Consider the following 115,343-nt stretch of genomic DNA (forward strand, 5'->3'; position numbering starts at 1 on the left):
ATTGAAATTGCCGCTGTAAGAGTTGTCTTACCGTGGTCAACGTGCCCGATCGTACCAATGTTTACGTGGGGCTTACTTCTGTCAAAAGATTCTTTTGCCATGACTTAAGTCTCCTTAAAAAAGTTAAACAAAACCCTATTAGTTTGTCTTTATAAGCTATTTTTGAGTTGTAAGTATCGGATAAATTCAGAATAGATTCAACATAAAAAAAATGCCATCACTATAAAAACCGTACTTACAAATTTTATTTTCTCAAATTGATAACATAAAATTCTTGGATTGCCAGTAAAATCTATACTTAACAGCACAAAAAACGACAATTTAACTTAATTTAATGGAGCTCACGACGGGATTTGAACCCGTGACCTCTTCCTTACCAAGGAAGTACTCTACCCCTGAGCCACGCGAGCATCACAAGATGTGTACAGAGATTTTAATTGAAAACTTAGAAAAAAGGCAAAAAAAAAGCTCCCAAAAGGGAGCTTTTTAATGGAGCGGGCGACAAGGTTCGAACTTGCGACATTCAGCTTGGAAGGCTGACACTCTACCAACTGAGTTACGCCCGCATAAGATTTTATTTTTATAGCCTCTTTGAAATTATCTGTAAAGATATTTTTTCAAAGTGGTGGCGAGAGATGGATTCGAACCATCGAAGGGATACCCCGACAGATTTACAGTCTGTTGCCTTTGGCCACTCGGCAACCTCGCCACAATCGTAGTAAAAATGGAGCTGGCAATAGGACTCGAACCTACGACCTGCGGTTTACAAAACCGCTGCTCTAGCCAACTGAGCTATGCCAGCCCAAATTTCCTGCGATGGAAATAAGTTATAAAAGAGAACAAAAAATTTGGCAAGTTTTTTTTAAATAATTTTAAGAAAAAACTTTCTCCATCGCTATCGCCGCAGCAACAGAAACATTTAAGGACTCAATCTTTCCTATTGGTTCTAAACGAATTTTTTTCTCTAATAATCGTACAGAAGCGTGTGATAGACCTCTATCTTCCGCTCCTAGCACTAAACATTTGATTCCTGCTATTTCACCAATTTCATTATCATCTGTATGTTCTGTAAGTCCTACAGGTGTCACTCCTCGTTTTATTAGAGCAGATAAGAATTTTGGTAGTGAATTACATTTTACAATTTCAATATACTCAAGTGCACCAGAAGCAATTCTGGCCATTGAAGGTCCAATATTAAAATTATTTTTAACAGCAAAAACAATATGTGAAACATTATAAAATGCAGCTGTACGCATAATTGCTCCAGCATTATGTACATCAGTTACACCATCAAGGCATAATATTTTAACTTCTTCACCAGCATCTATTGCATCAAAAAGAGGTTTCGTTTCTGAAATACTCTTAGCGGAACTTACAAGAAGTACACCAGAAGGAACTCTTGAGTATTGAAAGTCTTCTTTAGCGTAGAGCTCTTTAGCAAGCTCTTGAACCTTATGTGAAGAAACAAGTTTTATATTTAAACCATCTAATTCATGCTTTTTGAGCCCTCCCATTTTATTGAGTTTTTCTAGCCCTTCTTCGCATGCGATAAGTTCTACTGTTGTTCTTTTAGGATTGCGAATTGCATGTACAATTGAATGAACACCAACAATTAAATCTTGTTCCATTACAGTTCCTTTAGTAACTCATTCACTTTAGATATTAAGTCTTCTTGAGACACTTTTATTTTTTCGCCAGAGCGACGTATACGAATCTCAAGCATACCATCTTCTTTATGATCTCTTTCACCAAGTACAACCTGGAGAGGTAAACCAAGTAGATCTGCATCCTTAAACTTAAATCCTGGTCCTGCCTTGCGGTCGTCATAGACAACTTCAAGACCACTATTGATTAGTGTTTTATATAGTTCGTTTGCTTTTTCTTTGTATTCTTCGGATTTTACAATCGCTACAAATGAAACATTATAAGGTGCTATAGCGGCCGGCCAAATGATTCCATTCTCATCATGGTTTTGCTCAATTGCAGCAGCAACTAAACGAGTTACACCTATTCCATAGCATCCCATAAGTGGTGCCATGGCCTTACCATTTTGATCTAAGATGGTAGCATCCATTCCCTTTGTATACTTATCTCCAAGTTGGAAGATATGACCAACTTCAATCCCGCGCTTTAATTCAACTTGATGCTTTCCATCAACAGTATAATCACCAGAGCATGCCAACCTTAGATCTGCTGTTTTAATTTGTTTAATAACTTCTTTTGGAACAAAGTTTTCTAAGTGCATATCAAGTTTATTAGCACCAACAACATATGCAGCATCTAGATCAACCTGAGTATCAAATACAATATCAAGGTTTGAGATTTCAACAGGACCAATAAATCCCTTAATAAGGCCAAGTGCCTTAAGTTCAGTGTCTGTAGCAGTTGTCACTTCATAGCCAGGATATACTTTTTCAAGTTTCAGCTCATTGAGCTCATCATCACCTAATAAAAGAACAAGAATAAACTTTTCTTCTTCATCATTTCTAGCTTTATAGACAAGTGATTTTAAAGAATGAAACTCATTCTTTTTTAAGAATTCACAAACTTCTTTAATTGTTGCTTTTCCAGGTGTCGACACTTCGGCCATACTTCCTGTTTTAGCAGCACTTTCAACTTTTCGTATTGTTTTAGCAGTTTCAATATTTGCGGCGTAATTTGCTTCATTTGAATAGATAATTGCATCTTCACCTGAATCAGCAATAACTTGAAATTCATGTGTTTTTGCATCACCATCGGCCATTGCACCACCATCTGCTACAACGGCAGAGAATTCTAGTCCAAGACGATTAAAAACATTTTCATAAGCTTCATACATTCTGTCATATACTTCATCTAAACATTCTTTTGTTGCATGAAAAGTATATGCATCCTTCATTATAAATTCACGGCCACGCATTAGCCCAAAACGAGGTCTGATTTCATCACGAAATTTTGTATTAATTTGATAAAGAGATAGAGGTAAATCTTTATATGACTTGATTGTTTTTCTAAAGACATCTGTGATGGCCTCTTCATTTGTTGGAGAAATACAAAGATCGCGATCAGCCTTATCTTTGAACTTAAGCATTTCACCGCCCATCTTTTCCCAACGTCCAGTTTCCTGCCAAAGTTCACCTGGAGTAACTACAGACATGAGCATTTCATAGCATCCGGCCTTATCCATTTCCTCACGAACAATTTGTTCAACCTTGCGAATCGAACGATATCCCATTGGTAGATAATTATATAATCCAGCAGCTGACTTATGAATCAAACCTGCTCTCATCATTAATTGGTGTGAAGCGATCGTTGCATCAGCTGGTACTTCTTTGTAAGTTTGCCAAAATCCCTTTGATAGAATCATGTAAATCTCTCTTTTAATTAATACGAAAAAACGTAAGATAATGAAAATTCAATATCATTGTACACGTGGTTGATCACGCTTTAAATGCTAAAATATTTTTATATAGACTGATTAGAATGACGGCGCAAGGGCCATGGGTAGATCAAATGCCTGTACTGCTTCTTTCTCTAAAGTAGTAGCTGAAACGATTTCGTAGGCATCTGGTGTTTCTAAAAGCTTACGACAAAGCACGTTGTGAACGTGGTGACCTGACATATAAGTAGTTATTTTTCCGGCAATTTCATAACCTAAAAGACTAATATCACCGATTGTATCAAGAATTTTATGTCTCACAAATTCATCGTTAAAACGAAGCCCATCAGGATTCATTACTTTGAAGTCATCAAGAACAACTGCATTATCGAGAGAGCCACCCTTAATTAAACCTTTTCTCTTAAGCATATCGACATCTCTTAAGAATCCAAAAGTACGTGCTCTTCCAATTTCATTTATATAATTTTCACAAGTAAACTCAAATTCTTTACGCTGTGTCTTAATAATAGGATGTTTAAAGACAATAGTTGAGTCAATTATTAGCTTTTCACAAGGCTCTATTCTGGCCCATTTTTCGCCAACTTTAACTTCCACTGGCTTTGTAACTACTAGAAATTTCTTCGTTTTATGTAATTGTTGGATACCTGTCTCTTTAATGACATATAAGAAAGAGGCACCTGATCCATCCATTGTAGGAACTTCTGGCCCGTCAATTTCGATAAAACAATTATTAATACCAAAACCGTAGAGAACAGAAAGTAAGTGCTCAACTGTGTGAACTGCGCCCGCACCAGAACCAATAGCAGTATTATTCTCAGTGGCCCCAACTGTCGTAGCAGTCGCCTTTAGGATCTCTGAGTCCTTAATATCTGTTCTTTTAAATGAAATACCAGAGTCTGCTTGAGCTGGATGCAGAGTCATAGAAACCTTCTCACCAGAATGGATTCCAATTCCCGTAATCGTAACTGTCTTAGCAATAGTTCGTTGGTTTAACATTTAAATTCACCTAATATTAAGTACTTCATTCCATTTTAAACTTTGCAGCAATATATAGCAAGTATCGTCAAATACCAGCAAAATATTACCAAATCTACCATGTTAAAGCTTTTTGTAACAAAAATTAACCAAGCCTTCCACTCTTTTAATAATAACCCTAAAATAAATGCATATGATAAAACAATATTAGCTTATCTAAATATAACACGTTCAAAAGGTTTTATTTATGAATATATGGAATGAAGAATTCGAATTAACTGACGTAAACAAGTTCAACAAAGGCTGTTGTGTCGAGCATCTCGATATTAGAGTGACAGACTTTGGTGATGATTATCTCGTGGCAACAATGCCAGTCGATGAGAGAACAAGGCAACCATATGGCGTCCTTCACGGAGGGGCAAGCTGTGTTTTAGCAGAATCTGTTGGCTCTATTGCTTCTAATTTAGTACTGGATTCTTCTAAGTACTATGCTGCAGGACTTGAGATAAACGCCAATCACGTTAGGCCAGTTCAAAGTGGGCTCGTTACGGCCAAGGCCAAAGTTGTCCATCTTGGAAAATCAACTCATATCTGGGATATCCGCATTACAGACGAGAAAGACAAATTAGTATGTATCTCTCGTCTGACAATGGCAGTTATTAAAAAATAGCTTATTTTTTTAAAAGACGTGTAGGCATTTCAAACGCTTCATCTGTGAGTTTTTCTCCAGTTTTGGGATGCCTTACTGTTCTTAATGCCACAAAGTGGAATAAGAGAGGATTGATTGAATAGATCTCGTTAAGAATATCTCTTTCCTCTTCTGTTATAAATCCTTTTTCAACCAGATCAGTAGTTCGATAGATCCAATTGATTGCAGGTAGTGGATAATCAGAACCATACATTACACGTGAATGAAATTGCTTATTCTCAATCATTTCAATTAAAGGCTGGCTTAGTCTTTCGTAGATAATTAATGCCGATAAGTCAGTGAATAAGTTCTTTTCATATTTCTTTTCTTTGAAAAGACGCCAAAATAGATCTGAACATTCTGCTTGTACTCCACCGTTATCCAGATCGGCACACTTACCTCTTGAGGCTGCATGAGAGATAATTACATCGATTCCCATATCAAGTGCAGGACGAAGACGAAGAGGATTACCAAGCTCTTGAAACTTATCTCCTTCAACGGCCTTTTCTTCACCTGCATGAGAGATCAGTGTCATGTCATATTTTTTCATCATCTTATAAAAAGGAAGAACTTTTTTATTTGAAGGATCAATCCCCATGGCATTTGGAAGCCATTTTACAAATCGAACACCTTGAGCGGCCCATTTTTCAAGCTCCTCAAGTGCATCCTTACGATATGGATGAATCGAAGCAACCATTTTAAAGTTGACAGGATTTTCTTTTACAACTTTAGCGATATATTCATTTGGAACATGAAACTCTGAGTGGTCTAAATCTATCGTGCCATCTAATTTATAGTGATAATCAAAAGCTAAAGCGTATGCTGGAATGAAATGAGGCTGATATCTCATCAATTCAGTTAAGCGTGCAATATATTGCTCATCGGCTTGTGATTCATCATCAACACCAGACGCCGTCATATAAACATTAAATCGATTATACTTAGACAGGTGATTAAACCAATCTTTCATATGTGGGTTAACCCAAATACCACTGCCACTATTTCCAAGGCCAACAATGTGTAAGTGAGTATCTCTTAATTTTTTTAAGTCTATTCCATCATATGACTTTTCGATGAATTCTCTTACGTGTTTAGGAAGCTTTTCGTATTCACTTGGTTCATAATCAAAGTCTCCACCAAGCTTCCCATAGAGCAATGAACATGATGTCATTAATAGTGCGAGTGCAAGTAATAAAATTTTCTTCATTTAAAATAACCTTAAACCTTTCTTATAATCATATTTCAATTGTAGTAGCATACTGAAGTGATTGCGATTAAATCGATCACGATTCCCACCCAGAACCACATCATAAGTCCACTTATCTTTTTTAAATTGATTTAAAAAACCAACAAATGTTTTATCCTGTTTTGTTTTTTCAGACCAAGTACGAAAATGAATAATTCCAAATGTGTACTTATCACTATATTGATATGCGATGATATTTCTCATGATGTTTACAATATCATCTGATTGGATCTCAAGTGTATGAAGGGCATTTGCTACCTCACCCTTAAAGTCGTAATCAAAGTAATCTCGTTGATAATCATTAATCATGACGAATTTCTTATATCCGAGAACACTATCAACTCTTAAATAAGAACGAGTTCCATCAGAGTCACAAACCTGAACATCACAATCAAAAGTATCTAACTCTTTTGAAGAGCGATAAACTTGTTCTGATCCTGCTACGAAACCAAGAATTGAAATTGGAAAGAGTTCAATCTTTCCACCAATCGTATTAATGGTTCCACTTGTCGTAAAATAAGCGGCTTCGCGAAGAAAGCCATAGATTTGATCATTATGGCGCCAAAGCTCCTGGTTAGCTCCACCTTCAATACGAGCGGCAGCACCTAGAGCATAGGAGCGAAACCCAGCTCCAGCGTGGAGATCATATGTTGCTTGTGAATTTAGGGATAAAAAAACTAAAACTAAGATAAAAAACTTATTTTTCATTAATCAACTCTTTTGCAATTTGTGAGATCTCGCGACCTCTTGGCGTACGTATTAAAAATCCTTCCTTAAGTAAGAAAGGCTCATAGACATCTTCAATTGTTGAACGATCCTCTGCTAAAGTTGCACAAAGTGCTTCAATCCCCACAGGGCCGCCACCATAGTATTCTTGGATAACTTTAAGAATTCGTCGATCCATTCGATCAAGTCCGCGCTCATCAATTTCCATCATTTCAAGAGATTTCATTACGTCATTGATATTTACATGTGATGAATCACGCACAATAGCAAAGTCTCTTACTCTTCTAAGAATTCGATTGGCAATTCGCGGAGTTCCCCTTGAGCACCTTGCCATTAAAAGCTCGGCGTCTTCATCAATTCCCAAGCTTAATTTCTTTGCATTATTAGAGATAATTTTAGCTAACTCTTCAGGTTGATAAAAATCAAAATGAAAGTGGGCCATAAAACGATCTCGAAGAGGATTTGATAATAAACCTGAACGAGTTGTTGCCCCAATTAAAGTAAAGGGAGCAATATCAATTTGCATTGTTCGTGCCGCAGCTCCATCTCCAATTACAATATCAAGTCGATAGTCTTCCATCGCTGAGTAAAGTATTTCTTCGACTGAGATATGCATGCGATGTATTTCATCAATAAAGAGAACGTCTCTTGCTTCTAAGTTAGTTAAGATAGCGGCAAGATCACCTTTCTTCTCAATGGCCGGTCCAGAGATAACGTGCAGATGACTTCCAAGTGCATTTGCAATAATCATGGCCAATGATGTTTTCCCAAGACCAGGAGGTCCCGATAAAAGAGCATGGTCCATAGACTGATTTCTCTTTACAGCAGAATTCACCATGACATCGATATTTTGAACAATCTTTTTTTGACCAATATATTCAGTAAAGTCTTTAGGCCTTAGAAGAACTTCTTTCTTTGTTTCCTCTTCACCTAGTTCAGGATCGAAAATTCGTTCATCAGACATTTAGACCTCTTTTAAAACGAGGTGAACTAATTGTTCAGCTCTAGTAATTTGATTCTCATCTAAGATTCTCTTAGCAAGAGGCATAACCTTATCTTCAGTAAAACCAAGTTCCTTACATGCCATTATGGCATCATTCATTAAAGCTGAATCATATGATGGTGTTGCATGAATTGTTTCTTCAATTATTTCGAGATTAAGAGTTGGCTGTATTACTGTATCTGGTACAGATGTAGCTGTTGCTGAAGCCTTAGAATACATTTTTATTTTTTGGGCTTTTCCACTTAAATCAAGAATGATTTGTGAAGCTGCCTTGGCACCAATCCCAGGAGCCTTTTGAAGTGTCTTCTTATTTTCAAAAAGAATTGCATCAATTATATTATCAACGCCAATACTCGTTACAAGAGCAAAGGCCCCTTTTGGACCAACACCTTTAACACTTAAGAGCATTTCAAATGCTTTCTTTTCACGAAGTGAACGAAACCCAAAAAGTTCCTCACTCGCCTCTTTAACAATATGTGAAATAAAAATTGCAGCAATTGAACCTTCCGGTAGAACGTGCTGAAAATAAATTTGGTGTCCGACACCTGAAGGTGAAAATAATATCAACTCGTTTCCGTCACTGAAAACGACTTCTCCTTGCAATAGTCCAATCATAAAACCTACTTAGAAAATACTTCTTTTAATGTACGCGCTTTTGTACGTGTTGATTTTCCCTTTATTTTTGCTCTTTGTCCACGATTCAACGCGTGACATAAGGCTATAGCAAGGGCATCTGACTCATCATGTGACTTAAAAGTAATCTTGCCAAAAATCATCGATAAGGCCTTATCAACACCTTCTTTAGTTGCATGGCCATGACCAGTGACAGTAGATTTTATTAAGTTTGGTGAATATTCTGTGATTTTTCCCTGATACTTCTCAGAAAGACCTGCGATAAGTGCTCCACGAGCTTGGGCCAATTTTGACAAAGCAGGGACGCTCTTTACATAGATGAGAGATTCAATTGAGATCTCATCAGGCTTGTGTAGTGAAACAATATCTTTAATTGACATCGAAATAGTAGCGAGACGATCAAGAAATTCCGGTATCTTATCAAATTTTAAGACACCCGAGTCAATGTATTTAAATTTTCGCCCCTCAACTTCAATCACAGCCCAACCAGTGGTACGAGATCCTGGGTCAATTCCAAGAATATACATAACTCTTAGTATAAACGAAAAATTCGAATTTACGAGCGATCTACGCCTTTTATCATATGACCGATATAAAATACTGCTGAGCCACCAATGAATTGATAAAGTTCGAGCATTTCATAATCACCTTTTTGCAATCCAGCAAAAAGACAGAGACCAACTGAGGCAAAGCCTATTAATTGTAGTGCTAATCCTAACCAAAAAAACATAAATCAATGAATACGATGTAATTCTGAAATTGCCAATACTTAGTGTTAAAGATAATATAGATCGATGCAAAAAGAAGCTAAATTACTATATGCTCAGCCCGTTATTGAAAAACAGGTTGAAGTCCTCAAAGATGAGTGTAAATCCTTAAAGTCTAAGGGTATAACTCCTTGCTTAAAGGTAATCCTTGTTGGCAATAATCCAGGAAGCATTATTTACACAAATAGTAAGAAAAAATTTGCAGAAAAAATTGGAGCTAATTGTGAGATCATCAATCTTGATGAATCCACAGGAGAAGAAGAGTTTCTAAAAGTCGTAAACGAATTCAATAATGATGATTTAGTTCACGGTATTCTTATTCAACTCCCACTACCAAAAAGCTTATCGCAAATTGATACCACAGATCTTGTTGTTCCTCATAAAGATGTCGATGGTTTTCATTATGAAAATGTCGCTAAACTTTATCGTGGTCAACTTGGTGAGACATCCATGATTCCATGTACTCCAAAAGGAATTGTGACCATGGCCAAGTATTATGGAATTGATTTTGCAGGTAAGAGTGTTGTTATTGTTGGAAGAAGTCTTATCGTAGGAAAGCCTCTTTCTCTTCTACTATCCAATTTAAATGCAACAGTAACTTTAGCTCACTCAAAAACACAAAACCTAAAAGATTTAACTAAAACCGCAGATATAATCGTCACAGCAATCGGTTCTCCAAAACTATTCACAAAAGAATATTTTAGAGATGATAATTCTCAGATAATTTTTGATGTTGGAATCAATCGCAGTGAAGATGGAAAATTATGTGGAGATTGTGACTTTGCTAATATCAAAGATCAAGTTGCAGCAATAACACCTGTTCCAAAAGGTGTAGGGCCAATGACAATCTTTAGTGTTTCACAAAACCTCATTAGCGCGGCCAAAAAATAAAATACAAGGACATTTATGAAACAAACATCCCTAACACAGGCCCATCGCGACCTAAAAGCAAAAATGGCAGACTTCGCTGGTTATGAAATGCCTATTCAATATGCAGGAGTAAAGGCAGAAGTTGAAGCTGTCAGAAATAATATTGGTGTCTTTGATGTCTCACATATGGGTGAATTCTTTGTTGAAGGTAAAGATGCTATCGCATTTGTTGACTATATCTTAACTAATGATTTTGCTGGTGCGCAAACAGGTAAAGCTGTGTACTCACCTCTTTGCCGCGAAGACGGAACTGTAGTCGATGATCTTATTGCTTATAAATTGGCCGATGAAAAGATTATGATTTGTGTTAATGCTGCAAATATCGAAAAGGACTGGAGTTGGATTTCCTCAAAAACCGATGGCTTTGATATTTCATTAACAAATAAATCGGATGATTATTCCCTATTAGCGATACAAGGACCAAAGACTGAAGAGGTACTTGCTTCACTAGGTTTTGAGTCCGTTACGAATGCACAATACTACTCAGCTTACGAAAGTGAATGGAGTGGTTGCGACATTATTATGGCACGAACTGGATATACAGGAGAAGATGGTTTTGAAATTTTTGGAGGCCATGAAACAATTAAGAAATTATGGGCACAGCTTTTAAATGCTGATGTAACTCCATGTGGACTTGCATCTCGTGATGTGCTTAGACTAGAGGTATGTTATCCACTTTACGGCCATGAACTGAATGATGAGTTGACACCACTTGATGCAGCACTCAAATGGACTGTTAAACTTAAAAAAGAAAAGTTTATTGGAAAAGAAGCATTAGATGGATTAACTTCAAAGTATCGTCTAGTGAAGTTATCAATTGATAAAGGTATACCTAGAGAAGGTTATCCTATTTTAAATGAGCAAGATGAAGTTATTGGAAAAGTTACAAGTGGAACAATGTCAGTAACAAACTCCCAAGGTATCTGTCTTGGACTCGTACAAAGAGAACATTTTCCAGAAAATAAAAAATTTAAAATACAAATTAGAAAGAATATTATAGATACTAATTACCATACAAAACCATTTGTTAGCGGAGGACATAAATAATGAACAACATTCCAACAGAACTAAAATATACTAAAGAACATGAGTGGGTAAAAGCAGAAGGTGATATCGTAACTGTTGGTATTACAGACTTCGCACAAAACTCTCTTGGTGATATTGTTTTCGTTGAACTTCCAGAAGTAGGACAAGAGTTTTCAAAAGATGATACTTTTGGTGTAGTTGAATCAATCAAGTCAGCAAGTGATCTTTATCTTCCAGTATCAGGTGTTGTAACAGAAGTTAATGAAGAGCTTCCTGATACACCAGATAGTCTTAACTCTGATCCATATGATTCATGGATGGTTAAAGTAAAAATGACAAATCAAGATGAGTTAAGTGACCTTTTAAGCAACGAAGATTACGAATCTCTGTGTCAAGAATAATTATTAGAAAATAACTTTTTCTATCATATCAAGGCCCTCTTATAGAGGGCTTTTTTGTATTTCAAACACTTACAAATTCAACATAAAAAATATTTCCATTACCACAATTTTTTCCTTTACGAATGAATGCTAAGGCCTCATACTCCCAATTCTCACTGATATCGAATAAATTGAGACGGGTATTAAATGCACAATAATCAAGAATCTATTCAGCTAATCAACACAGCAATCATTAAGGGTAAAGAAAGAAAGATCGATACTACTTATGAGGATAGATTAAGTCAGGCTTGCAACTCTTCAGCAATCGCAGCGATTTCAAATGCAATTGAACAATTAGCAGAAACTGATCGTATCTCTTACGATCAAGCAGCTATTAAAATTGTGGAAACTATCAAAGAGCTTGATCAAGTTTGGACTGACTATGTTCTTATGGAAGGTATCAACAATATCAAGAAAATGCTTAAAGGAAATACAAAGCACTAGTTCTTTGTAACGGCAAATCCCCAGTCAATATTTGCGAAACCATTTTTCACCATTCCAGCTGGTGGATTTGGAAACGGTCCTGCTTTATTAAAGGATTCAACCGCTGCATCATCTAGGTCTTTTACTCCAGACGAGCCTTGAACTATAACATTAACAATGTGACCTTTTTCATTTAAAACAACGCGCACATTTGTTAGAAATTTACTTCCTGCTGGGCCTCTGCGGTTTTGACGATAGATCGCCTCCATCTTCTCTCTTAAAGTGCTGCCCCAGTGCTGCTCTAATTGTTGCTTTATTCGAAAGTAGAAACCGTAATACTTATACTCTGTTGTATTTAGCTTAGTAATATCCCCTAATTTAATATCTTCTAAATGGTCATTTGAGCTAGCAATCCCGCGACTATTCTCTGCGCCTGTTTTGGTACCTTTAACTAGGTTTTGATCTTTTTCTAAAGAGGTATTTTGCGATACTGCAAAGTCTTGAAAACTAATACGTCCTGTTTTTGACTTCGTTAACTTTCTCTTATTTTGCTTCTTTGCTTTCTTCCCTTGAGCCTTTTGGTCAACTTTAGCATTACCAAGGCCCCCAAGATTAAAAGAATCCACAACTTTTGCCTTCGTCTCTCGGTCAACTTTATTATTAGTTTCACTAAGAAACTTGGCCTTATCAACGAGTTCCTGATTGGCCTTTGCTGTAGTGACAATCTGTCGGGCCTTATTATTTAACTTAAGACGAATGCGTTGAGGCTCTTTCTTATCGAGCTTAGGCAGAGAGAGCATACTCAGAGAAGTCATTTTGGAAGGCATCATCACAAGATGCACAAGTAGCGATGCAGCGATCGCTAGATAGATATAAGTTCTGTGTTTTTTATGAACTAATTCCAAAAAAGGCTCCGAGAAGATGCGCTTTATGCGCTCTTACTATGTCTTCTCGGATAAAATAGCGGAATATTTACGACAAATTTTAATTAATTGTTAAAGAAATCGTCATCTTCTAGGATCGCTCCAGATTCCTGACTATTTTCCTCTTTTTTAAAGTAGTTATTCTTTGAATTTGAACCTGGCTCTGTTCCCTCAACAAAACTTTCCAAAAACTTAGGCCCTGATCCAGTTGCAAGCTCACCAGTTTTCTTATCAATAGAAACATTTACGATTCCAGGAGGCATTTGGAAATCACGCTCACCATAGATTTGAATTGAGCGCTTCATGTATTCATTCCAGATAGGAAGAGAAGCTTTTGTTCCCGTCTCTGGCCAACCCATAGATCGATTGTCATCCATCCCTGTCCAAACACCAGTTACAATATTTTGAGAGAAACCAAGAAACCATGCATCCACATAACTACTTGTGGTTCCAGTCTTACCACCTATGAATTGACTTGTACTAAGTGCTCGTCGTCCAGTTCCGTAATGCACGACACCTTTTAAGAGATTCGTCATAATGTAAGCCAGACGTGGGTCATAGACTTGTTCTTCATTTAAATTTAATAGATATGGATTAACAGCTTCTTTTTCAAATTCATTATGCTCTTTTCCATTTTCATTTTTTTCACGAACATTTTCTGGACGATTTTCATCCTTTGACTCTCTTGCTAACTTTTCAAGTTCAAGTTTTGATTGAGTCGCAAAATCATCTTGAAAGAAGTACTCCTTACCATTTCGATCTGTAATTGAAATAATCGACTTTGGTAGAACCTTCTTTCCACCATTTGGAAAGATTGAATATGCTCGAATCATTTCAAGTAGTGTTACTCCAAATGATCCTAAAGATATTGAAAGATCATTTGGCATATCAGCATGAAAATCAATACGATCTAAGAAGTTAAAGATTTTATCCATCCCTAAATCAAGGGCCAGCTTAATTGTTGGTATATTACGACTATGTTCAAGAGCTTCCCTTAAGGTCATAGGCCCTTTAAACTTACCATCATAATTTCTCGGCTTCCAATTTAACTCTTGATTAGCACCACCAAGGGCCTCCGGTGTGTCGAGAATGATTGTATTAGGAAGGTAACCATTTTCTAAAGCGGCTGCAAAGAGAAGAGGCTTAAATGCAGAACCTGGCTGACGCTTTGATTGTAAGGCACGATTAAACTCACTCTTGTCAAAGTCTACACCTCCAACCATTGAAACAACTTCACCAGTGAATGGATTTAAACTCATCAGTGCTGCTTGAACCTCAGGCTCCTGTTCTAGAGCACACATCAAATAATTTTGATCCTTTAGGTGCTTATAATCCTTCATGCGCCTAAAATCATCACGATAAGTTTTATAAATTGTATTCTCTAGCTTAGTACTAAAGTCAGTGATGCGAACTTGAATAACGTCACCCTTTTTAAGGATCGTATTTGGATTTTTAACATAACCCCAATATTTAACATTATCAGTAATCGCTCTTTCGTGTGCCCAACGATAATGATGATAAGGTATTACGCCAGTTATCCCACCGACAGAAATAATTATATTTCTCATACGGCTATCAAGACGAAGAACGACAGCTTTATAAAGCTTGTCTTTTTCTAAGTATTTAAGAAGTTGGTCTTCACTATTATAACCAGTGTAAAAACGCGAAGAATATAGTTTAGACATCTGTTCCTGAGTAAACTCTTTAAGAACCTCTAACTCATCTTCTTGCATTTGAATTTCATATTCTCTTTCATTATCTTCAGTCAGAGTAAAGTAATTAGACTTATCTTTATAAAGGTCCTTTCTAAACTTTTCGATATATTCATCTAGCTTTTCAAGATCGATATGACCAACAGGACCTTTATATCCTTGTCTCTTATCAATTTCTTTCGCCCCTTCTAAAATACTCTCTTCGGCAGTTTTTTGAAGTTCGTAATTAAGAGTCGTTTGAACAGTAAACCCATTAGTTAAGAAGTTTTCCTCGCCAACGATATCAATTGCTTGACGACGTACCCAATCAGTAAAATAGCCAGCTAAAAAAGGACTATTCTTACGTAGTTGATATTTAATCTTTTCTTGTAATGCTTCTTGATATTCTTCTTTTGTAATTTTCTTATTAGCAAACATTCTACCTAGAACATAGGCTTGTCTTGTTTTTGCATGTTGAGGATTTCGATAAGGAGAATACTTTCCAGGAGCAACTAAAAGTCCAGCAATAAGAGCGGACTCTGCGACTGTGGCCTCACTTAATTCCTTATTAAAGTAACCTTCAAAAGCAGATTTAATTCCGTAATATCCTCCACCTAGATACACTTGATTAAGATATAAATAGAGAATCTCTTTCTTATTAAAACGTTTCTCAATTTTTTGTGCCAAAAGAAAGTCTTTTATCTTACGAGTTATTGACCTTTCTGAAGTTAATAGAAGTGATTTTGCGACCTGCTGAGTAATCGTTGAACCACCTTGAACAACACGTCCGGCCTTGATATTGGCAACAAATGCACGAAGAACACCGACGTAATCAACACCTTCGTGTTCGTAGAAGTTTGAGTCCTCTGCTGATAAAAAAGCATCAACAACCCTTGGAGGGATATCATCAAACTCAACTAACTCTCGGTTTTGTTTCCCTATATTATAAAGTATCACGCCATCCTTAGATAATATCTTTGATTTAATTGGTGGATTATAATCTGCAAGGCTACTGATTTTTGGCAGTGTAAATGAAAAGTACACTAAGACAGAAAAGCAAGCGAGTCCTCCAATCAAAACTAGAAAGGACATTAAGACGACTAATCGTTTAAAATATTTCATAAATTCTCTTTTATTATTTCACACTTCTTAACTAAGCTGTAATTTTGCTTTGGCATATTGATTTGAACCATTTTACCATTTATATGATTTTTAGAAACCGATAACTTTTTATCATATGAGAAGAAAAAAACTTTATTTGCAATTAAAGGTGAACCCTTTTTTAGATCGACTTTATAAACACCGTTCATAATTAATTTATTCAATTTAATATTATTTCTTATATTGCTATCGATATCACCTTTAGTATCAAAGGAAATTGTTTTATCTTTCGGCTTTGCAAGATAGAGGGCCACCGTTGAGCGCTTAATCGCTCTCTTAGAAAGAGAAAGCTCTTCGAGCATATCATCGATATCCTCTTTATCTTTAAGTCTGAAGAATTTCCATTTAACAAGTTCAGGCTTCTTAGTCTGGGAAAAGAGGGCGGCCACAACAGCAGACTTCCCTAGGCCAGCTACAAAATTAATTTTCACGTCACTCTTTAGTAAACAAGAAACGTAGTCCATCACATCGGTATTATAAGATGAATTTGGACCGATAATAATTCCAGCAGTCTGAATTCTTTCAACCTCTTCAACAACGCTTTCACTTGCAACTTGTCCTGGGCCATATTCCGTATAAGAGGACTTCTCATCTACATCTGGAACAACCTGCTGATCATCGGTATCAACGGAGATGGTAACAACTCTATCCTCACTAGTTGCGCGCTCCTTTGTTTGGCATGTATTACTTAATAAAAGTAAGACGAGAAATGTTAAGATGAAATTTATCTTATTCAATCTCTTTTTCTTCCAGCTTATCTGTAAGTTCTAGAACTTTTTTCTCAACTTTTTCAAGGTAGCCTTTACTATCAGTATATAGTTTCACTCCCTCTTCAAAGTTCTTTAAGCTATCGTCTAAAGTTAACTCACCAGACTCAAGCCCATGAACTAGTTCCTCTAATCTTTGTAGGTTTTTTTCAATATCAATCTTCTTGGCCATATTTCACCGTGTCATTTTTTCAACATTAATAGATCTTCAATGACATAATATTCCCATACTTTACGTATTCTTTAAATAAAAATGCGTAATAATGGACACTTACATCATGGGTCAATTTTACCTATGTAGGTAATTTGGCACCTCGGTTGATATAGTAGAAGAAGAATTTGCCAGGAGGGCAGATGAAAGAATTATGGGTACCGCTATCCGGTGCAATCGCACAACAACAGAAAGTTGATACAATTGCCAATAATGTTGCAAATGCCAACACGCCAGGCTTTAAAAAAGATCAACTCGCATTCAAAGAGTATCTAACGGCCCTCGATAAAGGGACGCAGGATATCGACTTGCCTAATAAAGAATGGGCGCCAGAAGACTTCTACCGTAGTTATGGAGCAGAACATGCAATGGTAAAAGTAGATGGCTCATATACAAACTTTAAGCAAGGGACGCTCTCTCCTACAAGTAATCCACTCGATATTGGACTACGAGGGAAGGGATTTCTAACCATCGATACTCCAAAAGGTATTCGCTATACACGAAGAGGTACTCTTTCATTACGACAAGATGGAATTCTAACGACACAAGAAGGATATCCAGTCATTGGCCGTGATGATAATGAGCCAATTGCAATCCCACCAGGGACAAAGAATATTACCATCGCATTAGATGGAGCAGTTTATGCCAATAATAATCAAGTTGGCGCACTTAATATTGCTGAATTCAATGATATTCATGCCCTAAGGAAAGAAGGGAACTCATTATTTGTGAATAATAATGAGGGCAATCTAAAAGAACAAACAAACACATCAATCCATCAAGGCTTTGTGGAACAATCAAATGTTAATGCTGTATCTGAAATGTCAGACCTTATTAAGGCGCACAGACATTTCGATTCAATTCAAAAAGCAATTAAAACTTATGATTCAATTAGCTCTAAAGCAGTTAATGAGATGATTAAATTCTGAGGTAATATGAAGAACTTTATACTATTTATTACATTTCTATTCATGGCCCGTTACTCATTTGGAATGATGAAGGCACTCGATATTTCAGCAACAGGTATGGCCACACAAGAGATGCACGTTAATACGATATCTAACAACGTGGCAAACCTAAATACAATTGGCTATAAAAAACAAAGAGCTGAATCTCAAGAGCTTATGTATGAAACAATCAAGGAAGCTGGATCGAGATCAGATGCTAATTCTAACTACACTATTGGTGTACAAGTTGGTTCTGGCTCTAAGATCAGTGGAGTAAGAAAAGTATTTTCTGCTGGTGCTCCTAAAGTAACAAATAACCCTTTTGATCTTATGATCAATGGTGATGGCTTTTTCGGCATTATTAAACCAAATGGAGAACTTCGTTTTACTAGAGATGGTGCTTTTAATGTAAATGCTCAAGGACAACTAGTCACAAAAGAGGGCTATCAAGTATTTCCTGGAATAACATTTCCTCCAGGTGTTGCAAGCGTCAGCATTGGAAATGACGGAACATGTGAAGCCTACTTTACAGGACAAGTTGAACCACAAAACGTAGGACAAATTCCAGTTTTTACATTCGTAAATAATCCGGGACTACACTCTGACGGAAATAACCTTTATCGCCAAACAACGGCCAGTGGACAACCGATCCAAGGAATTGCAGGCGTAAACAATACAGGATCACTACAACAAGGTGCCCTAGAGATGGCAAATGTTAGTCTTATGAATGAGATGACTGATCTAATCAAGGCACAAAGAGCATATGAAATGAACTCTAAAGTAATGGGTGTTGCTGATCAAATGCTACAAACAGTTAATAACATCACAAGGTAATAAGGTTAATACGAAAAGATGATTAAAAAATTAATTATTCCATTCTTATTCACTTCATTAACAAGCTCGATGACAAGTGCTTGTAAAGTATCATTTGCTGATAAAGTATATCGTGTGAACAATGCTAGAGTGACATTCACTCAACAAGGTTGTAACCGCAGTCAGATTGAAATCTTAAATGAAATCCTTCAAGAAGTGACTGGAAACTTAAACCTTCATCATAGCCGTGAGCTAGCGCAAAATCAGATTCAATTAATGACTAAAGAAACTGTTTTTGTAAGTCTTGAAGACAGTATAAAAAATCAATTTTCGATACCTCATAACTGGAAAGTAGAATTCCACTCAAGAAAACCTCTCGAGTCTATTTCTGTAGATCGACTAACTTCATTAGAGTTTGCATGTAATCAATGTAAAAAGCTCGGAAGAAATAAAGTAAAAATCACATATGACAACAAAATAAAATGGTTAGATATAGAAGTAAAAAAACCTGTAAAAGCTGTTGTTGCAACTAATGAGATAAACTTAAGTTACAAGTCTATTGATAAAAAAAATGTGAAGAAGAAAACAATTTATACAACAGATGAAAAAGCTGTTTTTAAGAATATCGAAGAGATTCCATTTTATAAATCAAACAAAGTGATCTCTCCAGGTGAAGTAATTAAAAAGAGAGACCTCACTCCAATAAACTTAGTATCTTTTGGTGTGCCAGTTAAAGTCACACTTATAAATAACGGAATTAAATTATCAGGGACAGGTACGCCATTATCTGTTGGTAAGCTAGAAGACTTTATTAAAGTTAAAAATGTGAAAACCAACAAAGTATATACAGCAAAGGTCGTCGGTCTCAACGAAGTAAAGGTTGAATTATGAGATTGTATTTATTATTAGTTTTTTCATTGATGACTACTTCATGTGCTAACTACATCAGTAAAATGTATACAGAACTTGATGGGCCACAAAGAAGACAAGTTGAGCAACAACGTCGTGCAAATGCAGATAGTAAATTTGACCAATATCGCCGATCGAGAAGAAGTGCAGATGCACCACAAGACAGAAGAAGTCTTACTTCAACGACTCGACCAAATGTACAGCCTCAGGTTAAAAGACAATATTCTAAAACAGTAAGTCCTCGAGTTACTGCAAGTAATTTTTATGACAATAGAAATGATGGAAGCCTTTGGGCCGGTGACGGTAACGAGAATTACCTTTTCACAAAAAATAAATGGAAAAGAAATGGAGACATTATTTTAGTTAATGTTCAAACACGTTTAAAAAATGAAATTACAATGGAATTAAAACGTGCTTTTCCACCAATTCCTAAACTTGGCGCAACATCGAATAAAGAAGGTGAACAACAGCCTGGACAACAAGCTGCCGCTGAAGGTGCTGGCGATGATGAAGACAAAAGCGCAGACAGCAAGATTCACGATAAGATCTCTGGGGTTATTGTAGAAGAAATCAGTCGTGATCACCTATTAGTACGTGGTCAGAAAAATGTATTATTTAAAAATCGTAAACACTTAATTGAGCTACAGGCACTCATCTCTCGTAAAGATATTAATGAAGATGACACTGTAAATTCGACAAAGTTCTTAGAAAGCTCTGTTACAGTATTGAGGTAATAAATGTTTAAAAAGCTAATTTTTGGATTGATTCTTCTTTCATTTGGAACGCATGTCGATGCAAAGATGAGTCGATTAAAGGACCTTGTCGATGTTAAGGGTGTTCGTAAAAACCCTATCGTAGGGTACGGACTTGTCGTCGGCCTTAATGGAACTGGAGATGGTGGTGGAGAAATTACGAATACATCACTAAAGCGTATGTTTCAAAAGCTTGGACTGAATCCACAAAATGAAATCAGCTCAAAAAATGTCGCAGCAGTTATTGTAACAGCGCAATTGCCATCATTTAGCCGTGTCGGTCAAAAAATAGATGTAACGATCTCTTCAATTGGAGATGCTTCATCACTAGCTGGAGGGACTCTTTTAATCACTCCACTAAAAGGTGGTGATGGAAATGTTTACGCTGTAGCAAATGGCCCGATCTCTATCGGTGGCCTTGACAAGGGAAAGAAGTTTGCAACAACTGGCCTAATTCCACACGGTGCCACAGTAGAGCGTGAACTGAAGTTAAATTTCGACAAAAAGAAGTCATTACGTCTTGCTCTGAAAAACCCAGACTTTACGACAGCTGCTCGCATTGAAAAAACAATCAACCAAGAACTTGGTGGAAAATATGCAATAGCAAAAGACTCAAATACTGTGGATATCATCATCCCTATTCAGTATCAGAGAAAAATAGTTCAGCTTCTAGCAATCATTGAGAATTTTCGAGTTCACACTGATCGCATTGCAAAAATTATCATCAATGAACGCACAGGTACAATTGTTGCCGGCGGAGATATTGCTGTAAAACCTGTAGCGATCTCACACGGTGGGCTAAATATCCAAGTAAATAACCAGGATAAAGAAGGCACGCCTGAAAATGTAAAATTTGTGGATAAGTCCACAACGCTTAATGAATTAGTGAAGAGCTTAAATGCTCTTGGTGCAACACCGGAAGACCTTATTTCGATATTTCAAGCACTTAAGCGAAATGGTGCTCTAATTGGAGAAATTGAGTTAATTTAAGTTTGCATGTCAAATAGCATTTTTTACCATTTTTTAAGGCCCGGTATAAAAAACCTTAAAAAAATGTTAAAATAATTAATGTTAATGGGCTTTTCGAGGATTGAATGGCCAGAAACTCAGGATGAGTTATATGAATGAAGTAAAAATTCATCGACCTCAAATTCAAAATAGAAATGCAATGAATAATGCATCTAATTCTATTCGTCCTGAAGAATCTGAAAAGTACATTCCCGAAGAGATCAAAAGTGCAGCACAAGGGCTAGAAGCACAATTTAACGAGTTAATGGTTAAAGAAATGACAAAGAACCTAAACGCAGGCGTTCAAGGTACAGCAGGAAATTTCTACAAAGGACTATTAACAAGCGAAAGGGCCAAGGCACTTGTGAATGAGGATAGCCAAATACAGAAATTAATTTTGAATGAGATTTATCCTAAACACATGAGGAACTCTCAAAATTATCAAAACTATTTGGACAATAAGAATAAGTACGCACAACACAATATTAAAATGGATGAAGGGCCAACTCAACCCTCACAGGAAGTCGCAATAAAGCGCAAAAACCAAATTGGAGTAAAGTATGAGTAGTGTACAGAATACGAGATCTAGTTTCTTCCCAAACTCAAGAACTCAAAATGAGCGAGCTCAGGATGTTCAGAAACAATCTCCAATTAAAAGGAATTCAACAGCTCAAAAGGCATATATCGACAACCAAACAAGTCGTGATGCTAAGGTAACGATTCCAGAAGCTGTAAAGGACTTTGCACAAATTAAAAAAGCCGTCGATGCGGCACCAGAAATGGATAATAGCGCCAAGATCGCTGCCCTTAAGGCACAGATCCAAGGTGGAACTTATAAAATGGACTATGAAAAAATGGCCGACAAAATACTCGGTGAGGAATTTGGAGTCTAATGAAAACACAACTTGCAAAATATTATTTTCAAATTACAGATATTTGGAAGTCGCAATGTGAGCTTCACTATAAGCTTTTCGACCTTACATGTGATGAGTATGCATTGTTACTTGAAAGCGACCTAGAAAAGTTGGAAGAGAAAGTTGCTCAAAAAGCATTAATCGTTTCTGAAATAGAAAAGAACGAGTACTTACGCAATGATATTCTTGCAACGATAAAAAAAGATTACAAAGAGCTTGAAGTAAACTCTATCAATGACCTACTCGACTTCTTTGCAAAGTTTGAAGCGGAAAAAGAAGGAAAGCATCTCTATCGTTTTAATGCTCTACTCGTTGATATTATTGAAAAGATTCAGGCGCAAAATAAGAAGAATCAATTATTTATTAATAAAGCACTCAGCTCTCTTCGCGAGATCAGGGAAAGTGCCATGGGTACAAAAACTGTATCTACATATAATGCAAAAGGAATGACTCAGGAGAGATCTCTTGGGCGCAATCCATAGCACGGAGAAAATTTGTCATCACGCCTTTTAAACATTGGGAATACGGGACTATCAGCTTCAAAGAAAGCTCTTGAAGTTACGTCTCACAATATTTCAAATGCGAATACTGAAGGGTATTCACGTCAACGCGTGCATCAACAAGCAAATACTCCACTAATTAAGGATGGACTTGTAACAGGTAGTGGTACTCGCATTAGAGATATTAATCGTGTCCATGATAAATTTGTTGAAAAGAAATTAAGAGACGCAAATACTGACAAGTCTTATTACGATAATAGATCCCAACAAATGGGTCGTATCGAAGACATCTTCAATGAAATCGATAATCAAGGTCTGAATCAGATCTTAAACAACTTCTTCAACTCCTTTAGAGATCTTGCAAATCAACCAGAAAATGAAACGGTACGATCTGTTGTTCGCGATAAGGCACAACTTATTGTTAAAGACTTTCGTCGAATTGCTGAAACTCTCGACGAAATCTCGAGAAGTATCGATGACAAAATTTCTTTAAATATCAAAGATGCTAATCAGCATATTGAAACAATTGGTCAGCTAAATCGTAAGATTCGTGAACTAGAAGCAAATGGTGACGAAACCGGAGATATGCGAGATCAACGAGATCTTGCAATTAAAGAATTATCTAAAATTGTTAAGATCCATACTTATGAAGATGAACGTGGAAATTATAACGTTCAAGCACCAGGAGTTGGGACACTCGTAACAGCTGCCCAAACTCAAACACTTGGAACATACGTCTTTGGAAAAGAAGACTCAACAAGTGGTCAAGATGGTTCTGTTGAAGTTTTTTGGGCCTCAAGATCTGGTCAACAAATTACTGAAAAATTTAAAGGTGGATCACTTGGTGCAGTCATCAAGGTAAGAAACCACGATATTAAAGCACTAAGAGAAAAACTCGATCAAACAGCTTTTGAATTTATGAATTATGTTAATGCAATTCACAGAAGAGGTTTTGTTAATCGAGAGATTCAAACTGATGCCCAAGGAAATCCGGTTACAGTTGATTCTAAAGGACCGACAACTGGATTAAATTTCTTTAAGGAGCCAACTCAGATTGAAGGTGCGGCGCTTAGACTTGATTTAAGTGATGCCATTAAGTCTGACGTTTCAAATATTGCAACGGCCCTTTCTCCAAATAGTCCCGGAGATAACCGTGTCGCAATTGCTATCTCTAAGCTTCAACACGAAAGACTTATGGGAGATGGTACAGCAACGATTGAAGAGGACTACCTAAAAACTGTCGGAAATGTTGGTTTAGAAACAGGAAAAGCAAAGCTAGACGCTGAACAATCGGAAGGTTTACTTGCACAGGCAAACTCTATTCGAGAAAGAATCAGTGGTGTTTCAATTGATGAAGAAGCGGCAAATATGATCAAGTATCAGCACGCTTACGAAGCAGCAGCTAAAGTAATGCAAACTGCAAATGAAATGTTTGATACTGTTTTATCAATAAAGCAGTAATTAGGAATATAAGTAATGACAAGAGTGTCTGAAAATTCAACGACTTTATCAATTAGGCATACGCTTAATAAGCATAAGTCTAAGATGGAAGACCTTCAAATGAAGGGGACAACTCTTAAAAGCATGCGTAAGCCATCAGACAATCCAGCTGCAAATATTGAAGCATTACAAATATCAAGTGTTACAAATGATAATGCTCAATTTAAAAGAAATGCAGACTTTGCAATACTCCAATTAAATATTACAGAAAAAGCATTAGAGAACTTAACTGATGTTGTTAATAAGGCAAAAGAAATTGCAATCGCTCAATCATCAGATATTTATAATGCCGATGTAAGACGAAATGTTGCAAACGAAGTACACCAATTACGTAATCTTGCATTATCCATCGCCAATAAGCGAGTTGGTCAACGTTATATCTTTTCAGGATATAAGACACTGCAAGCTCCATTTGATGAAAATGGTAAATATCTTGGTGATACAGGTCACACAACGTTAGAAGTTGGAAAAGACTTCTTTGTTCAGGTTAATCTTCATGGGAAAGAAGTTTTTATGGCCGAGTCTGAGTCAGACTCTAAAGTAAAACATCCTCTTGAGAAGTTTCCTGAAATGGCCGCAGGAAAAGATAGAAATAAGAATAGAGAAATTGAATCAGTTGAAGCAAATAATCGTGACATCGCATCAGTTGGTGAAGATGCTGGTAAATATACTGAGACGGCCAATATATTTGGACTACTCGACTCCCTTGCCATTTCATTAGAAAATAATGATCCAAAGCAAATTCAAAACTTACTTGAAAAATTTGATACGGCCATTACACGTCTTGTAACTTTAAGAACAAGAGTTGGCTCTGTTTCAAGTTCAGTTATGAGTAATGTGAACACAATTGAAGCAAACGATATTAGCAATATGGAAAGAAAGAGTAAGCTCGTCGATGCAGATGTAACTGAATTATTCTCAGACATCACGCGTCAACAAGAGATCTTAAAAACAGCATATAAAACATCCGAGGGGCTCTTAAATAGAAACCTCTTAGACTTTCTGCGATAACACGCTGCTGCTACTTTTTTTTTATTTAGTTGATTTTTTACTTGATTTTTAAAGTTTTGAATAATATATGAACTCTACCTGATGAATCAGGAAGGTTCAAAATTGAGGATGTGAAATGCTGGTTTTAACAAGGAAGCTAGGGGAAAGTATTGCTATAGACGATCATATTAAGATCGTTGTCGTACAAATTAAAGGTAAACAAGTTCGTCTTGGAATCAAGGCCCCGAAGGAAACAAAAATTCACCGAGAAGAGGTCTACAAGGCCATTCAAGAGCAAAATTATGAAGCTTCTCAGGCTGGACCAGATAGTCTTAACGATCTCGCAGACGCCCTGCGCAACAAGAAATAAATTCCGCTTGCTCTTTTGCCCCTACGACTGTTAAAATCTGTTATCAAGTTCTGAAACTTGAATTCGGAGGAACGACACAGTGAAAGTAAGCACAACACGATTTGGGGAATTAGAAGTTAATAAAAAAGATATCATCAAATTTGATGAAGGTATTCTTGGGTTTGAAAACCTTAAAGAATTCTTTGTTGTTGATCCAGGTGATCAAACACTTATTCTTTGGCTACAATCAGTAGATGATGGAGCAACAGCTTTCCCAATCATTGAACCAAAAATCTTTAAAGAAGACTATTCTATCAGCCTATTACCAGCTGAATTAAATAGCCTTAAGCTAGAGAACCTAACAAACGCAAGCGTTTATACAATCCTAACAATTCCTTCGGATGTAACGCTTATGTCGGCTAACTTAAAGGCACCAATCATTATTAATAACGACACTCACAAAGCACGTCAGATTGTACTTCAAGATAATAAACTAGAAGTAAAATTTGAAATGTATGCGGCCCTGAAGAAGTCGATTGTTAATTTTCATTCTGATGATTCTGTTCGTACAAATGTTAATGTTTCAAATGAGCCAACTGTTGTTGAGCAAAGTGAAACAACAAATACAGAACGTACAGCAGAAGCTTAATTTAAATTTTCCAAATTTATATATATAAAAAAAGCACCATGAACATGGTGCTTTTTTATTTTAAAATTTCTTTTTTATTTCTTATAAAGTAGTTTCTGTCGCATTCTTAGCAAAGTTTAAATACATTTGTGCTTCATTATTAAGAGGATCAACAGAGACAACTTTTTCCCATTCAGAAGTAGCATTTAAAACATCACCCTTACCATAGTGTAGAACACCAAGAGCAATACGACCTGGAAGATAATCAGGTCTTTCATTCTTAAGTTTTGAAAGTTCTTCAAATGACTTATTAACAAAGCCTTTCTTAGCATAGACTTTTGCAATCTTTACTCTGGCCTCTAAATTATCTGGATCAAGCTTTAATACTTTTCCATATTCAAATAGAGCTTCATCAAAACGATTATATGTTAGATATAAATCAGCTAACTCATAGTGCTTAATCGCAAACTTACGATCAATATGATTATCATTAAGCTCAGAGCTCTTAGAGTTAACCTTAACCTTTTGTGAAGCAACCTGAAAGATCTTACTTGCTTCTTCATATTGTCCAATATCATTATAGAGAACCGATAAGCTAACAGCTGCATCTGTGTGATCTGGCCTTACTTCTAAAACTTTTTTGAAAGCTTTAATGGCCTTAGAGATCTCACCCGTTAAATGAAAAATATTAGCAATTGAAAAAAGAGCATCAGCATCTTTTGGATCAATATCTAAGAGTTCATTATAAATTGATATCGCTTTATTAAATTCACGATTATCAAAAGCAACCTTGGCCTTCTTAGATAATTTCTCTTGTTCAAATGACTTCATCATAATTGGCGTCCCCTATCTTAAACACTCTTTTACGTCACTTTTTAAGTTAGAAAGATCACCATCTTTATATAAATAGCGATAATTTTTAAAAACTAACTCACAAAGCTCTGGCCTTGCACTTTTTAAACCAATTGTTACCAAACGATCACTGGCAAGTTTTTTAACTTTATCATCATTGAATCGATTCAATAAATTCTTATAGCGAAAAGCCGCTGATTGAAAGTCTTCCGTTTTATAATAGAAGTTGGCAATGTAGAGCTCTTTATTTTTTAGCATCTTATAACATTCATCAATTTTATCCTTAGCATCTTTCAGATACTTTGAATTTGGATATAAACTTCTTAGCTCATTAAAATATTTAATGGCCTGTTTAGCGGCAGTAAGATCGCGATCAAATGTTGATGGCTTCTGTTTATAGTAGGCTTCTGCAATCTTAAAAGTTACATAATCCATTCTTGGATGTTTTGGATGAAAGTCCTTAAACAAAAGATATGCAGCAGCAGATTCCTCATAGTTTTCCTGTAAATATAGGATGTCTGCCTGCATTAACTCAGCAGAGGTTGCATAGTAACTATATGGATATTGAGATTTAATTGTATTTAATTTTTCAAGCGCCATAATATAACGCTCTGATTCTTTAAGCCTTGAAGCCTCTTTAAATAAAACCTCTGCCTCAGTACTACCTTTTGGTCGATTTACTGCGCAGGAAGTCAAAACAAGAATAGAAAATAATAATGTAAGATACTTAAGCACTTGGCCCCCTATATATAGGGAAATTCTAGCACTTAACAATAATACCCGTCAAAGCTAATAGCCTTCTTCGTAAACATCTTTAAGAACTTGATCAATTAATAGCTTAATTGCGGCCGCTAATGGAATTGAAATAATCATTCCCGTAATTCCAATCATTTGAGAGCCAAGAATAACACTACCTACAACAACAACTGGGTGGAGGTTAACGATTTTTGAAACAAGTAATGGAAAGACAATTGCGATATCAATGGCATTGGCAACAAGATAGAGAATTAAAACTCCACCAAAGTCTGTCCCCATTCCGTATTCAGCTGCAATAAAGATTAATGCAGGAACAGAGCCAAATAATGGGCCTAGATAAGGAATAATATTAGTAACCGCTGCAAGGATTCCAAAGATCAGAGAAAAACGGATATCCATAAAGAATAGGCCCGCAAAAATTATGATCCCTAAAATACTGGCCTCAATAACCTTAGCCAGAATATAGTCACCAATACGACGATTAAATTGAAATGAGAGATGATAAAGCTTTTCAAAGTACTTATTAGGTAAAAGTCTTGTGACCTTCTCTCTGAATGTTCTCATATCTCTTAATGTGAAAAAGAGAAATAAAGGCACAATAAAAAACAATTCCAGTGCCGTACCAAGAAACTTTGGCAGTACCAATACAAAAGCACTGATCTCATCTTTTACAAAGTTCAAGGTTTGTAAAAGGTACTCATTACTTAAACGATAGCCAGACCTTGCTTCAACAAATGCCTGCAGAGATGAGTAACTTGTTTTTAGGAAATATTCTACTTTTGGAATATAAACTTCTAAATTATTTAATTCACTCACCATTATTGGAGTAACCTTTACCACTGGATAAATTGTAGCAAATAGAAAGATCACAACAAGGATGGCCGAGGAAAGGTTTCGATTTATATGATAACGTTCAATAAATAATAATATTGGATTTAGAATCAGAGTTAGAATGTAGCAAATTAAAAGAGGCGTTGCGACTCTAGGAAATAGAAAAAACAGGCCCATGCAACAGAGGATAAATAATCCAAAAATTATGGCCCTTAGACGATCATTACTGGTCATTTTTTTCTTTCTCTTCATTTAGTGCATTTACTTCATCATTTAAATCAGAGTTCTCAACCTTAAGTTTTCTAATTTCTCTTGCAAGAATATGTAACTTCTTTACAACTAGCTCACTCATTGCTTGGAGGAATTTAGAAGAGAGTCCCGGCTTTTCTGTAATCATTAGCTCGAGATCAGGTTTAAAAATTCCCAGCATCTCAAGTGGCTCTGAAGCAACTGCAGACACAGAACGCTTATGACCTTCTTCAAGTAGACCAATCTCTCCCAGGTAGTCCCTTCTTTCAAGATTAGTTACATGAAACTTCTTTCCACTTCGCTCTGTATAAAGTTCAACACGACCAGAGACAATGATGTAGAAACCAATTCCAAAGTCACCTTCTTTGAAGATAACCTCACCTTTTTCATATGTTCTTTTGTGAAAGTATTTTGAAAGTTGAAATAATTCAAATTCACCGAGATTTCTTAATATAACAGTTTCTCTTAGCAGATATGGGATGGTTACCTTATTGCTTTTAATAAGAGGATTAATCGACCACAAAAACTTTATTAAGTTAATATCGATTTGATCTTCTTTAGAATACTTCTCAGTCATAAATTACCTTTAATAAGTTTCAATGGAATCGGACTTAACCCAACCCTTAACGCTACTTGGCCAATAAATAAAAGACCATCCCTCATTCACCTTAGAGATAATCACTCTAAGTCCTTCACGTGCCTGCTGGTTATGTTCAAAAATTGCAGAAGGTCCTTCATGGACTTGCGTATCTTTCATCACAACAGCATTATTATATGTTGCTTTCAAATAGATGCTATTGAAAATAGCAGGACTGAGTGAAACGATAAATAAAATAAAAATAATACCTTTATGAATTTTAGTTCTCCAATTTAAAACTAAAACAATCAAAAGTAGTACCAAGGTAATACTAGTATAATAAACACTTGGTATATTAAGGCCTTTGGCAACAAGATTATACTCCTGACTACCTAAGTCATATTGAGTCTTAATATAGTCGATATTATTGGTTACGAGCTTATCTTGCTGACCTAGCTGATATGACTTTTCAAGATAAAGTCTGGCCGCTCCAAGGTCTTCTAATTTCAAGTACGCGGTGCCCAAATTGTAAAAATACTGAGCATCGATAAATAGACTTTTATTTTTAATTAGAAGATCTTTATAAGCTTCATAATCTTTATTTTTATAAAGTTCTTCCAATTCTTTTAGTGGATTTCCTGTGTTAGTATCTGGCATAAATTTATTATCTATTTGGCTTGTAGCCTTTGCAAGTGAGTGATAATTCTACCACATAAAAAAAGTAAAAAAGAGGTGAGTTATGAAATACGGCGTTAGAAACAATGAAATAAATGATCAATTTGATAAGCTATTCTCTTCAATTCTTAAAGAGCAGAAGAATTTTATGGAAGTTCGTGGGCCACAAGAAGGAAAAGAGCATCTAGTTGAAGAAACTTTAAAAACTTATAATCAAGAAAGAGGTAAAGGTATCTACTTTAACTATGTTTCATCTGGACGCGGACACGGGCCATTCACTGAGTTAATTGACGGTTCAGTAAAGTATGATTTAATCGGCGGTATTGGTCCTAACCTACTTGGTCACTCACATCCTATCTATATTAAGTCACACCTTGAGGCTGCTCTTGGTGACTCAGTTATGTGTGGAAATCTTCAACCATATCCACAAGCAATAGAATTAACAAATAATCTACTTAGTGCAGTTAAAGAAAGTAACCTGAAGCACTTTTGGTTTACAGGTTCAGGTAGTTTTGCAAATGATCTAGCTCTTAAGCTTGTTTGGCAAAAGAAAGATCCTGCTTATCGTGTGATTGCTTTCAAGAAAGCTTTTGCAGGAAGAAGTGTTGCTACTCAGGATATCACACATAATGCTAATTACCGTCAAGGGATGCCTAAGTCTTTAGATGTTGATCACGTTCCACATTTTGATCAAAACAACCCTGAGGACTCATTAAAGAATACACTAGCGGCACTTGAGGAAGTTACAGCGAAACACCCAAATCAGCACTGTGCAATTATGCTTGAAATTATTCAGGGTGAAGGTGGGTTTATCTTTGGACCAAAAGAATATTACGAAGAAATCTTTAAGTGGGCCAAGAAGAAAGGTTTATATATTTGGATTGATGAAGTTCAAACATTTGGTAGAACAAGAGAATTATTTGCATTCCAAACAATGGGCCTAGATAAGTATGTCGACATTGTTTCTGTAGGAAAGGCTCTACAAGTTTGTGGTGTCCTTTATAGTGAAGAATTAAACCCTAAGCCTGGTTTAATTGCAGGTACTTTCAATGGATCTGTTTCAGCACTTTCAACAGGAAGTAAACTTGTTAAGTATCTAACAGAAGGTAATTTCTACGGAGATAATGGACGTATCAAAGAATTAGAAGATAAGTTCATCACAAAGCTAACTCACCTAATGAAGAACTCTTGTAAAGACAAGATAACTTATGTTGGTGGTATTGGAACAATGATAGCTTTTGAAGTCGGTGACTCAACAACTGAAACCGTTTCAAAATTTGTTAAGGCTTTATTTAATAACGGAATCGTTGCCTTTATGGCCGGTAAAGAACCAACACGAGTTAGACTACTTCTGCCACTTGCTATGACTGATGAGCATATTGATGACATCATTTCTATAATTGAAAAAACAATCTTAGAAGAAATAAATTAGGGAAAGAAAAAAATGTTTCGAATAAGACCTGTTAAAAAAGAAGACTTAGAAGATTTATATGATCTTTCGGGATTATATACTTTTATTAACTTACCTCATGATAAGGAGTTAATCGAAAGTAAGATCAATAGTTCTCTTCGCTCTTTTAAACAAATGAGTTCTGATCTTTCACGCGATCATTATATTTTTGTGCTAGAAGATCTTGAGGCAAATAGAGTTATCGGCTGCTCTATGATTCACGCACGTCATGGTGATGAACATGAGCCTCATTTTTATTTGAAAGTTGGACAAGAAAATAAATTTTCCCAAACAATAAATACAGGCTTCATACACGGAACCCTGAAGCTTGGCTACGATACCGATGGGCCAACAGAAATTGGTGGGCTTATCCTTGATCCAAGTTATCGAGGCAATCCTAATAAACTAGGAAAGGTTCTATCATTTTGTCGTTTCATGTATATGGGATTAAATCCTCATCGTTTTAAGGACACTGTTCACTCTGAACTAATGCCACCATTTGATGCCGATGGAAAGTCTCCACTATGGGAAGCAATTGGTAGACGATTTCTTAATATGGAATATCATGATGCCGACATCTTAAGTCGTAAGAATAAAGAATTCATTCTAAGCCTCTTCCCTTCAGGAACAATTTACGAAACCCTACTTCCAATTGAAGCGAGAAATGCCGTTGGAAAAGTTGGACTTGATACAGAACCAGTAAAGAGAATGCTTGAATCAATTGGTTTTAAGTATACAAATGAAGTGGATCCATTTGATGGTGGTCCACACTACCGCTGTAAGCTAAAAGACATTAAGCCTGTTCAAACAATTCAAAAAGCAAAGATAGAGCAAGGAAGTTGTAAACATCCAAAACTTTACCTTGTTATGACAAATGAAGAAAACTTTGAGGTAATCTGTCTCAAAGGTGAACTCAATAATGATATACTTACTGTCGACAACATTTCACAATATAAACTTGATCAAGATCAAGACGTCACAGTGATGGCAATATAAGGAGATATTTATGTATCAACTAAAAGGCTCATTTTTTAATAATAACTTTGTGCAATTTGATAATACTGTAGATAAGCGAACAGATCGTACAATTTCAAGAGAGTGTCCAAGTGATACTTCTAAGATCCTTTGGAACCTACAAGTAAATTATTCTCATATCGATGAGTTAATTGATTCTGCTCACAAAGGATTTCAAACTTGGCGCAATACTTCCATTGAAGAAAGAATTGAAGCATTAAAAAGGTACCAAGAAGCACTTAAAGGTAAGCAAGAACAAATTGCTACGGCCATCGCCCTTGAAGTAGGAAAGCCTCTATGGGAGGCCCGTACAGAAGCTGCTGCTCTTATTGCAAAAGTTAACGTAACAATTGAATCTTCCCTGCCTCGTATTCAGACAAAAGATATGCAAAACATTGCGCCAAATACAAACGCGCATATTTACTATAAGCCAGTTGGCCCAAGCTTTATTATTGGCCCATTCAATTTCCCATGCCACCTTGCAAACGGACAAATCACAGCGAATCTTATCTCTGGGAACTCAATTATTTTCAAGCCTAGTGAAAAGACATGTTATTCAGCACAGCTAATGTTTGAATGTCTTGCAGAAGCAAAGTTTCCAATGGGTGTTGTTAACCTTATTCAAGGTGATGGTGAAGTCGCTAGAAGAATCATCAAAGATAAGAGAGTTAAGGGTATCTTCTTTACTGGTTCAAAAGAAGTTGGTCAAAAAATTCTAGAGTCAACTCACACAGACTTATCAAAACTTGTCTCACTTGAACTTGGTGGAAAAAATACTTCAATCATCACAGAAAGTGCAGATATTGATTATACGTTAGAAGAAATTCTAACAGGCTCGTATTTAACGACTGGTCAACGTTGTACCTCAACTGGTCTCGTTGCAATTCATAGTTCAATTAAAGATGAATTCATTAGTCGCTTTCATGATATGGCAAAGAAGATTATTGTTGATCATGCAACAGAACATAAAGTTGATCCTTTTATGGGCCCTTTAATCGATCAAGCCTCTCTTGATCAATACCTACTCTTTATGGGAATGGCAAAAAGAGAAGGACTTGAAGAAGTTATGCGTGGGAAGCAATTAGAGCGTGCGACAAATGGTTACTATGTTTCACCTTCAATTCATTTCGCAGATAAACTAATTCCAAATAGCCATTTCCTTGCAAATGAAATTTTTGGTCCAAACTGTACTTTTGTAAGTTATGACGATTTTGATGAGGCCATTAATATTGCCAACTCTACAGAGTATGGACTAGCAGCTTCAGTCTTCACTAAAGATGCTGCAAAATTTCAACATGCAGTTAATAATATTGATGCGGGACTTGTTAACCTAAACCGCGCAACTGTTGGAGCAAATTCAAAGCTTCCTTTTGGTGGCGTTAAAAACTCTGGTAATTATCGACCTGCCGCTGTTTCGACAGTTGATCATTGTGTTTATCAACTAGCAACATTAGAAATTGAAGAAACTAGTGCAAAAGGAAATATTAAAGGATTAAAAGAAGATTAATAATGTTTCTTATTTACAAGAACGCCGGTCGAAGAGTTCTGTGAAAGGTCTCTTCGATTTTTGCGTTCTTGTTCTAAATCAACAACAGAGTTTTTTGCATATAAATCGAGAACTTCCTTCCCTTTTATTTTTGTATAAACATTCTTAAAGCGCTCTTTTTCATTAATGATAAAAGTTGTAGTCTCAACAGGCTTGGCACCTGGATGAACTTTATGTGATTCAAATTTTACCTTAGTTATAAAGTTATTAATGAATTGATGAACTCTATGTCCAGTGAAGATCTCACCTTGATCAAGGCCATCAATCGTTAGATCTGCAACAGCTTCCTCTTGTCCCGGGAAAGGAATAATCTTGGCCATTCCAGAAGGCGTATAAGTAATTTCCTGCCCTTGATTATGACTAATTAAGAGATTAGTTAACGTATCCTTTGCATCCATATCACCGAAGGTTGTTAAATCAGTAACTTCTTCTGGAGTTATGATACGTAGTAAATTTCTAATAAGGTTTGATTGTTCCATCATTTCCTATATTTTACACCAAAGTCTGACTCAACTTATCGGCTTTTCAAAAAAAAAAATTAGCAAATTTAATTGAGATACAATAATTTCAAACACTTAACTCATTGATAAATAATTTTCCCATAAAAGAAAATATTTACAATTTAAAAAAATAGGATTATAAAATTAACTACTTAAGATTGCTGGGATGTGGCGCAGCGGTAGCGCAGTAGACTGTTAATCTATTGGTCGCGAGTTCGAATCTCGCCATCCCAGCCATTTTTCATACCGAAACTCCATGAAACAATTCAATCAATTCATTCAAAATAATAACTCTTTCAAAGAGTCTTATTTAGAAACACTTGCACTTTATCGTGAAGATGCATCTAGTGATGTAGAAGAGAGCAATGAGTATTTGTCTCAAAGATTTCAAGACTTCTATAAAGAGGCCATCTTTTCAACTAAACTCGACTCATACTCAAACTTAAATTTTTACTGGTTTAATCTGATAGAAGCATTAATTGAGATCATTTCTTACCATTCAGAATTTGAAGTAGGCCAAGACTACGAAATGAGCGAATCAGAAGATGCTATATTTAATTTCTGGCACGATAGTAATCTTGCAAAGTCTTTTTTAAATTCACTTAGTGAGACAAAAGACCTCTTAGCTGAATCACAAAAACTTGTTCATATTTTAGAAGATAATATTATTTCATTTTTCAAGATACATATCCTAGAAGAAGTCGACCAAGAACTGCGCTATTTGAATGTACCTGAGCTTGGTGATGACAATATATCAGTATATCAAAACGGTAACCGTATACTATTTGATAAACTAGAAGATAAAGTCCTTGCTCATATCAATGAAAATTCTAAAAACAAGCACGCTCTAAGTACAAAGATCGATGACTTAACTATAATCTTCTACTCTGACCTTGAAGATTCATCTTCTTTCATGACAGAGAAAATAGCAAAAGCCTACGAAAGATTAAGAAAGTATACTCCTGATTTATTCGAGGTATTTAAAACTTTTACGAATAATATTATACCGATTAAAGAAAAGGGAATTGTCAGCTACTCAATGCAAACACTTCCAGGATACTCATCAATCAATACATTCGACCGTGATGATATAGATCTAATGGATGACCTTCTGCATGAAAATGGACACCACGTCCTAAATAGCTATTTAAATCAGAATGAGCTCTTAGAGGAGCTCGAAGAAAAAATCTATTATAGCCCTTGGCGTAGGGCCTTAAGGCCAATTAGAGGTATATACCACGCTTATATGACCTTTTATTGGGCCCTTGAACTATTCTCATCGCTTTCAAAACAAACAGAACACGACTTCACAGAGAATGAATTCAAAAAAATACAAGAGAGAGCAATTGAAGAATATTATATGCTTGTATTTTGTGAACTTGATTTAGAGAAGGCCTATAAAGAAGAGATTATTTCAAGTGAAGGCCATGAAATCTATCTTGTTTTTAAAGAAATGGTTGCCTCACACCGAAATCATATTTTGAATCTAGAAAAAAAGATAAACTCTGACTCAATTGAGAAAATTAAAAACGAGTTACTAGCTGCAAGAAGTGAGTATTACTAAACCTTCCTTAAAACCTTAGACTTAATTGTTTGCATCTCATTTGCAGGCATAAGCTCTCCTTGAGAAGTTGCAATCGGTATTCCCTTTTCAATTACTTCTAAGCATTGCTCATATTTCTCTTCACTAAAGAGTATTTTTGACTTTAGTAAGTAGGCTACAGAATATTTAGGATTTTCATTTAATACTACTTCTAAATGCTTTAGTGCCTTTTCAAATTTTTCATTATTAAAATGAATATCAGCTAATCCAAAGTTTGCAACAACATCATTTTCATCAATGGCCAAAACCTTATTAAACATCTCAAAACGACGGGCTCGTTCTTCTTTTTCCGCTCTTTCTTGTTCCTCTTTCGCTTTCTTCGCTTTAGCTTCATCACCGAAACGCTTGAAAGAAGCAACTGTTGCAAGGGCCTTTTCTTCTTCGGCCTCTTCTATTTTTCCAAGCTTCATTAAATATAAGGACTTATTGGTATGTGCCATAACAGAGCTTTCATCAACCGCTAATAACTCATCCATAACATCAATGGCCTTCTGGTGTTCTCCGCTATTTCCAAGAATAACTCCTTTAGACTCATATGCATCTGCGTATAAAGGATTGAAACTAATAACTTGATCTAACAAGCTTAAAGATTCAGTAATCTTATTTTTATGAAAGAGATTAACGGCCTTATTATAATAGTATTCACTAATCTCTTCTTTGATATTTTCTTTAGCAAGCACAGGGTATGTATTAATTTTGATTAAATCATCTTGGTATGAAACCTCAAGATTATTAATTAATAGCTCCCTTGGCGCCTTTGCTACAGAAAAATGAGTTTCACCAATCTTACAACGATTAAGTATCTCTACCTTTTTATCATTTAGACTAACCTCATCAGCTAGTTCTTTATTTGAAGTTAATAACACAGGATAACGAGCGGCACCTCTTCGACTTTCAATTTTTGATGCGGTTTCTTGTCCAAGAAAACATCCTTTATTATAACTAATTGCAAATTCATTTAAGCGCGTTTCATTAATTAATTTAGTGCGATCAATTGTTTTATCTAATATAGGCCATGCTGTTAAGACTTCTAAGAAGTTCACATAATCTTTCTTGTCTAATTTCTCATCAACAAGACCGATATAGCCTACACCATCAAATAAATCCATTGTAACGAAGTCATTTCCCTTCCTCGTTGAAAGGCATGGAAGCTTTTGAGTTTTCTCAATCGTTATATCTTCCATGATGATAAACTTCTCTAACTCTTCAATTGTTTCTTCAGAAATTTTCTCATCGACAGCAAGATAAAAACCATCATTATTATGAATTAAATAGAAAAAAGAAAACACACGTCCTGTACGATCAAGGCGACATGCAATTGTCGCAGCATTATCAAGGCCACTTATATCAGCAGTAATTTGCCTTTGTAGATACTCTCGAGTTTCCTCACCTTTAAACTTGTAAACAACATAATTACTTAACGTAAATTGGTTATCGTTAAAGAAGAATTCAAACATTACATCTTTAATAATCTCTTGATTGTTTTCCATATCGTTAACCTACTTTACTAATTACAATATTAACTAAACTCTACTAGGCATTTTTTATTGTACCTTTAACTATATAAAACTAAATATATAATAGAAATTGTCTTAAGACTATTTAACGTAATTTAGTGATGCACTGAAAAAAGGAAATCGTAATGTCTATTCGCCTCATTATCGATGACAAGAAAAACACAAAGAAAATTCTTATAAAAAATAAAATAACTTTTGGCCGAAACAAAGAAGTTGTCGATATTGTTCTGAATGACCCTAAAGTCTCTTCAAAACACTTTGAAATTATCTATGACAAAAGCTCAATTCTTGTCCGTGACCTGTCTTCCAAAAATGGAACATTTATCAATCAGAAAAGAATCGAAAATAAAGAGCCTTTATATGTCTATGACATTCTAAAAGCTGGCAGCATTAGTATATCTATTGATGCTAAATCACTTACAAGTTTTGAATTTGAAAGACTCTATAGAAAAACAGATCCAAATTATTGGAGTGAGAATATTACGAATATTCTAAAAACCAGCAAATTCGTCTTAAAAGATATTAAAAAACCTATTAAGATTAAACGCTAAAGCTTTCACCACATCCACAAGTATTCTTTGCATTTGGATTTTCAAACACAAAGCCCTTTCCGTTTAGGCCGTCTTTGAAATCTAAAGTTATTCCACTGAGGTATATTGAAGACTTAGGATCGATAAGAATCTTTACGCCATCCATTTCAATAATATTGTCACTGTCCTTAGGGGCATCAAAGTCGATATTATAAGATAGTCCAGAGCATCCGCCTCCGATAACACCTAGACGAAGACCGAAGTCAGTCTTAGAACGATTTTCACTTTCGAAAATGTTTTTTATTTGGCCAAGGGCCTTTGATGTCACATTTAATAGCTCACTCATATAAACCTCTGAAATTACTTAGGTAATTATATCCAATACCTGTATTATATCATATTGGTGATATACTTTATATAGGAGTATCAAGCAATGTCTATCTCATTAGTTATTAAATGTGGTGAAAATACGGCCAAATTTTTGATCAAACCAAAAATCACTTTCGGGCGATCAAAGTCGGCAGTAGATATATCAGTAGATGATAAGAAAATATCATCAAAACACCTTGAAATTACACACGAAAAAAAAAATGAGATAATAGTTAAGGACCTTAACTCTACAAATGGTACCTTCATCAATAACAAGAAAATTGAAGGGCCCCATAGGCTCTATGTCTATGAAACTGTTAGAATAGGAAATTGCTATATTACAATATGTCTTGATGACTTAACTGAGCTCGAACTTAAATCTCTCACCCGACCGATCGAAGAGCATTTCGAAAATGGTGAAGTGACACAGACCAATACAAATCTTGCCGATCAAACAAGCTTTTTGGCCATAAATAATAAATTAAGTCTGCAAAGCCCAAAGCTTCGCGGAGATATTAAAAAGAAAGCACAAGCTAAAAAGCCAGCTAAGAAAAAGAAACCAAAAGAGCCTGAAGAGGATAAAACTGTCATGACTAAAATCATGAAGTTTTTCAAATAAGACTCTTACTTATTTGGTACCCAAGCAACATCCTTAATATTTTCAATCTTATTTAGAAACCTTGCTACAATAAAGAAATAGTCAGATAAGCGATTTAGATATTCTAAATCGATTCTTTCAACATCACCTAAGTCCACGGCCTGTCTTTCTACTTCACGAGTTTTAGTACGACAGATATGAATATGAGAAGCGGCAACTCCTCCCCCAGGTAGAATAAAGTACTTCAACGGATCAACGATAGTATCGAAGTAGTCGATTTCTTCTTCTAAGTGGATCAACTCATCTTCTTTTAGCTTAGGTAAATTGTAATTTTCACGGTCCTCTTTTAGACTCGCAAAATTAGACCCAAGGACAAAGATATTGTCCTGGATCCTTTTAAATGTATTTTTTAATCGTACTTCTTGAATATAACAAAGAGATAAACCGATATAGCTATTTAGCTCATCCAAGTTTCCATAAAGGTTTATTCTAGCACTTGCTTTAGAAACACGTTGTCCACCAACTAGACTAGTCTCACCCTTATCACCTGTACGAGTATATAGCTTAGATTTCTTCATTACATATTCCTTCTATATTTCCCACCAATCTCATATAGAAGATTTGTGATTTCACCTAATGAACAATAATTTACAGTCTCGATTAATTCTTCGAAAATATTTCCTCCAGAAAGTGCAACTTCTCTTAGGCGATTAAGCGCGTCTTCTGATTTATTCTTATTTCTTTCTTTGAAGTCATTGAGTCTAGCAATTTGTCCTTTCTTTTCTTCATCACTACAGCGAGATAATTCAATTTCTTGATTTAGTTGCTCGTCAATATTATCGGCGATGTAAGTATTCACACCAATAATTGGTAGCTCACCTGAGTCTTTAAGAGTTTCATAATGAAGTGACTCTTCTTGAATCTTAGATCTCTGATACATACTTTCCATTGCACCAAGAACTCCACCTTTGTCTGAGATTCTCTCAAATTCAGAAAGAATAGCTTCTTCAACAAGACCAGCTAACTCTTCAATTACGTAAGCTCCCTGCATTGGATTATCTGACTTATTAAGACCGAATTCACGGTTGATAATCATTTGAATTGCCATTGCACGACGAACAGACTCTTCAGTTGGAGTCGTAATCGCTTCATCATATGCATTTGTATGAAGAGAGTTACAATTATCTGAAAGTGCAAGATAAGCTTGTAGAGTTGTTCTAATATCGTTGAAATCAATTTCTTGAGCATGAAGTGAGCGACCAGATGTTTGAATATGATACTTAAACTTCTGGGCCTTATCGTTTGCACCATATTTATTACGCATAGTAATTGCCCAAATCTTTCTTGCAACTCGACCGATTACTGAATATTCAGGATCTAATCCATTAGAGAAGAAGAACGATAAGTTTTGAGAGAACTCATCTATATTCAATCCACGAGCTAAGTAGTACTCAACAAATGTGAATCCGTTTGCCAGTGTGAAAGCGACCTGTGTGATTGGATTCGCGCCTGCTTCAGCAATGTGATAACCAGAAATTGAAACAGTATAATAATTTTTAATTTTTTGCTGACAGAAGTATTCTTGAACATCCCCCATCATTTTTAATGCAAATTCTAGAGAGAAGATACAAGTATTTTGGGCCTGATCTTCTTTTAAAATATCTGCTTGTACTGTTCCACGAATTTGTTGAAGGATCGCCAAACGCTTATCTTTATCATAATAATCATCGCCCTTAAGTTTTTGTCTTAGGGCCGTATTAAGATAGAATGCCAGCATAATTGGTGCCGGTCCATTGATTGTCATTGAAACGGAAGTGTATGGATCTGAAAGATCAAAACCATCAAATAATAATTCCATATCCTCAACTGTTGCAATTGAAACACCTGCTTCACCAATTTTACCAAAAATATCTGGACGTAAATCAGGATCTTCTCCGTAAAGAGTTACAGAATCAAAAGCTGTTGAAAGACGCTTTGCCTTGTCATCTTTTGATAAGTAGTGAAAACGCTTATTCGTTCTCGCTGGCCCACCTTCTCCTGCAAACATTCTCTTTGGATCTTCATCAGTACGCTTAAATGGGAATATCCCTGCACCGTATGGAAAGAAGCCTGGAAGATTTACATTTCTAATGAACTTATACTGATCAACTTTTGAAGAGAAACTTGGTGTTCCAACTTTTTGGATATCAACACCTGAAAGGGATTGATATTTTGTCGCTACGTTGAACTCACGATCACGAACCTTGTAAGTAAATGTTCCACTTTCATATTGCTTAAGAACGGATTGAAATTGTTCTAATTCTTTTTCAACTTCTTCACCAAGTTCTTCTTTTAACTGAGTAAGCTTTTCATCGATTTCTTTACTAGGAACAATTTTACTTGTGATCTCTAGGGCCTCAACATCACGTAGCTTTTCCATTCTCTCAAATGTTTCTGAATTATAGTCACGACTTGTTTTTGCAATTTCTCTTAAATATAGAGCTCGCTCTGGTGGAATAATTCTTGTCTTATCGGTTCGTGCACGATTGGCCTCAATTCCTTCCAGAGGCGCTTGATCGAAATCAAAAGTCTGTGCAATTGCTTGAAATAATGCATTTACTCCAACGTCATTAAACTTAGATGCCATCGTTCCAAAGATTGGTAACTCTTCATCAGTTGGAGAACCTGGATGCCCAGCAAAGAGATTATGATTGCGACGATATTGTTTTCTAATATCTCTCATTGAATCTTCTGAGCGAGGTTTTTCAAATTTATTTAAAACAACAAAGTCAGCTTGTTCAAGCATTTCGATTTTTTCCAACTGTGTTGCGGCACCGTACTCAGGTGTCATTACATACATACACTTATCAGAAATCTTTGTGATCTCATCAGAAGCCTGACCAATACCTGAAGTTTCAACAATAATTAAATCAAAGTCTTGTTCCTTTAAAAAATTAACAGTCTTTTTGATTTGTGGTGATAGTTCTGTTCCTGAGTCACGAGTTGCAAGAGATCTAATATAAAAGTTTTCAAAGTTTGCAGATCCTAATCTAATACGATCTCCAAGTAGTGCCCCCTGTGTCTTTTTCTTTGTTGGATCAACTGAAATAAGAGCGACTTTCTTCTCTGGATAGAAGCGGTGAAATCTTAAAAGAGTTTCATCAATTAATGATGACTTACCGGCTCCACCTGTCCCCGTAATACCTAGAACTGGAATATTCTTTTCCGATGATGGAATCTCAATTTCTGTCCCATCCTCAATTGCAGTAATAACCTTTGCAAGACTTGTCTTTGGCAGCTCTTTTTGCTTAGCATTTAAGTCAAAACCTTCCAGTGTCGAATGAGTTGCTCGCTCAATCATGTCATCAATGATGCCCTCAAGACCAAGCTTCATACCATCTTCTGGAGAATAGATTCTTGTAATTCCCATTTCATGCAGGGCCTTAATCTCTTTTGGTGTGATAACTCCACCACCTCCGCCAAAAATACGCACATTTGAGGCGCCAGCTTCATCTAAGAGCTCTCTAACGTAGGCAAAGTACTCATTATGCCCACCCTGGTAAGAACTCAGTGCAACTGCATGAGCATCTTCATGTAATACAGCATCCACAACCTCTTGCGCCGAGCGGTTATGACCTAAATGAATTACCTCAACGCCTTTTGACTGAAGTAATCTTCTCATAATATTTATTGATACATCGTGACCATCAAATAAGCTGGCCGCTGTGACAAATCTTAGTTTTCTCACGGTAAACCCCTGAAATTATGTAAAGTAAAAATTATTATTTACTTAATCTTTTTACGTTCCAATATTGCTAAAGGACTATACCTAATGTATTTTAATCAGGCAAAAATCCCTTTAATGATGCGTTGATATACGTTAAAATACTGTCTGTATTAAAGTATTAGGAATTGCTAATGAGCGAAGATGTTAAATTTTTAGTTGAGAACCCTTACCACTCAGCACGTTTTAAACCTGCGAGAAAAGGTAAAAAAGGTCCAAAACTACTTGCTGTTGTACACCAATCAGGTTGTACAGGTTGCGAAATCTGTATTCAAGGATGTCCAGTAGATTCAATTGAACTAGTTCCTGGGCCAAATCCAAATAACCCACAATTTAATCAAACAGTTGAAATCGATCTAGCACGTTGTATCGGTTGTCAAAACTGTTCTCAAGATTGCCCTTGGGAAACGATTACAATGTATGAACATAATGATGCATTTGCTATCTGGGGAAAAGAGACTTTAAAGTCAGAACTTTATATCTCAGAAGAAAGCTTAGATCAGCTTCATAATGAATACGGGATTAAAAAAGATTTACCAAGTGAAGAATCAAATAACGAAGAAGAGAGTGCTTAAGTATTAGCACTCTTCTTCTTTCCTTTATACTCAGTTAAGAAATAATCAATTATATAAATACCTGCTGCCACAGAAATAGATGCGTCTGCAACATTGAAAGCTGCAAAATGCCATCCACCATAATAGAAATCAAACATATCAACAACGTAATCTAGTGATATACGATCAATTAGATTTCCCACGGCCCCAGCAAAGATCATTGAATAGGCAAGACATAGAAGATAGCTCTTCTTGCGTGCATCCCAAATAAGATAGACAAACCAAAAGCAAGCAATAACTGGAAGAATCTTAAAGAGAACCATTCTAACAACGTCCGGAAAGCTTCCTCCCATTCCGAATGCAACCCCTGGATTTCTAACATATGTTAAATTAAAAAAGCCTGGAATTACCTCAAGAGTTTCACCTAGTTTAAAACTTGATTGTATTGCGCCTTTTGAAAATTGATCTAAAAATAAAATCCCTACAATAAGTAAGGTCATTTGCCATATTCGATTCATTCGTAATATTCCTTAGGATTAATTTCGTATTTCTCAATTTTACGAAGTAACGTCTTCTTTGGAATATTCGCTTTTAGAGCAGTTTGATTAATCTTACCCTTATTGATCTTTAAGGCCTGAACAATAAACTCTTTCTCAAAGATATCTTTTGCCTGTGAAAAATTAAGCCTTAACTCACCATCTTCTTCTGTCGTCGCAAAAACAAATTGATAGCCTTGCGCACTTGCAATTAGCTTCTCATCTTGACCTGCGTCTGTAAGAACAGAGTCTTTAATCTCTTCATAATCGATAATTGTTTGTTCATCAGCATCATTAGATGATTCAACAGTTGCTGATTTACGAATCTTATCTGGTAGTGAAGAAGATTTGATTATGTCTCCGCTTTCAATAATAAAAGCATGCTCAATAACGTTTCTTAGTTCTCGAATATTTCCAGGCCAATCATGACTCTTCATAATGGCCATCGCATCATCATCAAGTCCCGAAATACTGAGATGGTGAACATTATTAAAATATTTAACGTAGTAATCCACAAGATGTGGAATATCTGAATTTCTTTCTCTTAATGGAGGTAGATAAACAGGAAGAACATTTAAACGATAAAATAAATCTTCTCTAAAAGTTCCGTCTTCAATCATTTTCTCAAAAGGCTTATGTGAAGCAGCAATGATTCTTACGTCACATTTAATTTCTCTATTTGATCCAACAGGAGTGAACGAGCCTTCTTGAAGAACACGAAGTAGCTTGACTTGCATTGTAGGTGAAACATCACCAATCTCATCTAAGAAAAGTGTTCCACCGTCAGCAAATTGAAATTTACCAATCTTTCTTTCATTGGCACCAGTAAATGCACCTTTCTCGTGCCCAAATAATTCAGACTCAATTAAGTTCTCTGGTATCGCTGCAAGATTTATCGTTACAAACTTCTCATCTTTTCTTGGCCCATTATAGTGAATGGCACGAGCAACAAGTTCCTTACCAGTACCTGACTCACCTCGAATAAGAACCGGTGTATTGACCTGTGCAAGTTTTCCAATTACGTTGAAAACCTTTTGCATAACATCTGATTCACCAACAAATTTATTCTTAGTATCCCCAAGAGATAAAACTGGAGCAGAGAATCCAACTGTCTCAACTAGTGAGCGTGCTTTTAATGCTCGCTTAATTAAAGAAACTAAATTCTCAGAGCTAATTGGCTTCTCTAAGTAATTATAAGCACCTTCTTTAACGACCTTTACAGCATCAGTAACATTCGAATATGCCGTTAAAATAATAACAATAACAGATGGGTCATGTTTTTTGATTTCAGTTAGGGCCTCTATCCCATCCATCTCTGGCATGTTAACATCCATAACAACCAGGTCATATTTCGTTTTATAAACTGCACTTAGTGCTTCTTTTCCATTGTCTGCAACATCGACAGCGAAGTGATGAAATTCAAGAGCTTCCCTTACAGAACTCTGTAAAACCTTATCATCATCAACGACTAAAACCTTATGCATACGCACTCCAATTATTTATTTAAAAATTTAATTAAAAAGCTTGTTCCTTCACCAATTTGAGAGGTTACAGATATCTCTCCACCATGAAGTTCTACAAAGTATTTTACCAGATAAAGACCTAGACCGCTTCCCTTAATCGTATGAGAAGCATCGTTTTTAACCCGATAAAACTTCTCAAATATATTGTCGACGTCATTTTGTCCCATACCAACGCCATTATCCGATATTTCAATATAAACCCAAGTATCATCATCCCAAGTTTTAATATCAATAACTTTGCCTATACCGGCATATTTAATTGAGTTTTCAACAATATTTGAAATTATTCTATTAACTAAGCTCGTGTCAATTTCGATAGGAAATAATGGGCCTAATTCAGTATTGATTTTCATCTCTTTTGATCGTGCTAAATAACTTAAGCTATTTACACAATCATCAATTACTTTATTAACATCCTTACTTTGTAGATTAAGAGAAATATTTCGTGATTCAACTTTAGTTAAATCTAAGATTGAAGTTATAAAATTATTTAATTCTTTAGTTGAATCAATTATTGTTTTTAACCCTTCATGAACATACGTTTCACCACCACGATTTTTCTGCAACATATTGTCTGCAACACCTGCAATCTTGGCCACAGGGGTTTTTAAATCGTGTGACATTAATGAGATAAAGTTTTGTTTCAAATCTTCAACTCTTTTTAATAATTTAGTCTCTTCCTGAATTTTATAACGACGTTGATATTCACCAATGGCCCTAAAGGGAACCCAAATATAATAAACAACAAACACAGTAAGTAAGATATGGGTTATATATAGCCAAAGTCCAAAAGCAATGAATATCAAATAAGAAATCAGAACCGTACTAAAGATAATAGCTACTGTAGTTACAAGTCCTTTTACTGGCTGGATACGTGAGATAACAATTGAAAGAATGATACCAATTAGCATCGAAATTAATTTTGTTACCCACATCGGTATTGCATAGACTAACTTATTTTCTATAAGTGACTTAGTCATATTGGCATGTATTTCTAATTTTGGTGATCGCCTCTGGTCTTTATCAAATGGAGTTTTAGCGTAATGACCAAGATTTGATATATAGGCGGGACCAATTAATACTATTTTTCCATTAAAATAGCCTGGCGGAATATTCCCAACAACGACCCTATGAACCGGTAGTTTTTCGACATGCTTAAGTTTGCGTAAGGGGTAACGAAACAAGCTAAAGCTAGCGTCAGCTTCGGGCATATAATATGCACTTTTTAGATTATTAAGAATTAGTGGCTCTTTACCATGAAGAATTCTCCACTCATTTGCCGTCCAAAAGCTTAATGTCTCTTCTCCTGATATATTGAGAACCATTCTTCTTACAACATCATCTTTAGCAAATAGCTTACTATCAATATTAACAATTGCTGGAGAATAACCAAGATCTCGTAATTGTTGAGGAGGCAGTCTTTCCCCCCATGCGTCTAATTCAGTTCCATAACGATATAGGCCACCTTGTTTGACATAAGCTTTAATTTCATCGTGAAGTAATTCTAAAGAGTTTGCTTCTCTCTCATTTAAAGGAGCTGAAAGATCTCCAAAGAAATTAATAATAGCAGGCTTATCTTTTAAAACCTTACGGAATAATTTTAAGTAAGTTGTATAAGTATAGGGATAGCTCTCACCTAAAAACTCATCACTTTCTTCATCAATTTTTATAAGAACAATTCTGTCATCTTTATTTAGACTAAAGTCTGTTTTTAGACGTAAGTCATAGAAGATTGCTTCAATCGTTGGAAATTTATATTGGAAAAGAACCAAAAGAAAAACAATCGTAAAAAGCGCTGGATAATACTTTGTATAATCCAAATCTTTAAAGAACTTAAAAACTTTCTTCATAATAGCTCACTTTGATAGAACCTTTGGTCCATCTCGTGTTCCTTATGATAATGGAGTGACCACATTGTTGTAGAAGAAATATTAAAATGTACTTTGTTAATTCTTGAATTCTCAAGATAAATCACTTTTTGTGCAATACCTCTTATATCGATTTGACTGTTCTCATTATTGCTAAAAAACTGCTTCTTATAGCTATTAGAAATATAGTTAAAGAGTCTTCTCGGTACGACAAAGATATAACGAAAGACGGCTTCTGCTCTTAAGAGATTAAATAGCCAATTAAAAATATTTCGCCAAAATAATAGTACTGCTAATAAATGCCCCAGAATCTTTGAGTTGAAAGTATCAGCAAATCCCATCTCTGCTTCAAGATAGCGATCCATTTCTACATCTGTTAAGCGCTCAAGTAAGCTTGAGTTTAATATGAGAAAATGGCTTCCAAGAAGTGTTCCCTGCAAGAAGAATGGAGCATCCTTACCTTGATAAATCTGTGGTGTTGGCCGACTTCTATAAAATAAGAAGCTTGAAACCTTCTTATACAATCGAGGTCTTTCTTCCCTAGAAACTTTCTGTAAGTTAAATCGAGAAATAACGATTGAAGGAATTATGTAAGTAAATGAAATCACATACATTAAGACAGCGATAGCAAGATTATTTAGTATATGTAGATTAGGTCCAAATACAACCAAGAACCCAGTTATAAAAAATATCTGAATGAAGATAATAAAAAAGCTTAAAAGATATGAAATAAATACACTAAACAAAATTTTGTCCCTATTTTTTTTACAAGATCATCTCTAATTATAGACCCAAATCCAAATTCCGGCTATAAGTCATCTAAATTACAAATTGATAATAGTCACTGTAAGCGCTATGCGCAAGCAAGCATTTCGCAGCGCACCTATTGTCGAATCCGTAATTGTGATACACAAGGCATTAACGTTTAAATTATAGAATTAAAGGGGTGTTTTTGATGCAAGGTAAGCTACTATTCGGTACAGCAGGTGTTCCAAATTCAACAGCTAAAAAGAACAATCCAGTAGAAGGCGTAAGACGAATTCACGAACTAGGTCTTGACTGTATGCAACTAGAGTTTGCACACGGTGTTAGAATGAAAGAAGAAGTTTCATCAAACCTAAGAAAAGTTTCTTATGAATTAGGTGTTCCTTTGACATCACACGGCCCTTACTACATCAACTTAAACGCAAGAGAACAAGATAAAATTGACTCTTCTGTTGAAAGAATCATTCAAACAGCAAAGATCTCAGATCTATGTGGTGCTGAATCTATGACTTTCCACGCTGCTTTCTATATGAAAGATTCACCATACGATGTTTTCGATCTTGTAGAAAAGAGTATGAATGTAATCGAAGAAAGACTAAGTCGCCTTGATATTGAAATTGAACTAAGACCTGAACTAACTGGTAAAACATCTCAATTTGGTTCTCTTGAAGAGCTTATTAACCTTACTAAAAACGTTGATTCATGTCGTCCTTGTATGGATTTCTCACACCTTTTCGCACGTACTAATCAGTATAATAGCGAAGAAGAATTCGACATGGTTATTGGTAAGTTAAAAGAAGAATTAAGTGAAGAAGCTATCCAAAATATGCATATTCATATTTCAGGAATCAGCACAAACTCTAAGGGTGACCTTAAGCATCTAAACCTTGAGCAATCAGACTTTAATTGGAAGGCCCTACTTAAGTCTCTTAAAAAGAATGGTTGTGGTGGATATATGATTTGTAATTCACCAAACTTAGAAGAAGACGCATTGATGCTAAAAAATTATTATATGACTTTATAAAAATAAAAAAGCGGCTTTTAAGCCGCTTTTTTTATGTCTGCATATTCCTTAAATCTCAAATATAAATCATCACCAAAAACATAGAAATAAATATCTTCAGTAGTATTGAAGAATTCTTTTAAGGCACTATCAAGATCAACATCATAAGATTTTAAATCTAAATAGCTGCCTTTAATTAAATCCTGTATTAATGCAAAGCTTTTTGGAAAATCGAGAGTCTTAGTGTCCCATTCAACTCGATATGAACTTGTGTCTGAAATATATTTTAATTTAATCCCTTCAGACTCATCAGGTTCCAAAATATCAAATGTTTCATAAACAAGACTTTCTAATGTAAATTCAAGTATTTTCTTATTCTTCACATTAAACTATTCGGTAACTTTTAAATTATATTAACGAATATCTTCTTCTTTAAACTCGTAGAATGACTTTACATCACTAATATTTGAAATGAACCACTTTTCATCTCTTTTAACGATTAAAGCGATCTTTTTGACAGAAATGGAAACATCTCTCTTTGACTCTTCTGTAGTTGCATCCGCTTCATATGAGAGAGTATAAGTTATTGAACATTCATCACCACTACAGTTTTTATAGACAATTTTAAAGCGGCTATCTGAAAATTCATTTGATTCGTTTAATTTATTAGGGTCTTCGCCAAGTGCTTGAGTGTACTCCTCAAGTAAATCACCAGTAAGGTAATCTTCAAGGTCATCAACACTGATCTTATCGTTTAAGCGCTTTTCAATGAATGATTTTAACACTCCTTCCGGACTATTATTTGACTGACAGCCTATTAGCAATAGGCAAAAAATAAGAACTTTAAACATAACTTCTTCCTTGAATTTTAATAAGAGACAATTCCTCTTCTCTTTAAAATATTAAATAATGTATTCCAATTATACTTTCCACTTGAGCTTGAATTTATTAACTTCAGGCCATAGCCATTTTCATAAACTAACTCAACATTAAATGTATCACTAAATTTTGCGCCTTCATAATCCAATTCAAAGTCTAGCTTTTCACCTTTTGATATTTTTTCATCTGTAAAAATAACAATACCTTTATCATCGCAATTAGAAACTTTGACAGGAATCTTTGAGCCTGATGATAAGAAGATGCTCCCCTCTAAAATACAGAATTTATCAAAATTAAAATTCTCTTTATTAAAGTTAGGTTTAAAAATAGCCTGGCCTAGCTCCTCTTTTAAAAGAAGGATCATATTATATGCAACTAACAAGAAAACTACTGAAAAGAGTAAGATGATTTTGTCATACTCAACCAAGAAAAGAGAGAAGACTTTGTAAAAAATATTTAATACGAAAACGGCCATCACAACGACAGTAAGTTCTCCCATATACATAATTTTAAAAAGTAAAAATAACGCGAGGGCCGTTGTAAGTTTATAACTTCCAAGAATCCCGACAAAGCGTTCAAAGTTTAATGCAGAGACATCGGCATCTAAAGAGAAGCATGTATGCAGAAAAAACAGCGAAAATATCACAAATAAAATATTAAGCAATTTAAATATTAATGTGTCAGTATTGTGCACTTTTCCCCTTCAATTTTAATTTTTTGATATAATCAATATATGGATTATTATCTCGAAATTTCTTCACGTTGTATAGAGTGTGATAACTGCAGGCTGATTTGTCCAGAAAAGGCTATTTTTATGGACAAAGGCAAATATACGATAGAACCATGGGCATGTACTTTATGTAATGCATGCACGCTTGTTTGCCCTGTCGATTGTATTAAAGAAGTGTCTCAAAAGGAGTAAGAAGCTCCATTATATTTAATTAACTTATTCTCGAAATCAAAAGTAACCCCACACCAAGTCATCTTTTTTTGTGATTTAAAATCTGAAGTATCTAACTCAGGAATACCTTTTAAAAAATTAACTATCACATCAGGTATTTCATCAAGCTTACTAATGACGCTTAAGTATTTATCTAAAGTTCCAAGATCTAAAAAGACAGGATTATCTGGTAAGCTCATCAATACATTTGACGACTTATAATCACAAACTGTTTTAAAAAATCCAGAAGCACCAGGTGTATAATTAATCTTTCCAAGATTGATTAGTCCGACACCAGAATAAGTGAAATAATCACCACTTCCTTCATGTGGAATAATATCAGTTAAGTGCCCATCTTTTAAAACAGTTTCATTATAGCTAGAATTACCATCCACATTTATAGCATACAAATGTGCAACAGCATCACTACGTTCTAAATTGTCATAATCCGATTTTATATTTTCAAAATCAAAGAAGTAAAACTGATCAGAGTTAATAATTAATATAATTTCGTTATCAACAACTTTTTTCAAATTATGTATACACCCACCACTACCTAGAATTTCAGGCTCATACAACAGAGTTACATTTTTGTCCTTTGCCCAATCAAGCATTTCTTCATGGCAATGATGAGAATTTATATAAATATTCTCGCAGCCTAAATTTCTTGCATAGGCAACTTGTAAATCAAGCATCTTCAAATTTAGAAATGGCCACAAGGGTTTTGGTATAACCTTTCCAAGCTCTCCCATTCGCGTACCAAAACCTGCACTTGCGATAAAACATGTCTTAATCATCTTTACCTCTTTCAAGAATCGTTGCAAAACGCAAGAAAGAGTCTTCATCTCTTAACTTTAAAACATCGATTAACTTCTTTAGATTAGGTTTGATAAATGGAAGATATCCATTTTTATTCTTATCAATACTAAGATAAGCAAAGCTACCCAGTGCTTTAAAAGTACGCTGTATCTGAACTATCTGATAATCTTTTAAATATTTTGAATTAAATTCACTATCAAAAGAATTTAATAAAATTGACCTTTCTTCTTTTGAAAATTGTATATAGCAGTCATCTACCAGTGAAACTAAATCATACATAGCTGGCCCCACTCGCATATCTTGATAATCGATATGATAGAGCTCATCAGCTTTCACATATAGATTGTTAGAATGATAATCACGATGACATACTACTTTTTTATTTTCTTCATAGTAATTAATCAATAACTCTCTAACACTTGCAACGACAATTTTTTCGTCTTCATTTAGGTTTAGTTTCAAATGTTTTTCTAAAAAGAATTGAAGGGCCAAATCGAATTCAAACCCAATTTTCTCTCTATCGAAATATCGACTTTGACAAGTTTCTAAAGGGAGTCTTTGGTAAGATTTGATATCATTTACTGCTTGTATATGTTTCGTAAGTCCATTTTTAAGATAATAATCTTTCAAAGAAATATCACCAACATCCTCAAGAATAAGAAGAGAGATCTCTGGTAAATAAAGATAGATTTTTGGAGTGTTAATATCTTTTTCAATGAGTGTCGTGATCAAATTAAAATCACGACTCTGCTGTCCATTTGGCTCTTCTGTACAGACAATTAAACTTTCGCTCTCGTTTTTTAATCGGTAATACTCTCTACTTGAAGCATCGCCAGAAAGTTTTATAAGGTTCCAACTCTCTTGAGAATATCCCTGCTGGTCTAAAATAGATTTAACTTCATTTATTTCCATATCATATACTTTCTTTGAACTTATAAAATTGTTTTGATGAATTCTTTTCAAAAATAAGATTCTCATCTTTTGTGCTTTGAACCATATAATTTTTAAGCAGGAATTCTTCTTTTGATAAGTCTCGAGAATAAACCTCTTGAGTTGAGAAACTAAGCGATTGCCTATTCAGTGTTTGTAGCCATAATAATCTTGCTTCTGGGTCATAACCAGATTTTTTTAGAACATCATAAACAAGATTATTTAAGTCTCGTTTTGCATTTAAGTCTAGACGATTAAGTCTAATCATATCTTTTACCGTATATGAATTAAGCGGTATGATTTTATTCTTTTCATATATACCAATTTTACTTCTTAATAATTCACCGATTAATACTGAAACAAAAATACTTTCGGAATTCATAAATCGACGCAGAACTCCGCGAGACATAAAGACGTTATTTCTAGGAAGTGAGAAGTAAAAATTTCTATTATCTTCAACAATATAAAAATTAATTCCAAAATCATCTTTCACAAAGAGACTTTGATTATTTAAATATAGCTCACGAGCTATCTTTTGTAGGTATCTATTTGATCTTCTTGAGGGCCTCTTAACTTTGTTGTTTTTGATAAACAATTCAGCTACACCTTCGAGATGAACAAGGTAATCCTTAGAAGTAAAATCAACTTCGTAATTATATGGATATCCCTTATCGTCCTTATATAAGTAGGTACAAGAAGTTAAAAATAATATTGATATAAAAATATAAAGTTTCATTTGTTCTCAAATAAAAAGAGCTCTCATTATGAGAGCTCTTATATCATTTGATTTATTATACACGATTTACATTGGGCTGGAAGCAACATCTCTTTCTTCAGGGATGTAATATAAAGTAAATCCAGCAAAAATTAAGTTTGGATCTTTAATCATTTCTCTGTTGTTATCCCAAATTGATCTCCACTTTGCTGGTGTACCGTACTTGTCTTTTGAAATTACACCTAGAGTCTCACCCTTACGAATAAGGTGAGGAAGACCCACTGGATTCCAGTTGAATTGACCACTTTCATACTTAATGATGTCACCTGGTTGAAGTCCATCAGCAAGTGCTTCTTGATTCATTGCTTGAACATCACGCCACTTGCTATAGTCTCCATATAATTTAAAAGCAATCCACATAAGTGTTTCACCTTTTTGTACTTCATATGTATCAGTTTTAGAAACAACAACTTCTTTTTCGAGTTGAACGTTTTCCTGAAGCAATACTTCATCAACTGGTTCTTCATTTGTTGCAACTGCTTCCATTGTAGGCTCTGCAGTTGGATCAGCGACTTCTTCTAGATCAGCAAATTCTTCATTTGCATCAACGACAAAGTCTGAATCATCAATTGAAATTTCTTCAGCAGCTTGAGTTTCTGCTACTTCTTCACCTTTCTTCTCGTTGTTAGAACAAGATGTGAAAGTTAATGTTGAAACTAGGAATAGTAAAAATATTTTTTTCATGGTCTAAAACCCCTTTTTTAGTAACAATCTATATAGTTACCCATCGGTTCCTTTTTAATTATAATTAAATATTAACCGCCTAGACTAATTTCTTCATGCAATGTACAATTTTTCCGTATGAATGTTTTTAAACTATTTACTATAGTATTCTTCTCAATCTTTTCATTTGCGCAATCACCTATCAGTGATTTCTCAAATAGTTCCAATTACGATTTGGCCAAAGAAAAGATTATAAGTATATCTGGAACAAAACGAATTCTTCTCATTAGTAATGGTCAAGATAGTTTTGCCAAAGGTGATTACATTACTATTTTAGTCAACAAAGAACCTGTAGTACGAGGTATTGTTCCAAAACAAAAGAATAATGTAGCAGCAATTAAAATCACTAAGATTTATAATGAAGAGATTTATTCAAATATTTTCGTGAACCAAGATGTAGAAGTACTTCGAGGTGATGATTCTGCATATGGTAAAGCAGATACAGCAGAAGAAAGTGAATTTAGAATTACTGATAGCGAATCACTATATGACGATACGACTTTATTAGATGAGGACATTTATAGTGAAGAAGCACAAGAAGGCGGAATAATTAAAAATGATAATCTTGTCTCTGTTGGTATTGGGCTAGTAGATGGCTTTAATACCGCTGGTAAAGAAGATACAAATACTCAGTATAATGCATCTTGGGCGTTTCAATTAGATAAGAATATCTGGCTAGAAGGAAGTGTTGGGCGTCACTTAATCAGAGGTTTTCCAAATGAAGAGATCGACACTGCTGTAAACCAATATATATTCCGTGCAAAATATTCATTTGAAGGACCACTTTATACAGTATTTATGCCATATGCAGGATATAAGTTTGCAACTGCAGATAGTCCTGGTGCAGGTGATGTATCGGCGGTTGGAGCTGATGCAGCCGCACGAGAAAAAGATCTTGTTGCAAGTGTTGAAAAAAGTGAGCCAGTTTTTGGAATTACGGCATTAAAAAGATTAGTCCCTGGTTGGTTCTTTAGAGCTGATATTGGTACCGATCTCATGGGAGTCAGTCTTGCTCTTGAATTCTAAACTTTTTTTAATATTAATTTTACTTAGTTCATGTGGAGTAAAAGCTCCACCTAAACCAAAGAACCAAAACTTCCCTTCATTTATTGAAGAGAATAAAAAAGTTCTTAGGCCATCAAAAACCACAAAACAAGAAACTAAAAAGAAAGAAGATAATAATTAATGAGAATCATTCTTAGCCTTGGGACTAATCTTGGTGACCGAATCGAATCAATCAAAAGCGCATCTAAGTTATTAGAAGACGCATTTAACTGTGAAGCCAAAATGAGTCACTTTTATGAGTCACCTCCCTATGGGCCACAGGATCAACCTTCCTTTCTTAATATTGCCCTAGAAATAAACACTTGTTTAAATCTTTCCCCAACTTCAATCTTGAAAATATGTAAGGAGATCGAAGAGAAGTTAGGTCGAAAACACCGCTATCACTGGGGTCCTCGTGAAATTGATATTGACATAATTTTTATCGACTTCTTAGAAGTAAAAGAAGAAAGGCTCACCATACCGCACAAAGACTTTCGAAACCGAAGTTTTGTTCTAGAACCATTAAAAGACTTACCTTCATTTTCTGAGTATAAAGAGCATTACAAAATTAAAACATTGAAGAACAAGAATACAAAATTGATCCTATAAACTTTTCTCGTTGCGACACTTGGTGCCAAGTCCTTATTACCTATTTACTAAATACTGAAAAGGTATCTATAATAAGGTACTTAAAACTTTGAACAATTGGTTCCAATATGATCAACTTTGAATTAACTTCCGAGCAGAAAGAAATTCGTGAACTTGCAATGAAATTTGCAAGGAATGAAATGATGCCAAAAGCTGGCGAATTTGATGAGAAGGCCCAAATGCCAATGGATATCTTAAAACAGGCATGGGAGCTTGGTCTCGTTAATACTTGCATACCTGCAGAATATGGTGGTGCCGGATTTACGACAATTGATTCAATGATTATCACAGAGGCCCTAGCTTACGGTTGTCTCGGAATGAATACTTCGATTATGGCCAATGACTTAGCACTTCTTCCTATTGTTATTGGTGGAAGTGATGAGCAAAAGAAAAAGTTTTTAACTCCGTTTACAGAAGATTATAAAATTGCAGCTTTTTGCTTAACAGAACCTGGTTATGGTTCTGATGCGGCTGGTATAAAGACAACAATAAAAGAAGATGGTGATCACTACCTATTAAACGGTAACAAGATGTGGATAACAAACGCAGGTTATGCAGACCTCTTCGTTGTTTATGCCACGATTGATCCTGCAAAAAAACACAAGGGAATTACGGCCCTTGTTATCGATGCCAAAGCAGAAGGTATCGAGCTAGGTGAAAAAGAAAATAAAATGGGGCATCGTTGCTCAGACACTAGAGCCGTTACATTTTCAAATGTAAAAGTTCCAAAAGAAAATATTTTAGGTGGTGTTGGTGAAGGTTGGAAAATTGCCATGGCCACACTAAATCATTCACGTCCAATGGTAGCAAGCTCCGCAGTAGGTGGTGCTCAGTGCGCAATGGATCATGCCGTAAAATATGCAAGTGAAAGAAATCAATTTGGAGTGCCCCTATCGAGGCACCAAGCTATACAGATGATAATTGCCGATATGGGAATCGAAATCGAAGCAGCGCGACTACTCGTTCAGAAAGCCGCGTGGCATATTGATAACGGAACACCTAATCCAGAACTTTCATCATATTCAAAAGCCAAAGCAGCTGATATGTTCATGAAAGTTGCAACTGACGCTGTCCAAGTATATGGTGGATATGGTTACAGTAAAGAATACCCAGTAGAAAAGTTGATGAGAGATGCCAAGCTCATTCAAATATATGAAGGCACTTCACAAATACAAAGATTAGTAATTGCTAAGGAAATTTTTACAAGGAGCTAAAATTGAACATTTTTGTATGTATTAAACAAGTTCCAGACACGGAAACTAAAGTTACTCCAAACGGAGACGGATCTTATATCGAAACTAATTCGATTAAGTGGATCATGAACCCATACGATGAGTTTGCTGTTGAGCAAGCACTTCTAACAAAAGCAGCAAACAGTGGCTCGACTGTAACTGTTGTAAGAGTTGGTGGTGTTAAAGATACAGAAGCATTAAGAACTGCCCTAGCAATGGGTGCAGATGATGCAATTCTTGTTGAAGCCGATGACAATCTAGATTCTTATATGACTGCAAAAGCACTTAAGGGTGCGATTGAAAAGTCAGGAAAGACTCCAGATGTAATCTTCACAGGAAAACAAGCTATTGATGATGACTGTCTACAAGTTCCTCAACTACTAGCGCAAATGCTAGGCCTACCTTCAGTAACTGTTGTTGATGGTTGCGAAGAAGAAGGTGGTAAATTCACTCTTAAAAGAGAAGTAGAAGGTGGAGCACTTGAAGTTTACGAAGTAAACTCACCTGCTGTTATCGCTGCTAACAAAGGTCTAAACAGTCCTCGTTACGCATCTCTTCCAGGTATTATGAAAGCAAAGAGAAAGCCTCTTGCTCAACACTCACTATCAGATGTAGGTGTATCTGCTGATGATCGTCGTGTTAAGTACTCAGGATTCCAACTTCCACCAGAGAAGCCAGCTGGTAAGAAATTTGATGCGATGGACGAAGGTCAACAAGCATCTGTTGTTGCTGAAGTTGTTAAGCTTTTAAGAGAAGAAGCGAAAGTTATCTAAGGAGATTATTGAAATGGCAAAGATATTAGTATTTTCTGAAACAAGTGGTGAATCAGTTAAATCTGTTACATTTGAAATTCTAGGTAAACTTACAGGACACGAAGTTGACGTAGCAATCGTTGGCGAAATGGGTCCAAACGCTACAGCTGACCTAGCAAAGTATGGTGCTGCTAATGTACACAACCTAAAAGGTGACAACTTAGATAAGTATTCTCCTGAAGGTTATGCAAACGCACTTAAAGAATTTATTGGTTCAAATTACGATTACGTATTTGCAGGTGCAACTTCACTTGCAAAAGACCTTATGCCAAGACTAGCGGGAATGTTTGATGCAGGTATGGCATCTGAAGTTACAAACTTTGTAATGGAAGGTGATAACTTCGCAGGAACAAGACCACTATTTGCAGGTAAGGTTCTAGCTAAAGTTGAACTTGATGGACCAAAGCCAGGCTTCGTAACAGTAAGACCTAACGCACTTGGTATGCCAGATGCACCAACTGCTGGTGCAGGTACAGCAAATGAAGTTGCAGCAAACGCTGGTGACATCAAAGCTGTTATTAAAGAGATCGTTAAAGGAGCTTCAGAGAAGCTTGACCTTACAGAAGCAAATATTATCGTTTCTGGTGGACGTGCAATGAAGTCTGCTGAAAACTTTAAGATACTAGAAGAGCTTGCTGAAGTTCTTGGTGCAACTGTTGGTGCTTCACGTGCTGCTGTTGACTCAGGATACGCACCTCACGCAATGCAGGTTGGACAAACAGGTAAGACTGTTGCTCCATCACTATATATTGCTTGTGGTATCTCAGGAGCTATTCAGCACTTAGCAGGGATGAGAACATCTAAGGTTATTGTTGCGATCAACACTGATCCAGATGCACCAATCTTTACTAAAGCTGACTACGGTATTGTTGGAGATCTATTCGACATCGTACCTCTTCTAAAAGAAGAATTAAAAAAAGTACTATAGCTAAATAAAAAAGGCCCTCAATTTTGAGGGCCTTTGTTTTTCTTCTCTCTAGTTATATTGGATTAAAATCCGTATCCTTGTCTTTCAAATTCTTGGTTATCTTCACCTTCATAGTATTCTTCTTCGTCATATCTTTCATCTTGATACTCTTCTTCGTATCTTTCTTCTTCGATTTCTTCAGCTTTTGGGGCTTGATAAGCAGCTGATACAATGTTTTGTTGAATAATATTAATGTCTTGTTCTACATTACCTTCTTGAGTTAGTTCCTTTTGAAATCTAGACTCTTCTTTAGCTCTTTCCATTTTTTCGAACTCAATATTAATTTTTTCTAACTCATCATAAGTTACATAATTAATAAGTGCTCCTTGATATGGACCTGTTGCAAATCTTAAACGGTAACCATTTTCACCATTTTTAGAAAAGATACCACTTGATTTTTGACCTTGTAGTTCAACTTCAAAAGAATTTCCATCCTTTAGTTTTAAGTCACCTACAACTTCATTAATCTCTTGTCCGTTCGCATATACAGTAAAGAAAAGTCCCTCTACTCCATTTGGTCCAACTGTTACGCTTCCATCAATATCATGTCCACGAAACATTTTATTATTCATACTTGGTAAGATCGCTCTTTCAATAACGAATTCTCTTCTATCTTGTGTTGTTGCAACAACTTCTTCTTCAACAAGTGCTTCATCAACAATTTCTTGTGATGTTTGCTCAACAACAACTTTTTCTACAATCTTTCTTGCTTCAATTAATTCAAATCCATCTTCAAATGCTCTAAAGATAGAAATATTCTTTTTATTTTCATGAAGAAAAGAAACGTCAAAAGTGTAGTCATCGTTTTCATTTAATCTTACAAGACCTGTTCCGATTAACTCCATATCAACAATTCTTTTATTATTGCTTTTAACTTCATTATAAATTTCTAATCCTTCGTGATCTTCTATTCTAACGACTTCCCACTTTCCATTGATAACTTGTGAGTACTCAGCAACTGGAAGGTATTGAACAGCTACAGAATCACGATCAGAAGAAGCAACGATACGATCAGAATTTTCATCAACTCTCTTTTCAAAAGAAATTTCCTTCTTTTCCATAAAAGAATTACTAGTCACTGACATTCCTTGGTAGATTCCACCAAATACAAGAAATGATCCTGATAGTACTGATGTGATGATAAATTTTTTGTAAATAGCTGATGCTTTCATACAATGCTCCTAATACCTTATGTGTATATAGAAGCAACTAACGTGCCAAAGTGAACAAATACACTAAGACCATAAGTGACTGTAATTACTTGTACTATAAACTAAGAATGGGGGTCTGATTAAAGATTAGACTGTTAAATTTTTAACACTGTAGAAAAAGTAAACACACGTTCGTGTGTTTACTTTATATATGAAAACTATTTAGTCGACTTGAAAAACTTTCTTTTCATAGTCACTATGAGAGGCTCTAAACCTCTTAAGTGCAACAACAATCAACTCATCAAGAGCAATTCCTGTGTTTTCGGCCATATGCTGGAAAGATTCCACAACATCGGCCTCGATATTAACTTTTAATTCTTTTAACTCACCTTGATTATGAACTTGATCCTTCATAAATACTCCTATTTAACGACTTTGAGCGCACCTAGTCTTCTTAAACTTACCAGGGCCTGAGTTACTTCAAAGTCAAATAATTCGCAATTTGTATAAATATCGTTAACTTTGCTGTATTCAGCTATAGTTTTTAATAGTAAAAATTCGTTTGCACCAGTCTTTTTTCCAACTTTTATGAACGCAGGATTGATTAAAATGTGAATATCTGCTGGTGGCCTTAAAGATAAGGACTGACGATGTTCTTGATATGCTTTTTCAGCATTTCTTTTAAACTCACTAAATTTTAGTTTGAATTCAAAGTCACTATCAGAGACCACTTCTGGTTCAGCGACTAAGGTGAAATTTTCAATTCCATCCATATCGAAGATAACAAGAGAATATAGAGCTTTTATCCCTGTTTTCTGAGAAAACTGAGCTGCGACAATTTCACCTTCATTGATATATACAACACCGAGAAACTGGCGATCAGCTTGTTTTAAAATATTGATTCGACCAGTAAAATTAAAAGAGCACTGCTCTTCTATTTTCTGTATGATGGACATTCATTACCTTTTGAAAATTTTAGAGAAAAAACCTTTTTCCTCGTCACCACCATTTTCTAACTCAATGATCTTTTTTGCAATACCGGAATAAGCATTCCATACCGGCCTATTTTCGTATGAATTATTGGCCATATAAGGATTTCCACTATCACATGATTCTCTAAGAGCGATCTCTATTGGAACCTCACCTAAGAATGGATAACCAAGCTCTTTTGCGATAGCTTCTCCACCTTTTTCGCCAAAAATATAATACTTTTTCTCTGGCATATCATCAGGAGCAAAGTAACTCATATTCTCAACAAGTCCTAAAACAGGAACATTAACTTGTTCAAACATGTTAAAACCTTTACGAGAATCTAATAGAGCGACATCCTGAGGTGTTGAAACACCTACGATTCCATCAAGCTTAAGTGTTTGAGCTATCGATAATTGAACATCTCCAGTTCCTGGAGGTAAGTCTAGAACTAGATAATCTAGCTCGCCCCAATCAACATCAAAGAGAAATTGATTTAGAACTCCACCAAGCATTGGACCACGCCAAATAACAGCATCCTTTTCTTCAATAAATAAACCGAAGCTAATAAACTTTAAACCGTGTGCCTCGATAGGGGCAATTTTCTTATCATCAGTAGCTAATGGTTTTGCATTTCTTTCACCAAGTAGCATTGGAACAGAAGGTCCATAGATATCAGCATCAAGTAAGCCTACTTTTTTTCCTGCATTCTTAAGTGCGAGGGCCAAGTTTACCGATACTGTAGATTTACCAACACCACCCTTACCAGATGATACTGCGATTATTCTATTAACACCTGGAATGTCTCTTTTTTGAGGAGCAGCTTTACCGTGACCAACTTGCAGTTGTGCGTTTTGCTGCTGTGGTTTTTTCTCAGCCTGTGATTTAGGTGCTTCTTGAGTTGATACAGTTTTAATGAAAAGGTCATCTTCATTTACTAGATCAGCAAGGCTATTAACAATTGCATCTTCAATATCACGTTTTTGAGGTGCAGTAATCTCATCTCGATTATAGACAAGAGTCACTTTATTTCCATCTACATGAATATCTTTGAATCGATTTTCATCCAGTAGAGACTTCTGTGTATTAGGGTTTTTAACCTCAATTAATTTCGTTTTAATTGCTTCAATATTTATCATAGTAACTCGCTCGGTTTCTTTCTATTTTCATTGTGGATTCTATTAAATATTGAGGACTTATTCAATCAGTAAAGCAAATTTTTGCCCTACAACAAAATCTATAAGATGTTATAATTACAATAGAAACTAATTTTAGATTTGGAGAATTTGTGTCTAAACCATATAAGAGATCAATCATCATTGTAGACTCTAAATTTCAATTGAAATTTAGTATCTTGATATGCATTGTCATTTTAGTTCTAAGTGCATTTTATCCCTTAGTTATTTATCAAGTACTTTCTAATATTTCAGAGAAATTCCCACAATCCGCTGAACATATAAATACTATGAAAAGCGATTTATTGAATTTCCTAATACTTTGCCAGGCGTTTTTTGGAATCCTTGTCTTTATCGTGACTCTATTTTTCACGCACAAGGTAGCTGGCCCTTTATACAAACTTAAAAAATACCTTGCAGGCTTAAGACATACTGGCTTCGAAAGAAGTTTAACATTTAGAGACGGTGACTACTTTACTGATGTAGCAGATGAAGTAAATCTGACAGTCGAGTATTTCCAAACAAGATTTAAAGAAGACACCGTCTACATTGATGAGATTTGTAACTACTTAAAGAACTTACAACAAGTTGTTCCAGAGGATAAGAAAGTTATCCTTAATGAAGTAGTGACCAAACTCAAAGATATGGAAGGTCGTTTTAATGAATTTATCGGGTAAGAGATTATCTACATTTTTAATCGTTGTAAGTATGAGTTACTTCACAACAGCTCAAGCAAAGCAGTCAACAAAAGATCGTGAGATCAAAGCGGCTCGTCATATTGCACAAATTGAGCGCAATTTAAGAAGAAAGAAACTTTCTAATTATTCAATTAATAATGCAAAGAAAGCAATCAAGACTGGTGGGATCTTTAAATCATATGTTGGCCATCTCGATTTTCTATCTAACCTAAAAGAAGACCTCAGAAAGAATAAATACTTCAAGTGTAATATTAAAAGTAAAGGCATCAACAGAGTAGAGGATCAATTTGTTAGCAACATCAGAGACTACTGCTACCACACTGTTAATTATCTTATTGATGATAAATTCTATCCACAAATCGTTAAAGATGAGAGTAACTTTAATAAGGCAATTAAGTATTTAGCTACCACAAGAAACTCTCTTTTTACTCATAAGTTAAACAATATTGATAAGAACTCAAAAGTTTATAAGTATATAAAAAAGCAACTCATTGAGACTACTCTAATCGAAGGCTTAAAGATTGACTCTAATCTTTATTCACATATCGATTTTGATAAGGACATCACATACCTTTTCCAAAGTAATCTTCATCGTATCAAAAAGAATAAGCTCACTATTACTAATGAGTTTATCAAACAATACAATAAGCTTAAAAGAGTTGTGAAAAATAATAAAAATATTCAAACAGACTTAGAAAAGTTTTTAAGATTTGAAGAAAGCAATAATGAATATATTTATAAGAAGTCAGCTTGGAAGCGAGTACGCTATATTGGTAAACTTCTACTAAATAATGGTGACATAAAGAATGCAAATCGTTTTTTTGCACGCTCATATGAAATAAGTTACGACAGTGAAACAAAGAATGAATCCTTATTTCTTCTACTTTGGAATTCGATCAAACAAGAAAATTATAAAGAGAGTATTGTTACTGTCCAAAATTATAATCTAATTGATGAATTCTCAAACCTGTATACTAAAACAAAGTTTTGGATTGCATATAGTTACATGAAAGATGGAAACGAATCACTTTCTAAACATCTTTTCAAGTTAATGATTAAAGGTAATCCATTGAGCTTCTATTCAATTGTTGCTCAAGAATATCTACCAGAGTTTGATAAGAAATATGTTAAATCACTCTACTTTCATAAGAACACTATTAAGCTACCAGAGCTTACTCTAAGTGACTTTACCGAACTAAGACAACGCAATATTAAAGAATCACGAATTTGGAATGAGCTAAAGTACTACGGTAAAGTTGATAAGCTCATTTATGAATTCATTAGGCTTGACCCTAAGAAAGACATCGCTAATCAAGCTAAAATTGATACGTTGACTACTGAAGATCAAAGAGTTGCAATCTTTAATTATTTTCTTCATTACTTTAAAAATAAGAAGGACTTCTTATCAAGTTTTAAACTGGTTTCTCGAACTATTGATTTAAACTTAATTAGGCCTTCTAAAATAGATATCACAACACTATTTCCGGTGCTACACCTCGATAAGATAAAAGATGTGAATACTGATATTGATCCACTATTAGTACTTTCAATTATTAGACAAGAAAGTGCATTTAATCCTGAAGCTAAATCTGCCGTAGGTGCACTTGGCTTGATGCAACTGATGCCTGCAACAGCAAGACAGATGACAACATTTAGAAAACAAGAAGAGCTATTCAAGCCACATAAGAATATTGATGCTGGTGTTCGCTACTTCAAAGGTCTTTTAAATAAGTTTGATGGAAATATTATCTATGCATTATCTTCATACAATGCGGGTCCAACCAAAGTAAAACGCTGGTCAAAAGAACTAATGGATTTAGATGATCCAATTTTTCAAATTGAACAAATTCCATATAAAGAAACAAGACTTTATGTAAAACTCATTTATAGAAATTATTTCTTTTATAATTTAATGAAAGATAAATATATTCTTGAAGAGAGTATCGCGTCGACCTTTAATACCAATCGACCTAAAGAAGCAAAACGAAAAATTTCATCTCAAGTTGAACTATAAAAAAAGGGCCTACATAAGAGGCCCTTTTTCATTTCGATATATTTTATAACAAGCTAGACATTGAATCTGAAGTGAATAATATCGCCATCTTTGACAACATATTCCTTACCTTCCATGCGAAGCTTTCCAGCTTCTTTAACCTTGGCTTCTGATCCATTAGAGATAAGATCATCATAGTGATAGATCTCTGCCTTAATAAAACCTCTTTCAAAATCAGTATGGATTACACCTGCAGCCTCAGGAGCTTTTGCACCATTTTTAAAAGTCCATGCTCGAACTTCTTTTACACCAGCAGTAAAGTATGTACGTAGACCAAGCATATTATATGCTTCATGAGTAAGAGTTTCTAAACCAGAAACTTCAATACCAGCAGCTTCCATAAAGTCATCTTTATCTTCTTCACTATCTAGAGCTGAGATTTCTGACTCAAGCTTTCCACAAATTTTAATTGCACGTGAGCCTTCTTTCTCAGCGAAGTCTTTAACGGCCTTAACATATTCATTATCTTCACCAACACTGTCTTCATCAACATTACAAAGGTATAAAGTTGGCTTTAAAGTGATTAAGTTAAGATCACGGATCAACTCTAAGTCATCCTTATCTAATTCAAGAATACGAGCTGCGAATCCTTGCTCTAAATGAGCAACTAATTTCTCAAGTACAGGTACCAGCATTTTAGCTTTTGAAGAAATCTCTTTATTTTGATTCTTCATAAGTTTTGGAAGATTTGCCTGCTTTCTTTGAACGACTTCAAGATCAGCAAGTGCAAGTTCCATATTGATTGTTTCAATATCATCAACTGGATTAACTTCACCGTGAACATGAACAACGTTTGGATCGTCGAAACAACGAACAACGTGAACAATTGCATTTACCTGACGAATATTTCCAAGGAATTGATTTCCAAGACCTTCACCTTTAGAAGCTCCTTTTACAAGACCTGCAATATCAACAAATTCAACTATTGTTGGAATAACTTTTTGTGGACCGATAATTTCAGCAATCTTAGATAAACGTTGGTCACCAACATTTACAATTCCGATATTTGGCTCAATCGTACAAAATGGAAAGTTAGCAGCTTCAGCTGGAGCTGAAGTTAATGCTTGAAAAATAGTCGATTTACCGACATTTGGAAGTCCTACAATCCCGCAATTAAGGGCCATTACTTATCTCCTAAATCTAATAACTTTTTCTTCTTATAACGCTGTATCGCTGTTTTGAAACCATTTTTTACATAACATTCAACAGCTTTTGAAGCTTTTTCTAAATAATCGTCAATAAAGTCAGCTTCAGCGCCGTGATAACGGCCCAAAACCCAACTAGAAACATCTCCATGAGTTGGACGACCAATTCCCATTCGTAAACGTTTAAAATTATTATGACCTAATTGTCCTGCAATGGACTTAAGTCCATTATGTCCAGCTAGGCCGCCACCGTCTTTAAATGCGATCGTTCCCCATGGTAAATCTAATTCATCGTGAATAACTAAGATATTTTCTGCTTCAACCTTAAAATAATTAGCGAAAGGAATCACACTTTCACCACTTAAATTCATATATGTCTGTGGCATCAGTACATAGAATTTGTCTTCATCTGTTTCAAATGATGACCAAATGCCTTTAAACTTCTCTTTAAAATTCAAGTCCTTAACAGGCTTGATAAAATTCATAATATCCCAGCCAATATTATGTCTGGTACCTTTATATTCAGAACCTGGATTACCAAGCCCCACAATTAAATAATTCATAATTAACCCGTTTTATAAAAATAATGAACTAACAGAGTCGTTATTAAACGTTCGATGTATCGATTTGGCCAATATTTCAGCTACTGACACTGAAATTATCTTACCACTATCAATGGCCGCCTTGCTCAATGGAATTGTATTTGTGACCAACACCTTTGATAAGGCATCAGATTTTGTAATTCTCTCAATTGCAGGACCAGAGAAAACAGGGTGTGTCGCACAAGCAACGACACTCTTTGCACCATTTTCCTTTAATGCATTACACGCCTCAATCAGAGTACCAGCAGTATCAATCATATCATCGAGAATAATACAGTCTTTTCCTTTAACATCACCAACTATATTCATGGCCTTGGCCACATTCTTTCCTGTACGGCGCTTATCAATCATCGCAATGTCACACTTACACTTTTTAGCATAGTGACGAGCACGTTCAACTCCACCAGCATCAGGTGAAACAAAGATTGTATTATCACCAACTAACTCTCGCTTTATATGACCAACGAGAACTGGTGAGGCGTAAATATTATCAAAAGGAATATTAAAGAAACCTTGAACCTGGCCTGAGTGAAGATCCATTGTGATAACACGTGAGGCACCTGCTACAGTGATTAAATCACTGACCAATTTTGCTGAAATTGGCGTTCTTGGTGAGACCTTACGGTCTTGGCGACAGTAACCATAGTGAGGAATTACGGCGGTAATAGAAGCTGCTGAAGCACGCTTAAGTGCATCAATCATAATCAATAATTCCATCAGGTTGTCATTTACTGGCGCACAAGTTGATTGAATAATGAAAACATCAGCTCCACGAACATTTTGTTCGATTTCACAGAAAGTTTCACCATTTGCAAATTTTGTTACTTGAGGATCAACAAGGGGTACATCTAAGATTTTTGAAATATCGGATGAAAGTTTTGGATTTGACGTGCCTGATACAAGAACGATCCGTTTCATGATCTCTTCCCTTTCTCTGATCCGTGAGAAAAATGGTTGGGGTAGAAGGACTCGAACCTTCGAATGGCAGAATCAAAATCTGCTGACTTAGCCACTTGTCGATACCCCAACAATGTCGATATGTATGTAATATATAAGCTAATATCTTTTTTTTGACAAGATATTTTTAAAAATCGGCAATTATTCACAGGCTAAAGATGCAATGCGCTGGCCAGAATATAGGATAATTTCCTGATACAATCTGAACGCGGTCGTACTCCCGTATAATCTCAAACCTTTTTTATTGGCACGACTTCCCTCATATCCAACCCAAATGGTGAAAAGATCATGACCATCGTATCCCACAAAGAGATTATCAAAACCATTATTAGATGTACCTGTTTTACCAAAGAAATGCTGATCTCTAAGGGCTGGTTTTACCATGCGTCTGATAGTCGTTTTTCTAGGATCAGCCAAAGCTTCATATACTTGAGAGCCTTGTTCACATTCTTTTTCTAAAAAGTCGCGATAAACTTGGTGCAACTCATGTACAGATAACTCAACAGCTCCAAGTAATTGAGCTGGATATTCCGACAGCGGAGTCTTTATATCTGCAATGCGCGACTTAAGATCCTCTTCAACTTTTTCAAAACCAATATCCCTTGCCAGCCTGACAATGGGATTATTAAGAGACTCTTGTAAAGCCTGAGAAATAGGATATTCACTAGCATGTGGAGTATGCGACTCAGATGGTGTCCATACACCACTAATAAGGTCTAAAGTAACAGGCTCAGTTGAAACGAGATCATCGATTTTATAACCATGCTGTAAATAAATTTGATACAAGACAGGCTTTAAGGTTGAACCAACACCATGCCTTTCTTCTAAAAGGGCCTTTTCTACATTTCTCTCAAACTTTGAATAATAGAATGTTTCTTTATCTTTTGGCCCAAATGATATTTTAACTGCTAAATTCTCTTCTACTTTTTTAAGGTCTTCTAAAAGACCCTTGGATGCTACGACAGTTTTAAAGAAACGGTACTCATTCAAGTCCTTATCTTTATTTTTACGTGTCGTTGTAAGATAGATTGCTTCATAAAAACCTTTCTCTTGAAAGTCTTTTAGTCCCTGCCTCCAGCGATCCCACTTTTCATCACTCCATTGATAAGACTCATTTGAATCAAAGAGATTTAAATCCTGTAGTTTATTGAAAATGAAATTAGCTCGTCCCTTTAATCTCTCTGTTCGGTATATAGGATGGTAATATCCAGGTCCCTTTAACATCGAAACAAGAATGGCAGATTCATATGGATCAAGCTCTGAAATAGGCTTATTAAAATACAGTACAGCTGCAGTATGAACGCCTTTTACCCTTACTCCACCTAGGCTTCCCCAAAAAACCTCATTGAAATATGCTTCTAATATATCTGACTTCTCAAATTTAAAATCGATATATACAGCAAGAATTGCTTCTTTAATTTTTCGACTGAAAGACTTTTCATTAGTGAAATATATATTCTTAACTAATTGTTGTGTTAGAGTTGATCCTCCCTGGACAAGGGCACCTGCTTTAATATCAGCAACGATTGCACGCAGGATTGAAATATAATCAATCCCAATATGATCGAGAAATCTAAAATCCTCAATTCCAATAAGACCTTTAGATAGAATAATTGGAATATTATAAAATGGAATTTTATACTGTAGGCAACGATTATAGTGGCAATTATTATTTTTTAGAGCTTTTAATTCAAATGTTTCATTAATACTTAAAATTCTTTCATTGAAGTTTTCAAATTTATTTTTAAAAACTGATGTGAACCTTTCGTCATTTGAATTTGCTTTAAAAAACAAGAATTCATCTTTAACAATAAAGCTGCCTTCTTCAAAAATAACAGATTTTTGCTCATGCTCACTTAGCTTGCCACTAATGACCTGACTTAAGTCTGCGTCATTTATTGTTTTAACGACAAAAATGACACACAATGCAACAAACGGCACTGATAATAGCAATAATATCTTTAATCGTTTTAAAAGCATTTAAGAAAACACCTATTTTTTTGACGTTACATCAAGTCATCTTATATTATTTCATTACAATTTAATCCAATTATAAAAGGAATAACAACTTATGTTAAAGAATTTAAATAAGGCCGCAATTCTTGCCACTTTAGCGTCAACTTCTTTCGCACTACCAATTGATTGGCATGGTGAACTTCAAACAGATATGCACTCACTTGGAGATTACAATCGCTCTGTTACTCAAACTCCTGGTGCAGTTACTAACGGTGACCAAGCTTTTGATATTGGAGATGCCGATCCAGATTCAGCTAATTTTCAAACATATATTTTCAAGTTACAACCAACGATCATTGTAAATGATTCGACGACGATCAATGCAGAATTAACTTCTGGTTATGGTTACGGTGGAAACTTTGGTGACTCATCAAATGATGGCCGAACAAAAACTGGAACAACAGATGCAACAACAACTGGTTCATTTGCTAATGCTCGTTATTCTTTCAATACAGTAACAAGTAATGAAATCAACCTGACTCAAGCAAATGCAGTATTCTTTTCAGACACAGCAACTTACACTGTTGGCCGTCAGAAATTTAACTGGGGTCTAGGTGCTGTATATAATGATGGAAGTGCCGCTGGTTCTCGTTTTGCATCAATGAGAGATGGTATAACTATTGATTTTAAAATCGGTAATTTTAAATTCTCTCCATACTACTCAAAAATCAAAGCAAACAATCTAACTAAAACAGGTCGAATCAGAGAGATGGGTATTTCATTACTATATGAAAATCTAGACCGTGAATTCACGTTTGGTGCTTTATACAACAAGAACACATCAGGTGGTTCAACATCAGTATTTGCTGATGTTGACGGTGACGGAACTGCAACAGAACTTGGTTCATCTAGTGTAACGATGATTGACCTTTACTTCAAAAAGACTTTTGGTAAATATACAGTAGAAGCTGAAGTACCATTAATGTCTGGGGATATGGGTGAAATTTATCCAGGTGTAACTGATACAGAAATTGATGCTCAGGCATTTCTTTTAAATAATACTTATAAGTTAAATACAAACCATTCCCTACATTTAGATGTTGGTATGGTTAGTGGTTCAGAAGCTGACAATCAAACTTACGGGGCCATGTACCTTAATCCAAACTTCCAAGTTGCGAATATCATGTTTCGCTACAACTTAGGTGCAATTGGAGATACAACTCAAAACGTTTTTAACTCATCAATAACAAATGCAACTTATGCTAAGTTTGCCCATCGCTATGACTCAGGGACATGGTCTTGGACAAATTCAGTTATTTGGGCAAAAGCTGATCAAACTGCAACGGCCGGATCAGATGCTATTAACCACGAAAAGAATAAAAGATTTACTGCCGCTGCAAATCAAGCGGATGATCTAGGTTTTGAAATTGATTCAAACTTTTCTTACAAGTGGAATACCTCAGTATCGATTAATACTAATATCGGTTACTTCTTTGTTGGTGACTATTACGCCTTCTCAAACACGGCAACACCAAATGAAACAAATGACACTTACTTAATTTACATCGGTGCAGATATAAAATTCTAAAAAACAAAAGGCTCCTTTAAGGAGCCTTTTTTATTTCTTAATTTGTGTTTTAATTATTGCCAAGGATTTGACCAATTACCAGAACTTGGCGACCTTGTTTGATTACCCATCAGATTAAAGTTCCCCTGACCATTCCAACCATTAGATGTTTGAAAGTTTGTTTGTCCAAGTCCACCTAAGTCTAAATTAAACCCTGGTATACCATTAGAGTAACTTGAAGTATCTCCAGTCCAAAGATCAAAAGGGCTTCCAGAAGAAGCAGATGCTAATTGTGATTGAAGATTATTAAGCTGAGTTGTACGGTAAATATTATTAAAGCGACCAAGAGTACTTCTCTGTTCAGAGATCGCACTTCCATATCTATTGTTAAAATATGAATTATAATCGCTCATACTATTTTGTTTCCACCCCATATATTGATTATAAATATATGGTACATAAGTACTTTGAACCGTCATACAATCTTGATAATTCCCACCAGAAGTACAGTAACTACTTACTAAATCTTTAGCATATGATTGAATATAATCATCATAAGCGCTTAACTTAGCTTGTTGTTGCTGACGATCCTTCGCTGCTCTTTCTTGTAGACCTTGAATGATCTTTCGACGTCTAGCAAGTGGCGATTTATCTCCAGCTCTTAGTAAAGCCTCATCACCCCAGTCAGCAAGTGTCCCTCTTTCAAGTCGACTAATTGCTTTATCACTATTTGTCTCTGCCTTATCAACAGTTCTCTTATTTGCACCCTCAAGTTTTACATTAGAAAACTCTTGAGCATGAATAATTCCGGTTAAAACTTTACGACCTGAAGTTTGCATATTTTCTTCACGTAGGGCCGCGATAACACGCTTATATTCCGCTCCATTTTCATTTTGACGATTAAACTTTGCAATAAGATCATTTATCTCTTGAATTTTATCCGTAATTTGATCCTTACGTCTTTCATCTTCAGTACTTTCACCAAGCTCATCATATTCAGTCATTAGATGCTCTAATTCACTTTTAAGAGCTGGGATTAATTCTTTTGAAAACTTATTCATATGATTTGCATACTCGCGTAAAAGTTCTTTACGCTTATCTCGGCTAACACCATATTCATCACCGTTTTCAATATCTTCAGCAGAAGGGGCAATATCTCTTTCGATTTCCTCCATTCTTGTAACCATTTCTTCAACTTCATTTTCAATTAAAGAATGCTGAATTCCTGAAAGAAGTCTTGTTAGATCATCATAGTTACCACCAGATGAACTTCTTAATTTCTTTAAGCTATCTGCAATATCCGTTAAATTCTTTCCGTTACACGCAGCAATTGCTTCCTCACGTAGGTCGTATTCTGGTGTCGTATTTGCCATAATTTTTCTTTCTGCTGGCTTTGCAAAGTCCATACAGTTAAAACTCGGCTTAGAAAAAGATGTATGTTGTGCAACAGATGCTAAACCAAATGGCATATCATCACGATAATCTAAATCTTTATTTGTTGAAGCAATAACAAGTTCTGAATTTCTTGATTGATCAATACTTGGGTGATCAATTGTAATACGTGATGGAGATGCAAGGTGTCCTTTATCGATAAGATTTTGAACCTTAAAGAAATTCGGATCGCCACCGGCCAAGTGATTCATACACTTTTCATATTCTTTTTCAATTGAGTCACTTCCAGCAGGATATGCACTTGAATCAACTTGAACGTCAAATTTCAAGTAAATATTATTATCGACAGGATTGGTGATTGCCTCTGCACTAATATCTGAAATACATGCTGATACTCGTGTTGGCATATCAATGATCACTTTACCATTTGCAACAGTAAATTTTGGAGTATTCCCCAAAAGAAGAGTTTTCATAAATCCGTAAGATACAGCATTATCTCTTCGACATTCAACTGTTGTCGATCGGCTAGATGGCCCAACATCAACGCTACCAGTGGTAGAAGTATTACTGCTTCCACTACCAATCGAGCTCGTTCCAGTGAAAACAACTTTTGCACTGCCCGGTACCATTAAAAGTGAACAAACTAATAACTTTAACTGAATTGCTTTTTTCATAAATTATCCTACTTAATTCATCGCTTAAGACATATCGGATAATATAGGAATTACTTTAAAGACAAATTAATTCAAGTCGTAAAATCAATCACTTACTAAAACAATAGATTTACTTTTTCTTGAATTTCTTCCCCTTCAATAGAAACTTGAGCGCTTTCACGTTGATCATTTCGCTCTTTAAATTTGATATACTCTTGTCTTCTCTCGGCAATGGACTTATTCGCTGAGTTTAGTAGATAGTATGTTGGTATTTCTATAAGGTATTTATATGTTGAATTCTTTACTTCTATATATTTTGGAAGTGTATAACGACCATTATAAGTAACATAACTTCTAGGAACAATCGTATAAACATCATCACTCATATGTAGTTCCAAGAAGACTAATTGATGAGTATCATTTTTAAATTCACCCTTAATATTGTCTAAGTTTATTGACCAGACAAATTCACGATTTCGCTTTATCAACTTAAGATTATTTGTTCCACGATATAATGACGAATTCATTATATTCTTAATTTCTGCCTGTTTTTGCTCGCCATCAGCATCAAGCGGGGAAACCGGAGCGGCGGTATTAACATCTTCATACTCCTTAACTTTCTCTTCGTACTCTTTCTTCTTAACAAGAAACTTCTTATACTCTTCAATAAGGGATGCTTTATCTTTATTAATTAGTTCTGAGTTAGATTTATAATTCTCCTCTATTGATTTAAAGATTTTATTAAAACCATAAGAACTATTAAACGTGTAACTTAAAATCAAACTCTGAAGAATATTCTTAGTATTATCATTAGTTAATAAACCCTCTATCCTTGTTGCCTTCTTAATGTCACTTACAGCTCCAACATCATAACTTCCATTCTCATATTCAACAGCAATCATCTTTTTAAAGTCATCTTCATTTTCTGATGAAACTAATAAATATTTAAAGAAGTTTGTATTAACTTGTGCCGTATCATCATTAAAGTCTGAATCAGCGGCCGTTCGCTTTACGATTATATGTGCAACAACAAGTTCCTTATCTAGTTCACGATTTGAAGGATTTCTCATAAGACCTTCTAATGAAGGAATTGAGGCATAAATATGTGTACTAAATAGTAAAAGCGAAAAAATTAAAACTTTCATAAATCTCCTAATTAATACTGATAATAATACCAAAAAATATGAGTCATGTAAGTTGAATTTCAAATAAGAACAAAAGACCGACAATATCAATCAGGCATATAGATGTGACGAATTTTAAAATTACCTTTATAATATTTCTAAGTTAACAAGGGTATTACATGAGCAAATTAGTAAAATTTATATCACTATTATTAATCATTCAATTAAGTGCAAATGCAAAAATATTAGACTACAAAACGACGCGTTTAAAGTCGACAGGTGGAGCTGGTGTTGCCTCACTTCTAATGGATGAAGCAACTGTCTTAAACCCGGCCCCTATTGCATTTTTTAATATGTCTTCAGTTTATGTTGAGAAATCTTCTACAGACAACAAAGATCTTGAAGAAAATAATTTAAAAGGCTCCTCAAATTTAGCGGTAATTGCCTCTGATAGTTCAAAGGCTCTAAAAGGATCTCTTTCATACGTTAAGACTAAGAAGGGTGACGAAAATTACAAACAACTGTCTACTTCATTTGCTTCAACGGTTGGCCCTAAGTCGTCTCTTGGTTTTACATATCAAGATATAAAAAGAGTTGATAACTATCTAGGAAATGTAGAAAAGAATGAATACTCACAAGTTAATATTGGTGTTTTTCATGCAGTCACATCAAGCCTATCACTAGGTATGGTTGCAATGGATCCATTTAAAAGTTCTGAAAATGGAACGAAAGCAATTCTTGGAATGCAGTACCAATATGGAAAATTCATTTCCCTAATGCTAGATGCCGGTGCTGATTACACAACAGAGCTCTCTGAGCGCTCTCTTGTAAGAGGTGCTATCCAATTCAATGTTCTTTCTGACTTTTATATAAGAGCAGGTATGTTTGACGATAAGATTGATATGCAATCAGGTTCTGGATTTGGAATAAGCTGGATTCAACCTAAGTTAACTTTAAACTTTGCCATGTCTAATATCTCTGTTGATGAAGATGCTTTATTAAAACAAATAGCTGAAGAGATCCAAGAAACTTCTTTTTCTCTTTCATATCGCTTCTAACAATCGGTATTAATCATGAGCAATAAAAAGAAAGATGACGGTGAAGTTGAAGAGTTAAATGAAGGCGTCAAGAATGCATATGCCGAAAGATTAAAAACTCTTAAACAAGCACTCGATTTTGTTGCTAAAAATGACCTCCCAAAAAGTGTTGAAAAGTTTAAACACTACCTGGGTATATTGGCCGCATACAATAGAACAGACGAAAAGCATCTAACACCAAAGATGTTTGATCCAGAAAGAGATGTTGCAGAATTGCTACTTGTAAGCCAGGCTTACTGGAACCTTGCAAAATCATATGATAAAAGTCCTCGATTAAGACAAGAATCAGTTAGATGCTTACAACAATTTATTCAGTTTTCTATTGGGTATAAATATCAACATGCTAATGCACAGTTAATAAAAAAATTTTTAAGGTCTGGACAGGCACATAATAAAAAAGCCTTTCAACAGGCTTATGAAAAAATCAATGTTAGATCAAAGAATTGTTACTTAGCAACACATGCTTATCCAGAAAATGAAGACTTATTAAACACACTAAGGGCCTTTAAAGTTAAGCTAGCAAAGTATAGTGCGGGTATTATTTTTATTAATCGTTATTACGATTACTCACCATATATCGTGAATTCTTTTGAACGTAATAGGTCTTTAGATTTTGTATTTAATAAGTTATTTTTAAGGCCAATAATTTATTTAATCTATAAAGTAGTAAAATGAATGTAGTTAGAACCTTAATCACAAGAGAGTGGCTAAAATTCTTTGCCTCTTCAGCACTATCACTGCTGCTGTTAATTTCACTTGGAAACCTTATTACAGGCTTTTTACGTGAAACAGTAACAGCTCAAGAGGTACTACTTGGATATATAATTCAACTACCAAGCTTCTTAATTAAAGTAATTCCAATATCTTGTTTGATTGCGAGTCTTTTTTCTATTAATAAGTTAAAAAGTAGAAACGAGCTTGTGGCCATTTTTGCGGGAGGATACTCTCGTCAAAATTATCTTAAAGATATACTTACAACCTCTATCTATGTTGCATTATTTCAATTTATCTTAAGTGGATATATAAGCCCTTATATAAATTCGAGAAGAGCAAATATACTTGAAAATCCTGATGAGAAGTTTAGAGTTTTTCAAAAGAAGGGCCTTTCATCTTCCACAATTAAATCAGGAAAGATTTGGTATAAATCACCAAAGTATTTTTTCTCATTTGCAAATTTCGATCGTAAGACCAATACACTTAATGATGTAACTATTTATCATTACAATGATAATAAACAGCTTACAAAGATCGATACATTTAAGATGTTAAGTTATGACTCAACAACACAGCGTTGGTGGCCAAATGAAGGGATGAGCTACGATGATCTTGAAACTCCTTCATTTCCTAAAATTGATGCCCATGAATTACCCATCAATCTTGACGAGAGCCTAGAGGAATTCAATAAGATTGAAGCAGATATCTCGACACTAACCTTTTTGCGACTTTATGAATATATCTCACAACTAAATAGCAATGGTATCAATGTTAATGAATATCTCGTAATGTTCTACATGCATATTTCAGAAGGGCTTATTTGTATTATCTTTGCTCTTATTGCGGCCACTAGTATCTTTAATCCAAATAGAAGAAATAGTTCATTTGGTCGCAGTGCTGCATTTATTTTTGTCTTCACAATACTCTACTGGTTAGTACAAACTTACTTTTTAGAACTAGGACGAAACCTAAAAATTAACCCATTTTTAGCAACTTTTACGGTCCCAGCACTATTCATCCTCTTCATTGCCATTATTTTCTATAAAAACAGGCGCTTAACCTGAGTTTCCTCACTGGACTTGTGCGGCGCACACGTGATATAAGTGGGCCATGAATACTACAGAAGAATTTTTAAAAGACTACACCCTAGAAGGTGAAAAACTAGAAATATTTACTTATCCAGCACCAATTCTTAAAAAAGTTGCAGAACCTGTCACAGAATTCAACGACTCTCTTAAGAAATTGGCCAAAGACATGCTCTATACTATGTATCACGCACCAGGTATTGGTCTTGCAGCACCACAAATTGGTGTTTCTGATCGCATCTTTGTAATGGATATCGACTTTGAAAGAAAAGAAGTAACTCGTGCAGATGGTACACGTGATTACGACATCTCAAACTTTAATCCTAGAATTTTCATCAATCCTAAAATTGAAAAGACTGCCGGTGACATCGTTTATGAAGAAGGTTGTCTATCTGTACCTGGAATCTATGAAGAAGTGAAAAGAGCTGAAGCAATTAAAGTTACTTATCAAGACTTAGATGGAAATGAGCAAATTCTTGAAGCAGATGGACTATTATCAGTCTGCATACAACATGAGAATGATCATCTTGATGGAATTGTTTTCTTAGAAAGATTATCAACTCTAAAAAGAAACTTCTTAACAAAAAGATATATGAAGCGAGTAAAGGGTAGATAGTGAAAAAGCTCAAAGCTGTATTTTTTGGAACTCCTGATTTTTCATGTCCAAGCCTTGAACTACTTGCAAATCACCCACAGATTGACCTGCAATTAGTTGTAAGTATGCCAGATAGAAAAGCTGGCCGTGGACAAAAACTGCAATCTCCACCAGTGATCGAATACTGCAAAAACAATAGAATCAACTTCTATCAAACAGAGAATATCAATAAAGATGAAGAGCTACTTGCTAAACTAGAGGAACTCAATGCTGATTTCTTTTTAGTTCTAGCATTTGCACAATTTCTTGGATCAAAAGTTTTAAATATGCCAACGATTGGATGCTTTAATATCCACACTTCTCTATTACCAAAGTATAGAGGTGCTGCACCAATACAATACGCACTTTTAAATGGTGATAATGAAACTGGTGTATCAATTCAAAAAATGGTCAAGAAGATGGATGCCGGAGATATCGTAAAAGAATCAAAACTTCCAATCTCATTTGAAGAAACAGGTGGTCAACTATATACACGTCTTAAGTTTGCTGCCTCACTTACACTAAATGATTTCATTCAAGATATGATTAACGATGACATCTCTTCTTATAAGCAAAATGAAGACGATGTTACTTTTGCACCAACATTGAAAAAAGAAGACGGCCATATCAAGTTTTCTGAAAAAACATATATTGAAATTCATAATCAAGTACGTGCACTAAAACCTTGGCCTGGAACATTTTGCTTTCTAAATGGTAAAAGACTAAAGGTTTTAGAAATTAGTCCCTACACAGGAAACAAATTGAATGCAGGTGAGATTAAAATAAGTGACAATAAAATCTTAGTAGGATCGAAAGATAAAACTATACGTCTAGATATGATTCAACTAGAAGGAAAGAAAGCCTGCCGAGATACTGATGCAGTAAACGGGCTTACTAATAAATACGATACATTTGAAATTTCATAGAGGAGATTAGATGAAGACCATAATATCACCAAGTATTTTAGCCGCTGACTTCACAAATCTAATTTCCGATATCTCTGTAATCGAAGATGTAAACGATCTATGGCTTCACCTTGATGTTATGGATGGCCACTTTGTACCAAACTTAACATTTGGTATTCCAATTATTAAACAATTAAAAAAGAAAACAAAACTACCTCTTGATGTTCACCTAATGGTAACTAATCCAGAATTTCATATGGAAGAGCTAAAGGATGTAGGGATAGAAAATATCACTTATCACTTTGAAATTGAGACTAACCATATGGAGCTCATTTCAAAATATCGTAGTCACTATAATAGCATTGGTCTTTCCATCAAACCAAAGACCAAGGCACAAGATCTAGATTTAGAACTATTAAAGAAACTAGATCTTGTATTAGTAATGTCAGTTGAACCTGGTTTTGGTGGGCAAAGTTTTATGCCAAATGCCTTGGATAAAATTGAATATCTAAATAAGGTGAGAAAAGAGAATAACCTAAGTTTTAAAATACAAGTTGATGGAGGCATCAACGAAGAGACTGGTACAAAATGTCGTAACAAAGGTGCCGACAATTTGGTTGCAGGCTCATATATTTTCGGAAAAGGAAAAGATCAATATAAAACACAAATAGAGACTTTAAGATAGGAATATAAAGATGAAAGAAATTATTATCGATGGACACAGTCTAAGTGTCGATGACATCTATGAAGTATCATACGCAAAAAAGAACACTGTAAAAGTAAAGCTAAGTGATATTGCACGAGACAATATGCTTAAGTCTAAAGCTTACGTTCAAAATATTGTTGATAAAGGTGAGCCAGTATATGGGATCAATACAGGTTTTGGTGCCTTATCCGATAAACACATCAAAAAAGAAGATCTATCACAACTTCAAGTTAACCTTATTCGTTCACACTGTACTGGAGTGGGTAAACCATTTACGAAAGAAATCACGAAAGCAATTATGCTACTTAGAGCAAATTGTCTCGCTTCTGGATTTTCAGGTGTAACGATTGAAGCCGTTGAGTTATTAATTGAGTTTATAAACAATGATATTATCCCTGTTGTTCCTGAAAAGGGATCAGTTGGAGCCTCAGGTGACCTTGCTCCCCTTTCACATATTGCACTTGCTTTAATTGGTGAAGGAGAAGTTGTTTACGGCGGTAAAGAGGTTCGCTCAGATTTTGCCATTAGAGATATCGGAAGAGAACCAGTCGTCCTTGGACCAAAAGATGGACTTGCCCTAATTAACGGAACAGCTGTTATGGCCGCACTAGGTGCACTGGCAATTAAGAAAACAGAAAATCTGATTAAAGTTGCCGATATTTGTGCAGCAACTACTTTAGATGGTGTACGTGGAACACTAAGAGCGTATGATCCAAAAATTCATGGACTAAAACCTCACCCAGGACAAATTGCATCTGCAATTAACGTAAATAATATTATAGCTGGAAGCCAAATTCTTGACTCTCACGTAGACTGTGGAAAGGTTCAAGATCCATATTCTCTTCGTTGTGTTCCTCAAGTCCACGGAGCCTCAAGACAAACACTTGCCCATGCAAAAGAAGTAATTGGAATTGAATTAAATGCTGTTACTGATAATCCTCTAATATTTCTTAGTGAAGATGAAGTTATCTCTGGTGGAAATTTCCACGGTGAAGCTATTGCTATGGCAATGGACTACCTTGCTATTGGTGTTGCTGAGTTATGTAATATTAGTGAGAGACGTGTCGAAAAAATGATGAATCCAACATTCTCAGATCTACCAGCATTTCTTACACCTGAATCAGGTCTTAATAGCGGTCTCATGATTGCACACGTTACTGCTGCTGCTCTAACTTCTGAAAATAAATACCTATGTCACCCTGCTAGTGTGGACTCAGTACCAACATCAACAGATAAAGAAGATCATGTTTCAATGGGTGTAACATCAGGACGAAAACTTCATGAAGTAATTGAAAATGCAACAAAGTGTCTTGCCATTGAACTATTATGTAATTCGCAAGCGATCGAATTCCATAGGCCACTAAGATCATCAGATGCAATTGAAGAGTTAATTACTCATATCAGAAAGTCTGTTGATAAAATTGAAGAAGATCGCGTATTTTACAAAGATATTAACTATATTGAAGCCCTAGTCGATAATGGCGAATTATTAAGAGCTGTAGAAAAACACGTCGGGAAATTAAAATAATGTATATCTACAAGAATATTAATGAACTATTAACACTTAAAGAAGCATTTAAAAAAGATGGCCGCAATCTTCTGCCTGAAGATTCTTCAATCATCAAAGATGCCGCTATTGTTTTTAACGACAATGAAATCCTTTGGGTCGGAGACAGTTCAAATATTCCTGTAGAATATCAAGATAAAGCAAAGTCTACTAAAGACTTAAGTGGTTATGTCATTACACCTGAACTTGTAGACTCACATACTCACCTAATCTTTGGTGGTAACAGAGCTGATGAATACCAAATGAGATTAAATGGTGCTGATTACCAGGCCATTGCTGAAGCTGGTGGTGGAATTGTTGCAACTTCAGTTGGAACAAATGAAACAAGTGATGAAGAACTTTTAAATCTATGTCGTGAAAGAGTAAACAGAATTGCATCGTACGGTATTGGAACGATTGAAGTTAAATCAGGCTACTCTCTTTCTTATGAAGGAGAAAAGCGAATGACAAAACTAATAGCTAAACTTAAAGAAGAATTTGCTCCAGATATTCAAATCATCAATACCTTCATGCCAGCACATGCACTTCCAAAGAGCTACGATAATACTGAAAAGTATATGGATGAAATCGTCATTCCACTACTCGAAGAAATTGGTAATGATGGAATTATTGATTGTGTTGATATATTTCATGAGAAAGGCTACTTCAATGCTGATGATGTTAAAAAATTAGCTCAAACTGCGAAGAAGTTTAACATTCCAATGAAAACTCATGCTGATGAATTCAATGATAACAAAGGTGCAATACTCGCGTGTGAACTCGAAGCACTCAGTACAGACCATCTTCTATGTACTACTGAAGATGGAATTAAAAAGTTAGCAGAATCAAAAACTGTAGCAACGGTATTACCAGGTACAGGAATTTTCTTAGGTAAACCTAAAGCAGATGCCAAGGCACTAGCTGATGGTGGGTGTAAACTTTCTATTGCCTCAGATTACAATCCTGGTTCATGTCATTGTGACAATTTACTATTGTTAGCATCAATTGCTGCTCCTTTATATGGAATTAATATGACTCAAATGTGGAGTGGTATTACATTAAATGCAGCAGCTGCAGTTGGTAAATATGATCAAGGTGCAGTAGTAGAAAAGTTAAAACCAAGGTTTAGCGTCTTTAAGACAAAGACAATTTCTGAAATTACATATAATTGGGGAAGAAACTTGGCCGTTAATAGAAATTCTATTTAAGCCATTCCTGAATTTTTTCTTTGAATTCTTCAGAGTTAAAGTCTTTTGATCCATTAGCGACTTCCATCACTCTTCCGTCTTTGAATACAATAGAGACTGGGATTGCTGAAACCATGAATGCATCAGTTAACTTTCCGTTCTTATCTTTAACGATATCAAAGTTAACATTAAACTTTTTACTAACTTCATTGATTTTCTTATCTTGCTTTGGCCCTTCATCAGAGTTAATTGCAATGATTTTAAGATCTTTATTTTCAATTCCAGATCTTAATGAAACTAGACTAGGGAATTCTTCAAGACAAGGTGTACACCAACTTGCCCAAAAGTTTAAAATCACAACACCTTTTGAAAGATCTTCTTTTTTAAACTCTTTACCTTTAATTGATTTTAAATCTGGCCTAACGAGCATTGACTCATAATGTTGAATCTTTTTTGTATCAACGCCTGCAATTTTAGCAGTAGTAAAACTCTCATCAGTAACAAATAATGAGCCCAATACTAGAAAACAAGCGATTGCGATTAGTTTAAATGGAAATTTTTTTCTTTCTGTACTCAATTTCCGACCCCAGTTAAAATACAATTATACACAAAGTAAGAAATAATTGCATCATGCAAAAAAGGCAACTTAAAATGAAAGAAATTGGCAAAAATAAGAGTCGCAAACATTTTTTAGATGATTCCGGCCAAACTTTCATCGAGTTCATATTCCTACTTGTTATACTTGTCGGATTATCTGTAACAATCTTAAAGGGTTCCAACTCATTCTTAGCTGGCCAGTGGGAAATTGCAATAAACAGCATTGTGCGCAATTACCCAGGGCATGATCCTGGGTTAAGATTATCTCAATAATATTTAAATTAATTCTCTCTATACTGGAGTAAATATGTATATTTTATCATTAGATCAGGGAACAACTGGTACGACTGCAACTGTTATTAATGCTGAGACTTTTGAATTCATTGACAAAGAAAATCAAGAATTTAAACAGTATTTTCCAAATACTGGGTGGGTAGAGCATGATCTCGATGAAATATGGAAGAGTGTACGTCTAACTGTCGAAACAGTATTAAAGAGAAATAATATCGATACTAGTAAGATTAAATCTATCGGTATTACAAACCAGAGAGAGACGACATGTGCATTTAATCGCAAAGGAGAACCTCTTGCTAAGGCCATCGTTTGGCAAGACCGTCGAACGGCACAATATTGTGAATCGATTAAAGCAGATGAAGAGTTATTCAAAAAGAAATCTGGACTACCGCTAGACCCTTATTTTTCTGGAACAAAAATGCACTGGCTTCTTGAGAATAACCAATACGTAAAAGAGGCCCATAAGAATAACGACCTAAGATTTGGAACGATTGATACATTCTTACTTTATCGTTTAACTGGACAAACATCTTTTAAAACTGATGTTTCAAATGCATCAAGAACACTTCTAATGGAACTTGATAATTGTTCATGGGATGATGAACTATGTGAGAAACTAGGGGTAGATAAGAATCTATTACCTGAAATATGTGAATCGATCTGTGACTTTGGAATAACTAAAGGATTAAGCTTTCTGCCTGATGGAATACGTATAAACGGAATTTTGGGAGATCAACAAGCGGCCTTGTTTGGTCAAGCATGTTTTAAACAAGGAACTGGTAAATGTACTTATGGTACAGGCGCATTCATGTTAGTTAATACTGGAGAAGAAAAGAAATATTCAGATCATGGATTACTCACTACTGTTGCTTATAAGTATCAAGGTAAGACATACTATGCTTTAGAAGGATCTTGTTATATTGCTGGTGCCTGCGTGCAATGGTTAAGAGATAATTTACAGATTATTGATAATGCCGCTCAAACAGAAGATAAGGCCTTAAATGTAAAAAATATTGATCAAATTAAAGACCTTTTACTTCTACCTTTTTTTACAGGGATTGGTTCACCGTATTGGAGACCAAACGCAAAAGCTGCTCTAATTGGAATGACAAGAGCAACAAATACTGATGATATATGTCGTGTGGCACTTGAAGGAATTGCTTTAAGTATTAATGATCTAATTAAGGCAATGAAAAGTGATATGGGTAGAGATCTTGAAGAATTTAAAGTAGATGGTGGAGCTGTTGCAAATAACCTCCTTATGCAAATTCAAGCCGATATTTCTCAAATTAATGTAACACGACCACAAATAATTGAAACGACATCTTATGGTGCTGCACTAGCAGCTGCAATTGGAGCAGGTCTTATGACCATAGAAGATGTCAGTAAACAATGGAAGAAAGAGTCTTTATTTGAAACTAAAAATGATCATCGACAATATTACGACTATAAGAAGAATCTTTGGTCTAAATATATAGAAATCAATTTCTAAATTAGCGGTTAGGGTTAATCCCCTAACACGCTAAAGATATCTGTAATTTTTCTAACTGGTATAATTTTTAATTTAGATTTCTTAGAAAACTCTCGTGCAATCTTTGGTGATGCAACTAGAGTCTTATAATTTAAGGATTCCATTTCTTTAATACGCATCTCCATATGAGGAACTGTTCGAACTTCACCAGTTAGGCCCACCTCGCCTAAAAAGATCGTATCTTTTGGAATAGGTTTAGATTTATATGAACTTAGAAGAGCTGCGATAATACTTAGATCGGACTCACGTGTTGTAAGTTTCATACTACCAACAACATTAACGTAAATATCATTCATTCCCATAGGAATTGAAGCATATTTTTCGATAATGGCCACCATCATAGCTACACGATTATTATCTAATCCCTGAGTTGTACGTCTTCCATTTCCGAATTTATTTTCTGCTACTAAAGCTTGTACTTCTACAAAGAGCGGTCTTGTCCCTTCTTTTATACACGTTAAGCTCTTCCCGAAACTCCCTTCAAGATCATCTTCTAAAAAGAATTGTGAAGGATTCTTTACTTCATTAAGGCCATCTTCTTTCATTTCAAAAATACCAACTTCATTAGTATTTCCAAAACGATTCTTGATTGCACGAAGCATACGATAATGGCCAAATTGATCACCTTCAAAATAGATAACTGTATCAACCATATGTTCTAAAATCTTAGGCCCAGCGATAGCACCATCTTTTGTTATGTGACCAACAACAAAACAAGTAATACCAGTAGCCTTCACATGATTCATCAGCTCATAAGTTACTTCACGAATTTGTGAAACTGTACCTGGAGGCGAAGACAACTCACTAGATGTCGTTGTTTGAATTGAATCTAGAACCATAAAACGTGGTTTTATCTTTTTAATTTGATTTAAAATATTCTGCCAATTTGTTTCATTATATATATAGAAGGAATCGTTCTTTAGGCCCATTCGTTTGGCCCTACCGGCAACCTGCCCCTCACTTTCTTCACCACTTACATATAAGAAGCTTTCGTTTTCTTGTCTTCCTGATAGTTTTGATAACATTTCAGTTAATAGTGTTGATTTACCAATACCTGGCTCACCACCAATTAAGATAAGTGATCCTGGAACAAGTCCTCCACCGACAACACGATCAAATTCATCGATGCCAGTTGAGACGCGATTATATGTTTCAACTTCAATTTCTTTTAATTTCTTAGGTTGAGTCTCACCAACGGCCTTTACTTTAATACTTTCTTGTACTGGCGAGAAAGTTTGCTCTGTGAAACTATTCCATTCACCACAATCTGTACAACGCCCCATCCATTTAGCTGTTTGGAAGCCACAGTTTGAACATTCAAAAACTTTCTTACTCTTTTTGGCCATTAATCATTCCCATTACTTCGTCTTCAGTCTTAATAGTAATTCCCAACTCTAATGCCTTCTTATACTTAGAAGACTTAGCTTCAGTTTCATTTGTAAGTAGAATATCTGTATTCTTACTTACAGAACTAACAGGAGTTCCACCAGCTGCTTTTATATCTTTTTCAATCTCACTTCTTTTTCGAGATAAAGAACCAGTAATACATATTTTTATTCCAGCCAAGCTAGATCCAGTATCATTTTCGATTACTTCAAATGTGAAACCTATTTTTTGTAAGTTTTTTATAAGATCTTTTTTTTCTTGTAATGAATTAACAAAAGTCGTTGCTGACTTCTCAGCAAATCCTTCTAGGCCTTGTAGTTGCTCCGCTGTCATCGCTAGCAACTTCTCGATTGAGTCAAATCCACCTTCAACAACTTTTTCACATTTATTATAGGCTCCACCAGTAATACCTAGTGCAGAAAGAAAAGTGATAAGATCAGCCTTCTTAGACTTTTCAATACTAGTTAAAAGTTTCGTGGCCAATTTTTCTTTAACTTTATCTAGTTCAATTAATTTATCAATATTCAAATTATAGAGATCTTCAATCTTTGTTACTAGTTTACGACGAATCATTTCCTCGAGACGCTTAGAACTTAAATCATCAATACCTATCTTTTGAATGAAGTTTAAGATAACTTCTTTGACTTGTGCCGGACATGCAGGATTATCACAAATGATTCGTATATCAACTTGTTTAACTGGAGCATCACAGCTAGGACAATGTGTTGGTACAGAGAAATCATTCTCTGACTCTTTAATTGTTTGCAGAAATTTAGGTATAACTTCACCACTGCGGATAATTTCAATCTTATCACCTGCTTTTAAATTGTGTTGTTTTACCATTCCAAAGTTATGAAGTGTAACACGTGAAACGACAGCACCACTGATACTAACAGGCTCAACTTCTCCAACAGGAGTTAAAATACCATTTCTAGAGACCTGCCAAGTAATCGACTTAAGTATCGTTTGAACTGTTTCACCGGGAAACTTAAATGCCATTTTATAACGAGGATGATGAGCAGTCTCACCGAGTTCATGATGTAGCTTTATATCATTATAAACAAATACCAACCCATCAATTAAATAATCACCATTGGCCATAAAATCTTTTGCATCCTCTATCGATGCTTCAAAATCTTTTTTTGATTTCATGATCTCATATTCGAGAATATCAAATCCTTGCTCTTGTAAATGATGGTATTTCTGTTCTTCCTTATCAAAATCAATTCCTAAAACATCAAATGCTTTAAAATTAATAAAAGAACATAAGTTTATATTTTCCTTACGGCCAACAAGTCCTGCCACAATATTTCTTTGAGAAGTAGGTTTTTCTAGGCCTTGTGAAATCATAGCTTCAGATAATTTAAAAAATGACTCTTCGTCGCAATACATTTCACCACGAATTTCTATTCTCTCTTTATCTTGAATGGAACTAGGGACACCTTTCATCCATTGTACTTTTTGAGTGATATTTTCACCAAACGTACCATCTCCCCTAGTCTTACCTATAACAAGTTTTCCATTTTCATATATGAGTGAACAAGAAACACCATCAACTTTGTAAATTCCTAATACTTCGTAGTCCTTGGCCCAATTGATTAACTCATCGATCTTATATGTTTTTCCAAGAGAGAGCATTTTCTTATCATGCTTTACCTTTTCAAGTGACGATATAGTAGAACCTACTAAATTTAGGACCGGATTATCAGGGTCAATTTCCCTAAGCTCATCTTCTATTTTATCGTAAGCAATATCACTTATTTCAGGTTCACCGCGATAATATAAAGCTTTATGATACTTTATTTGATCTTCTAACAACTTAATCTTATTCATTATTTACCTGTTAAAATTTAAATTTTACACCGGCTTTAAGTGATGTACTTTTGATATCAACCTTTCTTTGATCACTAGCAAACTCGGCTTTGTTTCCTAAGTAGGCAATCCCACCAAATAATGTGACTGCAGGGCCATACTTATATTCTCCACCAGCTTCAAGATAGATATTACTTGTATCGCTTGCATTTCCAAAAACCGTAACGTCTTCTTCATAACTAGGAGAGAACATAAAATCGAATTGAAAATAAATTCTTAAATCTTTAACAATTGGCATTGAACCTTTGGCACCAATGAGAAGACCACTGAAGTTAACTCCGGTAAAGCCATTACTAATTTGTGTATCATAGCCATGTGAGTATGAACCATAACCAAGATATATATCAATTTGTGGACCGAAGAAGAATCCCATTGGTAAATACTTATAACCAGCAAGAAGTCTGAATGTTGAAGAATCCATTGAATTATCTTCAGGACTAAGAGTACCTGAATCTTTAGAATAACTTCCAAATCCTTTTTCTAGATCAATCCCAACCCAGTAGTTTCTAGTAGCATAGATTTCACCCTCAATTGCAATTTTAAAATCAAATCCACTAATGGCCTTTGTTCCGCCTGAAGCAGACGAATTATTATTTGATCCAGTACCGAGTAGTAGAGAGGCTCCAAAATTACCAAGTAATCCAAAGCTATAAGCTTCCTCATCCTCAGTTGGTGTATACTGCATCTCTCTTTTTTCAGATGATTTAGTATTCTTATTAATGATCACCCAATCATCAACTTGTACTAGACTTTTGTCTTCGTATCTTAAAACTTTAACTTGTGAGAGACTCTCACCTACATGAATAATTCGTCCAGTACCAATTGTTTTCGTATCCCAGTCAACAACTTCTTTTAAAAGAGGATGACGACGACGTCTCATAGGACGTACTATTTTTACTTCATAATCAACATAGATCCCTGCATCTTGGCCTAAATCAATTGAGAATTGCTGCCCAAGTACACCAAGAACTCTAGCATCATAAGGAATTTGCTTTTCATATTGGTCTAGCCAATTATTTACAGTTTGAGCAATAACATCAGGGTCATCCTGATTTAAATCTAATTCTTCTCGAAATAAGATATCTCGTCCATTTGCACCTATAATTTTTAAGTGAACTGTTACACCTTGAGGAAGTGATTCAATTTTAACTTTAATAATTGAGCCTGCATTTGTTTTATCAGAAACCAAACGTAAAACTTTTGGATTTTCTAATGCCTTATCTAGATCCTGCTTATAGTTTGATAGGATATTAATAATTTCAGAATTATATTGGTAATAACACCAACGAGAAGACTTTAGGTAGCGCTCAATTTTTGAGAAAACTTCATACCCGATAGCTCCTCCAACAGTATCCCTTACAGGTAAGATCATACAACGACGAGCACTTGGTGCAGCAAAAGTATCAATTGAGATTAGAATAATAAAACTAGTTAAAAGTAACTTGATTATTTTCATTCAGACGGCCTTCATAAAGATCAACAAGCATCTTATACTCATTAATCTCTTGTTTGGTTTTGATTAATTCTTTTTTTAATTCTTCGTGTTCTTCTTGTAATCGTTTTAAATATACGATTGCATTTGATTCATTAAATGAATCATTATATTCCCACTCGTTAATTTGAATCAGGTATTTACCGTTTTCAAACTTCCAAATTAATTTTTCTTTTTTTATATAGCGACGAATTGTTGATATTGAGATTCCCTTCAACAATGAATAGTCATTTATGTCCATCCAAATCATTCCTTAATTTTAACTAACTTGACGTGCTTTGCCAAAATTTATCAATGCATAAATGCCTATATCGAGTATAATTAATTTATGAATCGAATTGACATGGAAAACTTACGTTCAAAAAAGACAGCACTCGTACTTTCAGGTGGAGTTGTTAAAGCTGCTGCATGGCACCTAGGTGTTAGCTGGGCACTTCATGACCTAGGTTTTACATTTAAGCACAATCATTCGGACGTAAATCCTGATTTTGAAATCTCAACATATGTTGGTTCAAGTGCTGGGGCACTAATAAGCCTCTATCTAGCATCAGGCCATTCTCCAATGGACATTATTGAAGCATTCCTACACAAGAACAAACATGGCCTAAAACCAATTACATATCGAGATATGCTCTCAATTAAAAGGCCAAAATTAAAGCCTCACCATCCAAATCTCTATGATCCATTAGATGGATTCCCAGGAATGTTAAAAAAAGTCTTAAGCCCAATAATCTCCATATCGGGATTATTTTCAACTCAGGGACTCCATGACTATATTGTAGAAAATATTATTAAATCTAATAATTTTGATGATTATGACGCCGATCTATTTATCATAGCCACTCAACTAGATCACTCTAGAAAGGTTATTTTCTCGAGGTATAACTACCCAAACCCAAGTCATGATCCAACTGCACACTACTATACTGATATTCCAATTGCTGAAGCTGCTACTGCTTCAATGAGTGTGCCACCATTTTATACACCTTATCCAATTCATAATAATACAACAAATAAGACTGACTTCTATATAGATGGTGAAATTAGAGAAACATTATCAACACATGTAGCTGTGGATAATAAGTGTGATTATATTATTTCAAGTTGGACACATACGCCTTATCACTATCAAGATGAAATTGGTTCACTTGCAAATTACGGACTACCAGCAATTTGTACACAAGCAATATACCTAATGATTCAAAAGAAGATTATCGACTCTCGTGCTCGAAGAATTGCAGCACAGGATATTATTGATACTGTTAACCAGTATATGATTAATGAAAAATTCAGTAATGATCAAAGACGTCACATCACTTCTATTATTGAAAGAAAGCTTAATTACGATCCAAATGTTAAATTAATCGATATTTATCCAACTCATGAGGATTTCAATCTCTTTTTTGCTGATGTATTTAGTTTGAATCCTAAGAAGATGACAAAAATGCTTGAGGCCGGCTACAAACGAACAATGGATATATTTAATAATAAAGAATTTGAAGCATAAAAAAAGCCCACTTAAAAGTGGGCCTTCTTATATCTATAATTTAAAATAAAAATTAAAGATCAAGTGGTACTGATACACCAACTAAAATCTCATCTGCATCTTCATCTACAGTTGCACCATTTGATTCATCATAATTAAGTGATCGATATTCAAAATTGATTGAAACGAATGGTAACATAGTAAGTCCAACACCTAGTCCAAATCCTGAACCTTCACTCTCAACACCATTAGCTTCCGCTTTTGCATTGAAATAGTAAGAAGCATATGCTCTTGCTAGAATTGGTAGGTCAACAGCAACAAAAGCTCCAAGTTTTGAGTGATCAACATCTACATCCGTTCCAGCAATGTCATGAGTATATTCACCAAAATTATAATCTAATCCAAAACTTACAAGCATTGGAAGCGAATAACCTAGGCGACCACCAAGGTTTAAACCATTAGTATCAGCACCATCATAATCACCAACTAAATTGTAAGCTAAATAAGGCTCAACATAGATACCTGCATTTGCTTGAAATCCCGCAACCATAATCATCATTGCAATTAATAATCTTTTCATAAAATCTCCTCATTTTATCTAGTAGTTTCTCTCAAACTAGATGTGTTCAATAATATATAAACCTTCAGTACAAAAGCTTTGCATATAGTTAATATTTCCATTTCCTGAATCAATTTTCGTATTAAGAATTCCGTAATCATGAGAGATCACAAAGACCTTCTCTGTTAGCCCTGTGATTTCAGCACTCACTGTTCCATCTTTATCCATATAGTAGAAATCATAAGATCCTGATGGCCTAAGCGAAGACATATAGGCTTCAAAGTTCACAAGAGGTCGATCTAAATTTATTTGGATTACACATGCTCCATTATCGGCATAGTTTTGGAATAATTCTTTTAAATAATCGATATATTCAAGTGATGGTATGACAATCTTCTTAATATCATCAAAACCAACAAAAACAGGTGTCTCTTTTCCAACTTCTAAATAGTGTTTAAATCCTGCTTCACGAATTGGTGCGATTAATTTGTAACGATTAAGGCCAACTTTCGTTGGTTTAATATCTCGGTTAAAGTAGTTAATACTTTTAGCATCAAGATTCATTTGTTGTAGTGTTTTAGCAGCAAGATTTTCTTCAAAAACAGAGAAGTTAACGGCCTTTGAACTCAGTAAATATGGTGCTTCATAAGTCATTTCATCTTGAACAAGATGGATGATCTTTTGAGCAACCTTTCCTTTAAAGTCCATGTATTTAATTAAGTGATTACCTAGTTCAACATCTAAGTATAGCTCATAGACAAACGATCCACCTGGCTCGATTTGCTTAAAATTCTTATTTAAAAATATTTTCTTTTTAAATTTACCCGTAAATGTTGATGTATCAATCTTACTTCCAAGATCAACTAAAATATGTGCACCCGTTTCCTCTTTTATCTTATTCTTTTCAAGAATTTTATCGAGGTAATCTGCACTGATTACAGGAATATCAAATGTCGTATCACTTCGAGCACTTAATTCAAAATTTGTACGAATAATTCCACGAGCAGCTACAGATGCTCTAAATGTAGAAAACTTATCATCTGGAGCAATTGGTACTTTGATAATTGAAGAACCTGCATCAGTTAGTAATTCATTTAAATTATAACTAGGCACTAAGTCATAATCGCTTAAATTATTCTTTGATGGGCCTTTATGATTGAACTCTCTAAGCTTAATATTAAACGTAGAAGCCGCTTTCGTGCGTTTCGCAGCTGATTGTATAAAACTTGAGAAATCAATTATAGGCTTATAGTTTTTAGGCTTTCCGACTGCTCTTCTTGCCTTATTCTTCAATGCTACAGTCGGTCTTAGGACCGGTTTAGCTTTATTCACTTTTTTCTTTTCATCATCACCGTATGTAAAGAAGACCATCTCTTCTTTCTTGGCTTTATCTTTTGCATTCTCAATTGCCTTTGGATTTCCATGCTTGTTAATTTTTTTAACGCCAGATGATCTCAAGTTAATTGTGTCAGAATAAATATCAGAAAAGTTGAATGAATTTAATTCCTTCGTTTCAAAATTCTTAGGTTTGAGACGAATTATATCGCTTCCAGTAAGTGCTGAAGAACTTACTTGAAAAATTAAGAATAATAGTGAAATTAGAAGCTTTATCATTAGCTCTATTTTCGCATTATTACTTATTTTAAAGCTTAAGAGGCAAATATTGCCGATACAAAAAAGGCCCCGAATTACGGGGCCCTTTTATATTTCAAATAGTATTAAATCTATTTAGAAATTTGCTTAACTAGTTGTAATCTAAGCTGCGCTCTTTCAACCTTACGACGGTATTTAACTAATTCTTCGTCAGTTAAAGTATCTTTCAGTTTTTCACGAGCATAAATTAGTGCATTAGTAGCTCTTTCTTCGTCAATCTGATTATCTTCTTCAGAAGTCGATGAAAGGATAGTAATTTCGTCGTTTAAAACTTTTACTATACCATTAGTTACAGTGAAAAATCTCTCTTGATCATCACCGTGAACTGCAACGCTACCTGTAGCTAGTTTTTCAACAATATGAGTGTGACCTGCTAGAACTTCAATTTCACCCTTTAGAGTTGGGATAAATACTGATTCTGCCGGTACATTCTTCGCTACAACTGAGCTAGGCGTTAATATATTTACAACAAAGTTACTCATCATTTAATCCTTATTATAAAGCATTATATATTTTGCTCCTACTTCGAACCGCTCGGGCCTAAACCCTCGCTCTCGAAAAAAGCATGCTCCTTACAAGGGGAGCTTGCGAAGCAAACAATAGACTGGCCTTGGCCAGTCAATTTTGCTTACGCATCCTTTTTAAGTTGTTCCCATTTTTCGTATACCATATCTAGGTTACCAACTAGGTAGAACGCTTGCTCAGGTACTTCATCACACTCACCTGCTAAGATAGCTTTGAATGCTTTGATAGTATCGTTGATGTCTACGAACTGACCTGGGATACCAGTGAATTGCTCAGCAACGAAGAATGGTTGAGAAAGGAACTTCTCAATCTTTCTAGCACGACCAACAAGTACTTTATCATCTTCAGAAAGCTCATCCATACCAAGAATAGCAATGATATCTTGAAGCTCTTTATATCTTTGAAGAATCTCTTGAACCTGTCTAGCAACTGCATAGTGATCTTCACCAAGAATATCTGGAGATAGAATTGTTGAAGATGATGATAAAGGGTCTACCGCTGGGTAAATACCTTTTTCAGCAATTGAACGGTTAAGTTCTGTTGTTGCATCTAAGTGAGCAAATGTAGTCGCTGGAGCCGGATCCGTATAGTCATCGGCTGGAACGTATACTGCTTGAATAGATGTAATAGAACCGTCTTTAGTTGAAGTAATACGCTCCTGCATAGCACCCATTTCTGTACCAAGAGTTGGCTGGTAACCAACGGCAGAAGGGATACGACCAAGAAGGGCAGAAACCTCTGAACCTGCTTGTGTAAAACGGAAGATATTATCAACGAAGAAAAGAACGTCTTGCTTTTCTTCATCACGGAAATATTCTGCAATAGAAAGACCAGTAAGAGCAACACGTGCACGTGCACCTGGTGGCTCATTCATCTGACCATATACCAGGGCAGTCTTATCGATAACCCCTGACTCTTTCATTTCTTCGTAAAGATCGTTACCTTCACGAGTTCTTTCACCAACACCTGCGAATACTGAGAAACCACCGTGTTGAGTTGCAATGTTGTTAATAAGTTCCATAATTAGAACTGTCTTACCAACACCAGCACCACCGAATAGACCAATCTTTCCACCTTTTAGGTATGGAGCAAGAAGGTCGATAACTTTAATACCAGTAAAGAATGGCTCAAGTTTTGTCGACTGGTTTTCAAATGATGGAGCTGTATTGTGAATTGAATAAGATTTCTTATTTCCAATTTCACCAGCTTCATCAATCGCCTCACCAACTACGTTGATGATACGACCAAGACATTCACGTCCTACAGGTGCTTGAATTGGAGCACCAGAGTCAGTAACAACTAGACCTCTTGAAAGACCTTCTGTTTGGTCCATTGCGATCGTTCTAACAACGTTATCACCAAGGTGAGTTGCAACCTCAAGAACAAGGTTATTTTCTTTGTCGCTAATTGTTTTGTTTGTAACTAAAAGGGCGTTATAGATTTCCGGTAAATTTCCATCAGCAAATTCAACGTCTACAACAGGACCCATAACTTGACGAATAACACCTTTTGCTTGTGACATTCTACGCTCCTTAACCATTGAGGGACTCAGCACCAGAAACAACTTCAATTAGTTCAGTTGTAATAGCAGCTTGTCTCAATTTATTCATTTTTAAAGTTAATGTTCTAATTGCATCTTTACAGTTTCCAACAGCACTATCCATTGCTGACATACGTGATCCATGCTCTGCTGCAACAGCATCTAACATTGCTGTCCACATTGCACTTGTGTATGCCTCAGGAATAAGGCCATTAAGAATTTCTTCTGCATTCGGGTTGTATCTAAAATCAAACGGATACTTTTCCTTAAGCTCTTCTCTCTCAGATGAATCTAAAGTCATTGGAAGAACTTGCTTAACTGTTGGCTCAATTGAAATTGCAGAATAGAAAATATTATAAGCGATACTTACCTTTCCTACTTCACCACTTGAGAAAAGTGCTGATAGCTTTGAAGCTAATTCTGAAATTTCATGATGTTGAGGTTCAGCTTTTTCAAACTCATAAAACTCACCAACATTAACAAGTTTCTCAACAAGTTCTTTAACTTTAGTTCCAATAAAGTGTACTTCTAAATTTGATGGATCCTCATGATTTGCAACATAGTTCTTAACTACTTTTGCAAGTCCAGAGTTATAACCACCACAAAGACCTTTATTAGATGAGATCACAAGTAAAACCTCTTTCTTACTTTCGTTATCTTGTAAGAAAGAGTGATTGTAATCTTCAACTAAGGCAGAAATTGTCTTAATTGAATCTTCTAATTCATTTGCATAAGGACGAGCATTCAGAATTGCATTCTGAGCCTTGTTTAGCTTTGCAGCTGAAACAAGTTTCATTGCTTCCGTAATCTTTAAAGTACCCTTTGTACTTTTGATTTTCTTTTTAAGATCCTTAATATTTGCCATTATGGCTCCTCAATAATTAGTAGTTCTTACTTGCGATAAACTCTTTAATAACAGTAGCTAATTTACCGTCATTCTCTCCTGAGATTGCTTTATCATTTCTAATAGAAGTCATAAGCTCAGAGTGTGATGCATTTAAGTGATCAATTAGATCTCTCTCTGCGTCTCTTACTCTTTCTACAGGAACAGAGTCAAACATTCCTTTTGTACCAGCATAAACAGATACAACTTGATCAATAACATCGTAAGGTGTGTATTGTGCTTGCTTAAGTAGCTCAACAAGTCTTTCACCTTTTGAAAGTTGTTTTTGAGTTGCTTCATCAAGATCTGAACCGAATGCAGCGAATGCTTGAAGCTCACGGTACTGAGCAAGATCTAGTCTTAGTGTACCAGCAACTTTCTTCATTGCTTTAATCTGAGCAGAACCACCAACACGTGATACTGAAATACCAACGTTAACAGCTGGACGAATACCAGAGTTAAATAAGTCACCTTCTAGGAAGATCTGACCGTCAGTAATCGAAATTACGTTAGTTGGAATATATGCAGAAACGTCACCTTCTTGAGTTTCAATAACTGGAAGAGCAGTTAGTGAACCAGCTCCGTCTTTATCAGCAAGTTTTGCAGCTCTTTCTAGTAGTCTTGAGTGACAGTAGAAAACGTCCCCTGGGAATGCTTCACGCCCTGGAGGTCTTCTTAGTAGAAGTGAAAGCTGACGATATGCTTGTGCTTGTTTTGTTAAATCATCATAAACGATAAGTGCGTGCTTACCGCTATCTCTATAGTACTCACCCATTGTACAACCAGTGTATGGAGCAAGGTACTGAAGTGGTGCAGAGTTAGAAGCAGTAGCAGATACGATGATAGTATAATCAAGAGCACCAGCTTCTTTCAGCTTTTGTTGTACTTGACGTACTGTTGAGTTCTTTTGTCCAACAGCAACGTAGATACACATAACATCTTTACCTTTTTGGTTGATGATTGTGTCGATAGCAACAGCTGTTTTACCAGTCTTTCTATCACCAATAATAAGCTCACGTTGACCACGTCCGATTGGGATCATTGAATCAATCGCTTTGATACCAGTTTGAAGTGGCTCGTGTACAGACTTTCTAGCTAGAATACCTGGAGCTTTAATTTCAACACGTCTTGAGTGTTCAGAAACGATTTCACCTTGTCCATCGATTGGATTACCAATAGCATCAACAACACGACCTAGAAGAGCGTCACCTACTGGTACTTCAACGATCTTCTCAGTTCTTTTAACTGTTGAACCTTCTGTGATTTTTGGATCATCACCTAGAATAGCAACACCAACGTTGTTAGTTTCAAGGTTTAGAACCATACCTTTTGTACCTGTAGCAAACTCTACAAGTTCACCGGCCATAGCATTTTTAAGACCGAAAATTCTAGCAACACCATCACCAACAGTTAGAACTGTACCTACTTCATCAACTTGTAGTTTAGTTTCGAAGTTAGCAATTCTGTCTTTGATAATGCTCGTAATTTCTTCTGGATTCATTGACATCATTTACCTCTACAATAATTGGCTTTTAACCATTTATAATTGATTCTTTTAAAGTATTAAGTTGTTTATCTACAGACGCATCGATTTGATAGTCTTCAACTGTCACTCGTACACCTGCAGTAATTTTTTCGTTTTTTACGTATGATAATTCAGGCTCTGAACCAAGCTCTTTTTTGATAAAAGATTTAATTTTATCTAGAGACTCTGTATCAATTGAATCTGCACTACCCTCGATTGTTCCTCTCATGAAACCTTTTTCATGATCATCCATTACGATTACTTCTTTAAAAATAATTGGCATTAGACCAATTCTTTTTTCTTGAAGTAGGAAATTAATAAATGATTTAACAACTTGAGAAAGTCCTAATTTTGCCATTACTTCATTAACAACAGCTATCTTCTCTTCAGCAGTGAAAACATCAAGAAACATTACGTTTTCAAGATTGTTGTTTTCATTAACTACTTCAGTAAGTGTTGTTAATTCTTTAGCAACGTCAAGATTTGACTCTTTACCTAGGTTGTAAATCGCTTTTGCATACGCTTTGGCTACATTCTTATCTTTCATTTTACTACCCTAGAACTATAGTCTTGATATTAAATTACTAGTTGCTTTATTTGATAATTTTTCATCTTTATGAATTGTACTTTTAGTCTTGTTAATAACTTCATCTAAAAGTGATTCGTTAAGACTTTTAAGCATCATTTTCTTTTCAGACTCTAATTTATGCTCAGAATCTTTTTCCATTTTTTCCATTGATGCTTTCATTTCTTCAACAAATTTTTGTTCAAACTTTTCGCTATCTACTTTTGCATTTGAAATGATTTTTTCTTTTTCAGCTTGAATGTTATCGATCTTAGCTTTTGAAGCTTGTAGCTCTTGTTCTGCCTTAGCATCTTTCTTTGCTGCATACTCAACTAAGTCTTTAATGTTTTCTGATTTTTCTGTGAATGATTTGCTCATAAATGGGATCATCTTCCACGCAATAAAACCAAACACAATTGTGAAGTTAATTGCAGGAACTAGAAGATCACTTAAATGACCACCGCGGTACTCACCACCAGCAGCTAGAGCAACATTACTAATGATTAAAGCTAATAAAAATTTCATTGCTTACCCTATCCTTAAATAATTTACTGAACGATTTTGTTTACAAGAAGTGACGATAGTTCTTCCGCATCTTTCATAACGGCAACTTTCTTTTCTTCTAATTCTTTAGCGTACTCATTTTTCTCAGCGTTTAGTTGAGACTCAAGTTTATCTGCTAGTTCTTTAACCTTTGCAGCTTCACGCTTTGTTACTTCTTCTTTCTTTGCTTGAATGATAGAAAAAGCTTCTGATTGAGCACTTTCAATTTTCACTTTATATTCTTTTTCAAGTTCAGTTGCTAGACGAGTTTTCTCCTCTGCTCCTGACTCCATTTTAGTCGTTTTTGCTTCACGATTTTCAAGAATATCTTGAAGCTTAGACCAAATTAAGTTTCTTGTTACAAAGTACAAAACAGTAACAATAGCTAATTGAATGAATAAAGTTGAATCGATTTGTAGTGATTTTAATACTGTAAGAATAGTATCCATTAGTGACTACTCCAAATTACATCTAGATGATTGGTTAAAAGTTCACTAATAATTAAACTTTATATGGCCTATCGTCAAGATAAACCGGTTATTTCTGAATGTTTGTTAATTTTTAATTAAGGTGTAAATAATCAAATTTATTTAATTATTTGTCATCATGCATCTTCGTTGTTCCATGGAAGATAACACCATCTTCAACAATCAGCGAAGGAGTTGTGATAGTCCCCTCAAAGCGAGCTGGCTTGATAATTTCAACGCGAGAAGTCGCTTTAATATCACCTTTTACGATACCACTAATCATAATTACATCAGCAATAATATCTGCATTTATAACAGCGGCCTCTGAAATAATTACTGTATCATTAGAATAAATTGTTCCGTTCACAATTCCTGCAATGCGTCCAACACCATTAAGTGTAATATTGCCTTCAAGCTTACAACCATCTTCAATAATTGCTGCCATTGTTCCTTGTGTCATATACTCTTTACCTTTTTTCCATGGTGGTTCTATAGGACCAATTTAATTATTTCATTATTTGGTTCTATAGGACCAGTTAAGACTAAATCCAACTGGTCCCATAGGACCGATTTTTATCTATTAGTTAAAAGATATTCAAAGATATCATTAAATTCAGCTTCATTAGCAAATTTAAGAACGACTTCACCACCGCCACTCTTATTTGTCTTAATACCAAAGTGGTACCCAGTACGCTGCTCAAGCTTCTCTCTGTATTGAGACATTTTGCCATTGAAGAAGTCAAAGTTTTCTTCCTCTTCTTTCTTTTCTTTTGGTGCACGCTTAGAAGCTTTAATTAGTTTTTCAGTTTCTCTAACTGATAAATTATCTACAGCTGCTTTATTTGCAATGCGAATACAATCTTCTCTTTCTTTAACACCTGCTAAAATTTTAGCATGACCAAAAGATAGCTGATCCTTTTGAATTAAATCGACAACATCACGAGGTAGTTTAAGGATACGTAGGAAGTTAGCAATTGTTGATCTTTCCTTTCCTACTTTCTTTGCAACTTCTTCTTGTGTCAGGTTGTAGTCTTCCATTAATCCAAAGTAAGCTAGCGCTTCTTCTACACAATTAAGATCTGAACGTTGAACGTTTTCAATGATCGACATAACCATTTTTTCACGATCAGTTGCTCTTTTAATGACAACAGGAACCTGAGTTAGGCCAGCAAGTTTTGAAGCTCTTAATCTTCTTTCACCAGCTACAAGTTCATATCCTTCATCCGCTTTAACAACAATTAAAGGCTGGATAACACCATTTTCCTTAATTGAGTTAGATAGCTCATGAAGTTCTTCTTCTTTAAATATTTTACGTGGTTGATTTGGGTTTGCATGAATTGATGTAATATCCAACATTGATGGATTCGTTTCAACTTGTACTGCTGCTTCTCTTTGTACCGGTTTATCAGGTTGATTTTCTGCCGCTACCTTTTGGAGATCTGAAAATGCAGCTTGCGCTTTCGATGCTTTAGAAGAACCACTTGTTCCACCTAAAAGAGAACCCATACCTTTACCTAGAGCTACTTTCTTTGCCATTTTCTCTTCCCCTTACCTATTGAATATTACCTTGAAGTGTATTGTCGACATTATCAACTGAAGGCACCTCTGGTAGTCCATTTTGAGTTTCTACTGATTGAGCACGATCTTTAATAATAAGTTCTTTTGCTAGAGCAAGGTAAGCTTCAGAACCTTTTGATTCAATATCGTAAAGAATGATTGGTTTCCCAAAAGATGGGCACTCGGCAAGTTTTACGTTTCTAGGTATTACCGCTTGAAACACTTTATCGCCGAAGTGCCTTCTAATCTCTTCAGAAACTTGTTTATGAAGAGAAGCTCTTCCATCAAACATAGTAAGGACGATTCCGTCCATTTCTAATGCTGGATTTAAATTCGCTTTTATTAGTTTTACTGTATTAATTAATTGAGCAAGACCTTCCATCGCTAAATACTCTGTTTGCATTGGCACGATAAAGCTATCAGCCGCGTTTAGAGCGTTTACAGTTAGAAGACCTAATGATGGTGGACAATCGATTAGGATGTAGTCATATGAGTCCATAATAGGCATGAAAGCTGTCTTTAACTTAGACTCACGTGCAAACTCAGATACTAATTCAATCTCGGCACCAGATAGATTATTGTCAGAAGGACAAATATGTAAGTTAGGAAGTTCTGTTTCATAAATTGCTTCACGAATATCAGTTCTTCCAATCATTGCATGATATACATTACTATTTGTATGCTGCGATGAATCAAGTCCTAAACTAACACTACCATTACCCTGCGGGTCTAGATCAATTACCAGAGTCTTTTTCTCGGCTACTGCTAGGCAGGCTGCTAGATTAATTGTGGTTGTCGTCTTACCAACACCACCTTTCTGATTCATGAGTGCAATAATTTTAGCCATTTATGTCTCCCCATATATATAGTTGTTACTATATTTTTAAAGAAATGAGGACAAAGTGACAAGATTTTTATTTTTATTTTTTCGAAAATTGTTAATTTCTGTTCCACGTAGAACATTCTTGTTTCTAAGAGCAATCATCATACGCCCCTCAGTACCAGGAATATCAACCAATGTTTCCTCTATGATATCCCACTTACCACCGAGCCAATCAAGATCTTCAAGCTCGTAGAAATTTGGTCCCTTGTAAAAGATCACGTTAACTTTCTTATCAGTGATAATCTTAGGAAGCAGATTTTCAATAGTCGAAACAGCTTTGAATGTAATTGTGCAATCACGGTCAAAGTATACGTGCTCGAATCTCTGATGATATGTCTTAACATTATCTAAACCGATGGCCCCAGCAATTTGATTAACGACTTTGGATTTTTTCCCTCTAGCTTCAAATCCAATATACTTTTTGTCAGGGTTAAGACTTGCTAAAGGCAGTAATGGAAAACCTCCACCAAAACCGATATCCACATGAATCTCAGTCTTGTCATAGATCTTTTTTAGCGACTCTACTTCTTCGATTGGTTTAACACTATCAACATATTGTTTCACGTGGAACTCTTCTGGTGTATTAATTCTTGTAAGATTAATACCAGCAAAAGGGCCATTGATTTGTTCTAAATACTTTTGGCAAAACTCAGTATCTTTCATCATAAAATATTTCCTGCCACAAAGGCCAAGGTCGCAGGTCTAATACCTACTATTCTCTGGAGTTGTCCAAAGCTTTCTGGTTTAATTTCTGTTATACGTTGGCGGCATTCGAAAGAGATATTCTCACTTGCAACTAATTGCTCCCAATTAATAGGTTTTTTACTTAAGCGATTAATCTTAGCATTTTCGACTAATGCTCGATCAATATATCCTTCATACTTAAGAGAGATAGCTACTGTGCGAATCACATTTGGATCGAAGGCCATATTATTCTCACTCAATTCTCTAGTGAGAACATCTACTGGATTAAGTTGTGCTCTCTTTGAAAGTTCAGCAAGAGTTATATTTGAATTAAGCGGCCCATAACCCATGTCTTTGAAATATTCTTTATTCTTTGGGTTAGCTTTATACGTATAGTTCTTCGCTACACTCCATATAATATTAAAGCTTCTTTCAAACTTATCCTGGTAGCGATCAACTTCTGCGAAAAGACCCAGTTCCTGACGGTATTTTTTCATACGTAGAATTGTATTATCCTCGCGTACGTAAAGACGGTTCTCATTTCTAGCAGTAAATAAACGATAAGGCTCATCTCTCTTATTAGAAACTAAATCCTCTACCATAACACCAATATATGAATCTTCACGATCAAGAATGAATTTGTCTGCACCTATTATAGACCTCGCTGCATTTATCCCTGCAATCAAACCTTGTCCTGCAGCTTCTTCATACCCAGATGTTCCATTCACTTGTCCTGCAAAGTACAATCCTGGCATTTCCTTGGACTGAAGAGTTCGATCTAAGCATGTTGTATCAACAACATCATATTCTACAGCGTAGCCATAGACAGCAATCTCTGCATTCTCTAGGCCTTCTATTGTTCTAATGAAATCCAACTGAATTTCACGTGGAAGAGATGTAGAGATACCATTTGGATAAAAGGTATCTAATTCATGTGATTCAGGTTCAACAAAAACATGGTGAATATCTTTTTCTTCATAACGGTAGGCCTTATCTTCAATAGAAGGACAGTACCTAGGACCAACGCCTTTAATTTGACCATTAAAAATAGGACTTCTCTCTTTATTCTCACGTATAATCCCAAGGGTCTTTTCATTAGTCTTTGTTAAATGACATGAAACTTGCTCAATAAACCTCTCATTAAGATCATGTCCATAGTGGAAGTTAACAGCATTGATATCGCTTTCCTGCTCTACCATCTTTGAAAAATCGATAGAATCACGTTTCAACCTAGCAGGAGTTCCTGTTTTAAACCTTGTTTTAAGTGCAGTAACACCCACAAAGATATTCTCTAGAGAATCGGCCTTTAGACAATCAACACGTCCGCCATCAGACTGCTCCTCACCTGTATGCATTTTACCAGCAAGGAAAGTTCCTGTTGTTACAACAATCTTCTTAGAGAGATACTCGCCTTCAGTTGTCTTAATGAGAAACTGCTCTTGGTCTTTACTAACCCTTTCCACCATTTCACGAATAACGGTGATATTCTTATTAGCAGCGACCTCAGCTTCTGCATTTCTTGCATAGACCTCTTTATCGATTTGGACACGTGTCGACTGGACAGCGTAACCTTTTGACTCATTTAATGTACGGTATTGAATAGCGCTGCGATCTGCAAGCTTACCCATAATGCCGCCAAGGGCATCAATCTCACGAACTACCTGACCTTTACCAACACCACCAACTGCTGGGTTACAGGGAGCTGAAGCAATACTTACCCCTGGCATCGTTACGATCGCAACCTTTAAATCGAATTGAGCAGCGGCCCAAGCAGCTTCAAGACCAGCATGTCCCCCACCTATAATTGCTACATCAAACATAGTTTTTCCAATTTCACACGTGTTCCACGTGGAACTATTACCCTGGCTTGTTCTACGTGGAACAAATGGGCGCAGTTCTAATAATAAAGTTCTACGTGGAACATTTAAGCTATATTTTAAGAAAAATCAATGGTTTATATATTATTTACCGATACAAAAGTTGGTAAATATATGTGTCAGGGTATCATCTGGACTGATAATTCCAATAAGTTCTGCGGTTTTCTTTTCAAGTATTGACACTTCAGAAGATATGATAGCAATATCGTCTAAGTGCCTGATATTACTTGAGAACTCACTAAATTTACTATAAATATCATTGATGACAATACGGTGTCTTTCGATTGAGATCGGATCACTATTACGTAATTTCGTATACTTGGATAGTATATCTTGAGTAATTAAGTCAGTTATATGAGCTGGTTCTATAGGACCATTTTTTTGATTTGCCCCCATAGGACCAAGATTAAATTCTTCTAATTCTTTTGGTTCTATAGAACCACTTGTTGTTTTTGGTCCGATAGGACCACTTATTTCAACAAGTCTCCCCTCGCCTTTTGAAGTGTCGGCACTATAGTATTTAATAGCCTTTGGAAGATTTGATTTTAAAGTATCTAAATTTAGCTCACCCTCAAACTCATCAAAATGTGTAAAGATAAGAGCATCAAAAAGTGTCTCTTTGATATCGTGATATTGGTATTTTTCTACTTCATTTATATTAACTAGAAGAATTTTATAAAATGCATTGTCGATAAGATTACGACTTCTCTTTATTCCTTCTTCTTCAATGACATCAGTTGTGTTGCGTAGACCGGCCGTATCCACTAATTTAAATGTTTCATTTCCAAGGCTGATATATTCAGATATATAGTCACGAGTGGTTCCTGCAATATCTGAAACAATTGAGCGGGATTCATCGAGAAATAAATTAAAGAGAGAGCTCTTTCCAGCGTTCGGTTCACCACATAGAACTATATCTGGCGACATTAAGCTTTTAGCGTTCACACTTGCACTTCTGTGAAGTGAGCTAATATGCGTACTAATATCAGAAACGGCCTCATCTAAAAGTTTCTGCGACTGTTCCTCCCCTACGTCTTCAGCAAAATCGATATTAATTTCAACTGCAGCTTTCAGTTTTAAAAACTTATCGTAGAGATCAGTGTATTTTTGATAAAGGCTTCCATTTAAAAGTTTAAGTCCTTCATCAAGCATTAGAGAAGAAGAAGCATTTAGGAGAGCATCAAGTCCTTCAACTTGTGCAAGGGAGAGCTTCTTATTCTTTAGTGCTCGATAAGTGAATTCACCATTTTTTGCGAGACGAAAATTACCAGAGTTAATGAATGCATTCATAATACGCTTTAAATTAAGTGTATTTCCATGAGCTGCAATCTCTAATATATTTTCACCATTGTAACTATTAGGTCCCTTAAAATAAGTGATAACTACTTCATCCAGGAAGTTTCCATCAATGTCATAGAGATTAACAAATGTCGCTTTTCTTATTTCAAGTTTTGAAAGGTCTTTTTTGAAAAATGGTCCTATAGAACCAACGAGATCGGTAAAACCAGATAAACGGATAACCCCTATGGCCGTATTCTCACTTAAGCCGGTAGAGCATGCGACAATAGGTTGGTCATCCGTTTGGTATATCATTTTTTATGCGTCTGCTGTTTTATAAACGTATAACTGCTGTGCAATCCCTAGAATATTTGAAACTGCAAAGTAAAGATTTAATCCTGCCGGTAGATCTTTCATAATAAAAATGAAAACAATTGGCATGATATACATAATCTTTTGTTGATTAGGATCTGCTGATGTTGAAGGGTTAAGTCTAGTTTGAGCTAGCATTGTAATACCCATAATCGCAGGCAGAATGTAATATGGATCCTTTGCACTAAGGTCAGTTAACCAAAAGTAAAATGGAGAACCAACTAGTTCAACTGAATTTGAAATTGCTTGATAGAAAGCGATGAAAATAGGAATTTGAAGAACCATTGGTAAACATCCACCTAATGGTGAAGCTCCAGATCTTTTAAATAATTCCATTGTCGCTTTCTGTTGCTTCATTGGATCATCAGCATACTTTTCTTTAAGCTTAGCAATTTCAGGTTGAAGTTTTTGCATCTTCTTCATTGAACGGAAAGACTTAGCTTGTAGTGGGTATGTTGCGATACGAATAACAAGTGTTAGAAGAATAATAGCAATACCGTAGTTACCTACATACTTATATACGAATTGCATTGCCTTAAGAATTGGAACAGCAAAAATTCCAAAGATACCAAAATCAATTGAAAGATCGAGTTGATCGTCAAAAGCTAGAAGGTAATCATAATTTTTAAGAGCATATAACATATAACCGTTATAAGTTTTTTTACCACGAACTGTTTGAAAGAAAGCATCTCCACTTTCAGTCGTCAGATAATTAATTGTTTGTTTTTCATTAAATACATTTAAGAATACATGGTGATTAAAATCTAACCCTAACCACTTTAACTTGCCTTCCCCATTCTCATCTGATTCTAAGTTTAGACGTTCAGTATCAACTGTTTGAAGAATATATTGACGGTAAGTTCTGTTATCAGATTGTTTTTCTGATGAAGACATATTGTATGAAAGTCTAAAGTCTTGTGTACCTTCGATTTCATAACTTAAACGCCCATCATCCAGAAGACTTAAACGAATAGAAATATTTTTTTCTAAATCATTTGCAACAACTTCATTTGGTGATGTTTTCTCATCAAAAACAAAATTAAAGTTTTGAAGGTTATTGTTGATATCAATTACTTTAAAAACAAAGAAGTTATCTTTATCTGATAATTCCTTTAAACTCATGGCCGTTTTATTTCCAGTAGCTGCTTTAAAAGAAAGATCACTATTTACAGTATAGCTATAAGGTCCATTCTCTAAAGTGACACTTTTAAGATTTGTTGCTTTTGCAGAACTCGTAGCAATTGCCTTAGGAGTTGTAGACTCTTGCGAAGTCGTTTCTGAATTAGTTTGAGTTTGAGCTGTTGACTGCTCTTGCTTAACTTGTGTTTGAGTGTTTTGAGTTGGACTAAAAAGCGCTTGCCATGTGAAGACAATAACACCTGCTAATACAAACGCTAAAACGGTGCGTTTTTGATCATTATTCATGCGTGATAACTCCTAAACTGGTAATTATAAGTACAGGATTTTTAACATGCCCTACGGCACTTGTTAACTTTTTATTGCAGTTTTGCGAATGCTCTTTCTAAAGAGATTTTGAGGTCTTTTTTAGGATCTTCAGATTGTTTAAAAAGACGATTAGAAACAACTACCATGATATCTTTCCCATCATTACGATAAGGACTCATACGAAAAAATTCGCGAATTAAACGCTTACAAAGATTGCGCTTATTTGCCTTACCTACTTTTTTGGTAACAGAAAATCCGATTCTAGAAGTTTCAGAATTAATTCGCGATGGCTTATAATAAACTCTTAGCCAGCGATCAGTGATAATTTTTGAATTCTTTCGAAGATAAGAGAAATCTTCAGTTGATAGCAATCTTGAACTTTTATCAAAAGTGCTATCAACTGATTCCATTATTTCTTACCGTGAGAAACTGTAAGTTGCTTACGTCCCTTAGCTCTACGAGCCTTGATAACGTTGCGACCACCAGCTGTTTCCATTCTTTTAAGGAAACCGTGTACTCTCATTCTTTTCTTTCTTTTTGGCTGCCAAGTTCTTTTAGACATCTTCAACCTACCTAACTATAACTGTTAAACTTAAAATTAATATTGTAAGGGCTAGTATTATACCATTTCGCATCACCGGTCAATGGCCCTGTAGATAGTGCAGGCCAAAATATTTGATTTATTTGGCCATGCGTAAAAAACTTATTTTTTTATTGGCCTAGGATTTTGGGCCATGATACAAATTTGCCCCACAACACAGAATTAAAGAAAAATTGACGAGTGCAGCTCAAGGGAATAGATCATGCAGGGAAACTTTCCTTTTAATGAATTTTTAAAAAATTCAAACTCAAACACGAACACACACAATGAATTAGGACACAGTAAAGTTAATAATATTGAAGACTTAGCAAATAAGAATATCATTGAAGATCCCTTCAATATCAAGCAAAGCTTAAATAGTAATCCTTCTCAAGACTACTCTAGCCTATCAGATGACTTCTTTAGTGCCGAAGAGTTAGAGATGATGAATTGTGAAATACATAACTCATTGAAATCACTGATAAATCCACAAAAGTATGCATCGTTTTTTCAAGGTGAATTCTTTCGCCTAATTAATATTGATGGTGAGAGAGCTACATTCTCAACAACAACAAATTTCATTAAGTCATTCATTGAGAAGAATTTAGAGCAAATTAGCCAAAGTATTGTAAATACGTTAGGTAAATCATACCAAATCGTTATCGTTACTAATAATAACAGCAACTTAGCTAATAGTAGCCAAACTTCACTATCTCAGAGCTTAAATTCATCTGGTCCTATAGAACCAGCTCAGAATCGACCTAAATCAGCAAATGAAATTTCATTTTCGCTTGACCTAGAGCCTGTACAGGAAGATCTTCTATCAAAAGTAGAATCAAAATATATCGATCACGTAAGTGATGATTATAATAATATTGTAATCGATAAGAGTAAGACGTTTAAGAACTTCGTAATCGGACCATCTAATAATATGGCCTACGCTGCTTCACTAGCAATTGCTAAAAGCCCTGGTAAAGCAGGTAAATACCCTTCTCTTTATATTCATTCGAATTCTGGACTTGGTAAGACTCACCTCTTACATGCCATGGCCAACGGAATTCAAAATCAATACCCTCACTTTGTTATCTGCTTAATTACAGCACGTGACTTTATGAAGGAAATGATTGAATCGATTCGCAACAAACAACTTCCAGAATTTCGTCAAAAGTATTCAGAGAAAGTTGATGTTCTTATGATTGATGATGTTCATGAACTTAAAGGTAAAGAAGGAACTCAACGCGAATTCTTCCATATCTTTAATGAACTTTATCAAAAAGGAAAACAGTTAATCTTCACTTCTGATAAGACACCTCAAGAGATTAATGGCCTAGAAGAGAGAATCAAGACTCGCCTACAATGGGGTCTAGTTGTTGATATTCAAAAACCAGATATCGAAACAAGAGTTGCTATCATTAATGCTAAGGCAGATGATCTCGACTTATTCCTTTCTGAAGATATTGTTAATCTAATTGCATGTAATGTTAAAAACTCAATTAGAGAGCTTGAAGGTGCTCTAATAAAGCTTTCAGCCTACTCTGATATCATGAAGGTTGATATTGAATTAGAGATGGTTAAAGAGGTTCTTGCTCTTCGCGATTTTGAAGATGAGAAGAAAATTACAATCGAAGGTATTGCTAAGCAAACATCTCAATATTTTAAAATACCTGTTGCTGATTTAAAGTCAAAGTCACGTACGAAAGATATTGCTAACGCTCGCTTTGTGGCCATGTACTTATGTCGCAAGCTTGCAAATGCAACTCATGAGGAAATTGGTCGCTTCTTTGGTGGTCGCGATCACAGCTCTGTTGTACACGCAGAACAGAAAATCTCAGAAAGACTATCGCAAGATCCCCTACTTTCTAAGACTATTATGACGATTGAAAATCAACTTTAATCACTACTAAATCCAAATTAAATTCTGACTAGTCAAATGACTATCCAAAAATAGGCCACTCAATGAGTGGTCTTTCTATTTGATGACTACTCGGCCGTGAGTAAATGATTGGCCAACACTGACAAAGACACCATTTAATCCACATGAAATTTGTGAAATGTTGATTATATGACTAGTCAAATGGCCGACAAATTCACAGTAGTATTTGACTAGTCAACTTTGGTCCGACGAGATCACAGTTATCCACGGCCATTAGCGGCCAATTCACGGCCAACAAACTTAATTGTGGATTAATAAATGTATTAAAATTAATAACTTAGAACATATTTTAGAATTTATTCACGGCCGTTAATAATATAATCGACAAAATCGTAGGCCGTGGATAAAAAAGTTATCAACATGTTTGCAAAATGTGAGTAATTGAATGGCCAAATTAATAAAAAGTTAAGCAATTTAACTCGCCCTAAAATTATCAACATTTGGCCGTGAGTAAAAATCTAATAACGTCAATATATTGTTACCGAAATGATAATATACGAATGTGTGCATTGAGTTAAAAAAACTAATCAACCATTGCTAACAAATGGGAAATCGAGAGAATGAAGATCTAATAGGGAAGTAGAAGCTTATACACTTTTCCACAGGATTATATATTATATTAATATAAATATATATAAAAAGAGAAACACTTAAAACGCCTATGCTAGCTTGCTAACTGGTGTTTTCCATTATACAACAATAGCACAATTATTTCTGATAGGATTAAAAATGAAGCTTAGGGTAGATACAGATAACTTAAGAGATGCACTAAATAAAATTTTAACTGTAATTGATAAGAAGAATTCAAGACCAATCTTAACTTATACGTTACTAACTGTTAGCAATGAGAAAATATATTTATCAGCTACAGATTTAGAAGTATCAGCAAAGTATTCAATTAATGCATCAACTGAAGGTTCAGCTTCATTTTGTATAAACGCTAAGAATCTATTTGATATATTAAAAGAACTTCCTAACACAGATATCAACATGGAGTTGGAAGAAGGTGAAAATCTTCTAAAAATAAATTGTGAAGATATCCATTATTCACTTTTAATTTATGAATCAGATGAATTTCCAAACCTACATTTTGGAAACGAAAATACATTCAATCTAAATTCAGATGATCTATTAAATCTAATCACAAAAACTTCATATGCTATTTCAAATGATGAAACGAGACTTCACTTTAACGGAATTTATTTTCAAGAAGTAGAAGGGAAGTTAAGAGCTGTCTCAACAGACGGTCATCGATTATCACTAATTGAACACGACATAGCAGAACAAAATAATGAAGCACTTATTAATGGAATTATCATTCCAAAGAAAGGTGTATCAGAACTTAGAAAAGTTGCAGAAACTTATCCAGGTGCTAATCTGTTTATTTCTGTTGATGACTCTTATTTATATGTAACAGCTAATGAGCAATACCAATTAGGTATTCGTTTAATTGCTAGAGAATATCCAAAGTATCAAGCTGTAATTCCAGCTAAGACGACTTATTCACTAACAGCTGATAAAGAAACTCTTCAGCATGCTATTAGACGTATTAAAATTATGTCTAATGAGAAATCAAATGCAGTTAAGATCAAACTTACTGAAAATCATATGACAATCTCTGCTAACCATCCTTCACTTGGAGATGCGAAAGAGACGATCGCTGTTGATTACAATGGTAAGGAGCTTGAAATTGGATTTAATGCACGTTTCTTATTAGATTCAATTGCAATTTTAAATTCAGAAAATATTACTTTTGAATTCAATAATGAATTCTCAGCTGTGATTGTAAGATCAAATGATATCCAAAACTATCTTGGAATCATTATGCCACTTAGAATCTAAGAGATTATATTATTTTGAAGCTATCTAAGTTACAGATTACAAACTTCCGTAACCTCCAGCCAGATATTATATCTTTCAATAAGAATATAAATTGTATTTTAGGAGAGAATGGAAATGGTAAGACAAATATATTAGAAGCGCTTCATGTGTTAGTAACTCGAAAATCTTTTCGTAAAAATACAACTTTTCCACAGTTATTAAGTATTGATGGGGATAATCCTGAAATATTATTTTCATCTCTTTTTGAAAATGAAGGTGATCAAATCACTTTTACTGGAAAGATGAATCCTAATGGTTCTTCGTGGACTCTAAATGGAAAGAACACCAAGAAAAAGCTTGATGCAAAATTAGTATTTATTAATCCATTTGATTCATATTCATTTTCTAATATTCCAAGCTTTAGAAGAAAGTGGTTTGATGATCACTTATCACTACTTAGTCGCGATTATAAGAAAGTATTAAATCAGTACAATTCTTCTCTTAGATTTAGAAACGTACTTCTTTCTAAAAAGCCACCACAATTTAGAGAGCAGCTACAAGTTATCGATCGTCAAATGGCAGATTACGCTTACGAGCTAGTGGCCATGAGAAATCAATTTGTGGCCGAGTTAATTCCATATTGTGAAAAAACTTATCGCGACATTTTTTCAGAAGAACACGAGCTTAATATCCAAGTCGATTCACGTTTTCACGGCTTTTCACCAGATATGATCTATGATTACATGCAACAAAGACTTGAAAAAGACCTAGTTGTGGGGCATACGACGTATCAAGTCCATAAAGATGACTACGTGCTTCTTTTTGATGGAATGAATGCCTATGAATTCTGCTCTCTAGGCCAACAAAAAATGTCTTATTTGAGCCTCATATTTGCCTATATAGAGCTATTTAGGTATAACTTATACACCTATCCAATTGTACTTATCGACGATGTCTCAGGGGAATTAGACAAAGCGAGATGGGGTAGGCTTGTAAATTTTTTGGAACAACGAGAGTTCCAAGTATTAATTACAACGGCAAATGAAAAATTTAAGGAAGAATTAGAAAAAATTGATGGAGCAAATAAGATCTATATCTCTAATGGATCCATTCACTAATCTATCTTCCAAAAAATATATTTTTAAAACAACAACACACTGACACAAGAAATTGGAAGAGAGGTTCCTTTTGGAAAATCAAGAAAATCAAGCAGGAAGTATTGGTAAGGTCGGACAAGAATATGGTGCGAGCCAAATTAGTGTTCTTGAAGGACTTGAGGCCGTTAGAAAAAGACCGGGGATGTATATTGGGGATACTGCTAATCGTGGACTACATCACTGTGTATATGAAATTGTTGATAATGCAGTTGATGAAGCACTGGCAGGCTACTGTAGTGAAATTAAAGTTATTATCCACGTTGATAACTCTGTAACAGTTATCGATGATGGCCGAGGAATACCTGTTGATATCCATCCAAAAGAAGGTGTTTCTGCCGCTGAACTTGTTTACACAAAACTTCATGCAGGTGGGAAATTTAATGAAGATGGTGGAGCTTATAAAGTTTCTGGTGGTCTACACGGTGTAGGTGCATCTGTTGTAAACGCGCTTTCCAAGTGGGTTAAGATTGAAATTAAAAAGCATGGAAAAATCCATCAGGTAGAATTTAATCATGGCGTTACTAAAGCACCTCTTAGCATAGTTGGAGAATTAGAAGATCCAGAGCAAACTGGGACATCTGTAACTTTCAAGCCTGATAATGAAATTTTTGAAGTACATGAATTTAATTACGATACTTTAACAAGTCGTTTTAGAGAGATGGCTTTTCTTAATAGAGGATTAAAGATTGTTGTTAAAGATGAGAGAAATGATAAAAAAGAAGTATTTCATTATGAAGGTGGTTTAATTGAATTTGTTCAGTACTTAAATAGAGCAAAGACTGTCGTTCATAAGGCTCCGATTTATATATCTGAATCTCGTGAAGACTATGAAGTTGAAATCGCAATGCAATGGACGGATTCATACTCAGAAGTTCTTTCAGGTTATGCAAACGCAATTACAACTCCTGGTGGTGGAACACATATCTCTGGATTTAAAACTGCACTAACAAGAGTTGTAAATCAATATGCTAAAGAAAATAATCTTTTAAAGGGAATTAAAGCAAATCTTACTGGAGATGATATGAGAGAAGGTCTTACGGCCATTATCTCTGTAAAGCTTCCTGAACTTCAATTCGAAGGTCAGACAAAAGATAAACTTGGTAACTCTGAAGTCGAAGGGATTGTTAACTCTCTAGTTGGTGATGCTCTTAAGCGTTATTTAGAGGAGAATCCATCAACCGCAAAAACGATTATTAGAAAATCAGTTGATGCAGCCGCTGCAAGAGAAGCTGCACGTCGTGCTCGTGAATTAACGAGAAGAAAATCAGTTCTTGATATGGGTGGCCTTCCAGGTAAGATGGCAGATTGTCAGGAAAAAGATCCAGCACTTTCTGAAATTTATATCGTTGAGGGTGACTCTGCCGGTGGTTCTGCAAAGCAGGGACGTGATAGAAAGTATCAAGCTGTACTTCCACTAAAAGGGAAGATTCTAAACGTTGAAAAAGCACGTTATGACAAAATGCTTGGTAATGCCGAAATTAAAATGATTGTTCAAGCAATGGGAACAGGAATTGGTAAAGGGAATTTTGATATCTCAAAACTTCGTTACCATAAACTTGTTATTATGACAGATGCCGACGTCGATGGGTCTCACATTAGAACTCTAATTCTGACTCTTCTTTACCGTCAGTTCCCAGAACTTATTGAGCAAGGTTATGTGTATATTGCACAACCACCATTATATAAATACAAGAAAGGTAAGAAAGAGATTTATCTTAAAGATGAAAAAGCTCTTGAGACTTTCCTTGTTGCAAACGCAATTGAAGGAACAGCAATTAACTTCAATGGTGAAATGATTGAAGAAGACACGGCCAAAGGCTTAGTTAATAAGTTTTCTCAATACGATAAGACACTTAAGTCTTACGATATTCACTTTGATACTCTTCTTCTAAGACATTTAATTGAAGAAATTGGAATTAGAGCTGCTGACTTAAAAGATAAAGCAAAATTAGAAAAAATTGTTACTGACTTAGATACACACTTCAAAGCAAATGAAGCTGAAACATTAAGAAATTATGCTTTTACTATCGAAGAAGATAAAGAGCATGAGAGTTTTCAACTTCGTATTACTGTTAAAACGACAGCTCGTACAAAGAAATTTAAGCTTTCTTCTTACTTCCTTGAATCTTCAGAGTATGCAGATTTAATTAATCTCTATGATGGAATTCAAAAGTACAAAGTAGGGAAGTTCTTATATCAACCTGAAAAAGGTAACTCGAGAGAATTTGGAACATTACGTGAATTTGCTAGTTTTGTTATCGATGATGCAAAACAAGGTGCATATATTCAACGTTATAAGGGTCTTGGTGAGATGAACCCTGAGCAACTTTGGGAAACTACAATGAATCCTGAAAATCGTACTCTTCTACAGGTT

At 35.2% G+C, this 115,343-nt stretch carries 117 protein-coding genes and 6 tRNA genes (1 of these 123 running past the window's edge); 50 read left to right on the top strand and 73 right to left on the bottom strand.

Annotated features, from left to right (window positions below; translation table 11 throughout):
• The 8 genes from ACN5L8_RS14100 to lpxC form a co-directional block, all read right to left on the bottom strand.
• The coding region (locus ACN5L8_RS14100) for a GTP-binding protein (protein WP_419173376.1) at nucleotides 1-101 on the bottom strand (101 nt) is incomplete at its 3' end.
• Nucleotides 102-335: 234 nt separating this feature from the next.
• A tRNA-Thr gene (locus tag ACN5L8_RS14105) sits at nucleotides 336-410 on the bottom strand.
• 80 nt (nucleotides 411-490) lie between these two features.
• A tRNA-Gly gene (locus tag ACN5L8_RS14110) sits at nucleotides 491-566 on the bottom strand.
• A 57-nt stretch (nucleotides 567-623) separates the two neighbouring features.
• Nucleotides 624-709, bottom strand: a tRNA-Tyr gene (locus ACN5L8_RS14115).
• A 16-nt stretch (nucleotides 710-725) separates the two neighbouring features.
• Nucleotides 726-802, bottom strand: a tRNA-Thr gene (locus tag ACN5L8_RS14120).
• A 70-nt stretch (nucleotides 803-872) separates the two neighbouring features.
• On the bottom strand, nucleotides 873-1,628 hold the full coding sequence (locus ACN5L8_RS14125; protein WP_114705890.1) for a TrmH family RNA methyltransferase: 756 nt from the start codon (nucleotides 1,626-1,628) through the stop codon (nucleotides 873-875).
• Entirely contained in the window at nucleotides 1,628-3,346 is a 1,719-nt protein-coding gene (locus ACN5L8_RS14130) for a proline--tRNA ligase (protein ID WP_120405580.1), read from the bottom strand. The genes ACN5L8_RS14125 and ACN5L8_RS14130 overlap by 1 nt, the downstream gene beginning before the upstream one ends.
• A gap of 111 nt (nucleotides 3,347-3,457) precedes the next feature.
• A complete protein-coding gene (gene lpxC / locus ACN5L8_RS14135; protein WP_114705892.1) occupies nucleotides 3,458-4,375 on the bottom strand; it encodes a UDP-3-O-acyl-N-acetylglucosamine deacetylase in 918 nt (305 codons plus the stop codon).
• 226 nt (nucleotides 4,376-4,601) lie between these two features.
• Here lpxC and ACN5L8_RS14140 point away from each other — a divergent pair, with 226 nt between their 5' ends.
• Complete coding sequence (locus ACN5L8_RS14140; RefSeq protein ID WP_419173339.1) at nucleotides 4,602-5,024, top strand: hotdog fold thioesterase; 423 nt, start codon at nucleotides 4,602-4,604, stop codon at nucleotides 5,022-5,024.
• Between the two features lies 1 nt (nucleotide 5,025).
• On the opposite strand, the gene ACN5L8_RS14145 is transcribed toward ACN5L8_RS14140, so the two are convergent.
• From ACN5L8_RS14145 to ACN5L8_RS14170, 6 genes are read right to left on the bottom strand one after another with little or no spacing between them, the layout of a single operon-like run.
• Nucleotides 5,026-6,249, bottom strand: a complete 1,224-nt coding sequence (locus tag ACN5L8_RS14145; protein ID WP_419173340.1) for an amidohydrolase family protein — start codon at nucleotides 6,247-6,249, stop codon at nucleotides 5,026-5,028.
• Entirely contained in the window at nucleotides 6,250-6,996 is a 747-nt protein-coding gene (locus tag ACN5L8_RS14150) for a hypothetical protein (RefSeq protein ID WP_419173341.1), read from the bottom strand.
• The gene (gene ruvB, locus ACN5L8_RS14155) at nucleotides 6,986-7,978 is read right to left on the bottom strand and encodes a Holliday junction branch migration DNA helicase RuvB (RefSeq protein WP_419173342.1); all 993 of its coding nucleotides are present in this window, start codon (nucleotides 7,976-7,978) and stop codon (nucleotides 6,986-6,988) included. The genes ACN5L8_RS14150 and ruvB overlap by 11 nt, the downstream gene beginning before the upstream one ends.
• Complete coding sequence (gene ruvA, locus ACN5L8_RS14160) at nucleotides 7,979-8,632, bottom strand: Holliday junction branch migration protein RuvA (RefSeq protein WP_114705898.1); 654 nt, start codon at nucleotides 8,630-8,632, stop codon at nucleotides 7,979-7,981. It abuts the gene before it with no gap.
• 5 nt (nucleotides 8,633-8,637) lie between these two features.
• Entirely contained in the window at nucleotides 8,638-9,177 is a 540-nt protein-coding gene (gene ruvC / locus ACN5L8_RS14165; RefSeq protein ID WP_114705899.1) for a crossover junction endodeoxyribonuclease RuvC, read from the bottom strand.
• A 29-nt stretch (nucleotides 9,178-9,206) separates the two neighbouring features.
• Nucleotides 9,207-9,380 (bottom strand): hypothetical protein, encoded by a 174-nt coding sequence (locus ACN5L8_RS14170; RefSeq protein ID WP_158536777.1) that lies wholly within the window; start codon nucleotides 9,378-9,380, stop codon nucleotides 9,207-9,209.
• 64 nt (nucleotides 9,381-9,444) lie between these two features.
• Between ACN5L8_RS14170 and ACN5L8_RS14175 the strand changes: the two genes are divergently transcribed.
• The 4 genes from ACN5L8_RS14175 to ACN5L8_RS14190 all read left to right on the top strand — a co-directional run bounded on the left by ACN5L8_RS14175 (nucleotide 9,445) and on the right by ACN5L8_RS14190 (nucleotide 12,257).
• Entirely contained in the window at nucleotides 9,445-10,308 is an 864-nt protein-coding gene (locus ACN5L8_RS14175; RefSeq protein ID WP_419173343.1) for a bifunctional 5,10-methylenetetrahydrofolate dehydrogenase/5,10-methenyltetrahydrofolate cyclohydrolase, read from the top strand.
• A gap of 15 nt (nucleotides 10,309-10,323) precedes the next feature.
• Nucleotides 10,324-11,394, top strand: coding sequence for a glycine cleavage system aminomethyltransferase GcvT (gcvT, locus tag ACN5L8_RS14180; protein ID WP_419173344.1), 1,071 nt, complete (start codon nucleotides 10,324-10,326; stop codon nucleotides 11,392-11,394).
• A complete protein-coding gene (gcvH, locus tag ACN5L8_RS14185; RefSeq protein ID WP_120405586.1) occupies nucleotides 11,394-11,774 on the top strand; it encodes a glycine cleavage system protein GcvH in 381 nt (126 codons plus the stop codon). The genes gcvT and gcvH overlap by 1 nt, the downstream gene beginning before the upstream one ends.
• 186 nt (nucleotides 11,775-11,960) lie before the next feature.
• A complete protein-coding gene (locus ACN5L8_RS14190) occupies nucleotides 11,961-12,257 on the top strand; it encodes a hypothetical protein (protein ID WP_114705903.1) in 297 nt (98 codons plus the stop codon).
• On the opposite strand, the gene ACN5L8_RS14195 is transcribed toward ACN5L8_RS14190, so the two are convergent.
• The 4 genes from ACN5L8_RS14195 to xseB form a co-directional block, all read right to left on the bottom strand.
• On the bottom strand, nucleotides 12,254-13,141 hold the full coding sequence (locus tag ACN5L8_RS14195; protein WP_419173345.1) for a TonB family protein: 888 nt from the start codon (nucleotides 13,139-13,141) through the stop codon (nucleotides 12,254-12,256). The genes ACN5L8_RS14190 and ACN5L8_RS14195 overlap by 4 nt on opposite strands.
• Before the next feature lie 83 nt (nucleotides 13,142-13,224).
• Complete coding sequence (locus ACN5L8_RS14200) at nucleotides 13,225-15,972, bottom strand: penicillin-binding protein 1A (protein WP_412473900.1); 2,748 nt, start codon at nucleotides 15,970-15,972, stop codon at nucleotides 13,225-13,227.
• On the bottom strand, nucleotides 15,969-16,748 hold the full coding sequence (locus ACN5L8_RS14205; protein ID WP_419173346.1) for a hypothetical protein: 780 nt from the start codon (nucleotides 16,746-16,748) through the stop codon (nucleotides 15,969-15,971). The genes ACN5L8_RS14200 and ACN5L8_RS14205 overlap by 4 nt, the downstream gene beginning before the upstream one ends.
• Nucleotides 16,741-16,950 carry an exodeoxyribonuclease VII small subunit gene (gene xseB / locus ACN5L8_RS14210; protein WP_162929716.1) on the bottom strand — a complete coding sequence of 70 codons (210 nt, stop codon included), beginning with the start codon at nucleotides 16,948-16,950 and terminating at the stop codon, nucleotides 16,741-16,743. The genes ACN5L8_RS14205 and xseB overlap by 8 nt, the downstream gene beginning before the upstream one ends.
• 182 nt (nucleotides 16,951-17,132) lie before the next feature.
• Here xseB and flgF point away from each other — a divergent pair, with 182 nt between their 5' ends.
• The 12 genes from flgF (at nucleotide 17,133) to fliW (ending at nucleotide 26,320) form a co-directional block, all read left to right on the top strand.
• Entirely contained in the window at nucleotides 17,133-17,918 is a 786-nt protein-coding gene (gene flgF / locus ACN5L8_RS14215) for a flagellar basal-body rod protein FlgF (protein ID WP_114705907.1), read from the top strand.
• A 6-nt stretch (nucleotides 17,919-17,924) separates the two neighbouring features.
• Nucleotides 17,925-18,770 carry a flagellar basal-body rod protein FlgG gene (gene flgG / locus ACN5L8_RS14220; protein ID WP_233500235.1) on the top strand — a complete coding sequence of 282 codons (846 nt, stop codon included), beginning with the start codon at nucleotides 17,925-17,927 and terminating at the stop codon, nucleotides 18,768-18,770.
• Nucleotides 18,771-18,788: 18 nt separating this feature from the next.
• Nucleotides 18,789-19,640, top strand: coding sequence for a flagellar basal body P-ring formation chaperone FlgA (flgA, locus tag ACN5L8_RS14225; protein ID WP_412473901.1), 852 nt, complete (start codon nucleotides 18,789-18,791; stop codon nucleotides 19,638-19,640).
• Entirely contained in the window at nucleotides 19,637-20,392 is a 756-nt protein-coding gene (locus ACN5L8_RS14230) for a flagellar basal body L-ring protein FlgH (RefSeq protein WP_419173347.1), read from the top strand. Before flgA ends, ACN5L8_RS14230 begins: the two co-directional genes overlap by 4 nt.
• Before the next feature lie 3 nt (nucleotides 20,393-20,395).
• Nucleotides 20,396-21,400 carry a flagellar basal body P-ring protein FlgI gene (locus ACN5L8_RS14235; RefSeq protein WP_114705910.1) on the top strand — a complete coding sequence of 335 codons (1,005 nt, stop codon included), beginning with the start codon at nucleotides 20,396-20,398 and terminating at the stop codon, nucleotides 21,398-21,400.
• A 130-nt stretch (nucleotides 21,401-21,530) separates the two neighbouring features.
• A complete protein-coding gene (locus tag ACN5L8_RS14240) occupies nucleotides 21,531-21,986 on the top strand; it encodes a hypothetical protein (protein ID WP_114705911.1) in 456 nt (151 codons plus the stop codon).
• Nucleotides 21,979-22,311: a flagellar biosynthesis anti-sigma factor FlgM gene (flgM, locus tag ACN5L8_RS14245; RefSeq protein ID WP_114705912.1), complete on the top strand. Its 333-nt coding sequence runs from the start codon at nucleotides 21,979-21,981 to the stop codon at nucleotides 22,309-22,311. Before ACN5L8_RS14240 ends, flgM begins: the two co-directional genes overlap by 8 nt.
• A complete protein-coding gene (flgN, locus tag ACN5L8_RS14250; protein ID WP_114705913.1) occupies nucleotides 22,311-22,814 on the top strand; it encodes a flagellar export chaperone FlgN in 504 nt (167 codons plus the stop codon). Before flgM ends, flgN begins: the two co-directional genes overlap by 1 nt.
• 12 nt (nucleotides 22,815-22,826) lie before the next feature.
• A complete protein-coding gene (gene flgK, locus ACN5L8_RS14255) occupies nucleotides 22,827-24,293 on the top strand; it encodes a flagellar hook-associated protein FlgK (protein ID WP_114705914.1) in 1,467 nt (488 codons plus the stop codon).
• A gap of 15 nt (nucleotides 24,294-24,308) precedes the next feature.
• Nucleotides 24,309-25,343, top strand: coding sequence for a flagellar hook-associated protein FlgL (flgL, locus tag ACN5L8_RS14260; RefSeq protein ID WP_114705915.1), 1,035 nt, complete (start codon nucleotides 24,309-24,311; stop codon nucleotides 25,341-25,343).
• A gap of 115 nt (nucleotides 25,344-25,458) precedes the next feature.
• Nucleotides 25,459-25,692 carry a carbon storage regulator CsrA gene (csrA, locus tag ACN5L8_RS14265; protein WP_114705916.1) on the top strand — a complete coding sequence of 78 codons (234 nt, stop codon included), beginning with the start codon at nucleotides 25,459-25,461 and terminating at the stop codon, nucleotides 25,690-25,692.
• Nucleotides 25,693-25,771: 79 nt separating this feature from the next.
• Nucleotides 25,772-26,320, top strand: a complete 549-nt coding sequence (gene fliW, locus ACN5L8_RS14270) for a flagellar assembly protein FliW (RefSeq protein ID WP_158536778.1) — start codon at nucleotides 25,772-25,774, stop codon at nucleotides 26,318-26,320.
• 81 nt (nucleotides 26,321-26,401) lie between these two features.
• Here the strand turns inward: fliW and ACN5L8_RS14275 are convergent, their stop codons facing one another.
• From ACN5L8_RS14275 to ACN5L8_RS14295, 5 genes are read right to left on the bottom strand one after another with little or no spacing between them, the layout of a single operon-like run.
• Nucleotides 26,402-27,133: a tetratricopeptide repeat protein gene (locus tag ACN5L8_RS14275; RefSeq protein WP_412473905.1), complete on the bottom strand. Its 732-nt coding sequence runs from the start codon at nucleotides 27,131-27,133 to the stop codon at nucleotides 26,402-26,404.
• Nucleotides 27,134-27,145: 12 nt separating this feature from the next.
• Nucleotides 27,146-27,886, bottom strand: coding sequence for an outer membrane protein assembly factor BamD (locus tag ACN5L8_RS14280; RefSeq protein WP_412473906.1), 741 nt, complete (start codon nucleotides 27,884-27,886; stop codon nucleotides 27,146-27,148).
• Nucleotides 27,887-27,940: 54 nt separating this feature from the next.
• Nucleotides 27,941-28,990, bottom strand: a complete 1,050-nt coding sequence (locus tag ACN5L8_RS14285) for an AI-2E family transporter (RefSeq protein ID WP_114705920.1) — start codon at nucleotides 28,988-28,990, stop codon at nucleotides 27,941-27,943.
• Nucleotides 28,962-29,564 (bottom strand): cyclic nucleotide-binding domain-containing protein, encoded by a 603-nt coding sequence (locus tag ACN5L8_RS14290; RefSeq protein WP_114705921.1) that lies wholly within the window; start codon nucleotides 29,562-29,564, stop codon nucleotides 28,962-28,964. The genes ACN5L8_RS14285 and ACN5L8_RS14290 overlap by 29 nt, the downstream gene beginning before the upstream one ends.
• Before the next feature lie 9 nt (nucleotides 29,565-29,573).
• Entirely contained in the window at nucleotides 29,574-30,221 is a 648-nt protein-coding gene (locus tag ACN5L8_RS14295; RefSeq protein ID WP_412473907.1) for a tetratricopeptide repeat protein, read from the bottom strand.
• A gap of 82 nt (nucleotides 30,222-30,303) precedes the next feature.
• On the opposite strand from ACN5L8_RS14295, the gene ACN5L8_RS14300 reads away from it, so the two are divergent.
• From ACN5L8_RS14300 to ACN5L8_RS14310, 3 genes are read left to right on the top strand one after another with little or no spacing between them, the layout of a single operon-like run.
• Nucleotides 30,304-31,671 carry an aminotransferase class III-fold pyridoxal phosphate-dependent enzyme gene (locus tag ACN5L8_RS14300; protein WP_419173348.1) on the top strand — a complete coding sequence of 456 codons (1,368 nt, stop codon included), beginning with the start codon at nucleotides 30,304-30,306 and terminating at the stop codon, nucleotides 31,669-31,671.
• 12 nt (nucleotides 31,672-31,683) lie between these two features.
• The gene (locus ACN5L8_RS14305) at nucleotides 31,684-32,685 is read left to right on the top strand and encodes an arginine N-succinyltransferase (protein WP_412473909.1); all 1,002 of its coding nucleotides are present in this window, start codon (nucleotides 31,684-31,686) and stop codon (nucleotides 32,683-32,685) included.
• A 10-nt stretch (nucleotides 32,686-32,695) separates the two neighbouring features.
• Entirely contained in the window at nucleotides 32,696-34,210 is a 1,515-nt protein-coding gene (locus tag ACN5L8_RS14310; protein ID WP_419173349.1) for an aldehyde dehydrogenase family protein, read from the top strand.
• On the opposite strand, the gene ACN5L8_RS14315 is transcribed toward ACN5L8_RS14310, so the two are convergent.
• Nucleotides 34,207-34,731 (bottom strand): hypothetical protein, encoded by a 525-nt coding sequence (locus tag ACN5L8_RS14315; protein ID WP_412473911.1) that lies wholly within the window; start codon nucleotides 34,729-34,731, stop codon nucleotides 34,207-34,209. The genes ACN5L8_RS14310 and ACN5L8_RS14315 overlap by 4 nt on opposite strands.
• A 180-nt stretch (nucleotides 34,732-34,911) precedes the next feature.
• Here ACN5L8_RS14315 and ACN5L8_RS14320 point away from each other — a divergent pair.
• Both ACN5L8_RS14320 and ACN5L8_RS14325 read left to right on the top strand, forming a co-directional pair.
• A tRNA-Asn gene (locus ACN5L8_RS14320) sits at nucleotides 34,912-34,986 on the top strand.
• Between the two features lie 19 nt (nucleotides 34,987-35,005).
• Nucleotides 35,006-36,313 carry an aKG-HExxH-type peptide beta-hydroxylase gene (locus ACN5L8_RS14325; RefSeq protein ID WP_412473912.1) on the top strand — a complete coding sequence of 436 codons (1,308 nt, stop codon included), beginning with the start codon at nucleotides 35,006-35,008 and terminating at the stop codon, nucleotides 36,311-36,313.
• Here the strand turns inward: ACN5L8_RS14325 and ACN5L8_RS14330 are convergent.
• Nucleotides 36,310-37,842, bottom strand: coding sequence for a CDC27 family protein (locus ACN5L8_RS14330; protein ID WP_334677863.1), 1,533 nt, complete (start codon nucleotides 37,840-37,842; stop codon nucleotides 36,310-36,312). The genes ACN5L8_RS14325 and ACN5L8_RS14330 overlap by 4 nt on opposite strands.
• Nucleotides 37,843-37,994: 152 nt before the next feature.
• On the opposite strand from ACN5L8_RS14330, the gene ACN5L8_RS14335 reads away from it, so the two are divergent.
• On the top strand, nucleotides 37,995-38,420 hold the full coding sequence (locus ACN5L8_RS14335; RefSeq protein WP_419169028.1) for an FHA domain-containing protein: 426 nt from the start codon (nucleotides 37,995-37,997) through the stop codon (nucleotides 38,418-38,420).
• On the opposite strand, the gene ACN5L8_RS14340 is transcribed toward ACN5L8_RS14335, so the two are convergent.
• Nucleotides 38,410-38,745 (bottom strand): HesB/IscA family protein, encoded by a 336-nt coding sequence (locus tag ACN5L8_RS14340; protein WP_114705930.1) that lies wholly within the window; start codon nucleotides 38,743-38,745, stop codon nucleotides 38,410-38,412. The two genes, ACN5L8_RS14335 and ACN5L8_RS14340, sit on opposite strands and share 11 nt — an antisense overlap.
• An 87-nt stretch (nucleotides 38,746-38,832) precedes the next feature.
• On the opposite strand from ACN5L8_RS14340, the gene ACN5L8_RS14345 reads away from it, so the two are divergent.
• Nucleotides 38,833-39,387, top strand: a complete 555-nt coding sequence (locus tag ACN5L8_RS14345) for an FHA domain-containing protein (RefSeq protein WP_419169027.1) — start codon at nucleotides 38,833-38,835, stop codon at nucleotides 39,385-39,387.
• A gap of 5 nt (nucleotides 39,388-39,392) precedes the next feature.
• Here ACN5L8_RS14345 and ACN5L8_RS14350 read toward each other — a convergent pair whose 3' ends face one another.
• Both ACN5L8_RS14350 and icmF read right to left on the bottom strand, forming a co-directional pair.
• On the bottom strand, nucleotides 39,393-39,944 hold the full coding sequence (locus ACN5L8_RS14350) for a cob(I)yrinic acid a,c-diamide adenosyltransferase (protein WP_114705932.1): 552 nt from the start codon (nucleotides 39,942-39,944) through the stop codon (nucleotides 39,393-39,395).
• A complete protein-coding gene (gene icmF / locus ACN5L8_RS14355) occupies nucleotides 39,944-43,093 on the bottom strand; it encodes a fused isobutyryl-CoA mutase/GTPase IcmF (RefSeq protein WP_419173350.1) in 3,150 nt (1,049 codons plus the stop codon). The genes ACN5L8_RS14350 and icmF overlap by 1 nt, the downstream gene beginning before the upstream one ends.
• Before the next feature lie 170 nt (nucleotides 43,094-43,263).
• On the opposite strand from icmF, the gene ACN5L8_RS14360 reads away from it, so the two are divergent.
• Complete coding sequence (locus ACN5L8_RS14360; RefSeq protein ID WP_114705933.1) at nucleotides 43,264-43,704, top strand: 4Fe-4S dicluster domain-containing protein; 441 nt, start codon at nucleotides 43,264-43,266, stop codon at nucleotides 43,702-43,704.
• Here ACN5L8_RS14360 and lspA read toward each other — a convergent pair.
• The 4 genes from lspA to ACN5L8_RS14380 are packed head-to-tail and all read right to left on the bottom strand — an operon-like array spanning nucleotide 43,701 to nucleotide 48,281.
• A complete protein-coding gene (gene lspA / locus ACN5L8_RS14365) occupies nucleotides 43,701-44,201 on the bottom strand; it encodes a signal peptidase II (protein WP_114705934.1) in 501 nt (166 codons plus the stop codon). The genes ACN5L8_RS14360 and lspA overlap by 4 nt on opposite strands.
• Nucleotides 44,198-45,703, bottom strand: coding sequence for a sigma-54-dependent transcriptional regulator (locus ACN5L8_RS14370; protein ID WP_114705935.1), 1,506 nt, complete (start codon nucleotides 45,701-45,703; stop codon nucleotides 44,198-44,200). The genes lspA and ACN5L8_RS14370 overlap by 4 nt, the downstream gene beginning before the upstream one ends.
• An 11-nt stretch (nucleotides 45,704-45,714) precedes the next feature.
• Entirely contained in the window at nucleotides 45,715-47,592 is a 1,878-nt protein-coding gene (locus ACN5L8_RS14375) for an ATP-binding protein (RefSeq protein WP_419173351.1), read from the bottom strand.
• A complete protein-coding gene (locus tag ACN5L8_RS14380; RefSeq protein WP_419173352.1) occupies nucleotides 47,589-48,281 on the bottom strand; it encodes a hypothetical protein in 693 nt (230 codons plus the stop codon). Before ACN5L8_RS14380 ends, ACN5L8_RS14375 begins: the two co-directional genes overlap by 4 nt.
• Nucleotides 48,282-48,565: 284 nt before the next feature.
• Between ACN5L8_RS14380 and ACN5L8_RS14385 the strand changes: the two genes are divergently transcribed.
• Complete coding sequence (locus ACN5L8_RS14385; RefSeq protein ID WP_233500245.1) at nucleotides 48,566-49,399, top strand: TIM barrel protein; 834 nt, start codon at nucleotides 48,566-48,568, stop codon at nucleotides 49,397-49,399.
• A 17-nt stretch (nucleotides 49,400-49,416) separates the two neighbouring features.
• Here ACN5L8_RS14385 and ACN5L8_RS14390 read toward each other — a convergent pair whose 3' ends face one another.
• Genes ACN5L8_RS14390 through ACN5L8_RS14400 form a run of 3 tightly spaced genes read right to left on the bottom strand, consistent with a single transcriptional unit; the run spans nucleotide 49,417 to nucleotide 50,756 of the window.
• Nucleotides 49,417-49,761: a hypothetical protein gene (locus ACN5L8_RS14390; protein WP_419173353.1), complete on the bottom strand. Its 345-nt coding sequence runs from the start codon at nucleotides 49,759-49,761 to the stop codon at nucleotides 49,417-49,419.
• Between the two features lie 30 nt (nucleotides 49,762-49,791).
• Entirely contained in the window at nucleotides 49,792-50,229 is a 438-nt protein-coding gene (locus tag ACN5L8_RS14395; RefSeq protein ID WP_419173354.1) for a hypothetical protein, read from the bottom strand.
• A 17-nt stretch (nucleotides 50,230-50,246) separates the two neighbouring features.
• Nucleotides 50,247-50,756, bottom strand: coding sequence for a hypothetical protein (locus ACN5L8_RS14400; RefSeq protein ID WP_334677859.1), 510 nt, complete (start codon nucleotides 50,754-50,756; stop codon nucleotides 50,247-50,249).
• 234 nt (nucleotides 50,757-50,990) lie between these two features.
• On the opposite strand from ACN5L8_RS14400, the gene ACN5L8_RS14405 reads away from it, so the two are divergent.
• Nucleotides 50,991-51,179 (top strand): 4Fe-4S dicluster-binding protein, encoded by a 189-nt coding sequence (locus ACN5L8_RS14405; RefSeq protein ID WP_114705942.1) that lies wholly within the window; start codon nucleotides 50,991-50,993, stop codon nucleotides 51,177-51,179.
• Here ACN5L8_RS14405 and ACN5L8_RS14410 read toward each other — a convergent pair.
• The 4 genes from ACN5L8_RS14410 to ACN5L8_RS14425 form a co-directional block, all read right to left on the bottom strand.
• On the bottom strand, nucleotides 51,167-51,994 hold the full coding sequence (locus tag ACN5L8_RS14410; protein ID WP_419173355.1) for a nucleotidyltransferase family protein: 828 nt from the start codon (nucleotides 51,992-51,994) through the stop codon (nucleotides 51,167-51,169). The two genes, ACN5L8_RS14405 and ACN5L8_RS14410, sit on opposite strands and share 13 nt — an antisense overlap.
• On the bottom strand, nucleotides 51,987-52,928 hold the full coding sequence (locus ACN5L8_RS14415; protein ID WP_419173356.1) for a phosphotransferase: 942 nt from the start codon (nucleotides 52,926-52,928) through the stop codon (nucleotides 51,987-51,989). Before ACN5L8_RS14415 ends, ACN5L8_RS14410 begins: the two co-directional genes overlap by 8 nt.
• A gap of 1 nt (nucleotide 52,929) precedes the next feature.
• A complete protein-coding gene (locus tag ACN5L8_RS14420) occupies nucleotides 52,930-53,682 on the bottom strand; it encodes a hypothetical protein (RefSeq protein WP_120405607.1) in 753 nt (250 codons plus the stop codon).
• Between the two features lie 66 nt (nucleotides 53,683-53,748).
• A complete protein-coding gene (locus ACN5L8_RS14425; RefSeq protein ID WP_114705946.1) occupies nucleotides 53,749-54,405 on the bottom strand; it encodes a LysM peptidoglycan-binding domain-containing protein in 657 nt (218 codons plus the stop codon).
• A 117-nt stretch (nucleotides 54,406-54,522) separates the two neighbouring features.
• Here ACN5L8_RS14425 and ACN5L8_RS14430 point away from each other — a divergent pair, with 117 nt between their 5' ends.
• From ACN5L8_RS14430 to ACN5L8_RS14455, 6 genes are all read left to right on the top strand, one after another.
• The gene (locus tag ACN5L8_RS14430) at nucleotides 54,523-55,470 is read left to right on the top strand and encodes a hypothetical protein (RefSeq protein WP_419173357.1); all 948 of its coding nucleotides are present in this window, start codon (nucleotides 54,523-54,525) and stop codon (nucleotides 55,468-55,470) included.
• On the top strand, nucleotides 55,460-55,630 hold the full coding sequence (locus ACN5L8_RS14435) for a hypothetical protein (RefSeq protein ID WP_334677855.1): 171 nt from the start codon (nucleotides 55,460-55,462) through the stop codon (nucleotides 55,628-55,630). Before ACN5L8_RS14430 ends, ACN5L8_RS14435 begins: the two co-directional genes overlap by 11 nt.
• Nucleotides 55,630-56,097, top strand: coding sequence for a 2-amino-4-hydroxy-6-hydroxymethyldihydropteridine diphosphokinase (gene folK / locus ACN5L8_RS14440; RefSeq protein WP_419173358.1), 468 nt, complete (start codon nucleotides 55,630-55,632; stop codon nucleotides 56,095-56,097). Before ACN5L8_RS14435 ends, folK begins: the two co-directional genes overlap by 1 nt.
• 110 nt (nucleotides 56,098-56,207) lie before the next feature.
• On the top strand, nucleotides 56,208-57,350 hold the full coding sequence (locus ACN5L8_RS14445; protein WP_412474021.1) for an acyl-CoA dehydrogenase family protein: 1,143 nt from the start codon (nucleotides 56,208-56,210) through the stop codon (nucleotides 57,348-57,350).
• 2 nt (nucleotides 57,351-57,352) lie between these two features.
• On the top strand, nucleotides 57,353-58,141 hold the full coding sequence (locus tag ACN5L8_RS14450) for an electron transfer flavoprotein subunit beta/FixA family protein (RefSeq protein WP_114705949.1): 789 nt from the start codon (nucleotides 57,353-57,355) through the stop codon (nucleotides 58,139-58,141).
• Nucleotides 58,142-58,154: 13 nt separating this feature from the next.
• The gene (locus tag ACN5L8_RS14455) at nucleotides 58,155-59,108 is read left to right on the top strand and encodes an electron transfer flavoprotein subunit alpha/FixB family protein (protein WP_114705950.1); all 954 of its coding nucleotides are present in this window, start codon (nucleotides 58,155-58,157) and stop codon (nucleotides 59,106-59,108) included.
• A gap of 62 nt (nucleotides 59,109-59,170) precedes the next feature.
• Here the strand turns inward: ACN5L8_RS14455 and ACN5L8_RS14460 are convergent, their stop codons facing one another.
• From ACN5L8_RS14460 to ACN5L8_RS14475, 4 genes are all read right to left on the bottom strand, one after another.
• Entirely contained in the window at nucleotides 59,171-60,319 is a 1,149-nt protein-coding gene (locus ACN5L8_RS14460; protein WP_419173359.1) for a hypothetical protein, read from the bottom strand.
• 201 nt (nucleotides 60,320-60,520) lie between these two features.
• Nucleotides 60,521-60,712, bottom strand: a complete 192-nt coding sequence (locus ACN5L8_RS14465) for a hypothetical protein (protein ID WP_114705952.1) — start codon at nucleotides 60,710-60,712, stop codon at nucleotides 60,521-60,523.
• Nucleotides 60,713-60,720: 8 nt separating this feature from the next.
• On the bottom strand, nucleotides 60,721-61,254 hold the full coding sequence (locus tag ACN5L8_RS14470) for a hypothetical protein (RefSeq protein ID WP_334677850.1): 534 nt from the start codon (nucleotides 61,252-61,254) through the stop codon (nucleotides 60,721-60,723).
• A 3-nt stretch (nucleotides 61,255-61,257) separates the two neighbouring features.
• Complete coding sequence (locus ACN5L8_RS14475) at nucleotides 61,258-62,406, bottom strand: Mrp/NBP35 family ATP-binding protein (protein ID WP_114705954.1); 1,149 nt, start codon at nucleotides 62,404-62,406, stop codon at nucleotides 61,258-61,260.
• Nucleotides 62,407-62,732: 326 nt separating this feature from the next.
• Here ACN5L8_RS14475 and ACN5L8_RS14480 point away from each other — a divergent pair, with 326 nt between their 5' ends.
• Together ACN5L8_RS14480 and ACN5L8_RS14485 are read left to right on the top strand one after the other, a co-directional pair.
• Nucleotides 62,733-63,119 (top strand): hypothetical protein, encoded by a 387-nt coding sequence (locus tag ACN5L8_RS14480; protein ID WP_334677848.1) that lies wholly within the window; start codon nucleotides 62,733-62,735, stop codon nucleotides 63,117-63,119.
• Complete coding sequence (locus ACN5L8_RS14485) at nucleotides 63,103-65,154, top strand: lytic transglycosylase domain-containing protein (RefSeq protein WP_419173360.1); 2,052 nt, start codon at nucleotides 63,103-63,105, stop codon at nucleotides 65,152-65,154. Before ACN5L8_RS14480 ends, ACN5L8_RS14485 begins: the two co-directional genes overlap by 17 nt.
• Nucleotides 65,155-65,207: 53 nt before the next feature.
• Here ACN5L8_RS14485 and ychF read toward each other — a convergent pair whose 3' ends face one another.
• The 5 genes from ychF to ACN5L8_RS14510 form a co-directional block, all read right to left on the bottom strand.
• The gene (ychF, locus tag ACN5L8_RS14490) at nucleotides 65,208-66,317 is read right to left on the bottom strand and encodes a redox-regulated ATPase YchF (RefSeq protein WP_419173361.1); all 1,110 of its coding nucleotides are present in this window, start codon (nucleotides 66,315-66,317) and stop codon (nucleotides 65,208-65,210) included.
• Nucleotides 66,317-66,901: an aminoacyl-tRNA hydrolase gene (pth, locus tag ACN5L8_RS14495; RefSeq protein ID WP_114705958.1), complete on the bottom strand. Its 585-nt coding sequence runs from the start codon at nucleotides 66,899-66,901 to the stop codon at nucleotides 66,317-66,319. Before pth ends, ychF begins: the two co-directional genes overlap by 1 nt.
• A 12-nt stretch (nucleotides 66,902-66,913) precedes the next feature.
• On the bottom strand, nucleotides 66,914-67,861 hold the full coding sequence (locus tag ACN5L8_RS14500) for a ribose-phosphate diphosphokinase (RefSeq protein WP_162929729.1): 948 nt from the start codon (nucleotides 67,859-67,861) through the stop codon (nucleotides 66,914-66,916).
• Nucleotides 67,862-67,891: 30 nt separating this feature from the next.
• Nucleotides 67,892-67,967, bottom strand: a tRNA-Gln gene (locus tag ACN5L8_RS14505).
• Nucleotides 67,968-68,038: 71 nt separating this feature from the next.
• On the bottom strand, nucleotides 68,039-69,877 hold the full coding sequence (locus tag ACN5L8_RS14510) for a transglycosylase domain-containing protein (RefSeq protein ID WP_419169021.1): 1,839 nt from the start codon (nucleotides 69,875-69,877) through the stop codon (nucleotides 68,039-68,041).
• Nucleotides 69,878-69,968: 91 nt separating this feature from the next.
• On the opposite strand from ACN5L8_RS14510, the gene ACN5L8_RS14515 reads away from it, so the two are divergent.
• Entirely contained in the window at nucleotides 69,969-71,441 is a 1,473-nt protein-coding gene (locus ACN5L8_RS14515; protein WP_419173362.1) for a hypothetical protein, read from the top strand.
• 53 nt (nucleotides 71,442-71,494) lie between these two features.
• On the opposite strand, the gene ACN5L8_RS14520 is transcribed toward ACN5L8_RS14515, so the two are convergent.
• The gene (locus ACN5L8_RS14520; protein ID WP_419173363.1) at nucleotides 71,495-73,486 is read right to left on the bottom strand and encodes a hypothetical protein; all 1,992 of its coding nucleotides are present in this window, start codon (nucleotides 73,484-73,486) and stop codon (nucleotides 71,495-71,497) included.
• A 95-nt stretch (nucleotides 73,487-73,581) separates the two neighbouring features.
• Entirely contained in the window at nucleotides 73,582-74,610 is a 1,029-nt protein-coding gene (locus tag ACN5L8_RS14525) for a hypothetical protein (protein WP_114705963.1), read from the bottom strand.
• A 158-nt stretch (nucleotides 74,611-74,768) separates the two neighbouring features.
• Here ACN5L8_RS14525 and ACN5L8_RS14530 point away from each other — a divergent pair, with 158 nt between their 5' ends.
• From ACN5L8_RS14530 to hutI, 8 genes are read left to right on the top strand one after another with little or no spacing between them, the layout of a single operon-like run.
• Nucleotides 74,769-75,647, top strand: coding sequence for a hypothetical protein (locus ACN5L8_RS14530; RefSeq protein ID WP_412473923.1), 879 nt, complete (start codon nucleotides 74,769-74,771; stop codon nucleotides 75,645-75,647).
• Nucleotides 75,648-75,662: 15 nt separating this feature from the next.
• Entirely contained in the window at nucleotides 75,663-76,361 is a 699-nt protein-coding gene (locus ACN5L8_RS14535) for a hypothetical protein (protein WP_419169019.1), read from the top strand.
• Complete coding sequence (locus ACN5L8_RS14540) at nucleotides 76,358-77,464, top strand: LptF/LptG family permease (protein ID WP_114705966.1); 1,107 nt, start codon at nucleotides 76,358-76,360, stop codon at nucleotides 77,462-77,464. The genes ACN5L8_RS14535 and ACN5L8_RS14540 overlap by 4 nt, the downstream gene beginning before the upstream one ends.
• A 46-nt stretch (nucleotides 77,465-77,510) precedes the next feature.
• On the top strand, nucleotides 77,511-78,101 hold the full coding sequence (gene def, locus ACN5L8_RS14545; protein ID WP_114705967.1) for a peptide deformylase: 591 nt from the start codon (nucleotides 77,511-77,513) through the stop codon (nucleotides 78,099-78,101).
• Entirely contained in the window at nucleotides 78,101-79,045 is a 945-nt protein-coding gene (fmt, locus tag ACN5L8_RS14550) for a methionyl-tRNA formyltransferase (RefSeq protein ID WP_419169018.1), read from the top strand. Before def ends, fmt begins: the two co-directional genes overlap by 1 nt.
• Nucleotides 79,046-79,055: 10 nt before the next feature.
• Complete coding sequence (gene rpe, locus ACN5L8_RS14555; RefSeq protein ID WP_419173364.1) at nucleotides 79,056-79,709, top strand: ribulose-phosphate 3-epimerase; 654 nt, start codon at nucleotides 79,056-79,058, stop codon at nucleotides 79,707-79,709.
• Between the two features lie 10 nt (nucleotides 79,710-79,719).
• A complete protein-coding gene (gene hutH, locus ACN5L8_RS14560; RefSeq protein WP_419173365.1) occupies nucleotides 79,720-81,258 on the top strand; it encodes a histidine ammonia-lyase in 1,539 nt (512 codons plus the stop codon).
• Nucleotides 81,258-82,484 carry an imidazolonepropionase gene (gene hutI, locus ACN5L8_RS14565; RefSeq protein WP_419169015.1) on the top strand — a complete coding sequence of 409 codons (1,227 nt, stop codon included), beginning with the start codon at nucleotides 81,258-81,260 and terminating at the stop codon, nucleotides 82,482-82,484. Before hutH ends, hutI begins: the two co-directional genes overlap by 1 nt.
• Here the strand turns inward: hutI and ACN5L8_RS14570 are convergent.
• Complete coding sequence (locus ACN5L8_RS14570) at nucleotides 82,477-83,040, bottom strand: TlpA family protein disulfide reductase (protein ID WP_114705972.1); 564 nt, start codon at nucleotides 83,038-83,040, stop codon at nucleotides 82,477-82,479. The genes hutI and ACN5L8_RS14570 overlap by 8 nt on opposite strands.
• A gap of 327 nt (nucleotides 83,041-83,367) precedes the next feature.
• Here ACN5L8_RS14570 and glpK point away from each other — a divergent pair, with 327 nt between their 5' ends.
• The gene (glpK, locus tag ACN5L8_RS14575; protein WP_419173366.1) at nucleotides 83,368-84,846 is read left to right on the top strand and encodes a glycerol kinase GlpK; all 1,479 of its coding nucleotides are present in this window, start codon (nucleotides 83,368-83,370) and stop codon (nucleotides 84,844-84,846) included.
• Nucleotides 84,847-84,860: 14 nt separating this feature from the next.
• On the opposite strand, the gene radA is transcribed toward glpK, so the two are convergent.
• The 4 genes from radA to ACN5L8_RS14595 are packed head-to-tail and all read right to left on the bottom strand — an operon-like array spanning nucleotide 84,861 to nucleotide 89,885.
• On the bottom strand, nucleotides 84,861-86,231 hold the full coding sequence (gene radA, locus ACN5L8_RS14580) for a DNA repair protein RadA (RefSeq protein ID WP_114705975.1): 1,371 nt from the start codon (nucleotides 86,229-86,231) through the stop codon (nucleotides 84,861-84,863).
• On the bottom strand, nucleotides 86,215-88,104 hold the full coding sequence (ligA, locus tag ACN5L8_RS14585; protein WP_419173367.1) for an NAD-dependent DNA ligase LigA: 1,890 nt from the start codon (nucleotides 88,102-88,104) through the stop codon (nucleotides 86,215-86,217). Before ligA ends, radA begins: the two co-directional genes overlap by 17 nt.
• A 10-nt stretch (nucleotides 88,105-88,114) precedes the next feature.
• A complete protein-coding gene (locus ACN5L8_RS14590; protein ID WP_419169012.1) occupies nucleotides 88,115-89,599 on the bottom strand; it encodes an outer membrane protein in 1,485 nt (494 codons plus the stop codon).
• Nucleotides 89,571-89,885 (bottom strand): hypothetical protein, encoded by a 315-nt coding sequence (locus ACN5L8_RS14595; RefSeq protein WP_133296882.1) that lies wholly within the window; start codon nucleotides 89,883-89,885, stop codon nucleotides 89,571-89,573. The genes ACN5L8_RS14590 and ACN5L8_RS14595 overlap by 29 nt, the downstream gene beginning before the upstream one ends.
• A 78-nt stretch (nucleotides 89,886-89,963) precedes the next feature.
• Here ACN5L8_RS14595 and ACN5L8_RS14600 point away from each other — a divergent pair, with 78 nt between their 5' ends.
• The gene (locus tag ACN5L8_RS14600; RefSeq protein WP_419169011.1) at nucleotides 89,964-91,142 is read left to right on the top strand and encodes a patatin-like phospholipase family protein; all 1,179 of its coding nucleotides are present in this window, start codon (nucleotides 89,964-89,966) and stop codon (nucleotides 91,140-91,142) included.
• A 52-nt stretch (nucleotides 91,143-91,194) separates the two neighbouring features.
• Here the strand turns inward: ACN5L8_RS14600 and ACN5L8_RS14605 are convergent, their stop codons facing one another.
• The 18 genes from ACN5L8_RS14605 to rpmH all read right to left on the bottom strand — a co-directional run bounded on the left by ACN5L8_RS14605 (nucleotide 91,195) and on the right by rpmH (nucleotide 108,040).
• On the bottom strand, nucleotides 91,195-91,701 hold the full coding sequence (locus tag ACN5L8_RS14605; RefSeq protein ID WP_334677837.1) for a hypothetical protein: 507 nt from the start codon (nucleotides 91,699-91,701) through the stop codon (nucleotides 91,195-91,197).
• A gap of 36 nt (nucleotides 91,702-91,737) precedes the next feature.
• Nucleotides 91,738-93,294, bottom strand: coding sequence for a hypothetical protein (locus ACN5L8_RS14610; protein WP_419173368.1), 1,557 nt, complete (start codon nucleotides 93,292-93,294; stop codon nucleotides 91,738-91,740).
• Between the two features lie 110 nt (nucleotides 93,295-93,404).
• Nucleotides 93,405-93,815 carry an ATP synthase F1 subunit epsilon gene (atpC, locus tag ACN5L8_RS14615; protein WP_419169009.1) on the bottom strand — a complete coding sequence of 137 codons (411 nt, stop codon included), beginning with the start codon at nucleotides 93,813-93,815 and terminating at the stop codon, nucleotides 93,405-93,407.
• Nucleotides 93,816-93,961: 146 nt separating this feature from the next.
• Entirely contained in the window at nucleotides 93,962-95,380 is a 1,419-nt protein-coding gene (gene atpD, locus ACN5L8_RS14620) for a F0F1 ATP synthase subunit beta (protein ID WP_419169008.1), read from the bottom strand.
• A gap of 10 nt (nucleotides 95,381-95,390) precedes the next feature.
• Nucleotides 95,391-96,263, bottom strand: a complete 873-nt coding sequence (gene atpG / locus ACN5L8_RS14625; protein WP_419169007.1) for an ATP synthase F1 subunit gamma — start codon at nucleotides 96,261-96,263, stop codon at nucleotides 95,391-95,393.
• A gap of 16 nt (nucleotides 96,264-96,279) precedes the next feature.
• Nucleotides 96,280-97,788: a F0F1 ATP synthase subunit alpha gene (gene atpA, locus ACN5L8_RS14630; protein WP_419169041.1), complete on the bottom strand. Its 1,509-nt coding sequence runs from the start codon at nucleotides 97,786-97,788 to the stop codon at nucleotides 96,280-96,282.
• A 25-nt stretch (nucleotides 97,789-97,813) separates the two neighbouring features.
• Nucleotides 97,814-98,353: an ATP synthase F1 subunit delta gene (atpH, locus tag ACN5L8_RS14635; protein ID WP_419169006.1), complete on the bottom strand. Its 540-nt coding sequence runs from the start codon at nucleotides 98,351-98,353 to the stop codon at nucleotides 97,814-97,816.
• A 15-nt stretch (nucleotides 98,354-98,368) separates the two neighbouring features.
• Nucleotides 98,369-98,896, bottom strand: coding sequence for a hypothetical protein (locus tag ACN5L8_RS14640; protein WP_419169005.1), 528 nt, complete (start codon nucleotides 98,894-98,896; stop codon nucleotides 98,369-98,371).
• A gap of 23 nt (nucleotides 98,897-98,919) precedes the next feature.
• On the bottom strand, nucleotides 98,920-99,363 hold the full coding sequence (locus ACN5L8_RS14645) for a hypothetical protein (protein ID WP_114705988.1): 444 nt from the start codon (nucleotides 99,361-99,363) through the stop codon (nucleotides 98,920-98,922).
• Between the two features lie 145 nt (nucleotides 99,364-99,508).
• A complete protein-coding gene (locus tag ACN5L8_RS14650; RefSeq protein WP_114705989.1) occupies nucleotides 99,509-99,841 on the bottom strand; it encodes a bactofilin family protein in 333 nt (110 codons plus the stop codon).
• A 113-nt stretch (nucleotides 99,842-99,954) separates the two neighbouring features.
• On the bottom strand, nucleotides 99,955-100,917 hold the full coding sequence (locus tag ACN5L8_RS14655) for a ParB/RepB/Spo0J family partition protein (RefSeq protein WP_419173369.1): 963 nt from the start codon (nucleotides 100,915-100,917) through the stop codon (nucleotides 99,955-99,957).
• Between the two features lie 16 nt (nucleotides 100,918-100,933).
• Nucleotides 100,934-101,785, bottom strand: coding sequence for a ParA family protein (locus ACN5L8_RS14660; protein ID WP_114705991.1), 852 nt, complete (start codon nucleotides 101,783-101,785; stop codon nucleotides 100,934-100,936).
• Nucleotides 101,786-101,821: 36 nt separating this feature from the next.
• Nucleotides 101,822-102,487, bottom strand: coding sequence for a 16S rRNA (guanine(527)-N(7))-methyltransferase RsmG (locus ACN5L8_RS14665; protein ID WP_419173370.1), 666 nt, complete (start codon nucleotides 102,485-102,487; stop codon nucleotides 101,822-101,824).
• Nucleotides 102,484-104,325: a tRNA uridine-5-carboxymethylaminomethyl(34) synthesis enzyme MnmG gene (gene mnmG / locus ACN5L8_RS14670; RefSeq protein WP_419173371.1), complete on the bottom strand. Its 1,842-nt coding sequence runs from the start codon at nucleotides 104,323-104,325 to the stop codon at nucleotides 102,484-102,486. The genes ACN5L8_RS14665 and mnmG overlap by 4 nt, the downstream gene beginning before the upstream one ends.
• Nucleotides 104,326-104,466: 141 nt before the next feature.
• Nucleotides 104,467-105,975: a tRNA modification GTPase gene (locus ACN5L8_RS14675; protein WP_419173372.1), complete on the bottom strand. Its 1,509-nt coding sequence runs from the start codon at nucleotides 105,973-105,975 to the stop codon at nucleotides 104,467-104,469.
• 3 nt (nucleotides 105,976-105,978) lie between these two features.
• On the bottom strand, nucleotides 105,979-107,457 hold the full coding sequence (gene yidC, locus ACN5L8_RS14680) for a membrane protein insertase YidC (RefSeq protein ID WP_419169002.1): 1,479 nt from the start codon (nucleotides 107,455-107,457) through the stop codon (nucleotides 105,979-105,981).
• Between the two features lie 71 nt (nucleotides 107,458-107,528).
• On the bottom strand, nucleotides 107,529-107,888 hold the full coding sequence (rnpA, locus tag ACN5L8_RS14685; protein ID WP_114705996.1) for a ribonuclease P protein component: 360 nt from the start codon (nucleotides 107,886-107,888) through the stop codon (nucleotides 107,529-107,531).
• Nucleotides 107,888-108,040 (bottom strand): 50S ribosomal protein L34, encoded by a 153-nt coding sequence (gene rpmH, locus ACN5L8_RS14690; RefSeq protein ID WP_103218603.1) that lies wholly within the window; start codon nucleotides 108,038-108,040, stop codon nucleotides 107,888-107,890. Before rpmH ends, rnpA begins: the two co-directional genes overlap by 1 nt.
• A gap of 241 nt (nucleotides 108,041-108,281) precedes the next feature.
• Between rpmH and dnaA the strand changes: the two genes are divergently transcribed.
• The 4 genes from dnaA to gyrB form a co-directional block, all read left to right on the top strand.
• On the top strand, nucleotides 108,282-109,952 hold the full coding sequence (gene dnaA, locus ACN5L8_RS14695; protein WP_419173373.1) for a chromosomal replication initiator protein DnaA: 1,671 nt from the start codon (nucleotides 108,282-108,284) through the stop codon (nucleotides 109,950-109,952).
• Nucleotides 109,953-110,720: 768 nt separating this feature from the next.
• On the top strand, nucleotides 110,721-111,833 hold the full coding sequence (gene dnaN, locus ACN5L8_RS14700; RefSeq protein WP_114705998.1) for a DNA polymerase III subunit beta: 1,113 nt from the start codon (nucleotides 110,721-110,723) through the stop codon (nucleotides 111,831-111,833).
• Nucleotides 111,834-111,847: 14 nt separating this feature from the next.
• A complete protein-coding gene (gene recF, locus ACN5L8_RS14705) occupies nucleotides 111,848-112,930 on the top strand; it encodes a DNA replication/repair protein RecF (RefSeq protein WP_162929467.1) in 1,083 nt (360 codons plus the stop codon).
• Between the two features lie 70 nt (nucleotides 112,931-113,000).
• Nucleotides 113,001-115,343 carry the 5' portion of a DNA topoisomerase (ATP-hydrolyzing) subunit B gene (gyrB, locus tag ACN5L8_RS14710; protein ID WP_114706000.1) on the top strand. It continues 120 nt past the right edge of the window, so only the first 2,343 of its 2,463 coding nucleotides appear in the window; its start codon is at nucleotides 113,001-113,003; its stop codon lies beyond the right edge, outside the window.

Origin of the sequence: Halobacteriovorax sp. (assembly GCF_048381875.1) — a bacterium.
GTDB classification, from domain to species: domain Bacteria; phylum Bdellovibrionota; class Bacteriovoracia; order Bacteriovoracales; family Bacteriovoracaceae; genus Halobacteriovorax_A; species Halobacteriovorax_A vibrionivorans.

Excerpts from the sequence above, each read along its gene's own strand:
- xseB (WP_162929716.1), bottom strand. The coding sequence starts at position 16,950 with ATGGCCAAGAAGATTGATATTGAAAAAAACCTACAAAGATTAGAGGAA.
- ACN5L8_RS14460 (WP_419173359.1), bottom strand. The coding sequence starts at position 60,319 with ATGAAAGCATCAGCTATTTACAAAAAATTTATCATCACATCAGTACTA.
- ACN5L8_RS14310 (WP_419173349.1), top strand. The coding sequence starts at position 32,696 with ATGTATCAACTAAAAGGCTCATTTTTTAATAATAACTTTGTGCAATTT.
- ychF (WP_419173361.1), bottom strand. The coding sequence starts at position 66,317 with ATGGCCCTTAATTGCGGGATTGTAGGACTTCCAAATGTCGGTAAATCG.
- ACN5L8_RS14520 (WP_419173363.1), bottom strand. The coding sequence starts at position 73,486 with ATGAAAAAAGCAATTCAGTTAAAGTTATTAGTTTGTTCACTTTTAATG.
- rpmH (WP_103218603.1), bottom strand. The coding sequence starts at position 108,040 with ATGTCTAAAAGAACTTGGCAGCCAAAAAGAAAGAAAAGAATGAGAGTA.
- flgM (WP_114705912.1), top strand. The coding sequence starts at position 21,979 with ATGAGTAGTGTACAGAATACGAGATCTAGTTTCTTCCCAAACTCAAGA.
- ACN5L8_RS14200 (WP_412473900.1), bottom strand. The coding sequence starts at position 15,972 with ATGAAATATTTTAAACGATTAGTCGTCTTAATGTCCTTTCTAGTTTTG.
- ruvA (WP_114705898.1), bottom strand. The coding sequence starts at position 8,632 with ATGATTGGACTATTGCAAGGAGAAGTCGTTTTCAGTGACGGAAACGAG.
- atpG (WP_419169007.1), bottom strand. The coding sequence starts at position 96,263 with ATGGCAAATATTAAGGATCTTAAAAAGAAAATCAAAAGTACAAAGGGT.
- ruvB (WP_419173342.1), bottom strand. The coding sequence starts at position 7,978 with ATGTCTGATGAACGAATTTTCGATCCTGAACTAGGTGAAGAGGAAACA.
- ACN5L8_RS14345 (WP_419169027.1), top strand. The coding sequence starts at position 38,833 with ATGTCTATCTCATTAGTTATTAAATGTGGTGAAAATACGGCCAAATTT.
- ACN5L8_RS14675 (WP_419173372.1), bottom strand. The coding sequence starts at position 105,975 with ATGATATACCAAACGGATGACCAACCTATTGTCGCATGCTCTACCGGC.
- ACN5L8_RS14590 (WP_419169012.1), bottom strand. The coding sequence starts at position 89,599 with ATGAAAATAATCAAGTTACTTTTAACTAGTTTTATTATTCTAATCTCA.
- ACN5L8_RS14650 (WP_114705989.1), bottom strand. The coding sequence starts at position 99,841 with ATGACACAAGGAACAATGGCAGCAATTATTGAAGATGGTTGTAAGCTT.
- gcvT (WP_419173344.1), top strand. The coding sequence starts at position 10,324 with ATGAAACAAACATCCCTAACACAGGCCCATCGCGACCTAAAAGCAAAA.
- ACN5L8_RS14510 (WP_419169021.1), bottom strand. The coding sequence starts at position 69,877 with ATGCTTTTAAAACGATTAAAGATATTATTGCTATTATCAGTGCCGTTT.
- yidC (WP_419169002.1), bottom strand. The coding sequence starts at position 107,457 with ATGAATAATGATCAAAAACGCACCGTTTTAGCGTTTGTATTAGCAGGT.
- ACN5L8_RS14275 (WP_412473905.1), bottom strand. The coding sequence starts at position 27,133 with ATGATGAAGTCATTTGAACAAGAGAAATTATCTAAGAAGGCCAAGGTT.
- csrA (WP_114705916.1), top strand. The coding sequence starts at position 25,459 with ATGCTGGTTTTAACAAGGAAGCTAGGGGAAAGTATTGCTATAGACGAT.
- ACN5L8_RS14370 (WP_114705935.1), bottom strand. The coding sequence starts at position 45,703 with ATGCATAAGGTTTTAGTCGTTGATGATGATAAGGTTTTACAGAGTTCT.
- ACN5L8_RS14655 (WP_419173369.1), bottom strand. The coding sequence starts at position 100,917 with ATGGCAAAGAAAGTAGCTCTAGGTAAAGGTATGGGTTCTCTTTTAGGT.
- ACN5L8_RS14140 (WP_419173339.1), top strand. The coding sequence starts at position 4,602 with ATGAATATATGGAATGAAGAATTCGAATTAACTGACGTAAACAAGTTC.
- def (WP_114705967.1), top strand. The coding sequence starts at position 77,511 with ATGAATACTACAGAAGAATTTTTAAAAGACTACACCCTAGAAGGTGAA.
- ACN5L8_RS14175 (WP_419173343.1), top strand. The coding sequence starts at position 9,445 with ATGCAAAAAGAAGCTAAATTACTATATGCTCAGCCCGTTATTGAAAAA.
- lspA (WP_114705934.1), bottom strand. The coding sequence starts at position 44,201 with ATGAATCGAATATGGCAAATGACCTTACTTATTGTAGGGATTTTATTT.
- ACN5L8_RS14360 (WP_114705933.1), top strand. The coding sequence starts at position 43,264 with ATGAGCGAAGATGTTAAATTTTTAGTTGAGAACCCTTACCACTCAGCA.
- ACN5L8_RS14540 (WP_114705966.1), top strand. The coding sequence starts at position 76,358 with ATGAATGTAGTTAGAACCTTAATCACAAGAGAGTGGCTAAAATTCTTT.
- ACN5L8_RS14385 (WP_233500245.1), top strand. The coding sequence starts at position 48,566 with ATGCAAGGTAAGCTACTATTCGGTACAGCAGGTGTTCCAAATTCAACA.
- ACN5L8_RS14335 (WP_419169028.1), top strand. The coding sequence starts at position 37,995 with ATGTCTATTCGCCTCATTATCGATGACAAGAAAAACACAAAGAAAATT.
- ACN5L8_RS14295 (WP_412473907.1), bottom strand. The coding sequence starts at position 30,221 with ATGCCAGATACTAACACAGGAAATCCACTAAAAGAATTGGAAGAACTT.
- flgG (WP_233500235.1), top strand. The coding sequence starts at position 17,925 with ATGAAGAACTTTATACTATTTATTACATTTCTATTCATGGCCCGTTAC.
- flgN (WP_114705913.1), top strand. The coding sequence starts at position 22,311 with ATGAAAACACAACTTGCAAAATATTATTTTCAAATTACAGATATTTGG.
- flgF (WP_114705907.1), top strand. The coding sequence starts at position 17,133 with ATGAAAGAATTATGGGTACCGCTATCCGGTGCAATCGCACAACAACAG.
- atpA (WP_419169041.1), bottom strand. The coding sequence starts at position 97,788 with ATGTCAATGAATCCAGAAGAAATTACGAGCATTATCAAAGACAGAATT.
- atpC (WP_419169009.1), bottom strand. The coding sequence starts at position 93,815 with ATGAGTAACTTTGTTGTAAATATATTAACGCCTAGCTCAGTTGTAGCG.
- ACN5L8_RS14290 (WP_114705921.1), bottom strand. The coding sequence starts at position 29,564 with ATGACTGAGAAGTATTCTAAAGAAGATCAAATCGATATTAACTTAATA.
- ACN5L8_RS14595 (WP_133296882.1), bottom strand. The coding sequence starts at position 89,885 with ATGATTTGGATGGACATAAATGACTATTCATTGTTGAAGGGAATCTCA.
- mnmG (WP_419173371.1), bottom strand. The coding sequence starts at position 104,325 with ATGTTTGATGTAGCAATTATAGGTGGGGGACATGCTGGTCTTGAAGCT.
- ACN5L8_RS14240 (WP_114705911.1), top strand. The coding sequence starts at position 21,531 with ATGAATGAAGTAAAAATTCATCGACCTCAAATTCAAAATAGAAATGCA.
- ACN5L8_RS14300 (WP_419173348.1), top strand. The coding sequence starts at position 30,304 with ATGAAATACGGCGTTAGAAACAATGAAATAAATGATCAATTTGATAAG.
- hutH (WP_419173365.1), top strand. The coding sequence starts at position 79,720 with ATGAAAGAAATTATTATCGATGGACACAGTCTAAGTGTCGATGACATC.
- ACN5L8_RS14170 (WP_158536777.1), bottom strand. The coding sequence starts at position 9,380 with ATGTTTTTTTGGTTAGGATTAGCACTACAATTAATAGGCTTTGCCTCA.
- ACN5L8_RS14285 (WP_114705920.1), bottom strand. The coding sequence starts at position 28,990 with ATGAAGAGAAAGAAAAAAATGACCAGTAATGATCGTCTAAGGGCCATA.
- ACN5L8_RS14600 (WP_419169011.1), top strand. The coding sequence starts at position 89,964 with ATGAATCGAATTGACATGGAAAACTTACGTTCAAAAAAGACAGCACTC.
- atpH (WP_419169006.1), bottom strand. The coding sequence starts at position 98,353 with ATGAAAGATAAGAATGTAGCCAAAGCGTATGCAAAAGCGATTTACAAC.
- ACN5L8_RS14485 (WP_419173360.1), top strand. The coding sequence starts at position 63,103 with ATGAATTTATCGGGTAAGAGATTATCTACATTTTTAATCGTTGTAAGT.
- ACN5L8_RS14475 (WP_114705954.1), bottom strand. The coding sequence starts at position 62,406 with ATGATAAATATTGAAGCAATTAAAACGAAATTAATTGAGGTTAAAAAC.
- ACN5L8_RS14640 (WP_419169005.1), bottom strand. The coding sequence starts at position 98,896 with ATGAAATTTTTATTAGCTTTAATCATTAGTAATGTTGCTCTAGCTGCT.
- hutI (WP_419169015.1), top strand. The coding sequence starts at position 81,258 with ATGTATATCTACAAGAATATTAATGAACTATTAACACTTAAAGAAGCA.
- ACN5L8_RS14190 (WP_114705903.1), top strand. The coding sequence starts at position 11,961 with ATGCACAATAATCAAGAATCTATTCAGCTAATCAACACAGCAATCATT.
- ACN5L8_RS14305 (WP_412473909.1), top strand. The coding sequence starts at position 31,684 with ATGTTTCGAATAAGACCTGTTAAAAAAGAAGACTTAGAAGATTTATAT.
- ACN5L8_RS14530 (WP_412473923.1), top strand. The coding sequence starts at position 74,769 with ATGAGCAAATTAGTAAAATTTATATCACTATTATTAATCATTCAATTA.
- folK (WP_419173358.1), top strand. The coding sequence starts at position 55,630 with ATGAGAATCATTCTTAGCCTTGGGACTAATCTTGGTGACCGAATCGAA.
- ACN5L8_RS14325 (WP_412473912.1), top strand. The coding sequence starts at position 35,006 with ATGAAACAATTCAATCAATTCATTCAAAATAATAACTCTTTCAAAGAG.
- ACN5L8_RS14515 (WP_419173362.1), top strand. The coding sequence starts at position 69,969 with ATGTTAAAGAATTTAAATAAGGCCGCAATTCTTGCCACTTTAGCGTCA.
- ACN5L8_RS14145 (WP_419173340.1), bottom strand. The coding sequence starts at position 6,249 with ATGAAGAAAATTTTATTACTTGCACTCGCACTATTAATGACATCATGT.
- ACN5L8_RS14150 (WP_419173341.1), bottom strand. The coding sequence starts at position 6,996 with ATGAAAAATAAGTTTTTTATCTTAGTTTTAGTTTTTTTATCCCTAAAT.
- ruvC (WP_114705899.1), bottom strand. The coding sequence starts at position 9,177 with ATGTATATTCTTGGAATTGACCCAGGATCTCGTACCACTGGTTGGGCT.
- radA (WP_114705975.1), bottom strand. The coding sequence starts at position 86,231 with ATGGCCAAAAAGAGTAAGAAAGTTTTTGAATGTTCAAACTGTGGCTTC.
- ACN5L8_RS14405 (WP_114705942.1), top strand. The coding sequence starts at position 50,991 with ATGGATTATTATCTCGAAATTTCTTCACGTTGTATAGAGTGTGATAAC.
- ACN5L8_RS14340 (WP_114705930.1), bottom strand. The coding sequence starts at position 38,745 with ATGAGTGAGCTATTAAATGTGACATCAAAGGCCCTTGGCCAAATAAAA.
- ACN5L8_RS14130 (WP_120405580.1), bottom strand. The coding sequence starts at position 3,346 with ATGATTCTATCAAAGGGATTTTGGCAAACTTACAAAGAAGTACCAGCT.
- rpe (WP_419173364.1), top strand. The coding sequence starts at position 79,056 with ATGAAGACCATAATATCACCAAGTATTTTAGCCGCTGACTTCACAAAT.
- ACN5L8_RS14125 (WP_114705890.1), bottom strand. The coding sequence starts at position 1,628 with ATGGAACAAGATTTAATTGTTGGTGTTCATTCAATTGTACATGCAATT.
- ACN5L8_RS14350 (WP_114705932.1), bottom strand. The coding sequence starts at position 39,944 with ATGAAGAAATCTAAGCTATATACTCGTACAGGTGATAAGGGTGAGACT.
- ACN5L8_RS14455 (WP_114705950.1), top strand. The coding sequence starts at position 58,155 with ATGGCAAAGATATTAGTATTTTCTGAAACAAGTGGTGAATCAGTTAAA.
- glpK (WP_419173366.1), top strand. The coding sequence starts at position 83,368 with ATGTATATTTTATCATTAGATCAGGGAACAACTGGTACGACTGCAACT.
- ACN5L8_RS14230 (WP_419173347.1), top strand. The coding sequence starts at position 19,637 with ATGAGATTGTATTTATTATTAGTTTTTTCATTGATGACTACTTCATGT.
- flgA (WP_412473901.1), top strand. The coding sequence starts at position 18,789 with ATGATTAAAAAATTAATTATTCCATTCTTATTCACTTCATTAACAAGC.
- atpD (WP_419169008.1), bottom strand. The coding sequence starts at position 95,380 with ATGTCACAAGCAAAAGGTGTTATTCGTCAAGTTATGGGTCCTGTTGTA.
- ACN5L8_RS14235 (WP_114705910.1), top strand. The coding sequence starts at position 20,396 with ATGTTTAAAAAGCTAATTTTTGGATTGATTCTTCTTTCATTTGGAACG.
- dnaA (WP_419173373.1), top strand. The coding sequence starts at position 108,282 with ATGCAGGGAAACTTTCCTTTTAATGAATTTTTAAAAAATTCAAACTCA.
- ACN5L8_RS14315 (WP_412473911.1), bottom strand. The coding sequence starts at position 34,731 with ATGATGGAACAATCAAACCTTATTAGAAATTTACTACGTATCATAACT.
- ACN5L8_RS14480 (WP_334677848.1), top strand. The coding sequence starts at position 62,733 with ATGAAAAGCGATTTATTGAATTTCCTAATACTTTGCCAGGCGTTTTTT.
- ligA (WP_419173367.1), bottom strand. The coding sequence starts at position 88,104 with ATGAATAAGATTAAGTTGTTAGAAGATCAAATAAAGTATCATAAAGCT.
- ACN5L8_RS14425 (WP_114705946.1), bottom strand. The coding sequence starts at position 54,405 with ATGAAAAAAATATTTTTACTATTCCTAGTTTCAACATTAACTTTCACA.
- ACN5L8_RS14470 (WP_334677850.1), bottom strand. The coding sequence starts at position 61,254 with ATGTCCATCATACAGAAAATAGAAGAGCAGTGCTCTTTTAATTTTACT.
- ACN5L8_RS14665 (WP_419173370.1), bottom strand. The coding sequence starts at position 102,487 with ATGATGAAAGATACTGAGTTTTGCCAAAAGTATTTAGAACAAATCAAT.
- ACN5L8_RS14660 (WP_114705991.1), bottom strand. The coding sequence starts at position 101,785 with ATGGCTAAAATTATTGCACTCATGAATCAGAAAGGTGGTGTTGGTAAG.
- gcvH (WP_120405586.1), top strand. The coding sequence starts at position 11,394 with ATGAACAACATTCCAACAGAACTAAAATATACTAAAGAACATGAGTGG.
- dnaN (WP_114705998.1), top strand. The coding sequence starts at position 110,721 with ATGAAGCTTAGGGTAGATACAGATAACTTAAGAGATGCACTAAATAAA.
- ACN5L8_RS14605 (WP_334677837.1), bottom strand. The coding sequence starts at position 91,701 with ATGAAAAGATTATTAATTGCAATGATGATTATGGTTGCGGGATTTCAA.
- ACN5L8_RS14645 (WP_114705988.1), bottom strand. The coding sequence starts at position 99,363 with ATGGATACTATTCTTACAGTATTAAAATCACTACAAATCGATTCAACT.
- ACN5L8_RS14465 (WP_114705952.1), bottom strand. The coding sequence starts at position 60,712 with ATGAAGGATCAAGTTCATAATCAAGGTGAGTTAAAAGAATTAAAAGTT.
- ACN5L8_RS14420 (WP_120405607.1), bottom strand. The coding sequence starts at position 53,682 with ATGAAACTTTATATTTTTATATCAATATTATTTTTAACTTCTTGTACC.
- ACN5L8_RS14395 (WP_419173354.1), bottom strand. The coding sequence starts at position 50,229 with ATGTTTAAAGTTCTTATTTTTTGCCTATTGCTAATAGGCTGTCAGTCA.
- ACN5L8_RS14430 (WP_419173357.1), top strand. The coding sequence starts at position 54,523 with ATGAATGTTTTTAAACTATTTACTATAGTATTCTTCTCAATCTTTTCA.
- ACN5L8_RS14610 (WP_419173368.1), bottom strand. The coding sequence starts at position 93,294 with ATGATAAAGCTTCTAATTTCACTATTATTCTTAATTTTTCAAGTAAGT.
- ACN5L8_RS14330 (WP_334677863.1), bottom strand. The coding sequence starts at position 37,842 with ATGGAAAACAATCAAGAGATTATTAAAGATGTAATGTTTGAATTCTTC.
- ACN5L8_RS14525 (WP_114705963.1), bottom strand. The coding sequence starts at position 74,610 with ATGAAAGTTTTAATTTTTTCGCTTTTACTATTTAGTACACATATTTAT.
- rnpA (WP_114705996.1), bottom strand. The coding sequence starts at position 107,888 with ATGGAATCAGTTGATAGCACTTTTGATAAAAGTTCAAGATTGCTATCA.
- ACN5L8_RS14415 (WP_419173356.1), bottom strand. The coding sequence starts at position 52,928 with ATGGAAATAAATGAAGTTAAATCTATTTTAGACCAGCAGGGATATTCT.
- pth (WP_114705958.1), bottom strand. The coding sequence starts at position 66,901 with ATGAATTATTTAATTGTGGGGCTTGGTAATCCAGGTTCTGAATATAAA.
- lpxC (WP_114705892.1), bottom strand. The coding sequence starts at position 4,375 with ATGTTAAACCAACGAACTATTGCTAAGACAGTTACGATTACGGGAATT.
- ACN5L8_RS14375 (WP_419173351.1), bottom strand. The coding sequence starts at position 47,592 with ATGAAGAAAGTTTTTAAGTTCTTTAAAGATTTGGATTATACAAAGTAT.
- ACN5L8_RS14535 (WP_419169019.1), top strand. The coding sequence starts at position 75,663 with ATGAGCAATAAAAAGAAAGATGACGGTGAAGTTGAAGAGTTAAATGAA.
- ACN5L8_RS14410 (WP_419173355.1), bottom strand. The coding sequence starts at position 51,994 with ATGATTAAGACATGTTTTATCGCAAGTGCAGGTTTTGGTACGCGAATG.
- ACN5L8_RS14400 (WP_334677859.1), bottom strand. The coding sequence starts at position 50,756 with ATGGGAGAACTTACTGTCGTTGTGATGGCCGTTTTCGTATTAAATATT.
- flgL (WP_114705915.1), top strand. The coding sequence starts at position 24,309 with ATGACAAGAGTGTCTGAAAATTCAACGACTTTATCAATTAGGCATACG.